The following is a 115343-nucleotide window of genomic DNA, read 5'->3' as shown; positions in this document are numbered from 1 at the left end:
CTACTAGCTATTTTTTATAGTAGGTACAAAATTATAATAGGTGATATAGATATAGTAGCATTAATTACTCTTGAAACGGTAGAGATGTATTTTTAGATTTATATGAAACAGAAATAAAAAGTATTATCCGCGATAATCCAAATATGTTATACTCAGATTATTGGAAGAATTTGAAATAAAGGAGCGTGAATGAAGCATGTTTTATAAATTGGTATTTGATATGGATAGAATAGATGAATCTATTAAGGAAGGAATAAATACAATATATGCTGAGACGAGTAATATAGATGAAATTGAATACAAAGGAATAAAGAAAGGTTTTTTTGACAATATTATTTTATCAGAATGGGATATAAACGACTGGCCAGATGTAGAATTTTATTATAGTTCAAAAGCTTCAGAGTTGGAAAGTGAATACCTTTTAAACGCAAAAAGCTGGCCAATTATACATAAAAAAGTTATGCAAAAATTTAACGAGGAAGGCATTAAAGGAGTAGAATACTATCCGATAAAATTAGTAGATGTAGTTAATAAAAACATTAACAATAGTTATGTTTTGATGTACGTTAAAAATTTCATTGACGGATATGATATGCAAAAAAGCCAATATAGATTTAATGAAAAATATAATTTCTATACATTCATACCACATGAAATTTATTTAGATGAAAAAAAATGTTCCAATTATGACATTTTTAGATGCACGAAAAATGTTGCTGCATTGTATGTTTCTGAAAAAATAAAAAGAATAATTGAGGAAAATGAATGGATAGGATTTGCTTTTTATAAGCAAAAAAGTAACCTCGTATAATTGAGAAATTAGTATTGCAAGAATTAGTAAATTAATGAATTGAGTGGAAGAGTTTATTCAATCTATAAATTAAAGAATAAGATATGATATGGTTAAAAGTGACAGCTGGTAGAGGTGAAAATCTACTAGCTGTTTTTAATAGTAAGGTACAAAATTATAATAGGTGATATAATGGTGGTAGAACAACGGGAATGTGGGTAGATGCCAAGATAAAAGCAGGAGGATTGAATTATATGAATATAAAAGGCGAAACAATTATTTATCCATTGCCAGATATAGAGCTATTAACTGAGAAAGAAAAAAAATGGAGATTAACTTTACCTGACAGCTATAAGGAATTTATTTCACACTATAATGGTGGAGTTCCTATTCAAAATTCATTTATTTATAATAGTAAAAGTTATGCAATAACTAGGTTTTTATGTGTTTTAAAAAATGTAAAAGAAGAAAAATTTGGGTGGTGTGATATTAGTGTAATAGAATCACAAATAGGTGAAAGACTTACTAGCAATGAAGATCTGGTCGGAATAGAAGTATTACCTATAGCAGAATTATTTACTGGAGATTATTTATGCTTAGATTTTAGAGTTAATAAATTAAATCCGTCAGTATGTATATGGGATCATGAAGAATCGGGGGAATTTGAACCAATAACATATTGGATAGCAGATTCATTTGATAATTTTATGAAAATATTAACAGAATAGATAAATATTAACGGCTATAAATGCTCCATATGGAACGGATTTGTTTTAGGTATATGAAAGGGAATTCATACAGGGATTTACGCTTTAATTGAAGAATGAGGCACAATAATTGATGAAATCTTAGGAAAATTTAATAGCTAAATCTATGTAACACAAAAAGTCATAATAAAATTTGCAGAATGATTTATAAAAAGAGATTAGTAAGTTATTCTGCAGTTTTTAATATCAAGATAAGAATATATATTTCATAAAAATAAAAAGAGGAAGTATAAATGGAAAGAACACACATGATAGAAGTTCAGATTAAAAGTAGTAGATAACTGCAAGACAATATGGTAAAATAATACAAATAAATACTTAAAAGGAGAAAAAGATGATAGATCGCTATTCTTTCACAACGAAAATATTAGTACAAGGCAAATTAAAGAAACAAGGGCTGGTAAAAGTATTTTGGATTTTATTTGTGTTTATCTTATTGTTAATTTTATTTAAACTCCTCATGGAAGATATAGAAGGAGTAATTAAATCATTAAGAGGTATTATAGTTCCATGCGTACTTATCAGTATTGCTTATAGGAATTTGAAACGTGAGAAATATGTACCTTATAATATGGATATTGAATTTTACGATAATTTTATGAAGATGATAATACCTTCAATTGATACAAAATCAGGACGAGGATTGCACTGTGAAGTGGTGGAAATTAATTACACAGACATAGAACAAATGGAATATAATATTCCTCTCTTCTGCCTTCATATTTATGGACCGATGCGAAAGATAGAATATGCTAAGCCAAATAACTTTGATGAAATTATTTCAGAAGTGAAGATAAGTACATATGACATATACATGGAAGCGAAAGACAGAGAGGTACTTTTAGATAAGATGAAAAAATATTCTGGTAAGGAGATTAATTAAATAATTTTTTATTCAAAGTTCCTAAACAGTTAGTAGACTAAAATCTACTAACTGTTTTTTGTCTTTTTCAAAAGTTTTTAAATTTTCCTATTGACATTAATATCTTAATTAGGTGCACACTAATATTGTAAAGTTATTATTCGTTCTTTTTAGATAAATGTACATTTATATGAGACATTGTTCAGAAGAACTTAATGTACATATGGGCTGATAATAACAAGGATATAACAAATCAGGTATATACCCATGGGGTTTATATACATAAATAATTTAAGGAGGATTATAAATATGGCAAGTATTAAAGTAACGCCCGAGGAACTGAAAACTCAAGGTGAATCCATTGTAAAAATGGGAGAAGAAATTGACACAAAAGTAACAACACTGGACACTACGATCAACACTGTAGTAAATGAATGGGATGGTCTGGCTCAGGATGCTTTTCTAGAAGCTTATAATGAGTTGAAGGAAACTTTAAAACAATTTCCACTAATCGTAAATGGAATTGGCACTCAAGTAGTGCAGGCAGCGGATACCTTTGGTCAAACAGACTCCGATTTGTCTGGTGCATTTAAACAATAAGAACTGTAATAGTACTTATTAAAATCATTTTAAAATTGGCAGAATGACTTCAAAAGTTATTCTGCCAGTTTTATCAAAATCTAATAGAAGGAGAAACAATATGTTAGATAAATATTCATTAACAACAAAAATATTAGTACAGGGCAGACTAAAGATGCGAGGACTTGTTAAAGTATTTTGGATTTTATTTTCATTTTGTTTATTGCTGATTTTATTTAAGCTTTTAATGGAGGATAAAGAAGGTGCTATTAAATCCTTAAGAGGATTAATTATTCCATGTTTACTTATTAGTATTGCTTACTTTAACACTAAGCGCACGAAGTACCGGCCATTTGATATGAACATAGAATTTTATAATAATTTTATGAAAGTGATATTACCTTCCATTGAAATGTATCGAGGGCAAGGGCTGCATAGTGAAGTCGTTGAAATTAACTACAATGAAATAGAAAAAATGGAGTACAGTATTCCACTGCTTTGTCTTCGTTTTTATGGGCGGATGAGAAAAATCATCTATAAAAAGCCTGATTCATATGATGAAATCGCTTCGATAGATATGGATATGAAGAACAATACATATTATGTGAACATAGAAGAAAAAGATAAAGAAGTACTTTTAGAAAAGCTCAAAAGATATTCTGGGAAGGAAATTAATTATTTAAATTAGTTGAATAATGATATAAAGGGGGCAAAATATGAGTACATTAGTAGTGGCCTATCATGACTTGGAAGATGCTGCAAAAGATGCAAGAAAAGCTGCAGCCCTGCTAGAAGAATATGGAGGAGCAATTGAAGAAGAGATATGTAAAAAACTAAAAGAATACAGCGGCAGCTGGACAAGCAATATTGACGTGGCAGACCAGCTAATGAGAGATAAGTTAGTACAGCTAAGGCAGAAACAAGTAGATTTTGAAACTTTGGCAGCGAATATTGAAATTTTTAAGAACAATTGTGTCACAGCCGATCATAATGTAAGGGCCGCAATTGAATCTCTGTCAGGAGATTTTAAAAATACATATGGAATCAAAGAAAATATAGTAACAAAGTGGTTCAACTATATAGGTACAGAAATCGGTAATGGAAGTGCATTAGGAAGATATCTGAAAGAAATCGGGAATACCATAGAAGTGGCAGTCACAGATGGTATCGAGAATATTAAAGATTGGTATAAATATGAAGGCGGGAAATATATCATAGATGATATAGTGACAGTAGCATTAGTCACATTGGAAGTAGTAGGAGCAGTGGTTGCCATAGCTTCCGGAGTAGGAGCCATTGTAGCCATATCAACCGTTATAGCTACAACTGTGACAGTTGCAAATGGACTGACCTCGATATATAATAATTCTAAAGCATATGATGCGATGCAGAACGAAAATCCGGCATGGGCAATGAGATATGCAGGAAGAGATACCTTTACCGAACAAATGAGAGAAACCAGTGACAGTAAATTTGTTCATAATCTTGCAACAGGACTTGATGTATTAGAAACATCTGCAGGACTTATACTTTTTGCGAAAGATGGAATGGATGTGTTAAAGAGTATTAAGAATTTCTCTGGAAAGTGCAGGATTTTGGGGAATGGAGGAACTGATCTTATTGATGATGCTGCCCAGATAACGGCAAAATCAGCAGATGATATTCCTGGTCATATCTCTATTAATAATATTAAAGAGAGTACACCAACAAGTTGGGCTGATTTAATGCCTCCAGAAGATGCCATAAAATATAATCAGTGGACGGACTTAAGAGAAGCAGGGTTAGATCAGCAAAAGATAAATGATATTATACTAACGAATAAAGGATATCGTTCAGATCCTGCAACATATTTAAGCCAAGAGTACATAGATTCTCATTTAGAATTATTTTCTGAGGGAGTTACAAAAATTAGTGTAGCAATACCAACTGGACAAGCAGGACCTCCTGGTGGAACATTTGTAATGCCAAAATCAGCAGCAGATGAAATTATTCAAGCAGCAAATGGTGATGTTTCAAAATTGGAACAATTACTGAGTCTAGAATCGGGAACTTTGGGGGACAGCCCAGTTAGATTAGATATAGCAGAACCACATGGGGTGAGGATGCCAAGTGGAAATGAGTTGGGAGCAAATGATCAATGGATTCCAGGCGGAAGTACTGGTGGGGGAATACCAGAAGCGACAATCAATTCACCATTACCAAAAGAATTTATATCCAAACTAATATTTGAATAAAAGTAAAGGAGAACAAAATGCAGCAAATATATTCTAATTTTGGAATTACTATCATAAAGCAAGGTGAAAAGTATTTTATGCAGTATGATAGTGGAGAAATGGTTTCAACAATGAAAAAAATAGAATTATCTGAACGAGAAGCGAAGGAATTACAAGAGCAGAAGGATGGAAATGCTGTCTATGAATATATGATTAAAAATTTAAATGATAGAATCTAATTTTTATTCATGTAAAATGTAATAAACTTGTAATAGTTCTCTTGACGATACCAAAAGTGCCATATTACAATGGCACGCACCCGGAGTATAACGCAGTATCGGAGGTAGTTCATAGGCTGAGAAAAGTCTTGGAGTTACCTTCGCTTTTTCCTGTCAGTGTTAAATTCATAAAAATCTTCAAATAAAACAGTAATGCCTTGTGCGTTACTGTTTTTTAATTATTTTTGAAAATAGTATTGACAATAATATACCAATTAAGTGCAAACTAAATCATGTAAGGAATTGGTGAAAAAAGTCTATTAAAGGTTGAATTGAATGAATAAAAATTAAGATAGGAGTATAAGATGCTAAATTTTTTGAAGAAAATAAATAGAATTGTCAGTGCTGTATTTATCATTATCATTTTTTTAATGTCAAATATTACATCGACCGCTGCAACTATCGATGATTTAAGAGAAATAATAGGAGATAAAAGAATAACAGATGAAAATCTGCAAAGTGAGCTAAAGACTATTATTTATCGTTACCGGCAAACGGGGTATAAGAAACAGCTCATTGATCTATTAGAAACTATGGGCGATTTTGGTTATGAAGATACATTGAATAAATTAATCGTTCAGAAAGATAATTCTTTAGAGGAATTAGAAAAGAGGTTTTCTTCTAATGATAAAGAGGAAGTAATTATTGAAAAACTAAATAGTAGCCTGACTGCACTCAAAGAACTTGGTGCATTAAAAGAACCGGACAGTTACATAATTGAAGGATTTAAAGAACAAGACGATGAGAAAGCTTATAAGTATGCCGCTTCCGTATTAAATTCAAAAGATGATACATTTGATATTGGAGATGTTGGAGAAGGACTGGTTTTTCCCACAAAAGACAGTTATAAACTGTATCGTGCTTTTGGAAAAAATGCAATTATAACATCAGATATTAAATATATGAATAATAGAGGGATAGATATTTATGTAGCAAGTAGTCCCCAGGAAGGGTTTAAAGCTGAAATTATAAGCCAGTTTAACGGAACAGTAAAATCTATAGAGAAGAAAGGCAAAAGTAAGTACCGCATTACTATAAAACATGGTTCTTCATTGATTACTATCTATGAATATCTATCTGAGGTCGTAGTGAATAAAGGAGATAAAGTGAAACAATATGAATTATTAGGATTTGCTTATGGGGAGACACTTCACTTTGAGACAATATTAAATACAGTTTCCATTAATCCATTGCTAATGTATGGTGATTTAGGGAAGCAGATCTATGATGAGTGGTATGGGGCGAATCCCGGTATGGGTATTGAGACAGTCGACTTTGCAAATATAAAAAAATATGTTGAAGATATTACAATAGAGGACAAAAAGAGCACTTCATATCCTTCCACTGTAAAAGAAGATGGAAAAACAGGAAAAACAAAAGTTAATTTAGAAGACGGCTACACAAAACCGGATGTTCCTATTGTGGATTATATTGAAGAAGACAGATCAGAATAGGGGTGATAACTTGAAAATAAAACATCTGGAGAAACATTGGATCAGGAAAGGATTATTAATAACAGCTATCTTTATCCTATTTTTTATTATTTATTATAATGTGGATTATTTTCTATCAAAAGATGAGCCAAAAGAGAGTGAGATCATGGAAGAAAGTGATTTTACCTATATAACGAAACAGGTCATAGACTATGAGAATGATAATGGAAAGGATAGAAACGTATGGGAAACAAAACATAGTATATTAGATTCCGTTTCATTTTTATATAAAAACAATAAATATGAGAGGGATGTAGCAGGTGGCGGGATTGAGCCAATTGTTGCTTTTTCGCCTGAAACATATCCTGAAACGTATAGTTTTAAGGAACAACTTACGGAAAGTAAAATATCTGGAATTATATATGAATTAGATTTGAAAGCCAGTGAAAGATATGTAGCAAGTTTATTAAACCATGGGTACTCCATGCGCAGAAAAATCTTAACATCTGTGTATGCAGAGGTTTACTTGCAGGATGCCGGCGGTGATGTCTTTCGGATCTTTTGCCTTAGTGATAAGATGCTGATGGCTCAGCTGGATGAAGATGCACCAATGCCAAGTGCAGAAAGTTATTTCAAATAAAGGGGGATATATATGTACGTAAAAAGAAAATACATAATCATTGCAGTCATTGTACTGTTAACGATAATAGGGATATTAGCTATGCAAAAAATGTATAAAAAGCAGTTAGCCGTAAAGGACAAAGAAATTTCAAACTTAGAAACAGAAATAGCACGAATGGGAGAAATGACAATCGTATATCGTACAGTAACAGATGTAAAAGCCGGAAATGAATGCAGTGAAATCGAATTAGAAGCGATTGAAGCGCCGGGACTTGGAATGAGTGAAAATGCAGTTACAGATGCAGAACATATCATTGGCCAATATTATAAAATTGATCTAAAAGCAGGAACACAGTTAACAAATGATATGTTTATTGATTATGAACTTGAAGATGATATGCGTTACATGGATGTGGTATTTGATGAGATCCCGATCGGACTTGAAGCAGGTGATTATATAGATGTACGTATCTCTTTTCCTTTGGGACAAGATTATATCGCACTATCCCATAAACGGGTGGCAGAGATTAATGGGGATACAGTGAAATTAATTGTTGGTCAGAGAGATTTTTATTGCTATGAATCTATGAAGACGGATATTGCAACATTTCCATCAACAAAAATATATGGGGCAGAATATGTTGAAGCAGGAACACAACAAGCGGCAACGACTTATTACCCAATTAATCTGGATGTTTTATTAACCATGTTAAAGGATCCCAATATTAATACCGGTAATTATAGCAAGGTAATGGCGTTGCGTGAACAATTGGAAGAACAATTATTAAATTCTGACAAAGTAGATATTTCTCAGAAAGTAACTTCTGGACGTCTTTCCATTAGTGAAAAATTTGATTCCGCCCAAAAAGAATATGAAAGATTACAAAGCGAAAAAGAAAAGCAGGCAGCACGAGAAGCACAAGCAGCACAGGCTGCCCAAGCAGAAAGTGATAATTCTACCACAAATGAGTAAAGGAAGTGAATTATAAATGGCGAATTTTTCTGTTATTGGAAAAGTGGACAAACGAATTTTAGTATTACCCTTAATGCGTGTTTGCTCTATAGACGGCCCCACTTTATTAGTAAGTGATGATGGTAATTTTAGAAATTTGTATCATAAAGATGGGGATGAAGGCAGCATATCCGGTGTAGACATTCAGATAAGTAATTCATTGGATAAAATGAATCTGGAAACAAACCAAGAAAATTACAAGCATATTCTATATGTATTTTCTGATCCAATTCCATTAGAGAAAAAAACAGAGTTAACAATTCTATGTAACTGTTATGACCGTTCTTTTGTAAAACCCAAAAGGAGATTTATAGAAGAAAGGGAAGATGAAATAGAGGTCATCTTTAGTTCTGCATATCTAAAAAATATTCAGAATCTACTAATATTAAAGCCGGAATATTATAAATATCTGGTTATGACGGAAGAAGTGAAAGAATTAATTATTACAAAGGATATGGCCATATGCAAATTACTCACAAGATTAGTCAGCGGATACTTTAATATGAGCAAGCCTCAATTTATGAAACTCCTGACCAGAAAAAAATATGAAACATCAATAAAGTAAGAAAGGAATAACAAGGAATGAATATAGCTGTTATGTCACCTCATACCCATAAAAGTGGTAATACAGTAATTGCATCACTAATCGCATATGAGCTTTCTACAAGGAACCGTACAGTATGTCTGACACATGGCTCCAATAAATCAAACTCATTATATCAATATTTTAATATGAATGAAAAAGACAATCAAACGTGTAATTCAACTCAATTATTAGACCTAATAAAAGAAGGCGGCATTCGAAAAAATGATATTGGTAATTATTGCAAAAGTATTACAGACAGATTTGAGTTATTTAGTTTAAATTCCAATGAAGTGTCCAGTGATAAATTCAATAGTTTAATTACATTTATTAATTCTAATTTTCCTCATGATTACATTATTTATGATATTGATGATAATGATCTGGAAAGTACAATTAATCAGGCAATATTAAAAGAATGTGACTGTATTATATATATATTAACTCAAAACAGTACAGAACTAAGTGAATTTAATGAGAATAAAAAGCAGATTTTATATTGGATGGAAGATATACCAAGTATTGTAGTAGTAAATAAATACTGTGATATTGTAAGTAATATAAAACAGGTTGCCGCAGGTATTGGAATAAAAAAAGTATCAAAATGGTATAAACTCTCTTATAATCCATGGATTACTTATGGTACAGCCAACGGTAAAATGAAGTTCCTTTATGAAAATATACAAAAGAGGGAATACCATGTGGTAGATATTGATAGTGATGTGAAAGCTTTGGTAAATGGAATACTAAGTATTAAACATGCAAAGCAAGTTGCCCGTTATCATACTGCTTCAAAAAATAAGGAGGAAATTGTGCTTGAATAATACAAATTTAATTATAATAAGTATCATTGCACTCTTCTTTATATGTGCTGCCTTATATTTTTATGCAAAAGGGAAAAAGCAGGTGGTAATCGAGGATGAATATACTACATTTGATGAGATTTTAAATGCAATAAAAAATCATATTGTTGACCTTTTGAAAGAAGATTATGAGGATGTTAACAGTGATGAAGAATATAAAAAGTATAAAATGCAAAAAGCAAAATTTAATGAAGCATTAAAGAACTCTACCTATGGAATTGATAGTGCAAAAATCATGGTAAAGGATATAATTCGGGGTTTTCTTATTGATAATGTGCCATTAGAGCGCGTTGAGCAGATCATTGGGATTGATAATGATAGTGAACCTTCATCAAACGTTATGTTCGAAATAATTATGTATCGCTATAAAAAAATATATGGAAGAGATGCTTTGACAAAATGGATCACTAAAAATAGTTTTCATTTACAAAGAAAAGCAGTTGGTATATGCAAAAAGGGAGATCCTGCATTTTACATAACAAAGGAAAATGAAGAACAAAGTTATTTCGATGAAAAGATTATATTATCTGATGATGAGAAATTTGACATTTTAACTATTTTATTATATCAGCAATTTAAAGGATTTGGAATTGCTGATACCATACTCGAAATGAATATTAACGGTGTTAATATTGGGTGTTCTGGTTCTGTAATGGAGGCAGTGAGCAATAATACAGTTGACAAGAATGGTGCAATAAGTGAAGCCACAAATGCATTATGGCTCTATTTTGGAGGAAACTACATTCATCTGCAATTTTTAGACTTTGGATCAGAAGATGAAATCCGGCGTATCATTCAACTCTTAATCCGATATAATTCCCCAGGACCTTTAACTGTCAAGAGAGGTTATATTGTTAATACAATGCATGATAAATCCCGTATCCTTGCAATACGTCCGCCAGCAGGTGAATACTGGGCAACATTCATCCGTAAATTTACACTGGATAATGTTACACCTGAATCATTAATAAATAAAAAAGGTGTATTCAACGGAAAAGTATGTATCAAATTAATCGAATTTTTAATGAGAGGTCTGGTTACCACAGCTGTTACCGGAAGGCAGGGCAGTGGTAAAACTACATTAATGAAGGCGATTATTGCATACTTTGATACAAGATATAACATAGGTGTACTGGAGATGGCACCGGAAATGTATTTAAGAGAATTATATCCTGACAGAAATATTTTTTCAGTACAAGAGACAGATACGGTCAGTGCTGAGGATCTCCAGGATGCCCTTAAAAAGGCAGATCGTGCGATTACAATTATTGGTGAGGTCGCAACGGATCCGGTTGCAGCCAGAATGATCCAGCTTGGTATGACAGGCTCCCTTTGTACTGTATTTTCCCATCATGCAAACCAGGCAAAAGATCTGGTATTAACACTTCGTAATTCACTTGTAAATGCAGGTGGTTTTGATAATATGACTACTGCAGAACGCCAGGTTACAGATGTAGTGAAAATGAATATTCACTTAGATTTTACGGCAGATGGAAAACGCTATATCAAACGTATTACGGAGATTATTCAATTAGAGGAGGGTATTCCGTATCCAGAATTTGATCCGAATAAAAAAGAAGAAAGTATTGCATTAATTCAGAAAGAATATTATGTAAGACAAACAGACCGTTTGTCTTTTACAACAAGGGATATTTTAACTTATGATACGGAAACGGATACTTATATGCCTGGAGAATGTATGAGTGATGCAATGATTGAAAAAATTTCTTCTACTCTTGGCCGTGAGGAACGTAAAGAATTTAAAAAATTTATTAATTATTATTGGAAAGGTATCAGGGAGCACGGATACTTAGGTGTAGATATTACGGATGATATCATCACAAAAGAGGAAGAAAAGAAAGTACATAGAAATTCAGATGAAGAAGATTTTAAACAGGCTGTAAAATTTCTTAGTGGGAATGACACTATTGGAGAACAATTTGGATTTGGTAAATTTTATGATGAGCCGGAACCGGAGGTGTAAACATGGATTTTTTGAAATATATAGAGATTACACCGACTACCATTCTTTTAATGGTGCTTCCTTTGTTAATGATGTGCATTGGGGTATTTACCTTATTATACAACAAAAAAGGGAATCACAAGAAAGATGCTTCTAAATTAGACCATTTTTTTTATCAATTGTATTTTGAGTTCCGAAAAACCCCCATACTTAAAAAATATGTACTTAAAATGAAAAGACAGCTTCAGATCATGTCTGTATTTACTAAGTTTGAGGTATATGTAAAGTCTGCAAAATATTTAGCATTAACTGCAACAATAACAACGGGAACGATTATTGCAGCATTGTTGCTTTTTGATGATATTGTCAGCGTGTTACTTTGTTCTGCCATTGCCTATATGATACCTACAACATTGATCGAAAAGAGGATTTCCAGAATTAATTATATCGTATATTTTCAATTAAAATATGCTGTTGAGTCATTGCGATTGGAATACATGCGATGCAATAATGTTGTGGAGGCTCTTGAAAATGTGGAATGCGGCAACCGCCTGGTACATATTTTTGATGAATTACATCGAGTCCTGGTATCAGCAAATGGTGAGCTGAGGTTAAAGGAATTTTATGAAATAACACCTTTTCGTCCAATACAGACCCTGGCTCAAATATGTTATCACATTAATAATACAGGAGATGAAGTGGACAAGTATGGTAATTCAGCATTTGTAGAATCACTGTTAGTTATGACATCTGATATTAATCAGGAACTGGAACGTCTTAATTATCAACGTACAAAATTTGGTAAGATCGAATACCTCTGTTTGATTCCAATCCCTTGCATTAAACTGGTTGAAATGTTTCTAATAAAAAATATGCCGGGAACTGTTTTGATCTATAAAGGACCGGTAGGATATGTAATCCATGTTGCAATTATATTGGTATCCTTAATTACTTATACAGTAGTGTCAAGGATTAATAACCCGGTTTCCCTAAAAACAGATGACAGGATTGAAGTATTTAAGCGGATGGTTAGATATAAACTGATATTTAAATTTATGAAAAATATCAGTCCTAAAAATAGAAAAAGATTTCGGTTAGAGAATAAATTAAGAAATGCTTTTTCTAAAAAAACAGTGGAAGAGTTGTATTTAGAAAAATTGACCTATGCATTATTAGGATTTGTTATTCTGATAACCACTTTTATCAGCAGCATTACCATTGGAAGAAATTTTATATTAAATAATGTCCAATCACTCAGTATGTTAGCCAGCGATGAGATGAATGCATATGAGGAAGAAGATATTTTAGCAATGGATAATGAATATATAGCCAACAGAGATACAGGCTACATATATGAGGAGGAAGATTTAAAAACCCTGATTATATCTACCATGCCAGAACTAACGGATCTTCAGATCTCAGATCAGATGAAAAGACTTGAGGATAAGTATCGATTTTTAAAAAGCTTGTATTTCCGGTGGTATTTCATACCTATATCATTTGTATTTTCTATGATTGGATGGGTATTGCCCGATCAGTCAATAAGAACGAGAATGAAGGAATTAAAAGAGGAAGAAGAGGAAGAATTCCTACAGATTCAGACGTTAATGATCATATTAATGAGTATGAACTGTGATACCATGGAAGCCATTGAATATCTAAGCCAGCTGACCAGAGTACATAAAGAAATGTTTCAGTATTGTTATCACAGTTATGCTGCAGATCCTGTAAAGGCTCTTGAAAATATGGAGGAGAAGACTCCGATCCCTGACTTCAAGAGATTCATTAATAAATTAAAACTTACCATTGATGAACTTTCTTTAGCAGATGCATTCAGCGATCTAAAGATGGATCGTGAACATATATGCAGGGAAAGAGATGTGGTACTTCGTGACATCATTGATCGAAAACGTAATAAGTGTGGTGGGTTGGTAAAAGTAGGATTTATTATGGTAATTATGTTATTGTTCATGTTCCCTCTTTTATATCTTGGATTTACAGAAATGATGAATGGAATAAAAACATTACAGGGTATTTAAAAATTTTGAAAAAATATATTGACATACATATATGAATTAAGTGCATGATTAATTTGTAAATAATTTCAACATTGAGGGTAATTAAAAAATTACAGTAAGAAAAGGAGATGTTATATATGGCCGGAATGGGCGAAGAAAGTATTGAGTTAAGTAAATTGGGGACAGGGCTATTTGCATTTGGATTTGTATTGGTAATCGGTCTTGGTATCTTTACCATAGGTAAAGCAATCACTAATGATGGTTCAGATAAGGTTCAAAAGCAGCTGGAGATTGTTCAGCAGTCGGAATATTCAGATTATGATCAACAGACAGTCCTTGGTACAAAGGTGAAATCTGCATATCAGAATTTTGAAGGAAAAGGCTGTGCGATTTTAATTGCAACAAGGGCGATGATTGATAATGGAGATATAGCGAATGGCTTACCAGTAGACGATAGTGATTGGGAAAATGTACAAATGATCATTAAGAATAATGCAGGTGGTCAAGCTCAAGTAGAAGGAAGCGATGGTACCTCTAAAAATTTATGGTGTATTAATTATAATGCAATTTTGGAAAAGAAGGAACTGGACCCTGAAAATGGTTATTATGTTACAAAAGGTAGTTTTTTTACTGCTGATTCAGGCAGTATTAAATTCTTCAATAAAGTTTCCAACATGAAAAAACAAGGAATGGCAGAATATATTCCTACAGGAGCCAGATATCAGTCAACCTTAATCAAAGATACTACCGGACAGGTTGTAGGAATCGTATTCGTACAGGTTTCATCTTACTAATAATATAGGAAAACCGGTGACAGGATAATTAGATAGGCAGGAAACAGGGTTCTTTGACTTCTATTTTATCCTGTAATATGTGAGGTATACCATGGATCAACGAAGTCCAATTGAAATGATTTATTTAGCAATAGAATATATATTGATCGGGGCATTTTTAGTTATGGTCACATATGCGCTTTCTATAAGGAACAGTTATGCAGAGACCAGGAATGCACAGATAACAAGTGAAAATAATATCAGGCAGTACCGTGAATTCTATGCTTATAATATGGGTGAATGCAGTGGCAGTACTTGTGTAAATCATATATATGGTGATGAAGTAATTGAACTGATAAGAAAATATTATGATGATCCTGATTTTGAGATCTATATAAATAAAACAGATGAACATGGATCATCTTTATTGGTAAATATTACATCAGTAGCTTCAAATCCGGATATATATTCATTATCGAATTTACAAAATCTTATTGATTCAAAAGCAGAATTTCATCCATATTTAGTATACAATGGTATATCTCCGTCTTCAATAACCTCCTTCCAGAATGGTTCCCTTGGGAATGTAACAGGTATTTCACTGGTTTGGATAACTGATAATAAGGATGTGATGTCGCCTTGAGAGATAATGAAGTAAATGATCTGATAACGACTGCTCTTGAGATCACTTTATTTGGAGCGCTGTGTATTATACTGACCTTTTTCTCTATATCAGCCAGGAATATGTTCGCTTATAAGGAAGAACAGGAAACATTGGCAGGGATATTACAAGACCAAAGTGATAAATATTTCTTAGAATACGGTGAGCATATTTATGGAACAGATGTTGTAGAATTCATTCTTAAATATAATGCAATTTATGATTATTATATAAAATTTAAAGATAGAGATACCATTGAAATAACGAAGGAGCAAGCAAGAATATATTCCTCCTTAGGGAAAGATGGGAATGAACTTTGGTCACAGGACTACCTAACAAATCACATTTTTGTAGATAAAATATATAAAGAATATGAAATTGAAATCATAGATAATGGTAATTATTTAGAATACTACATAACAGAAAAGTAATGAGGTGTATAAAATTGCAGCGGGAATCAATAGATTTAATGAAGTTAGGGGCTTCGATGGTATTTTTATCAGTTTTAATTACCTATGTAATTTTTTCATTTTTATTAGGAAAAGACATTGGAAATGAATCATTAAATAAGATAGACAATATTCAAATATCATCCCAGACAGGAGCATTGGATGAACTTAATAATATGGAAACAGTGATGTCTTCTGCCACTGCATTTTCTCTCTTTGAATATTATCGTGAAGATATTCGCCAAATTACTTGTTACGTATGTGATACCAATGGAGAAATACGTACTATAGATAAAGATTTATGTATTCATTCTCATTTAAAAGGGTATGTAAAGATTTCGGTGGAATATAACAATTCCTATGGATTGTATGATATTGTGATTAGACCGGCATAGGGAGGAGTGGAATGAACAGACAAGCATTAGAGCTGTTGGATATAGCATTGGTTACTATTATTATTGGACTTATTACGTCTACCAGTCTGGCTAATTTGTATAAAGATTATCGAAAAGTATTAGAGAATAATTATTCTTATATGGACGATAAGAACACAGGAAAGAATAAAGGATTTTTAATCAATGAATACGGTACTTATGATGGAACATTATCAAAGTTAGAAGTAGTACTGGTGTCTCAAATCCAGGATGAGAACATGCCAAATCCAAGGAAAATAATTATAAATGGACTAGATGTTGATATACCATTTACATATAAAGAATATGCATTTGAGTGTGGGCAGAATGTCTGGCTTATGGTAAGAAACCAGCCTGATAATGCTAGATATTCACTAAATTATAAATTCCAGACAAATGGAGATGGAACTCTAAAGGATGAATATTATACTATGAATAAAATAGATTAGGGAGAGTAGAATATGTCAGGTTTTCTATCACGGGTAATAAGTTTAGTGTTAGCATTTATCATGTTGGTCATAGCACCTTTACTATATAGTTATTCTATTTCAGAAATGGAGAATAGAAGATTATTACTCAATGAAGTAAATCAATTTTTAGATAAGGTGACAGATAAGGGAGAAATTACAGAGGATGACTTAACAGAATTCTACTTAGAAGTTTCTTCCTATGGTATGGTCATAAAACCAACTGTAAAGCGGCTGGTGAGAACAACTGTAATTACACCGGAAGGAAAGGCGAAAACTACGTATATTGCTGCTGACGATATCTATTCACTGAATCAAAGAGATGTAGTACAAGTTACATTGAAAGAGATATCAGCCTCCAATTATCGGAGAATACTATCTTCTTTTTTGAGAGTAAATGAGGGATTATACCATTTGGAAATGGCGGCAGTAGTACGTTAACTGAGAGAGGAGGAAAGGTGGTACAAGATACCACTCAACGAATATGGCAGGAAAACTTAAGTTTTGGAAAAAAGGGATAACTATACTTTTTCTATGTGGATTGATGCTGATTGCTTATACTATAAATGCAAAAGCATCCTCATGGGACATATCTTTGACACCATCCTATGTACCTGATATTGATAATATTTTATATCCATCTACGTCACAATACTATGTATATGATGGGTTGCAGGGTGTTGGCTCCTTTACCATAAAACAACCAACAATTATTAAAGCTTATTTTAACTGGGATGCAACTACATCGAATTCTATATCCGGACAAGCATGGTTTTCAAGAGATAGAGTAGGTGTAGATGTTATAGGTTCTATGAAAAGACTGTCAAAGCCAGGAGACTCCATTTTAATTTTTTTGGATCCGGGTACCTATTATGTAAATCATTTATTTAGTGTAAAAAACAATTCAGATTCTTCATTTTTACGGGTAGGGGTCGCTCTTCTGGCGGAAGATGCCAAAAGTGAAGAAAGTATTGTTGCATCCTCATATACTAATGCAAACCGGCTTACATTGAATGAATCCAGAAGAGGATTTCTAAGTACAATAGCCCCAATTGATTATTATCAATTTACGATTAATAGCAAATCTGAAGTTACAATTGGTTATAATTTTGAACAGACCAATGATGTAAATGTGGGCAGTGGAGTTTGTACCTTGTATGATAATTCAAATCAGAAGATAACTTCTAAAAATTTCAGTACAAATGGTTCTTCCTATAATAAAATTACCCAGATATTAGATAAGGGAACCTATTATATATCGTTGTCCGGTACTACCTGCGCTACAACCATCGAAGTGAATGGAGTATCTTATTCAATTTCAGTATCACATTATACAGGATGGACTAAGAAGAATATTTCGGTAACCGTTTCAACAGAATTTGAGCCATATCAAATACTGTATGTAAATCAAAAGGTGGGGAATGTAAAGATTACAGATGCAACGATCTGGAATACATACATAAATAAAAATTGTCGTGAAGCAAATAATAATAAATTTACTGTAACTAAGAATGGGTATTATACGATTCGTATCCGTGATAAGAACAATAATTATATACTAAAAAGTTTTTATGTGAAAAATATTGATAAACTGGCTCCCACTGTAACAGGAGTCGCTAATAAAAAGACTTATAAAACGGGAATGGTTGTAAGATTTTCAGATAAGCATAGTGGTATTAAGAGAGCCACTTTAAATGGCCGTAACTTTAAGAGTGGTAGTAAAGTAACAAAGAAGGGGACATATACCTTAAAGGTATATGATAAGGCTGGTAACGTTAAGACAGTAGTATTCTATATAAAATAAACACTTCGGGTGGTGATTAGCTTGAAAACCTGGTATGGAATATTTAATTGCATTGCTCTTGGCATGTTATTAATAATGATATCAATTTTTTATGTACAGATGAATACCATGCAGACGGAATATGATACGAACCGGCTCAATCAAGTGATTAGCTATGCAGGTGAGGCTGCATTTATGGAAACATTAAATGTGGGAGACATCAATCTTAATTATACAGATATGTCCAATGTTGTATTAAATCCTACTTACTGTCTGGACGTATTTGAAGAAATGGTATGCTTAAATTATGGAATGGCTACCAGTTTGGAGAATAAGCAATACATAGAGGAATGCATTCCATCTGCTCTGCTTGCAGCAAATGACGGATATTATATTACTTTATTATCTGAGGTAGACACAAGCGTTGATGAAGTAATTGGTGAAGAATATGGATTTAAGTGGAGTGTAAAACTTCCCTATACAGTTACTCATACAACAACAAATCCAGCAACTAATGTAATGACCAATGATGCCATTAGTGTCAGATTAAATTCTGAAAAATGGATTAAAGCGAGTAAGGCCACGCCGGGAAGCACACTTTCCCTCACATATGGGGATAGTTATTCAGATGAATCAGTAAAAGGCATTTTAACAAGAAAGATTGTACAACGTAATATTAATTCTACATTAACAAATGCACTTGCCCGTAATATAGATTTAGTGAGTTCAATACGAGGCGATGTAAATTACAATATATATTTACCGGCATCACAGACTTCATCAGGTATTAATGATATAACCGGACCAAGCCTGATCATACTATTACAGGGAGCTGATTTTTCTGCTCAGGCAAAAGTGGAAGAAGCAGTTATCTCTGGTCTGCGGGCAGTACGAAAGGTCCATGTTGTTGGTTTTACAGATATTGATGGCAAAAAGAGATATTGTTACGAAGGGCAGTTGCCAGAAGAACTAAGGGGGACTATAGAAAGCTTTTTTAATTCGGTGGAGGAAGCTGCCAGGTGTGGTTATTTGCCAAGTTATACGTACATTACAAATAAAATAGAATTATAATAAAAAGGGTGCAAATTTTTGCAGCCTTTTTTAAATTTTCTATTGACAAGGTTATTTGAATTAGGTGCATGATATATATGAATAGTTAAAAAGGGGGATTTTTTGTCTTGAATACTTATAGAATTAGTAAAAGAAAAGCTTTAATTGTTGCTTTTATCATTATTTGTACCGTAATTTTAGGTTCAATAATATGGAGCTTACTGCTTCAAGATGAAACGAGCGATACTTTCAATCCAGTTGATCAGAATGAATTAACAGAGAATGATGATAAAGAATTATTATCAAAAGAAGTAAAAGAAGATAATATAGTAACTGGTGACAAAGTATTGGAGAAGTATTTAGAAATTAAGAATCAAGAGTATGCATTTTTAGTTGCAACAAATGCATTTTTGGAACAGGACAAAGAAGAATTGGTTAATTGGGATGAGATTTTATATATAAAATATATCTTGTCCAAACAAGATCAAGGAGTTGTAGAAAATATTTATACAATAAACGGAAGGCTGGTTCCTTTAGCATTTATAAATTATAATCATGTTCTTGATGACACATGCTTATTTCAAGGATTCTCCCTGCCCTATTATGAAGCCAGATATGGATTTATAAAAGATAGTGAAAGTAGTATCTATGGTGATAATATTGAGGATATTTTCCCTCTGATACAGAGCAAGAAAGAAAATATATTTACCATATATGAAGAATCTTCATTTTTAGAAAAACTTATTTATAATAACGAAGGAACATTATTAGGATATGCTTATATAGAACAATAATATAAAAAGGAGATACCTTTATGAGTCCCAAATTTAAGAAACGATACTATACCATATCATTTTTCATCCTATTTTTTGCATGCTTTAGTATGTTTGGGGTTTACATGTTAATAAAAAGCAAGGATACGGATCACCTGGATTTGAAATTTACCGACAGGATAGCATTTTATATAAATGAAGATGAGAGTGTATCTATCGGAGAGTATCTTTTGTATGCTGCATCGATTACTCAAAGCACTCAGAAGGATTATGGAAAGGATGTGTGGAATGAGAATGTCACCTTAGATGATGGATCCAGAGTTACTTTTGAAGACTATATGAAGCGCCAAATTATAGAGCAGATAAGAATGACTAAATCACTGTGTTTAAAAGCAAACAGTTATGGAATATCCTTAACAAAAGAAGAGGAGAAAACAATATCTTCAGATGCCCAAAGATATCTAAATTCCATATCCAAATACAATGTAGGTGATGTGGGAATTGATTTGTCTACAGTTTTAAAAGTTTATCAGGAAAATGCGGTATCTGAAAAAGTATATACTCATATTCTGAAATCATATAAGAGAACGGGGAATATGGATGAGGAATCTTATGGCAAGATGAAACTGGAATATTTCCAAGATCAATATGAAAATATATCTAAAGAATTTTCAAAAAATTGGGATTATAGTACATATGTAAATCATGCATTATTATCAACTTTATCGCTAGAAGGTAATGCAAAAATTGATACAAAAGGTGATAATGAAGACGATTAAATATAAATAAAATAAAATGGAAAATATACAGAAAATAGAGTAAAAAGCATAATTTGACAAAATGTGACTTTTGTGTTAAATTGGTAAAAGGTTACTTTATTTATCAAAATTTGGAGTAAGGAGGTTGCTATTTGAATAAATACAGTTTGGATAAATACAGTAATTCGTGTTTTAAAAATGTAATTGATAACAAGAATAAAAGGTTAATATCTGCTACACATATTATTGGTTTTTTTGGGGAGTCAGTAGAAGATATTACTTTATTCGCATCAAAAATATGTTCTTTAGACAGTTTGGTATTAGTGGTGGATTTAAGTTTTAATAAAAAGCTGTTTTTAAACGTAGTAGGGGATTTGAGCAGCAATACGGTTGTATTTAGAAAAGTTTGTTATACATGTGATGAAGAATATTTTAACAATTTTAAAGATTGTTTTGATATGGTATTTATTTTTAGTGATTTTACATGTATATCAAATTCAATACAAAAAGTCGAATTTGCGTATTTAAGTATTGGGGTGCGCAAATATTCTCTTCTACTTTTAGAGAAGATGTTAGAAACTGTAAATACAAAAATCCCATATGGCTTAATATGCCGGGATACTGAGCAAAGAGCTGAGAAACAATTGGTAAAAGATATGTTGCAAATGTTATGCATCAAAAAGAATAAACCAGAACATATCTATTATGTCCCGCATGATAAGAGGGATTTTGACAGCCTTATCAGATTAGAATATGGAGTCTTAGATATTTCAGAATTATCACAGCCAATGAGTGAAATTATATCTGAAATAAATGAGAAACTAACAAGTCTATCTGGTAAATCAATGCCTTATATGTATCAAAATTTTAACTCAGTTGTTCGTTGGATGATGTAGGAGTAATTAATTAAATACGAAAGATAAATTGGGGGAGTATAATGTGAGAAACAATTTGGATAAAGCTACAGTTGCCCAAAATGTTAGCATTTTTGAAGGGCGAAATGCTAGAAATGAGTTTTGTTATAGGAAACTTCCTGAAGTAGGTATATATATACTTTTTAATGAAGTAATAAAAAGTCACGATAAGTCGGGGAGTCCTTATCGTGGAAGAAGAGGAATAGCACTTGTGAAAGAATATGTAGGAAATAATGTCTATCTCGACGTGTATGCCACACCTTTATATACAAGAAGGGAATGTTTTCAAAAAAATGATATACGGCTTGGCCTGCTTGAATATGTCGTTCTAAAGGATAAGATATTTACTGGTATTGGCAGTGGATATACCAGAGAAGATCTTGATATCAATAATCCTCATCCAGATATATTTTCCTTGTATTGTGAAAATTATAAAATAAAAGAAAAAAAGTATTCTCATGGTTAAAGATCCTTCATAAAGAGGTTAGATATGTTAGAAAAAAAATGTTGTATTTGTAATGATGTATTAAAAATAAATGAATATATTGTGATTAATAATGGGAAATGTATATGCAACTCCTGCATGAATAATATCGCATGCATCAATAAGGAAATAAACCATAATCCAGTCTTATTTATAAATGCATCTGAAAATAAAAAAGAATCCAACACATACATTGAAAAAACCAAGCCAGTAGAGATAAAAGTTCAATTAGATCAATACATAATTGGCCAGGAAGCAGCTAAAAAGATACTTGCAGTGGCTACCTATAATCATTTAAAAAGATGTGAAATGAATGATGCAGAAATAAAAAAGTCTAATATATTATTAATCGGTCCCACAGGAAGCGGCAAAACGTACCTTGTTCAAATGCTTGCAAAAATTTTAAATGTACCTTTTGTTATAATACAGGCAACGTCTTTGACAGAAGCGGGTTATATTGGTGACGATGTTGAAATATGTGTGCAGAGGCTATTAGAAAATGCAGGCGGTGATGTGGCTTTAGCAGAGCGGGGAATTATATTTATTGATGAAATTGATAAATTAACGGCTACATCATCAGAAACCAAGAAGCAGGTAGGAGGAAAAGGTGTTCAGCAAGCATTACTTTCATTGTTGGATGGCATAAAAGTCCATGTGCCTTCAGATACTTTTTCTGGGAAAGGAAAAGCATCTATGATAGAAGTTGATACTACAAATATTTTATTTATATGCGGTGGAGCTTTCCCGGAAGCAGAAAGTATTATTAAAAAAAGGTTAATGGGTAAAAATCCAGTTGGATTTTCCTCTAATTTAAATCCATTAGGGTCAGTAAGGGAAGATAACTTATTACTAAAAGTAAACAATGATGATTTAAAAGAGTTTGGGCTTATCCCAGAATTATTAGGACGTCTCCCAATCATTGCTCCTCTTGAGGGGGTAACCATAGAAAGTTTGAAAAGGATACTTACAGAACCGAGAAATTCAATTGTTTCACAATATCAAAGACTTTTTGATTATGATTCTATAAAGTTAAATTTTGAAGAAGAGGCATTGGAAGAAATAGCAGTTAAGGCTTTTTCAAAAGGAACTGGAGCAAGATCGTTAAGAGGTATATTAGAAGAGTTGTTACTGAATTTAATGTATGAATCTCCATCTAAAATGGACTTAAATGAAATATTTATTACAAAGGAATATGTACATGGTGAAGCTGATCATGCTTCGTAAATCATTGAAGGTGCTGTTGTAAAATACAGCATCTTTTTATTTAAAGAAACTATTAGAAAGCCCTTGACAGCTGTATATTAATTAAGTGCATTATTAAAATAAATATTGGCATGTAATTTAGCGATAAGTATGCTGGTTAAAATTTATAGTAAAATACTATATATATATGAATTTAGGAATTTGAAAGGGAAAACAATGAGAAACAGATATGCATATATAGGACATTTTGAAATTACAAGTGGAGTGATTGACATAGCAGATCCATATATCAATTCTATGACAGTCGCATTAGAACGGATTCCATATGCAAATGAAAAGATGATTAAAGTGCGGAGAGCGTTATCTGGTATGTATGAAGCATACCATGTTATTGATATGAGAACAGATGAGATATATGGTCTGTTAGTATTACACTGCAGTTATGATATAGCAGAGATATCAAAAGAAAAACATATATGTGGCCTAGGATATGCCAGTAGCGGCCTAAGTAACGCGATCGTTGTAGTTGATGAAAGATTTCGTTTTGATACTACCTATTGTTATAATCCAATTGAACTTGAAGCGTATTATGATGGAAATCTCATATTAAAAGAAGTAAGCAAAATGCCTTATGAAGAATGTATTAAAAATGAACTGAAAGAATGGATAAATAATATAATGGGGCAAGAAGATCTGATACATCCTACAGGAACAGATATCATGAAAATTATTGGAGATCGTCCTATATGGAATGGTTTTATGGAATTTAAACTTAATTCAAGTCAATGGTCTGTGGATGTCATTAACCGCTTACGAAATTGTTATACAAATGGGATTGGAATAAAGGGGGGGATTGTTAGTACTTCACCAGGTGGATACCTAAGCTGTCATAGTTTTAATAATCATAGAGGTGACACGTATGCTTTATATATATCATTTCAGCAATCTGCGGATGATAAAAACAATACGGGAACGAAAAGCATGCCTACTTTTGAAGAGTTGTTGTAAGTGCGATATTATGATTCATCTTTCAGGTATTTTTGATTAAAGAGTTCTCTTAGTTCTTCAATATTTTTGGCTTTCTGCAATTCTTTATCAATGATTGCAGTTTGAAATATGCTAAGAGTACAACAACTTCTTTCTATGGTTCTGTCAAAATTTTCTATTATATTTCCATGGGAATCAGTATCCTTTTTTGTAAAGCAGTAGCCATCCGTTTCTAAAATAAGAGGCTTTTTTTTCTCATTATTAAAGTCATAAACATATTTATATAATGATTCGCACTCATAATCAGTACACATTAAACAATTTTTAATTATTTTTTTGTCACTCATAATATTTCTCCATTTAATTCATTATTATTTGTGAATTATTCTTGATACTTTTAGATTTTTGGCAAGATTATTCAGTATAAAATTTATTTGGATTTTAACTCAACAGGATGAAATGAAACATAGAAGAAAGTGTCAAACTCATAAATAAATTATGTATCATAATAAAACATATATGTTTAGTTTAATAAAAAAGTAATTAGAAAGCAAGAGTTAAAATAAAATGCAAATGAGAATAATTATAAAGATGTATTATTTTAAGGACATCCTAACTGGAAGAAATGACATACGAATAAAAGGCAGAAATTTAATTTCTACCTTTTATTAAAATCAAAGCATTCAATTGGTTTAGGACCTCTCATCACAAATCGCTCAATGTAAAGAGATCCATTTTTAGCAGCGCGGACTCTCCAGGATACTAACATAATTTTACCATCTGATATTTCTATACCTGTAATTCCTTTGGTATGAATACAGCATCCGGTATTAAAGTATGGCAGATCCTTTTTCTTGGGAAATTTTGCTCTGTGGGTATGCCCGCAGATAAGCATCTTTTGGTGTTTATGAATCCATTTATTATAAGCAATTTCAATTTTGTGCCTTTTTGATAAATTTTTTGCAGGGCTGGAGGGATTTTGAAATCCAACTACATGCATGAACCTCCAGAAATATCTTAATAATAACATGGAAGCAAGCCAAAATTGATCGTTCATCAAATCTCCCTGATGACCGTGTACAACAAGGATATTCTGCTTTGTTTTTTTATATTTAAGAACTAATGCTTCATGAGCTTTTAATCCAGGGAATAAATGCTGCATTTTTTCATTATATTCATCAAAAAAGTGGTAATAATATTTTCTGAGATATTGGTTGTTTTTTAAATAAATATTATGATTTCCATAGATTAATATAAATTTACCATCATCAAAAAACTTTTTAATTGTTGTAAATATATCTGTATGGGCAGATCTGATATATTTAAATTTAGGATGTTCCCAAAGTTCATCTCCATCCCCAACTTCAACATAGGTATAACCATTATTATAATAATAGTTCAGCGCATAAAGCAGAACGGTCTGATTCCTGGCGAATTCATCGGATACACTGTCATCTCCTCTGTGAATATCACTAAACATAATATATTTTGAATTCTTATCAAAATATTCAACCTTTGCGTATTTGTAGGCTTGAGTCAACCTTCTATCAGTATACATACTATTTTCCTCTCAGTTTATATTTATTTCTTTTCCCCTTCTTTAATAATAAAAGAGTCTATTGATTTAAAAAATTTGTACTTAATATTTTTAATATGACAAATTCGACTTAGGATTATGCAAAATTTTTCAAAGAAAAAGTCTAGATGCAAACCGCATATTTACCATATAGATAACATGTGGTATCATAAATAAAAATTGAAAGAGATTCTGCTTACAAATAAAAACACAGGAGGAAGGATTATGCAAAAGATTAGAGTTGGTATTGTAGGATATGGAAACTTAGGAAAGAGTACCGAATTAGGAATTCGTCAAAATAATGATATGGAACTTATAGGTGTATTTACAAGGAGAGATCCTGCATCCATTCATATTTTAACAGAGGGAGTCAAAGCTTATCACATTGATGATGCAATAAATATGACAGATAAAATAGATGTTATGATTCTATGCGGAGGCAGTATGTCAGACTTACCGGAACAGGGGCCATTCTTCGCAGGATTATTTAATACTGTTGATGGTTTTGATACACATGCAAAGATACCGGAGTATTATGAAGCTGTTGACAAAAAGGCGAAAGATAGCAATCATATATGTGTCATCTCAAGTGGATGGGATCCAGGTATGTTTTCACTGAATCGATTATATGCAAATGTAATATTACCAGAAGGAAATGATTATACATTCTGGGGAAAAGGTGTAAGTCAGGGGCATTCGGATGCAATTCGAAGAATAGAAGGAGTAAAGAATGCAAAGCAATATACAATACCAATCGAGAGTGCAATTGAATCAGTAAGAGAAGGTGAAAATCCAGAGTTTACGACCAGGCAAAAACATATAAGAGAATGTTTTGTGGTTGCAAAGGAGGAGGCAGATAGAGCCCAAATAGAAAGAGAAATCAAAACAATGCCAAATTATTTTGCAGAGTATGATACAACAGTACATTTTATTACAGAAGAAGAATTAGAGAAGAATCATAGTGGCATTCCTCATGGCGGCTTTGTAATTCGAAGTGGTAAGACAGGAGCTAATAATGAAAATACTCACATTATTGAATATAGCCTTAAGTTAGATTCCAATCCGGATTTTACAGCAAATGTACTTCTTGCATATGCAAGAGCTGCTTACAGGCTGAATAAAGAGGGAGGGTCTGGAGCAAAGACAGTATTTGATATTGCGCCAGCATACCTTTCAATTAAATCCAACGAAGAATTAAGGCAGAATTTATTATAGAATATTGGATTATCTTAAGATGAGAGATTGAGCTTAAAAATCCTTGTGATTTATTAAAATAAGAGCATCAATTATAGTAAACTTTAAAATTACTCTAATTGATGCTCTGCTTTTATTTATATCAGTACAAAGGCAAATTGATGTACTTTCGTACCAGTCTGCCAATCTATGGGAAAGGTCTCAGTTTTTAACCGAATAATGACATTGTTAAGAATAAGGTCGACATTAAAGAGGCAACCAAGGATACAACAGTAATCTGAGTATTAATAGATGGACCGGCGGTATCTTTAAATGGATCTCCAACGGTATCTCCTACGACCGCAGATTTATGAGTATCGGATCCCTTTCCACCATGATGTCCAGACTCAACGTACTTCTTTGTATTATCCCATAATCCGCCAGAATTGGACATAAATAATGCAAGGAGTAATCCACTTACGATGTTACCGGTCAAGAAGCCGCCAATTGCCTGAACTCCACCAATAAATCCAACTAAAAGAGTAGTGACAATGGCAAATAAACCAGCAGGGATTAATTCTTTTAGTGAACCATCGGTTGCTATTTCAATACATTTATCATATTCAGGAATTACTCCTTCTTTTCCTTCTTTTAATCCAATGATTTCTTTAAACTGGCGATGGATTTCTGCAACCATACGTTGTGCATTACGTTCAACGCCAAGCATTAACATAGCTGAGAAAACTGCTGGAATGGCAGCTCCGATTAGTAGCCCGAAGAATACAACTGGGTTCATGATATCAAAACCGGTAATGGTTTCCTTGCCTAATTCAATAGCAGCATTATTAACCTCGCTTATAAATGCACCGAGTAATGCTATAACAGTAAGGCCTGCAGCACCAATAGCAAATCCTTTTGTAATTGCTTTAACTGTATTGCCGGCACTATCCAGGGAATCAGTGATTTCAAGAGCTTCATCACCCAGATTGCCCATTTCAACGAGGCCACGGGCATTATCAACAATAGGTCCATAAGCATCATTAGAGATGATCATACCAACGATGGATAACATACCTACAGCCGCCATGGAGATACCGAACATAGCATATCCATCACCCAAAGGTTCACATACTTTATAGGCGGCAAGTGCAGAAACAGCAATACCGGCCATAGCTGGAAGGCAACTCATAAAACCATAGGAGATACCTGATAGAATGGTAAATGCAGGTCCTGATTCAGAAGCTTTTGCAACCATGTGAACAGGTTTTTTAGAATCATCTGTAAAGTAATCACTTGCGATACCAATAATAACACCAACAGACAGACCAATTGCACTAGCAATCCATATACGCCATTCAAAATGAAATGCATAGGTTGCAACAGCAGTTAGTATTGCAAAGATTACGGTTGTAACATATGTACTGCTATTAAGTGCTTTGGTTGGACTTCCATTCTTGCCCATCCTTGCGGTAGCCACACCAATGATAGATGCTAATAATCCAATGGCGGCATAGCAAAATACCATACTTGCATTAAGGGACCCACCCTTTACTCTGTCAAGTGAAACAGCCATAACTAATGCAGCAGCCATAGAAGCAACATTGGAATCAAATAAATCTGCGCCCATACCAGCTACATCACCAACGTTATCACCAACATTATCAGCAATAACAGCCGGATTCCTAGGGTCATCTTCAGGAATTCCAAGTTCTACTTTGCCAACTAAATCCGCACTAATATCCGCAGTTTTTGTAAATATTCCTCCACCGGCTTTGGCAAAAAGGGCAAGTGAACTTGCACCAAAACTAAAGCCAAGTAAGGCTGTCGTATTATTTGTTAAGAGAAGAACTAAAGTTACACCAAGTAAACTACTACCTACAACTGCCATACCCATAACTGCTCCGCCACGGAATCCAGCCATGAAGGAAGGTTTGATTCCTTTTGTTGAAGCTTCAGCAGATTTAATATTGGCAATAGTAGCAATAGTAATACCAATTTTACCGGCAATGCCTGAAAAAATGGTACCAAATAGATAGGATAAAGACATAAGAATGTTATTGTAAGGATTGCCATCCCATATAGGTGAAGGCAATAATATCAGTATAATAACTGCTGCAATTCCACAAAAACGTGTTAGAACTTTGTACTCTTTTGATAGAAATGTTTTAGCTCCATTTTGAATTAGTTTACCTACTTCAGAAATTCGAGGATTAGAAGAAGGTCTGGAAACTACCCACTTATAAAGCCAAAATGCTTCTCCAAATGCCAACAAAGCAATAATGATTGCTACAATTTGAAAAAATAGAACACTCAAATCCATAACTCCATCTCCTTATAATTGTAAAATTGAAAAAATTTCCACCTTATCATACTACCACTATTAAAATATATAATCAAGGAGAATTGTGAAAAAGGTACAATTAATATAAAGGTAATATCTAAAAAAACGACAATTTAAACAAAATAGCAGCAGGAACTGACCATTAATAATTGCAAAGAATTCAAGTATAGTCTAGAATAATCATAGGAAATATATTAGAATATTAGAGTATGACTTTCAGAAACATGACAGTGGGAATAAATTATTGGTAATTAGAATGAAGGTAGTAGAATGAAAGAAGTAATAAAAACCGCAATAAAGTTAACAATACCGGTAATGGTAGGTTACCTGGTATTAGGAACAGCATTTGGATTACTGTTATATAAAGCAGGATTTCATTTCCTATGGGCATTTTTAATAAGTTTGACTGTATATGCTGGATCTATGCAATTTGTCCTTATAAGTTTTTTACAGGGCACCATTGGAATCGTATCAATCGTTATTACTACATTATCTGTAAATAGCCGCCATATTTTCTATGGTATTTCTTTCATAGAAAAGTTTAAACAGATGGGCAAAAGCCGTCCTTATATGATATTCTCTTTGACAGATGAAACCTACTCCTTATTATGTTCCATAAAAAGGCCAGAGGGGATGGATGAAAAAAAATTATTCTTTTTTATTTCTTTTTTTAATCAAATGTATTGGATTTTAGGTTCTGTAATAGGAGGAATCCTTGGTGACCTTATAAGTTTTGATACCAGTGGAATAGAATTCTCTATGACAGCTTTGTTTATTGTAATTTTTGTGGAACAGTGGTTAAGTACAAAGAATCATTTGCCAGCATATATTGGTCTTTTTTGTGGTATTATATCACTTATTCTTTTTGGTGCAGATAATTTTCTCCTTCCAGCCATGGTGATTACTGTAATCATTTTAATGGGATTAAAGAACAGGATTGTAAAAACAGAAGATACTAAAGATGAGGTGTAAAGATGGAATCAACTAAGGCACTGCTTATTATATTAATTGTTGCACTTTGTACTTTTGGTACAAGAGTATTACCTTTTATAATTTTTCGAAAAAATCAGGAACTGCCTCAAATTGTGAAATATCTGGGGGATATTTTACCTATGTCAGTGATTGCAATATTAGTAGTATATTGCTTAAAAGGAGTTAATTTTAAAGGAGCAGGAGGTTTTGTACCATCGATTATATCGGTAGCAACAGTAATTTTGATACATATATGGAAAAGAAACAACCTTATCAGTATTGGAGCCGGGACTCTGATATATATGTTATTAATACATATTTTCTAATGGTAAGAGAAGAAAGAGAGAAGCAAAACACTAGGAGGCAAAATATGAAAAGAATAGCTTTAATGGTATTAAAACTATTATACTATATACCTTATTTATTTTTTAAACTACATCAGCTGAGCAATATAGAGAAATATGATGAAGAGACAAGATATGCTTTTGTTCGTAAAGTAGCAATCAAGGCGAATCGTAAAGGAAGAGTTACAATAGCATCTTTTGGAGAATCAAACTTACCGAAAGAAAATGGATATATTATGTTTCCCAATCATCAAGGTCTTTTTGATGCTTTGTCTTTTTTGGAATCTCATAAAAGGCCATTCTCTGTCGTCATGAAAAAAGAGGTAAAGGATACAATACTTTTAAAACAGATAATCCAGGTATTACAAGCTCAGATTATTGATAGAGAAGATGTACGACAATCTATGAAAGTAATTATGAATATGACAAAAGAAGTAAAGATGGGGAGAAACTACATTATCTTTGCAGAAGGGACCAGATCTAAAAAGCAAAATGAAATATTAGAATTTAAAGGGGGAAGCTTTAAAAGTGCGATGAATGCAAAGTGCCCAATCGTACCCGTTGCTTTGATTGATTCCTTTAAAGCATTTGATACAAATTCTATTGAGAAAGTAACCGTTCAAATTCATTACTTAAAACCATTATATTATGAAGAATATGCAGGTCTGAAATCCACTGAGATAGCCAGAATTGTAGAAGATAGAATTAAACTAACGATTGCAAAGTATACTAAATAGTGAGAAGAAGAAAAGGACGTGTGAACATATGGAATTCTCAGATATGAATTTTGAAAAAGGATTGATTGCGGCACTTGAGTCTCAACGGATTAAAAAACCTACAAAAGTGCAGGAAGCAGTAAGCGAAAAAATATTACTGCATAAGGACTTAATTGTACAGTCAGAAACCGGTTCAGGGAAAACCCTTGCCTATCTTCTGCCTATTTTTGAAAAATATAAAGAAATTGTTAAAACAAATCAGGTCATTGTTCTGGTGCCAACCCATGAACTTGCAATGCAGGTTCACCGACAAGTTGAATTATTAGCAAAATATTCACTCATATCAATTAAGTCAGCTGTGATTATGGGGGATGTGAATATTGAAAGACAGATACTAAAGCTAAAAGAAAAGCCACAGATTATTATCGGAACAGCTGGTCGTATCTTGGAATTAATCAAAAAGAAGAAAATAGCTGCTCACACAGTTAAAACAATTGTTATTGATGAAGCAGATAAATTATTAGATAAAAATAATATTGAACATGTGAAAGCAGTAATAAAATGTACAATGAGAGATAGGCAGCTTTTATTTTTCTCTGCCAGTATGCCTGAGAATGCTATTATTTCTGCAAAACAAATGTGGAATGAAGGGGAAGTACTTCGAATGACCTCCTCTGAAAAGATTCCTGCCAATATAGAACATATATATCTTGTGGTAGAACGTCGGGATAAATTAGAAACGTTAAGAAAGCTGGTTAGAATGTTAAAAGCAAAAAAAGCCATGGTTTTTATTAATAAGGTCAGTGATATTGAAGAGGCTACCCAGAAATTAGTATTTCATGGATTTAAGGCAGAATGTATTCATGGTTCTAATCTAAAGGAAGATAGAAAAAGAGCTATTGATAGTTTTAAAAAGAATAAAATTAAATATTTGATCGCAACAGACATTGCAGCCAGAGGTTTGCATTTTGAGGGTATTGATACAGTATTTCATATTAGTATACCGGAAGATCCCATGGACTACCTTCATCGTGCAGGCAGAACTGGTAGAAATGGAAGTACAGGCAGAAATGTATTAATTATAACGAAAGAAGAATTGCCTAGAATCAAACTTTATCAGAAGACATTCGGCATTAATATTATCCCAAAGAAGATGTATCAGGGAAAATTAGTGAGAGGATAAAGAAATAAATAAAAAGGGTATGGAAAAACACATTATATATGTTTTTTCATACCCTTTTCATTATGTTATCAATTTTCCATATTTAGAAAATTAAAGTACCTCATATCCTTTTAACAATCGTACTCTGCTTGGATGGCGTAGTTTTCTAAGAGCTTTGGCTTCAATTTGTCTGATTCTCTCACGTGTTACATTAAATTCTTTTCCCACTTCTTCAAGAGTTCTGGTTCTTCCATCCTGTAGACCAAAACGCAGGATCAATACACGTTGCTCTCTTTCGGTCAAAGTTTCTAAAAGTTTTCCAATCTGATCCTGTAACACAGAGTATGATGCGGCATCCTCTGGTCCTACAATAGTATCATCCTTAATAAAATCCCCCAGATGACTATCATCTTCTTCACCGATTGGAGTATCGAGAGAAATCGGATCTGCAGAAACTTTTAAAATTTCACGTATTTTTTCAATAGGTAGATTCATAGCATCAGCAAGTTCCTGCTCACTTGGTTCTCTTCCCAATTCTTGTAATAGATTTCTTGAAACACGATAAGTTTTATTAATTACTTCAGACATATGAACTGGAATTCGGATGGTACGGGATTGATCTGCAATTGATCTTGTAATGGCTTGTCTGATCCACCAGGTTGCATAAGTGCTGAATTTAAATCCTTTTGTATAATTAAATTTATCAACTGCCTTTATAAGACCTAAATTACCTTCCTGGATCAGATCAAGGAAAGAGAGCCCTCTTCCCACGTAACGTTTTGCGATACTAACAACAAGACGGAGATTTGATTCTGCCAAAGTCTGCTTTGCAAATGAATCACCATCTTCAATTTTTTTAGCTAATTCAATTTCTTCTGCGATGGTAAGTAGAGGATAGCTTCCGATTTCCTTCAGGTAGAGCTTTACAGGATCATCTGTCATTGCGCTGGCAATTGCAGATACTTCCTCAAGAACATCCCCTTCTTCATCCTCTTCTAATTCAAGAAGAGCATCATCATCTGGTCCGCCCTCCTCTTCAACTAAACTAATCACAGCAATATTATTTGCTTCAAGATATTCATAAATCTTATCAATTTGATTGGTATCAAGATTTAATTCATGAAAGAAATCATTGACTGTTTTTAATTCGATAATTCCTTTGTTTTTCTTTCCGAATTCAATCAATTCCTTCAATTTATCATTAAATATTTCTATTTCTTCACTCATGTAAATTCCTCCAATGGATAATTAACGGCAGAAAGTCTACCAAATAGCATTGTATCACAACTTTAGCAATAATGCTATATGCAATTGTCATAATTCGGTGCTGAATGTTGTCAAAAATTAAATATTTATAGTGATGTATTGAAACAAACATTATTATTGTAAACTTAATTTGTCCTACCAACATTTATGTGTTATAATACTCGCGAAACAATTTCACTTGCTTGCAAGGGTGAAATTGTTCGCGGGCTCATAAAACGTGAAGCGTTTTATGAGAAAACGAGGGAAACAAAAATTCGCGGGCTCATAAAACGTGAAGCGTTTTATGAGAAAACGAGGGAAACAAAGACTCGCGGGCTCAAAACGTGAAGCGTTTTATGAGAAAACGAGGGAAACAAAAAGGTGAGATAGATTTATTTATATATAGACAGACAGGAGGAATTAATATGAGCCAATCATGTTCAAGCAACTGTGGAAGTTGTGATGTAGATTGCGATTCAAGAGAAGCAGCAAAGAATGATTTTTTAGAGCCGGCTAACCCTAATAGTAATATAAAGAAAGTTATTGGTGTTGTTAGCGGAAAAGGTGGTGTGGGAAAATCATTTATCACATCTTATTTATCTGTTCTGTTTAACCGTAAAGGTTATAAAACAGCAATATTAGATGCCGATATTACAGGACCTTCCATACCAAAAGCATTTGGTCTGCATGAAAAAGTAAAAGCCACTGAGTTAGGTATTTTACCTGCCGTTACGAAAACAGGAATCAAAGTGATATCAGTAAATCTTATATTAGATACGGAAGATACTCCTGTAATCTGGAGAGGACCAGTTATCGCAGGTACGGTAAAACAATTCTGGTCTCAGGTAATCTGGGAGGATGTGGACTATATGTTTGTTGATATGCCGCCGGGAACAGGGGATGTCCCATTAACTGTATACCAATCACTGCCTTTAGATGGCATTATTATAGTAACCTCTCCCCAGGAACTGGTATCCATGATCGTATCAAAAGCCATTAAGATGGCATCTGCTATGAATATACCAATTTTGGGAATGGTTGAAAATTATAGCTATATCTCATGTGGAAACTGTGGAGAAAAGATGAGCTTATTCGGTGAGAGCCATGCAAAGGAAATAGCAGATAAATTTGGTATTAAATTATTAGCCCAATTGCCAATGGATCAGGCAATTGCAAAAGCAATTGATAGTGAAAAGGTAGAAGAACTTGAAGGAAGCTGGTTGGATGAAGCTGCTGCCAGTTTGCAAAAAATTTAGTTATAGATTAAATTACAAGTTTTAGATATTATATGGAAATTAATTATTCCATTTTTTTATCAGTTAGGTTATAATAAGTCTGGTGTAGGGTGACGTTATACAAGCACTATAAAAATAAGCTAGTAGTTACTAGTTCATTTAAACATAAGAAAGATATGGAGGAAATTATATGTTAGTATCCGCAAAAGACATGCTTAATAAAGCAAAAGCAGGACATTATGCAGTTGGACAATTTAATATTAACAATTTAGAATGGACAAAAGCAGTTTTATTAACAGCACAAGAACTTAATTCACCAGTTATCCTTGGTGTTTCTGAGGGTGCTGGAAAGTATATGGCAGGATATAAGACAATTGTTGGAATGGTGAACGGAATGTTAGAAGAACTAAAAATTACTGTTCCTGTAGCACTTCATTTAGATCATGGAAGCTTTGATGGAGCTATGAAATGTATCGAAGCTGGATTCTCTTCAGTAATGTTTGATGGTTCTCACTATCCAATTGAAGAAAATATTGAAAAAACAACTGAATTAGTTAAAATCTGCAATAGCAAAGGTATTTCTCTTGAAGCAGAAGTTGGTTCTATTGGTGGAGAAGAAGATGGCGTTGTAGGCGCTGGTGAATGTGCTGATCCAGAAGAATGTAAACAAGTCGCTGATCTTGGAGTAACTATGTTAGCGGCAGGTATTGGTAACATCCATGGTAAATATCCGGAAAACTGGGCTGGACTTAGCTTTGAAACATTAGATGCAATCAGCAGATTAACTGGTGATATGCCTTTAGTACTTCATGGAGGTACTGGTATTCCAGAAGATATGATCAAAAAAGCAATTCATTTAGGCGTTGCTAAAATCAATGTTAATACTGAATGCCAATTAACTTTCGCAGAGGCTACCCGCAAGTATATTGAAGCTGGTAAAGATCTTGAAGGAAAAGGATTCGATCCTCGTAAACTTTTAGCTCCAGGATTTGAAGCTATTAAAGCAACCGTGAAAGAAAAAATGGAGCTTTTTGGTTCCGTAGGTCAGGCAAACTAATTTTATATTAAAAACAGACGTTTTGCTTTTAAAGATTTTATAAGCCTTGTGAAAAATCAATCATTTGGATATCAAATGATCATTTATCACAAGGCTTTTTTGTTCTTAAATAAAGTAAGGTGTTATATTTAAGTATCTAAAAATAGCAAACGCTAAACTAGTTTCTGACCGCAATTAGGGCAGAAGTTTGCTTCACCAGTTTTTTGGCCACAGTTTGGACAGAAGTTAGGTTTTGCACCGTTTGATGGGGCTGCATTAACATTACCTTGGTGATTCGGGTTCATATTTTGCATCATCTGGTTAGCCATATTCATTCCCATCATCATCCCAGCCATATCAGAAGCAACACTGCCGCCTTTTATCTGACCATTGGCCATACCGTCAACCATGGAAACCTGCTGGTATTTGCCTAAATCTCCAATCATACTGTGAGAGGCATTTTTGGTAATCATTTCCTGTATTTCTTCTGGATAATTAAAGCTCATTATATTAAAATCTGTAATAGTCATACCCATATCAAGAATTTCCATATCTAAATCTTCTTCGATACCTTTTGCAATGGAGAAAGCATTCGCCTGAAGGTTAAACATATCTTTCCCTTCTTTAGAGATCCATTTCATCAGGAGTTGATCTAATACAGATGTAATTCTTAGTTTTACATCATCTACAAAATAATTTGTTTTCACGCCAGCAATTTTATCAATTAATGCAATATAATCATTTACTTTAAAAGCGAATGTACCATTTGCACGAATTGGAAGGCCGCCTGGAAGCTGTGGTGTCGGAATGTTTATTGCATTTTTGGTTCCCCATTTTACAGGAAATTCTTTGGTATTAATAAATAATACTTCAGCGCGCATCCCACTGTTAAAGCCAAATTTAAATCCTTTTAATGTTGAAAGAAAAGGTATTATCTGTGATTCAATATCATAATCTCCTTCATCTTTAAAGATACCCTCTATCTTCCCGTTGAATAAAAAGATGGCATCCTGGCCAGGACGGATAATTAGTTTACTGCCTTTTTTAATTTCACGATTACTCCATTTATAGAAGATCATATCATCGCGAAACTCTTCCCATTCAACTACATTCGCTAATTGCTTTCCTAAAATTCCCATATGCTATTTCCCTTTCTTTAATAAATTTAAACTGTTATCTAGAAACTTCTGCCACCACCGCTATGGGAGCGACCGCCACTTGAGACACCACTACCGCCACCGCCAGAACGATTATTATTGTTTTGTGGTCTTCTGGTTTTTGTAGTCGTAGTTCTGATATAATCATCACGCTGGGCAATCACTCTTGAATGATTGGCATCCAAATAAGTTCTTTCATTTACAGTAACACGTCCTCCTGAATTAAAAGCCATAATACCTACAGCAATACCACCAATCACAAGGGCTATAATTAATTGAACCCAAAATTCAGATAAAATGGAGTTTGCTCCATTTTCTTCTTCATAGTATTTATCACTGCTGGCATAATTATTATCAGGTGCATGAGTTGCAGTATCTTTACTAGGATCTATACCCAAGTAATAGTCAACTTCTTCTAAAAAGGTAACAAAAGCCTGATAATATTCCTCATCGGATAAGTATGGAGTGACATCGTCTAAAATATATTCAATACGTGAACTGTTAATTAGAGATTTATTTGTTCCATAGCCTTGAATTTCTACTCCACGGTTTCCGGATTCCATATTCACAAAGATTATGGTACTGTCTGTTACTTCTTTCTCATCTGCAAAATCTTCCATATAAACTTTTCTTGATTTTCCATCACTATCTTCATCTGTAAGAATGTAGATATCAGTATTATATTTTTCTCCAATTTCTAAAGCCGCAGATTCCAGAGACATAAGCTCTTCAGAAGTTAGTAATCCTGCATTATCGTAAACTTTTTGACTGGTTGAGTCTGCATGCACATATAGAATTGGCTTAATCATAAGGAATGAAAATACTAGTACAAATGTCAGGAGAATTCCAGATGTTAAAGCTTTTGCTCTGTATAAATAATTCTTCATCAGGTTTAATGTATTCATTAGAATCCACCTCCTAATATAAATGTAAGAATCCTCAAAATAAGAAGTGATATAACGCTGATTCCGCCAAACCAGGTAAAAATCTTTCCTATGCTAAGAGGAGGAGTCCCCACAATTTTACCAGTTTGGCCGTTCATTGCAAATATATGCTCGGATTGTTTATAATCATAGCATACCATCCATACCGGCAAGAGGGTATAAAATGATTCCATCTGACTAATATCTATACGTTTGTGATTGTATGTAGTGGTTGAATAACCGTTTATTGTGGAACGTATATAATTATCTACATAGTGATTGGCTCTTTCTTTCGCCCTGGTGAATAAATCCTTATCAGTGTAATTATACTTCTCAGCAATAAAACCAGCCAGGTATGGAGTGTTAAAATCCTTTAGATTTGAATAATTATATGGCTCTAATTTATCCATTAATTTATCATTCATCTTTTCAGATGCATCCACAGGAACTTTAAGAAAAGTCAAATCCACATTACGATATACATTAAAGAAACTCGTCTCAGTATAATCATAATCCCCTCTGGAATAAGTTCTAACCTTTGTACATGTTGCATTTACTTCACCAGATCCATTCAAATCATAAAGCCAGAATGGGACATAAATCCCAGTAATACTTTTAATACGATCTGCATTCATGAATCCTTTTGGGGTTAATAATCCTTTTTTACACCAGGATTTAAACGCATTTTGAGCCTGCTCTTTACTTATTGTAAAAGGAATTACCTTTACAGGTGCAAGCTCTCCTGATAATCGATCACTTAATACGACTCCGGCGCCACAGAAACTGCAAGTGGTAGCTGTAGTCTCCGGTTCTGTCAGAATAACAGCCCCACAGTTTTTACAATGATACTCTGTTACCTCCCCCTCTTGAAAAGTATGAGAGTTATTTGTGCCATGAAAATGTGTATCCTCATTATTGCTTTTAATATTTTCCTTTGGAAAAGTTTCAATATTGTCTTTCCTGCCGCAACTGTCACATGCTAACATTCCGGAATTACTGTCAAAGGCCATGTCAGAACCACAATTAGGACATTTATATTGTATAACCATAGAATGATCACCTCCCTGAACTTATGAAAAGGCCATAGCTAGAGCTATAGCCTCCTTATATTCTATATTTTTACTTTATCACTCACTTTTCATTTAGTTGCCCAGGTTTGCTTTTAGGGCAGATAACTCGGCATCAATATCTGTGCTAGAACTATTTGAATATTTTGCAGCCAGATCTTCAATATCATCCTCAGAAGAAGAATTGAGTTCTGCCATGGCATTTGCTTTATCAAGCATGCGTTCCGCTTTTTCTTCCATACGGTCAAATGCAGAGATAGAATTGTTTGCACTACTTATGGAAGAGCCGATGCTATTGATTCTCTCTTGTGTTTTGGCAACGGCAATCTTACCTTTGATCATATCTTTTCTGGCTTCCAGCTCTCCAATGTCTTTGACAAGTTTGTCATGCATTTCTTTCATACGGGTTGCATTGGTGTTTGCCATTTCATATGACTTTTGCAGATCTGCCAGTTTACCAGACAAAGAGGCTTTCTTCTCTAAAAATTTTCTTGCATCGCCTTCATTACCGGATTCTAAAGCTTTAACAGCATAGTTTTGCATTTTTGTGATGTCTTCATTACATTCATCTAAAGTTCTTTTTGCTCTTTGCTCTTCTGCCATAATAGAAGCTGTTTCAGATTTCACTTTTCCTAAGTCACTATTTAGATTCCTTAAGCATTGATCGATCATCTTTTCTGGATCCTCCGCCTTATCTAAAAGCGCGTTAATGTTACTTGACATAATGTCTTTAAATCTTGATAAAATTCCCATGATACATACCTCCAAATTAATTTTCACTTGATTCCCTTCGTAAAAGTAACTTTTACGGTTGAGCTTAAATTTTTATTAAAATAATAATTATTTACAATTATAAGTGTATTATTTTTCCATGCTAACGTCAAGTTAAAAGAATATTAGAATCCATAATTGACCTTCAATACAGGCAAAATCAAGCCAATTTGATCATATTTAATTTGGATTGTAATAGGGAAGATATGATTCTTTCACACTTTATCTTAACTTTTCTAATCTTTTTCTAATTTGGTCCGATTCATAAAAACGGTTGAAAATTCACAAAATATATTGTAAAGTGTTAATAAAATGTTACAGTTCAGCCATAAGCTCGATTTCGCGTTGCTACATCTCGCTTAGGCAGAGCGCCATATAGAAAGTAGTGCACAAATTACCCTTAGTGTGCAAGCCCACACGTGCAATTTGTTAGCTACTTTCTGCATGGCTGAACTGTAACAATAAAATTATTCTTAGTGATGAAAGAGAGAAAAAGTATGTGGATAGCAGATGGATGGAAAGATTATGAAGTAATCGATTCTTCAAAAGGTGAAAAATTAGAACGCTGGGGAGATTATATATTAGTTAGACCGGATCCACAAGTTATTTGGGACACACCGAAGAAAGACCCAAGATGGAAGAAAATGAATGGTCACTATCATAGAAGCAGTAAAGGCGGCGGAGAATGGGAATTCTTTGATTTGCCAAAACAGTGGACTATTAATTATAAAAATTTAACTTTTAACCTTCAGCCTTTTAGTTTTAAACATACTGGACTTTTTCCGGAACAGGCTGCTAATTGGGACTGGTTTTCAAAAAAGATCAAGGAAGCAGGTCGGGAAGTTAAAGTTTTAAATTTATTTGCATATACAGGTGGGGCTACTATATCCGCGGCAGCAGCAGGTGCAAGTGTAACCCATGTAGATGCCTCTAAGGGTATGGTTACGTGGGCTAAAGAGAATGCAAAATCTTCCGGTCTTGAAGATGCTCCAATTCGTTATTTAGTTGATGATTGCGTGAAATTTGTAGAACGAGAGATTCGAAGAGGAAATAAATATGATGCTATTATTATGGACCCTCCATCTTATGGAAGAGGACCAAAGGGAGAAATCTGGAAGATAGAAGAGCAGATTCATGCTTTTATAAAGTTATGTACTGGAATTCTTTCTGAAAAGCCTCTGTTCTTCCTTTTAAATTCCTACACAACGGGGCTCCAGCCGGCAGTTTTAACATACATGCTGTCTGTCGAGTTATGCAGCCGTTACGGAGGCAAGGTAAATTCTGATGAGATTGGGCTGCCTGTAATTGGAAATGGATTAGTATTACCTTGTGGTGCTTCAGGAAGGTGGGAAAGCTAATGTCTGAAAGAATCCGGATTGCAAATGAGGGCGATGTAGAAGAGATACTTAATATCTATGGCTATTATATTAACTCTACTGCAATTACATTTGAGTATGAAGTACCATCTTTATCAGAGTTCAAGAAAAGAATGGAGAAGGTTCAGAAGCAATTTCCGTGGCTGGTCTATGAAAAAGACGGGGCGATTATTGGATATGCCTATGCTTCTCTCCATAAGGAGAGAGCAGCTTATCAATGGAATGTAGAACTATCCATATATTTATCTAATAACAATACTGGTAACAGGGTCGGAACAAGACTATATGAGTCCCTATTAAATATTGTAACATATCAGGGATATAAGAATGCTTACGGGTGCATTACTCTTCCAAATGAAAGGAGCATTGCTCTACATAAGCGGTTTGGATTTGAGGAAATTGGTGTATTTCATAATGCAGGGAACAAATTTAATCGTTGGCATGATGTGATATGGCTTGGAAAGCAGTTGAAGGAGTATGAGGATATCCCTGAACAGCCAATTCAAATTGGTAAATTAGATGAACATATAATTAAAGAATTAATAGGTTGACATAAAAAACACGGGTACTTTCCAGTACCCGTGTTTTTTAGTTTTAGCAGCATACAAAATATTTCATAAAATCGAAAAAAATCAATATATGATAAAAGAAAATCCTATGGAGATTTCATGGGGTATGGTTATAATTAACAATAAGAACATAAATAAGTCCTACAAATTATTAAAAATGTAGAAAAATGCAACGGTATAAATATAAAAAAACATAATATTACATAAATAAAGCTGGATTTATAATGAACGTTTCGTTCATATAAATAAATTGTAAAGGGTTAACATAATAAAATCAGGGAGGAAAAGAAATGAAAAAAATTTTAGCGTTATTACTAGTTTTATGTATGACATTATCACTGGCAGCCTGCGGTGGCAAAAAAGAGGAACCTGCAACTACAGAATCGGTGAAAGAGACAGAAGAAGTAACAGAAGAGCCAGCAGAAGAATCTGCAGAAGCAAAAACAATCAAAGTTGGTGTTGCGATCTATAAGTTTGATGATAACTTTATGACAGTATATCGTGAAGAGCTCCAAAGATATTTCGAAGAAGATATGAGCAAAGACGGTGTTACATATGAAGTTACTGTTGTTGATGGTAAAAATGACCAGGCAGAACAGACAAATCAGATTCAGAACTTTATAGCAAGTGGTGTTGATGTAATTGTTGCGAATTTAGTACAATCTTCCGCAGCAGCATCTGTGATCAATTTATGTAAAGATGCTGACATACCGGTTGTATTTATTAATCGTGAACCTACTGCTGATGATTTAGCACTATGGGATAAAGTTGCTTATGTTGGAGCAGATGCCAGACAATCTGGTACTTTCCAAGGGGAAATCATTAATGAAACTCCTAATAAAGGTGATTTTAATGGGGATGGAAAAATTAATTATGTTATGGTAGTTGGTGATCCTGAAAATGTTGATGCTAAGTATAGAACAGAATTCTCTATCAAGGCGGTTACAGACAGCGGCATGCAAGTAGAAAAATTAGTAGAACAACGTGGTGACTGGGATCAGGCAAAAGGTCAGGAAATCGTTGCTCAGGCTTTAACTCAATACGGTAAAGATGTTGAAGTTGTATTCTGTAATAACGATGCTATGGCTCTTGGTGCTTATCAGGCAATTGAAGCTGCTGGAAGAAAAGTTGGAGAAGATATCTATTTAGTAGGTGTGGATGCTCTTGATGAAGCAGTTGCATATGTAAATGAAGGCAAGATGACAGGAACAGTACTTAATGATGCGAACGGACAATCTCATAAAGCCGCTGAAGTTGCTGCATTGGTAGTAAACGGCGAAGCGATTGAAAAGAATTATACCGTTGATTATGTAAAAGTTATCAAAAAATAAGTAATATCCTGTAAAAGTATATAGAAATTGAGTGTGCCTGGCACACTCAATTTTCTGACGATGGAATGAAAGTACCTTTCCATTGTAAGAAAGGGAGGTTAAGATATGGCAGAATATTTATTAGAGATGCGCGGAATCAGTAAAAGCTTTCCTGGTGTAAAGGCACTTGATGATGTAACCATAAAGATTAGACCAGGGACTGTACATGCCCTTATGGGGGAAAATGGAGCTGGTAAATCTACTTTAATGAAATGCCTGTTTGGCATATATTCCATGGATGCTGGAGAAGTATGGTTTCATGGGAAAAAAGCACATATTATTAATGCGAATGACGCACTCCACAAAGGGATTGCTATGGTACACCAAGAACTACAGCCAATTCAAGAAAGAAGTATTGCAGAGAATATTTTTTGTGGGCGGTATCCAACAAAGAAGATTTTAGGTTTTACTTTCATCGACCATAAAAAAATGTATGAAGAAACAGAAATCTTGCTAAATGAAGTACGCATGAAATTTAATCCAAAAGCAAAGTTATCGACGTTATCCGTATCCCAGATGCAGTCAGTTGAGATTGCCAAAGCGGTATCGGTGGATGCGAAAGTAGTGATTATGGACGAACCAACTTCTTCTCTTACTGAAAATGAGGTAGAAGCTTTGTTCAAAATCATTGAAGATTTAAAGAATAGAGGAGTATCAATCATATATATATCCCATAAGATGGATGAAATCCTAAAGATTTCAGATGATGTATCTATTATGCGTGATGGTAAATACATTGGAACATGGGAAGCAAAAGAGTTAACTACGGACATGATTATTTCCAAAATGGTTGGTCGTGAGCTTACCAATCTATTTCCGCCAAGAGAAAATGTACCAGGTGAAGTAGTGCTGGAAGTTAAGAACTTTACTTCTATCTCACCAAAATCATTCAAAAATGTAAATTTTAATCTTAGAAAAGGTGAGATCCTGGGAATCGGTGGATTGGTTGGAGCACAAAGAACAGAGCTTATGGAAGCTTTGTTTGGAATTCGTTCAACCGTTAGCGGGGAGATTATATATAGAGGCAAACACCTAAAGATAAAAAGGCCACAGGATGCCATTCGTAATGGTATAGCATTGCTTACAGAAGATAGACGTGCAACTGGAATATTTGGAGTGTTATCCATTGCAGACAATGTTTCTATTGCATCCTTAGATCAATATGTAGATTTGCATTTAATCCTTAATCACCAAAAAATAGGCAAACTTGTACAAGACAATATTGCCAAATTAAGTATTAAGACGCCAAGTAGTAAAACATTGATTCAGAGCCTGTCAGGGGGAAATCAGCAAAAAGTTATTATCTCCCGCTGGTTAGCGAATAATCCGGATGTCTTAATATTAGATGAACCAACCCGTGGTATTGATGTTGGGGCAAAATACGAAATATATGTGATTATGGCTGAACTTGCTAAGCAGGGAAAGAGTATTATAATGATTTCTTCTGAAATGTCTGAGCTCATCGGGATGTCTGACCGGATTATGGTTATGTGCGATGGTAATGTTACAGGTGAGTTATCAAGTTCTGAAGTGTCACAAGAAAATATAATGAGCTTAGCAACGAAATTCGCATAGGGGGGATATCAAGTATGGATAAGACTTTAAATAAAAATTCAATATTAAAATTAGTGGAGAATAATGCTATTACAATTATAATGATTATTATGGTAATAGTTGTTGGTATATCAAAAGATAACTTTATATCAATAAGCAATTTTAAAAATATCTCAGTAAATACTGCAGTTCGTTTTATTATTGCTCTTGGAATCAGTGGCTGTTTAATTACAAAGGGAACGGATCTTTCTGCAGGACGTATTGTTGGACTTGGTGCATGTATTTCAGCAATCTTACTTCAAAAGGCAGACTATGGTTCAAAATTCTTTCCAAATCTGGGTGAATTGCCAATACCTCTTGTAATTTTAATCACTGTTGCAGTCTGCTGTATCTTTGGAATTTTAAATGGTGTGATTATATCTTTTTTCAAAGTGCCGCCATTTATTATGACTTTAGGCATGCAGACATTCGTATATGGTATTACCCTTGTATTTACAGGTGCCGATCCAATCGGAGGCTTAAGAGATGATTATACTATGGTTGCAAGAGGTACATTTCTTGGAATACCATATCTATTTATCATTGCATTTGTGTTCGGCTTAGTCTTCTGGCTTCTGTACAATATGACAAAGCATGGTAAATATATGTATGCTGTTGGTGGCAATGAAAGTGCAGCAGAAGTATCCGGTGTTAATACAAGCAAAACCAAGATCATAATATATGGTTTGGCAGCTGTCCTTTATGGGGTTGCAGGTTATCTGCTGGCTGCAAAAGCGGGTGGTGCTTCTGTTAATACTGGTTACGGATATGAACTTGAAGCAATTGCAGCATGTACCATAGGTGGTGTTTCAACCAACGGCGGTGTTGGTAAAATTTCAGGAATATTAATTGGTGTACTTGTATTTGAGTTATTGAAATCTTCTTTACAGTTCCTGGGAGTAGAAACATCTTATACATATATCGTACAAGGTTTAGTAATTGTAATTGCAGTTGCCCTTGATTTAAGAAAGTATCTGGCTAAGAAATAAAGAATAAAATCCTATGATAGGGCTGTTACAAGGGTATATTGTGACAGCCCTATACATAATCAAAGGAAACTTAATTCAGCCGGTATTCATCAGATAAAAATTGAAAAATTCTCAAAGAAATGTTAAAATCAGGTAAGAAAGGATGTTGCTTAAATGGGGCTTTACAGGATTATGCTGGTAGATGATGAAGAAGAGGTAAGGACAAGCATTATTAAGAAAGTTGAATGGGAGAAGATTGGATTTCAAATTATTGGTGATGCTGAGAATGGCAGAGAAGCTCTTGAGATGGCAGCATTATTAGAACCTGATGTAGTAATCACGGACATTAAGATGCCATTTATGGATGGGCTTACTTTGGGGGAGAAACTAAGAGAGATCTTACCCTCTGTTAAAATAGTAATTTTTTCGGGGTTTGATGATTTTGAATTTGCGAAACAAGCCATAAAATTGAATGTAGTAGAATATGTATTAAAACCAGTTAATGTAGAAGAATTAACTGGAATCCTCCTAAAATTAAAACGGAATATAGATGAAGAAATTAAGCAGAAAACAGATATTGAAATATTAAGACGACATTATGTAAACAGTTTGCCTGTAATCCGTGAAAGATATCTGACAGGGCTTTTAAATAGAAATATTACAGGGAAACACTATAAAGAACCATCAGGAAGTTATAAAAGTAAATTAGATGAAGGAAACTTATGGGCAGTTTCATTATTGTACATAGAAGCAATTGAAGCAAATGAGAAAAAAGATGACTTCCCATTTCTCAATGAAAGAGAGTTGATTCCTTTTTCTATTAAGCAATTAGCAGATGAAAAATTAGAAAATTACTCCATTGAAAGCTTTTTTATTTCAGATAAGCTGGCAATTATAGCGGCTTTTAGATCAGGGGATGAGATAGACGGATATATTGATGCGTTGAATGATATCTGCAAAGAAAGTAAACGTATCATTGATCTGAATGTTACAGCGGGTATCGGAGCTTTAAGCGATAATCTGCTGAACTTATCTATATCTTATGAAGGGGCTGAAAATGCTCTTGATTACAAGATGATACTTGGTACGGGAAAGGCAATATATATTAACGATGTAGAACCAGATCAGGTAATCCAATTACAATTTGATGATCAAAGTGAACGGGAATTATTAGCTGTTATTAAATTTGGATCGGAAGATGAAATAAAGAAAATGATTGATTGCCTGATCGGGAGATTTGAAAATGTTACTCTGCCTTTTAAACAGTATCAGGTATACTTGCTGGGAATTGTCAGTTCTATCATGAAAGTGGTTCAGGGATATGAATTAGATATGGACAATATATTTGGGAGTGAAATCGACTACTTCGATAGATTAGCTGCATTTCAGTCAGCGGATGAGATTAAGCAATGGTTTACTACAATATGTATAAATTTAAGTTCTTATATTAATAAGGAAAGAACCAGTACGACCAAACAAATTGTGAAAGAGGCAAAGCAGTATATCTTAGAAAATTATGAAGATCCTTTGCTTTCTGTTGAGACTATTTGTGAACATCTTCATATCAGTACAGCTTATTTTTCAACTCTATTTAAGAAAGAAACGGGACAGAGTTATGTAGCTTATCTGACTAAAGTAAGACTTGAAAAGGCTGTTGAACTATTAAACACCACAGATTATAAAACTTATATTATTTCCAATAAAGTAGGCTATGCAGAACCTAATTACTTTAGTTATGTTTTTAAGAAACAATTTGGAGTATCACCTTCAAAATTCCGAGGTAGATAAGAATTCATGATGAAAAGAATGTTTCAAAACATAGTAGAAAAAATTTTAAGAACTTATAGGAAGAGAAGTATCCGGTTCATGATATCCGTTTCTTTTTCAGTCAGTGCCGTAATTGCCATGTTGCTGGTTGGAGTTTCCTTATATTTGAGATTTGTTGCCCAGGTTAATACTATTATACAGGAAGATAATCAGAATATTATTGAACAGGTAAATCGTAATCTGGATTCGTATCTCCGTAATATGATGAAAGTTTCAGACAGTTTATATTATGATGTAATTAAGAATGTAGACTTAACAGAAGAGTCTATTTATGAAGAGATGAACCTCCTCTATCAGACCAATAGCAGTGCTATTGAGAACATAGCTGTGTTTGATAAAGACGGTGAGCTTCTGGAAGTGGTTCCATTGGCAAATCTAAAACCATCTATTAATATGAAGGAGACTTTATGGTTCAAAAATGCCATGAAGAAAACAGAGAATATGAATTTCTCTACTCCAAGTGTCCAAAACCTTTTTTATACAGCAGATTATCAGTATAAATGGATCATATCTTTAAGCCGGACAATCGAGATAACTAAGGGAAAAGAGATAGAGCAGGGGGTCCTGCTGATCGATATGAAATTTAGTGGGATAGAACAGATTTTAGATCGTGCCAAATTAGGTAATGATGGTTATGTCTATTTGATTGACAGTGATGGAGAAATTATTTATCATCCCAGGCAGCAGTTGATCTACTCTGATATTATAAAGGAAAACAACCTTATTGCAACTACTTATAAAGACGGAAACTGTACAGAAAAGTTTCAGGGAGAAGAGAGAGTTATTACAGTAAAAACAGTTGGATACACCGGATGGAAGATCATTGCTGTTACTCCGCAGAAAGCGATTGAGCTGAACTATATTCAGACGACTGTCTTTGCTATGTTAATAATCGCTTTTACCATATTTATTATTGTATTATTGAATATTTTTATCTCCACTCGAATCTCTGACCCAATTAAGGAACTGGAGCAATCTGTGAAGAAGCTAGAGAATGGGTATATGGATGAAGATATTTATATTGGTGGATCATACGAGATTGAACATCTTGGAAAAACCATTCGAAAAATGGTGGAGCAAATGAAAAAGCTTATGAATGATGTTGTAAATGAACATGAATCAAAGAGGAAAAGTGAACTGGATGCACTTCAATCTCAAATAAACCCTCATTTTCTCTATAATACATTAGATGCTATCGTATGGATGGTAGAGAATGAAAAGCAGTCAGATGCGGTCAGAATGGTCACATCTTTGGCAAGATTATTTCGCATCAGTTTGAGTAAGGGAAAGAATATTATTCCTGTGAAAGATGAATTGGAACATGTTAAAAATTATTTATTGATCCAACAAATGCGTTATAAAAATAAATTTAAATTTGAAGTTAATTCTCAAGAGGAAGTAAATAATTTAGCCACTATTAAATTAGTAATACAGCCACTGGTTGAGAATGCAATCTATCATGGCATGGAATTTATGGATGGAGATGGAGAGATAACAGTAACTGCGTTCCTTAAAGAGGAAGAACTATATATAGAAGTAAGAGATAATGGTTTGGGTATGCCAAAGGAAACGGTAGATAAATTATTAGAAGATAATCATGCATCAAAAGGAACGGGATCAGGAATAGGGTTAAAGAATGTACAAGAGCGTATTCAATTATATTTTGGAGAACAGTATGGACTTATTATAGATAGTGAACCGGATGAGGGAACAGCAATTACGGTACATATCCCGAAAAGACAGATGGAAGAGGGAGGCAAAGTTTAACACTATGAAATTGAGAACAGCAATATTTTTAATGGTAGTTTTGCTATTGCTTTCCCTGTTTATCATTTCATCTACTGATTTATTCATTCCAAGGGAGGACAATGAAGTGTATGATATCTCGGTCATTATTAATGACAGTGATGGAGAGAGATGGACAAATTTCAGAAGCGGAATGGATCAGGCTGCAAAGGAGATGAATGCAAATATTAGTTTCGTGACTCTCTATGATAAAAATAGTTTGGAACAGCAGATAGAACTCCTAAAGAGAGAAATTGATGATGGGGCAGATGCAGTTTTGATCTCCGCTGCCAATAGTAAGAAGTTATCAGAAGCCCTGAATGAAATGGTAATTGAGATACCGGTTCTTGCAATTGATTCTAAATTAGAGGGAAAGCAAGTGAAATCATATATTTCCTCAGATAATTTTAAGATGGGAGAAAAACTGGGGCAGGAAATCCAAAAGAATGCTAAAGAGAAAGAAACCGTTTTAATTTTAAAAAGTAATATGAACAGTAGTAATATCTCTGAAAGATATGAAGGTCTATTGAGTGTTTTGAATAATAGCAGTCATAGTTATGATGTATTGAATTTAGATAAGATAAGTGAGAAAGATAAAGTCAGTAAGATATTACTTACTTATTTAGATGAAAACTCACCGGATATTACAGTTGCTTTGGATGAATCTACAATTGAAGGATCATTAAATGCAATGGAACAGCTTTCCACAGAAGAGAAAATTCATTTATATGGAATCGGTCAAACAAATCGAATTGTATATAATCTCGAGATGGAAAATATTAATAGCATTATCGTTTCGAATATGTTTACAATGGGATATCTGGGAATAAAAAACGCAGTTGATGCGATTCTGCAAAAACCGGTAAAAGATAAAATAGAACTTGAATTTGGTGTGATTGATAAAGAAAATATGTATTCCATCAAAAATCAACGATTACTGTTTCCAGTTCCATAAAGTGAAAAATAATGTATCGGGGGAAAACATTATAATGAATAGAATTAGGAAAAATAAAGATATTATTATGATGATCATATTGTTATGCATAGTTATTATAGTTGCTTTCCAAATTAAAATTTTTGCAGGAAAAGATCAAAAGAAAGTCGACAGTATAAGAATTGGCGTGGCAGCATATAAAGTGAATGATGCCTTTATATCCACAGTATTATCAGATTTATTAGAAAGCGCTAAAGCCTGTGAACAGAAAAACAATATAAAAATCAGAGTAGATATCTCTGATGGGAAAGAAGATCAAATGATTCAGAATGCACAGATTGATAAATATATTGCATTAGACTATGATGTTATCTGTGTGAATATGGTGGACCGTACAATGGCTGCAACTATAGTCGATAAAGCTAAATCTGCGGATATTCCAATTGTATTTTTTAACAGGGAACCTGTGGAAGAAGATATGCTCCGCTGGGATAAGATGTATTATGTGGGTGCAGATGCAAAAGAAGCAGGAGTGCTTCAGGGAGAAATGATTGTTGATGCGTATAATAAAGATAAGTCTTTTATAGACCGTAATGGGGATGGTACTGTGGCCTATGTTATATTAGAAGGAGAATCCGGCCACCAGGATTCATTAGTAAGGACGGAATGGTCCGTTCAAACTTTGAAAAACGGCGGAATGAAGGTGGAAAAATTAACCGGAGCTATTGCTGATTGGGACAGAAATCAGGCGAAAGTCTTTATGGAGAAGTGGTTAAAAGAATATGGAAATCAAATTGAGCTTATTATAAGTAACAATGATGATATGGCATTGGGAGCGATCGATGCCATTAAAATGCTTAATATGGAGCAGATAGCTACTGTTGGAATTGACGGTATCCCCCAGGCTCTTGCTTCTATAGAAGAAGAGAAGTTATTAGGAACTGTAGTAAGTGAAAGTAAATTACATGCCCAGGCAATCTTTGATATTGCATACTCCCTTGGGAAAGAACAAAGTGTTGACACAGAGAAATTAATTCAAGGGAAGTACGTCAGAGTGAAGCAATATAAATTTACAAAAGAAGACTAATTATACATAAATTTAGACAAAAAAAGATTTCAATAATATAAATCTTTGTGTAAATTTAATTCTAAAAAAATGTAAATAATCCTTGCAATCCCTAAAATACTAGTGTATAATCACATTGTTGTGACATTGATAGCTGTGAAGTGTGAGGTTGCTACATATATGTAGGTTATTCCACGGAGCGAATGTCAAGTTATGAAACTGGCGACAAGTCACTGTACAAATCAATAGTTCTACCAAGAGAGTAGATAAACGTGTGTTAATCGTTGCGATACACACGGGTAAGTGTACAGTCACCGCTTGTCGTACTGAAATTAAGTGCGAAAAGGAGGCGACTTTTTTTATGGCAAGTCAAGTAATGAGAATTACACTAAAGGCGTATGATCATCAATTAATCGATCAATCAGCTGGAAAAATTATCGAAACTGTAAAAAAGACAGGATCAAAGGTGAGCGGACCAGTTCCACTACCTACTAAGAAGGAAGTAGTTACTATTCTTAGAGCTGTTCATAAGTACAAAGATTCCAGAGAACAATTTGAGCAAAGAACTCATAAGAGATTAATCGATATCATCACACCAACTCAAAAAACAGTTGATGCATTATCAAGATTAGAAATGCCAGCTGGTGTGTACATCGACATCAAGATGAAAACTAAGTAACAAAGAGTAACAAAGCAAGTAATCCTTTAGGGTTTATCATATAGAGTGGAGCACTCATGGAATAGACCATCTAGGATGATTACACAAAATGTGTAATCCGCTGTAGATTAACAGGAGGTGCAATTTAAATGAAGAAAGCAATATTAGCAACAAAAGTCGGAATGACTCAAATCTTCAATGAAAACGGAGTATTAACTCCAGTTACGGTATTACAGGCAGGACCTTGTGCGGTAACACAAATAAAGACTGTTGAAAATGATGGATACAATGCAGTGCAGGTTGGTTTTGGTGACATTAGAGAAACATTAGTGAACAAACCAAGAAAAGGACACTTTGCAAAAGCAGGTGTTGCAAACAAAAGATTTCTTAAAGAATTCAGATTTGAAAATGCCGGTGAGTATGCAGTAGGACAAGAAATCAAAGCTGACATCTTTGCAGAAGGTGACAAGATTGATGCAACTGCAAAATCTAAAGGTAAAGGATTCCAAGGCGCAATCAAAAGACATGGCCAATCAAGAGGACCTATGGCTCATGGTTCTAAATTCCATAGACATGCAGGTTCTAACGGATCAGCAACCAGCCCGGGTAAAGTTTTCAAGGGCAAGAAAATGCCAGGTCAAATGGGTAGCGTTAAGGTAACAATTCAAAATCTTGAAATTGTTAAAATAGATGTAGAAAACAACCTTATCTTAGTTAAAGGTGCTGTTCCAGGACCAAAGAAATCTATGGTAATGTTGAAAGAAACAGTAAAAGCATAAGAATGCTTTAAGGAAGGAGGAACACACAGATGGCAAACGTATCTGTTTATAATATCGAAGGTAAGGAAGTTGGTTCAATCGAACTTAACGACAGTGTCTTCGGAGTTGAAGTAAATGAACATTTAGTTCATATGGCAGTTGTAGGACAACTAGCAAATAAACGTCAAGGAACTCAAAGCACTAAGACTCGTTCAGATGTTAGAGGCGGTGGAAGAAAACCTTGGAGACAAAAAGGAACTGGTCATGCAAGACAAGGTTCTATCAGAGCGCCACAATGGACAGGTGGTGGAGTTGTATTTGCTCCAAAGCCAAGAGATTATTCTTTCAAGATCAATAAGCAAGAAAAAGCTTTCGCTATTAAATCTGCTTTGACTTCAAGAGTGAATGAATCTAAATTAGTTGTTCTTGATGAACTTAAATTTGATGAAATCAAAACTAAAAAGTTCCAAATAATTTTAGATAACTTAAAACTTAACAAAGCATTAGTTGTTTTAGGCGAAAAAAATGAAAATGTGATTCTATCTGCAAGAAACATTCCAACAGTTAGAACTGCATTAACAAATACTATTAACGTATATGACATCTTAAAGTATGATACAGTTGTATTAACAAAAGATGCAGTAGCAAAGATTGAGGAGGTGTACGCATAATGGCAGATTTAAAATATTATGATGTTATACTTAAACCAATTGTTACAGAAAAAAGTATGAATGCTATGAGCGAAAAGAAATACACATTTTCAGTGAATCCGGATGCAACTAAGAATCAAATCAAAGAAGCAGTTGAAAAAATGTTCCCAGGAACAAAGGTTGCAGGAGTTAACACTATGAATTTAGAAGGCAAAAACCGTAGACGTGGAAACACTTCTGGTAAAACATCTAAAGTGAAAAAAGCAATCGTTCAATTAACAGCTGATAGTTCAGATATCGAAATCTTCGAAGGACTATAAGATTTATAAAGGATGAATGTAGAAATTCATCTTATTATAAGAAGTAAAATACTAAAAATTAATCATAATCAGCAATTGAGACAAAATAATTCAATATTCAATTGCCTAAGTTACAAACGCCAGGGGGCGTTGTTAACGTAGTGAAAGGAGTGCAAATAATGGGAATCAAAAAGTTTAACCCATATACACCTTCCAGGAGAAATATGACTAGCTCTGATTTTGCTGAAATCACAGCAACAACACCTGAGAAATCATTAGTTGTTTCTTTGAAGAAAAATGCTGGTCGTAACAATCAAGGAAAAATTACAGTTAGACACCATGGTGGTGGATCTAGAAGAAAATATAGAATCATTGACTTTAAGAGAAGAAAAGATGGAATACCTGCTACTGTAGTAAGTATCGAATATGATCCAAACAGAACAGCAAACATCGCGCTTATCTGTTATGCAGACGGCGAAAAAGCATACATTCTTGCTCCTAACAAATTAGAAGTAGGAACAACATTAATGAACGGAGATGCTGCGGAAATTAAAATTGGTAACTGTTTACCACTTCAAAATATTCCAATCGGTACTCAGGTTCATAACATTGAATTATACCCAGGAAAAGGTGGCCAATTAGTTCGTTCCGCTGGTAATTCAGCTCAATTAATGGCGAAAGAGGGTAAATTTGCTACACTCAGATTACCATCAGGTGAAATGAGAATGGTGCCAATCATCTGTAGAGCAACAATCGGTCAGGTTGGTAACATTGATCATGAATTAGTAAAGATCGGTAAAGCAGGTCGTAAACGTCACATGGGTATCAGACCTACAGTTCGTGGTTCTGTAATGAACCCTAATGACCATCCACACGGTGGTGGTGAAGGTAAGACTGGTATCGGTCGTCCAGGCCCTGTAACACCTTGGGGTAAACCAGCTCTTGGCTTAAAGACAAGAAAGAAAAACAAGAAGTCTAATAAGATGATCGTAAGAAGAAGAGACGGTAGAAATATTAAATAATTATTTTAAGGAGGTTAGAACCTATGGCTCGTTCACTTAAAAAGGGACCATTTGCGGATGATCATTTACTTAATAAAGTAGATGCTTTAAATAAAGCAGGCGATAAAACAGTTATAAAGACTTGGTCACGTCGTTCTACAATTTTCCCAACATTTGTTGGACACACAATTGCAGTTCATGATGGTAGAAGACATGTGCCTGTATATGTTACAGAAGATATGGTTGGACATAAACTCGGAGAGTTCGTAGCAACAAGAACTTACAGAGGACATGGAAAAGACGATAAGAGATCAAGATAGAAGATTAGCTATTGAAAGGAGGTTTCATCCATGGCAAAAGGACATAGATCCCAGATAAAGAGAGAAAGAAACGAAAACACTAGAGATAGAAGACCGTCTGCTAAGTTATCTTATGCAAGAGTGTCTGTTCAAAAAGCTTGTTTCGTTTTAGACGCTATTCGTGGTAAAGATGTACAAACAGCACTTGGTATATTAGCTTATAATCCAAGATACGCTTCAAGTTTAATAGAGAAATTAGTAAAATCAGCAATTGCTAATGCTGAAAATAACAATGGTATGAATGTTGAAAACCTTTATGTTGAGGAATGTTACGCAAACAAGGGACCAACAATGAAAAGAATCAGACCAAGAGCACAAGGTAGAGCTTATAGAATCGAAAAGAGAATGAGCCACATCACAGTTGTGCTTAATGAAAGATAAGGAGGGCAATAATGGGACAAAAAGTTAATCCTCATGGCTTGAGAGTCGGAATTATCAATGACTGGGACTCAAGATGGTATGCAGAATCTGATTTTGCTGACAACCTTGTTGAAGACTACAATATCAGAACATACCTTAAAAAGAAATTATATAGTGCAGGTGTTTCTAAAATCGAAATTGAAAGAGCATCTGATCGTTTAAAAGTTATTATCTTCACAGCAAAACCTGGTGTTGTAATTGGTAAAGGTGGAGCAGAAATTGAAAAGCTTAAAGCTGAATTAGTTCAATTTACAAGCAAGAAGTTAATGGTAGATATTAAAGAGATTAAAAAACCAGATAATAATGCTCAATTAGTAGCTGAAAGTATTGCAGCTCAGCTTGAAAATCGTATTTCATTTAGAAGAGCAATGAAATCTACAATGTCCAGAACTATGAAGACTGGTGCAAAAGGTATTAAAACTGCTGTTTCTGGTCGTTTAGGCGGTGCTGATATGGCTCGTACTGAATTCTATAGTGAAGGTACTATTCCACTACAAACATTACGTGCAGACATTGATTATGGATTTGCTGAAGCAGACACAACTTACGGTAAGCTTGGTGTAAAGGTATGGATATACCAAGGTGAAGTACTTCCAACTAAAGGATCAAAAAAGGAAGGGAGCGATAAATAATGTTAATGCCAAAGAGAGTAAAGCGTCGTAAACAATTCCGTGGATCTATGGCTGGTAAAGCTACCAGAGGAAATAAGATCACTCACGGTGAATTTGGTATCGTTGCTTTAGAACCAGCTTGGATTAAATCAAACCAAATTGAAGCAGCCCGTATCGCTATGACTCGTCATATCAAACGTGGTGGTCAAGTTTGGATTAAAATATTCCCAGATAAACCAGTAACAAGTAAACCTGCTGAAACACGTATGGGTTCTGGTAAAGGATCATTAGAATACTGGGTAGCAGTAGTGAAACCAGGACGTGTAATGTTCGAAATCGCAGGAGTATCTGAAGAAATTGCAAGAGAAGCATTACGTCTTGCTACACATAAGTTACCAGTTAAGTGTAAAGTAGTATCTCGCGCAGACTTAGAAGGAGGTGCGGGCAGTGAAAACTAGTAAATACGTAGAAGATTTAAAAACTAAATCCGCAGCGGAATTAAATGAAGAATTAGTAGCTGCTAAAAAGGAACTTTTCAATTTAAGATTCCAAAACGCAACAAATCAATTAGATAATACAAGCAGAATTAAAGAAGTAAGAAGAAATATAGCTCGTATTCAGACAGTAATCTCTGAACAGGCAAAGGCTGCTAAATAATCCTAGAAAGGAGGAATTGTTGTGGAAAGAAAATTAAGAAAAACTCGTATTGGTAAAGTAGTTAGTGATAAAATGGATAAGACAATCACAGTTGCTGTTGTAGATAATGTAAAACATCCATTATACAACAAAATTGTTAAGAGAACTTACAAATTAAAAGCTCATGACGAAAACAATGATTGTAATATTGGCGATAGAGTAAAAGTTATGGAAACAAGACCTTTATCTAAGGATAAGAGATGGAGACTTGTAGAGATTATTGAAAGAGCGAAATAATAAGGTGAAACATTTAATAGCGGTATTGAAGAGTGCGCTTGAAAAATGAAACACCGTTGACACTAAGCTCGTGAGATACCTCGCTAAGTGTCAAGGTGTGCGTTTGCACTAAGCTCGTGGGAAACCTCGCTAAGTGCTCATAGCAACCTCGAAAAGACGCTCACTAAGTGTTCGCGATGGAAGGAGTTTAAGCATGATACAACAAGAAACAAGACTTAAAGTTGCCGATAATACTGGTGCAAAAGAATTATTATGTATCAGAGTGTTAGGCGGATCAACTAGAAGATATGCTAATATTGGTGATATCATCGTTGCTTCTGTTAAAGATGCAACACCAGGTGGTGTTGTTAAAAAAGGTGACGTTGTTAAAGCCGTAGTTGTACGTACTGTAAAGGGAGCTCGTCGTAAAGATGGTTCTTATATAAAGTTTGACGAAAATGCTGCAGTTATCATTAAAGATGATAAGAATCCAAAAGGAACTCGTATCTTTGGACCAGTAGCAAGAGAATTAAGAGAAAAACAATTCATGAAAATCGTTTCATTAGCACCAGAAGTATTATAAGGAGGTGTCGACTGTGGCAACAAGTAAAATTAAAAAAGGTGATACAGTTAAAGTAATCACTGGTAAAGATAAAGGCAAAGAAGGAAAAGTTCTTTCTGTAAATGATAATAAGGTTTTAGTAGAAGGCGTTAATACTATTACAAAACATACGAAAGCAAGCCAAGCCAATCCAAAGGGCGGAATCATTCACCAGGAAGCAGCACTTGATATTTCAAATGTTATGTATGTGTATAAAGGCAAACCTACTAGAGTCGGATTTACAACAGTAGAAGGCAAAAAAGGAACAAAAAAAGTACGTGTCGCTAAATCAACTGGCGAAGTAATCGACTAATTCTAAGAGAGGAGGTCTCATAAGTTGACTAGATTAAAAGAAATGTATTTAAACGAAGTAGTTAGTGGAATGCAAAAGAAATTTGGTTACAGCAATGTAATGCAAATTCCTAAACTTGATAAAATAGTTATAAACATGGGCGTTGGTGAAGCAAAAGACAACGCAAAAGTATTAGATACAGCAGTGAAAGATCTTGAAATTATCAGTGGTCAGAAAGTTGTATTAACAAAAGCAAAAAAATCAGTTGCTAACTTCAAATTAAGAGAAGGTATGGCAATCGGATGCAAAGTAACACTTAGAGGCGAGAAAATGTATGAATTTGCTGATCGTCTTATCAACTTAGCATTACCTCGTGTACGTGACTTTAGAGGTGTTAACCCTAATGCATTTGATGGTAGAGGAAATTATGCTCTTGGAATTAAAGAACAATTAATCTTCCCTGAAATCGAATATGATAAGGTTGATAAAGTTAGAGGTATGGACGTAATATTTGTTACAACAGCTAAGACTGATGAAGAAGCTCGTGAATTATTGACATTATTCGGTATGCCATTTAGAAAATAGTAGGAGGGAATTCCATGGCTAAAACTTCAATGAAAGTGAAACAACAACGTCCTGCAAAATTCTCTACAAGAGAATACAATCGTTGTAGAATCTGTGGTCGTCCACATGCTTATTTAAGAAAATACGGAATCTGCAGAATCTGCTTCCGTGAATTAGCATATAAAGGACAAATTCCAGGTGTTAAAAAAGCAAGCTGGTAGAAACAAGGAAGGAGGCAAATTAAATGACAATGAGCGATCCAATCGCAGATATGCTTACAAGAATTCGTAATGCAAATACTGCTAAACATGACACTGTAGATGTTCCTGCTTCTAAGATGAAGACTGCAATTGCAGACATTCTTGTGAAGGAAGGATACATTAAAAAATATGATATAGAAGAAATCGACGGATTTAAAACAATCCATATTACACTAAAATATGGTAAAGATAAAAATGTAAAAATTATCACAGGTCTTAAGAGAATTTCTAAACCAGGACTTCGTGTATATGCAAACAAAGAAAATTTACCTAAAGTACTTGGTGGACTTGGAACTGCAATTATTTCAACTAACAAAGGTGTAATCACTGATAAAGAAGCTAGAAAGCTTAACGTTGGTGGAGAAGTTCTTGCATTTATCTGGTAATTAAAACTACTAACGCACAATAAAATTAGGAGGTGCCGGCATGTCACGTATAGGAAGAATGCCTATCGCTATACCAGCAGGCGTAACTGTTGATATCGCAGAAAATAATAAAGTGACTGTAAAAGGTCCAAAGGGAACACTTGAAAGAGTATTGCCAGCGGAAATGAATATAAAGATTGAAGGTTCTGAGGTTATCGTAACCAGACCAAGTGAATTAAAGAAAATGAAATCTTTACATGGTCTTACAAGAACTTTAATCGCAAACATGGTAACTGGTGTAACAGCTGGTTATGAAAAAGTACTTGAAGTCAACGGTGTTGGTTACAAGGCTGCAAAACAAGGAAAAACTTTAACATTATCTTTAGGATATTCTCATCCAGTTGTTATGGAAGATCCTGAAGGTATTGAATCTGTATTAGAAGGACAGAACAAGATTATAGTTAAAGGTATCGATAAAGAAAAAGTTGGCCAATATGCTGCTAACATCAGAGAAAAGAGAACTCCAGAACCTTATAAAGGTAAAGGTATCAAATATGCTGATGAAGTTATTAGACGTAAAGTTGGTAAGACTGGTAAGAAATAATTAAAGGAGTGATAATACAATGGTTAGTAGAGAGTCAAGAACTAAAGTTCGTGTAAACAAACATAGAAAATTACGTAATCGTTTCGCAGGTACTCCAGCAAGACCACGTTTAGCTGTGTTTAGAAGTAATAATCATATGTACGCTCAAATTATTGATGATACAGTTGGTAATACTTTAGTTTCAGCATCAACTCTTCAAAAAGATGTGAAGGCTGAATTAGAAAAAACAAATAATGTGGATGCAGCAACAAAATTAGGTACCGTGATTGCAAAAAAAGCATTAGAAAAAGGTATTACTGAAGTAGTCTTCGATAGAGGCGGATTCATATATCAAGGAAAAATTAAGGCACTAGCGGACGCAGCAAGAGAAGCTGGCCTACAATTCTAAACAGGGAGGAAAACACATGAAACGTACAATCGTTGATGCTAGTCAATTAGAATTAGAAGATAAAGTAGTATCAATTAAACGTGTTACTAAAGTAGTTAAAGGTGGACGTAACTTCAGATTTACTGCTTTAGTTGTTGTTGGTGATAGAAACGGACACGTTGGTGCAGGTTTAGGTAAAGCATCTGAAATTCCAGAAGCAATTCGTAAAGGAAAAGAAGACGCTATTAAAAAATTAATTACCTTACCTATAGATGAAAATGGTAGTGTACCACATGATTTTATCGGTAAATTTGGTGGAGCTTCTGTATTATTAAAACGTTCCCCAGAAGGTACTGGTGTTATCGCTGGTGGTCCAGCTCGTAACGTATTAGAACTTGCTGGTTATAAAAATATCCGTACAAAATCATTAGGATCAAATAATAAACAAAACGTAGTACTTGCTACAATTGAAGGATTAAATCAATTAAAGACCCCAGAAGAAGTAGCTGCACTTCGTGGTATATCACTAGAAGAGCTACTAGGTTAATTTACCTTGAGGAGGTTAAAAAAATGGCAAATAGATTAAAAATCACTTTAGTGAAATCTACAATTGGATCAATACCTAAACACAAAAAAACTGTAGAAGCTATGGGTCTTCGTAAAGTAAACAAAACTGTTGAAATGCCAGACAATGCTGCTGTTAGAGGTATGATTAACCAAGTAAGACATTTAGTTAAAGTGGAAGAAATATAATAAATACTTAAAGTAAGGAGGTGCACAGAATGAATTTATCAGAATTAAGACCAGCTGATGGATCAAAGCAAAGCGACAACTTTAGAAGAGGTCGTGGACACGGTTCAGGAAATGGTAAAACAGCAGGTAAAGGTCATAAAGGTCAAAAAGCACGTTCAGGTGCTCCAAGACCAGGCTTCGAAGGTGGTCAGATGCCTTTATACAGAAGAATACCAAAAAGAGGTTTTAACAATAGAAATACAAAAGAAATTATAGGTATTAATGTTGACATGCTAAACCGTTTTGAAGACGGTGCAGTTGTTACAGTAGAATCTTTAATCGAAATCGGTATTGTTAAAAACCCTAAAGATGGAGTTAAAATTCTTGGAAATGGAGAACTTACTAAGAAGCTTGATGTTAAAGTAGATGCATTTAGTGCAGGTGCAATAGAAAAAATCAAAGCTCTTGGTGGAAATGCTGAGGTGATCTAGAATGCTTAAAACGCTTCGAAATGCTTTAAAAATTAAAGATATTAGAACAAAACTTTTATATACTTTTATGGCACTAATCGTAGTAAGAATCGGTTCACAACTTCCTATTCCAGGTGTAAATACTGAGTACTTTGCGCAATTTTTTGCAACACAGTCTTCATTAGGCTTTTTTGATGCATTGACTGGTGGTTCTTTTACCACCATGTCAATCTTCGCATTAGGTATTACACCTTACATCACATCATCCATCATTATGCAGCTTTTAACAATTGCTATACCTAAGTTAGAAGAAATCCAAAAAGATGGTGAAGATGGAAGAAAGAAGATTGCTGAATACACACGTTACGTAACGGTTGCACTAGCAGTTATCGAAGGTTTAGCAATGGCAATCGGATTTGGTAATCAGGGATTATTAACTGAAGGCATTACATTTTTCAGTGTTGCAGTTACTGTAACTACATTGACAGCTGGTTCTGCATTTCTTATGTGGCTGGGTGAAAATATTACTGAAAAGGGTGTAGGTAATGGTATCTCAATCATCCTTTTAATTAATATTGTTTCAAGAATACCACAAGATATGTTAGGACTTTACAATCAATTTATAGGAAATACCACGATATTGAAAGCAGTAATTGCTGCTATCGTAATTATTGCAGTTATTGTAGGTATGGTTTTATTCATTATTATAATTCAAAATGGACAAAGAAAAATACCAGTACAATATGCTAAGAAAGTGCAAGGAAGAAAAATGGTTGGTGGACAATCTTCCAGTATACCATTAAAGGTTAATACAGCAGGTGTTATCCCGGTAATCTTTGCATCCTCTATTATGCAATTTCCAATTGTTATTGCTAACTTCATTGGTACAGGTGAAGGAGATGGAATAGGTTCAAAGATATTAAAAGTCTTAAACCAGGGAGAATGGTGTGATTTTTCAAGTTTTAGTGAATTTAAATATACATTAGGACTTGTATTCTATATCGTACTTATTATCTTTTTCGCATATTTTTATACTTCTGTTACTTTTAATCCAATTGAAGTAGCAAATAATATGAAGAAGCAAGGTGGTTTTATTCCTGGTATTCGTCCAGGCAGACCAACTACAGATTACCTGACAAAGGTACTAAATAACATAATTTTTATCGGAGCAGCAGGCCTTACAATAGTTGCTGTAGTACCAATCTTTTTCTCAGGCGCTTTTGGCGCAAATGTTTCCTTTAGTGGTACATCACTGATCATTATCGTAGGTGTTGTATTAGAAACTATGAAACAAATCGAGTCACAGATGTTAGTACGCCACTATAAAGGTTTCCTTAACGATTAACATGCTTAAGCTGTAGCTTGTAAACTTTTGTTTAGAGGACTACAGCTTTTGCTACAAAAATGTTTCTATTGATATTATCTGATAGAAACAGTCCAAAGTTTAAATAATCAAACAATTGGAAACAATTAACTATATAGGAGGATGCACAATGAAGATAATTATGTTAGGTGCTCCTGGAGCTGGAAAAGGAACTCAGGCAAAGAGAATCGCAAAAAAGTATGATGTTCCTCATATTTCAACGGGAGATATTTTTAGAGCAAATATTAAAAATGGTACTGATCTGGGTAATAAAGCTAAGACCTATATGGATCAGGGACTTTTAGTTCCGGATGAATTAGTGGTAGATTTAGTAGTAGATCGTTTTAAACAAGAGGATTGCAATAAAGGATATGTGTTGGATGGATTTCCAAGGACCATTCCACAGGCTGAGGCTCTGGACAAAGCACTTGCAGCAATCGGTGAAAAAGTGGATTACGCAATTAATGTAGAAGTTCCAGATGAGAATATTATTAAGCGTATGTCTGGAAGAAGAGCATGTCTATCCTGTGGTGCTACTTATCATCTTGAGCATATACCTACAAAAGTAGAAGGAATTTGTGACAATTGTGGCAGTGAATTAGTTCTAAGAGAAGATGATAAACCGGAAACAGTTAAAAAACGTTTGGATATATATCATGAACAAACAAAACCTTTAATTGATTACTATACCCAAAGAGGTATTTTAGCAGAGGTTGATGGAACTGCTGATATGGCAGTTGTATTTAATGATATTATTAAGATCCTAGGTGAGTAAGGTATGGCAGTAACAATTAAGTCCAATAGAGAAATCGAATTAATGCGTGAAGCAGGAAAAATTCTTGCTAAGGTACACGAAGAACTTGCGAAGTTTGTGAAACCTGGAATGACTACATTAGAGATAGATAAAAAAGGGGAAGAACTTATTCGTGGGTTTAAATGTATTCCGTCTTTTTTAAATTATAATGGATATCCAGGATCTGTCTGTGTCTCTGTGAATGATGAAGTTGTTCATGGGATACCTTCAAAAGATAGAATGATTCGCGAGGGTGATATCGTAAGTCTGGACACTGGAGTAATCTATATGGGATATCAATCGGATGCTGCTAGAACTCTTGCAATTGGTGAAGTCAGCAATGAGGCCAAGAGGCTTATTAAAATTACGGAAGAAAGTTTTTTTGCTGGCATAAAATTTGCAAAAGAGGGTTATCATCTAAATGATATATCCACTGCAATACAAGAGTATGTAGAGGCTGCTGGTTTCTCCGTAGTGAGAGATTTAGTAGGACACGGAATTGGAACCCATTTGCATGAGGAACCAGAAATACCTAATTTTAGACAGAAAAGACGAGGACTAAAACTTCAAGCCGGAATGACATTTGCCATAGAACCAATGGTGAATGCAGGTCGTTATGATGTAGAGTGGCTGGATGACGATTGGACAGTAGTAACTGAGGATGGTTCATTATCTGCACATTATGAAAATACGATACTAATTACCAAAGATGGTCCGGAGATACTATCTTTATAATATAGAACGTAAGCAAAAGAAAAGTAGGTGCAAGATGACAGAATTTGAATTTGGAAGATTTGTCACATCAAAAGCTGGTCATGACAAATGCAAACTATTTGTAATAATAAAAGCCGATTCGGAATATGTATATTTAGTGGATGGAAAAGTTAGAACACTGGATAAACCAAAAAAGAAAAAAAGAAAGCATGTTCAGATAATAAATGCAGTCGATGAAACTTTAATTATGAAAAAAAATAGTAACATAGCGGTAAGGGATGAAGATATTAAGAGAGCCATTAAGCTGTACTTAGCATAGGCATAAGTTTAGGAGGAAAAAGATATGTCAAAAGCAGATGTTGTCGAGATAGAAGGTATTGTAGTTGAAAAGTTACCTAATGCAATGTTTCAGGTTGAATTAGAAAATGGGCATAGAGTATTAGCTCATATCAGTGGTAAATTAAGAATGAATTTTATTAAGATTTTACCAGGTGACAAAGTAACATTGGAATTATCTCCATATGATTTAACAAAGGGTAGAATTATCTGGCGTGATAAGTAATACAGTTCAGCCATAAGCTCGATTTCACTGCGTTACATCTCGCTTTGGCAGAGCGCCATATAGAAAGTAACGCACAAATAGCCCTTAGTGTGCAAGCACCCACGTGCAATTTGCACATTACTTTCTCCATGGCTGAACTGTATTAAAAAAAATAAAAGTTTTGCTTGCTAATCATTTCTAGAAGTGATATAATTGGAGCGAACTTTGTTGAAAGGAGAGATCTCTGTGAAGGTTAGATCATCAGTAAAACCTATTTGCGAAAAATGCAAAATCATTAAAAGAAAAGGAAGCATCAGAGTAATCTGTGAAAATCCGAAACACAAACAAAGACAAGGCTGATTATTAATATAGATTAGGTCTTGCTTTCTGTGTTGCAATCTGCTAAAATTAGCGATTGTGATATTGTGGGTAACTTATTTTTACTCTAAGGATTGTGATGAAACTATCTGGATAAATTTAAGTTATCTTAGCATTTGGGTGTCATTATCACCTGATTCATGGCAATATTATGGTTACCATAATATTGGGAGTGCTAGCGGTATTAGAGTATTCTAATATTCGTCATGATTTAAAGCGGCTGAGCAATGAGACACTCGGAAGAGTTGTTCATTGCAAAATTATTTTAAAATAAAAGAAACATATAACAAAGTAGGGTGTTGAAAGTATACATTTCACCGTACTGTTTTTATGCCTATGAAGCAGATGGAAACTTCATATAATTAGAAAGTACGGATACTAGATATATCTTAACTTTAAGAAAACCAACGGAGGTGTAATACGCACATGGCTCGTATCAGTGGTGTAGATTTACCAAGAGAAAAACGTGTAGAAATAGGCCTTACTTATATTTATGGTATTGGTAGAGTAAGCGCAAACCGTATTCTAGAAAAGGCAAATGTTAATCCAGACACTCGTGTAAGAGATTTAACTGACGATGAAGTAGGTAGAATACGTGATGTTATTGATGAATCACAAGTTGTAGAAGGTGATTTACGTAGAGAAATCGCTCTTAACATTAAGAGATTACAAGAAATCGGATGTTATAGAGGTATCCGTCATAGAAAAGGTCTTCCAGTTCGTGGACAAAAAACTAAGACAAATGCAAGAACAAGAAAAGGTCCAAAGAGAACAGTAGCGAATAAGAAGAAGTAATAAAAAATCCAATTAGGAGGGTTTGTTTCATGGCTAAGAATATAGCAAAAAAAGTGACTAAGAAACGTGTGAAGAAAAACGTTGATCGTGGACAAGCACATATTCAGTCATCTTTTAACAATACAATTGTTACGCTTACAGATGCAGAAGGTAATGCGCTTTCATGGGCAAGTGCTGGTGGATTAGGATTTAGAGGTTCTAGAAAATCAACTCCATATGCAGCTCAAATGGCAGCAGAAACTGCAGCAAAAGCAGCGTTAATTCATGGTTTAAAATCAGTAGATGTTATGGTTAAAGGTCCAGGTTCAGGAAGAGAAGCAGCAATCCGTGCGCTTCAAGCTTGCGGAATTGAAGTTACAAGTATCAGAGACGTAACACCAGTACCACATAATGGATGTAGACCACCAAAACGTAGAAGAGTATAATTTCAAAGAAATTAGGAGGTAATAGAATGGCTAGAGATATGAGTCCTGTTTTGAAGAGATGTAGATCACTTGGTCTTGATCCTATATTTATGGGTATCGATAAAAAGTCTAATAGAACATCAGCAAGAGCTGGTAAAAAACAAAGTGAATACGGACTACAATTAAGGGAAAAACAAAAAGCTAAATTTATATATGGTGTTTTAGAAAAACCTTTTAGAAACAATTTTGCAAGAGCACAAAAGATGAAGAATGGTACAGCTGGTGAAAACCTTTTAATCATTCTTGAGCTTAGACTTGATAATGTTATCTATAGATTAGGTTGGGCTAGAACAAGAAAAGAAGCAAGACAAATCGTTGATCACAAGCATGTATTAGTAAATGGAAAACGCGTTAATATTCCATCTTATCAAGTAAGTGCTGGTGATGTAATTGAAATTGCTGAAAAGCATAAATCTGCTCAGAGATATAAAGATATTTTAGAAGTTACAGGTTCCAGATTAGTTCCAGCATGGCTTGAATCTAATCAAGAAGCGTTATCAGGTACAGTTAAAGAAATTCCTTCAAGAGACCAAATTGATGTCCCAGTGAATGAGATGCTTATCGTCGAGTTGTATTCTAAATAATAATGCTTAAGATAAAATTCACATTAGTGAATTTTATCTGACCTTATTAACAAGAATTTTAAACATAGTATATATATTAATAAGGAAGAATTATTTTGATTACCCTCAATAAATGATAACCCAAAAGGAGGGTCCTATAGTGTTTGATTTTGAAAAACCAAAAATAGAGATTGCGGAGATTTCTGAAGATAAAAAATATGGACGTTTTGTAGTAGAACCCCTTGAAAGAGGATACGGTACAACCTTGGGTAATTCTTTAAGAAGAATTATGCTATCATCATTACCAGGTGCTGCAGTAAGTCATGTTAAGATTGACGGCGTTGTTCATGAATTTAGCGCTATACCAGGCGTTAAAGAAGACGTTACTGAAATTATTATGAACATCAAGAGCTTAGCGATCAAGAATACTAGCGATACAAATGAGCCAAAGACTGCTTATATCGAGTTTGAAGGTGAAGGAGTAGTAACAGCAGCTGATATCCAGGCAGATCCAGATATCGAAATTTTAAATAAGGAACAAGTTATAGCCACACTTAGTGGTGGTGCTAATAGTAGATTATATATGGAATTAACAATCACTAAAGGCAGAGGATATATTAGTGCTGACAAGAATAAGAATGATGATTTACCAATTGGAGTAATTCCGGTGGATTCCATCTTCACACCTGTTGAACGCGTGAATTTAACTGTTCAAAATACTCGTGTTGGCCAAATAACAGATTATGATAAACTTACTTTAGATGTATTTACCAATGGAACTTTAGTTCCAGACGAAGCTGTTAGTTTAGCAGCTAAAGTATTAAGTGAACATCTTAAATCCTTTATTGATTTATCTGAAAATGCTAAGACTGCTGAAGTCATGGTAGAAAAAGAAGATAATCAAAAAGAAAAAGTTCTCGAAATGAATATTGATGAATTAGAACTATCTGTTCGTTCTTATAATTGTTTAAAGAGAGCAGGAATTAATACTGTTGAAGAATTAACCAATAGAACTTCTGAAGATATGATGAAGGTTAGAAATCTTGGCCGTAAATCACTTGAAGAGGTCCTTGCTAAGCTTAAAGAACTTGGTTTATCTCTAAACCAAAGTGATGATTAATAGTAATAGGAGGCAATAAAATGGCAGGTTATAGAAAACTTGGAAGAACTGCAAGCCAGAGAAAGGCTTTGCTTAGAAACCAAGTAACTAATTTATTATACAATGGTAAAATGGTTACTACTGAATCTAAAGCAAAAGAAATCCGTAGAATTGCAGAGAGTATGATTGCATTAGCTGTAAAAGAAAAAGATAATTTTGAAACTGTTACTGTTACTGCTAAAGTAGCAAAAAAAGATAAAGATGGTAAAAGAGTGAAAGAAGTTGTAGATGGTAAGAAAGTGACTGTTTATGATGAGGTTCAAAAGGAAATCAAAAAAGATATGCCTTCACGTCTTCATGCAAGAAGACAAATGAACAAAACTCTTTATACTATAACAGAAGTTCCAAAAGAACAAGCTGGAAGAAAGAAAAATACAAAAACTATAGATGTAGTTGATAAATTATTTGATGAAATTGCTCCAAAATACGTAGATCGTAAAGGTGGTTACACTAGAATCGTTAAGATTGGTCAACGTAAAGGCGATGCAGCTATGGAAGTACTTATCGAATTAGTTTAAAATAATTTAGGCTGTTATATCACCAGTAATATGGTGGTATAACAGCCTTTTTTTATTATACAGGGAATTGGCTTATTGGTAAAAACTTGTTGACATTATATATGGTTATGTATATAATGATAGAAATTTAATATAAATCATACTAAATCGCTAAGAATAATATAATATATAAAATGAATATAGAAAGGGGGCTTTAGAGTGAGTCTGGATAACTTTATTCATAAGTTCAAAATACCTGAGGTTGCGTATTCTTCTATTGACAAAATATTTACCAGGGAAGAAATTAGTTTTATAGATAGGATAGAAAAAGACTTATTTACGAAGAAGGATATAGAAGAAATTATAGATACAGATATTGATGAATTTGTAAAAAACAGCTACCGAAGAGGGATTATTTCTCTTGTGGATGGAATAAAAGATACATATAAAATAGCGGATTTCTATAGCAGACTGGATATCTTTTCAATTTCAGAACAAGAAGCTTATGGAAGTATATCAAAGGAAGATCAGATTGCCATGGATAATTGGTATTTTGAAGCTTATTATAATGGTTTGAATTCGGATACTGATATAAGGCCGACGAGTGATGAAATCCTTCCACTGGATAAAGTCCTCGCATTTATTGATAAGGATGAAAGGCCAGTATATCTGAATTATTGTGATTGCAGAAGTCTTAGGGGAGAATGTGGGAAACCAACGAAAACATGTATCACATACAAAAGTGGGATAAATTCCTTCGCCCATAGAGGGTTATCTGAAAAAATTGATAAAGAAAAGGCAAAGGAAATTGTAACAAAGGCAGATAAGAAGGGTCTTATGCATACGGTAAATCCGAATGGGATATGTAATTGCTGCGGGGACTGCTGTTATTTATTCCGGAGCCAGGAAAGAAGAAATAGCAGTGGATTTTGGCCTAAGACGAAGCAGATCATTGAATTGATAAGCGAAACATGTATTAGTTGTGGAGCTTGCATACGTAGATGCCATTTTGATGTATTTACGAAAGAAGATGGAAAAATTGCAGCAGATATTTCAAAATGTATTGGTTGTGGTATCTGTGCTACAGGATGTCCTACAAAATCACTCCAGTTGAAAGGAAGGTAGTTAGTGTGAGTTATGAAGCTTATAATAATAATCAGTTAGGATTTACAACAAGGCAGCTGCATGCTGGATACAATCCGGCAGAACATTATAAATCGAAAGCAGTACCTATTTATCAGACAGCCGCTTTTGAACTTGGTGATTTTGATAGATGTACCAGACTATTTAATTATTCTGAGGAGGGCCATTCCTATGTAAGATTCTCTAATCCTACCAATACAGTCTTAGAGAAAAGGATAGCTTCTTTGGAGGGAGGAGCAGAAGCCATTGCGCTAGGTTCTGGTATGGCAGCTATTTCTAACACCTTCTTAAATATTGCAGTTGCCGGAGATGAGATAGTAGCCGTTAGTACTTTATATGGAGGGAGTACAACTTTATTAAGGAGTATTTTGCCGGACTATGGTATCATTGGAAGGTTTGTAGAAGATGAAAATGATATAGAATCTTATAAAAAGGTTATTAACCAAAAGACGAAGGCGATTTATATTGAGAGTCTGGGGAATCCGGGAATGAATATAATTGATATTGAGGCAGTTGCTAATTTAGCACATGAACATGGAATACCCCTCATTATAGATAATACCTTTGCCACTCCATATCTGTTAAGACCATTTGATTTTGGAGCTGATATTGTTTGTTATTCAGCTACAAAATATCTTGCCGGACATGGAACTACGATTGTTGGAATTGTTGTAGAAAAGGGAGGATTCAACTGGCTGAATGGTAAATTTCCTCAGTTCGAGAAATTCTATGAGGAATACAAAGATACGATTGGAAAGGATACTCTGGATGAAACGATGTTCACAAAGAGACTTCGTATCAGGTATTTAACAGATTTTGGTTCCCATTTAAGTCCTAACAGTGCTTTTAATGTGTTGCAGGGAATGGAAACATTATCTTTGAGAATGAGACAGCATACCGCCAACGCCAAGGCAGTTGCAGAGTTTCTCGAAAGCCACCCCGAAGTTCTTTCTGTTTCTTATCCTGGACTTGAAAGTAGTAAATATCATGAACTGGCTCTTAAGTATTTTCCAAAGGGACCTGGTGCGATTCTGTCCATACGATTAAAAGGCGGCCTTGTGGCAGCTAAAAAAGTACTTGAAGAAGTAAAGCTGTTTGATTACATGGTAAATGTAGGGGATGCAAAATCCCTCATTGTACATTCTGCAACGTCGACTCATTTTGGGCAGAATAGAGAGGAAAGAGAAAAAGCTGGTGTATATGATGACACACTAAGACTATCTGTTGGAATCGAAGATGTAGAGGATTTAATTGCAGATTTAAAACAGGCACTTGATAAAATTATGTATTAAAATTTTATGGAATGCCGGGTAGAGGAAGGTATTAGATTTTTATTGGATTTATTGTGACAATTATGATATGCTTATAAAAGGTGATTTTTACCATGGATTTCATTGGTATAAACAGGTGGTTTTTTAAAAGAAGGTGAAATAATGGCACAAAGTATTTTGAAATATTTAGAACAAAATATGGATACCTATCTGCAAGCAATAGGAGAACATTTGATAATAAGTTTACTATCCTTATTATTGGCAGCTATCATTGGGATACCTCTTGGAATACTGGCAACCCAAAATCAGACTTTGTATAAATGGGTCACAACTACATTTAATACGCTGAGGATTATTCCAAGCTTAGCTGTTTTGATATTTCTTATTCCGTTTGTGGGAACAGGAGCAAAGCCTGCTATTATTGCCTTAGTAGTACTTGGAATCCCACCAATACTTTTAAATACAGCCCTTGCTTTCTATTCCATTCCTGAATTTATGATAGAGACTTCAATGGCAATGGGGATGTCAGATTTTCAGAGTTTTTGGAAAGTAAAGGTGCCACTGGCAGTGCCCTATATGTTAACCGGAATTAAAACTGCCATGGTTGAGATAATTGCAAGTGCTACATTAGCTGCTTATATCGGTGGCGGTGGAGTAGGAAATATAATATTTACCGGTCTGGGGCTTAATAGGGCAGATCTTTTATTTATTGGAGGGATCACTGTGGCAATCCTATCAATGCTGGCAAATGTGACTATGTCCTGGTTAGAGAAATATATACTTAAATATAAATATGCTAATGGTGATACAAAATAAAAGTTATCCCCCGCTTTAGAAGTGGGATAACCACAGCTGGAACTCATCAACTAAAAATATGTTATAAAGAATGATTTAGAAAAGGAGGATATGAAATATGAGAAATAATCTGAAAAAAGTTTTGGGAACTTTATTAATTACAGCACTGGCAGCAGGTGTGGCAGCCTGTGGAAATAGTAAAAGTTCAAATGGAGATAAATCTACCATTAAGGTGGGATCAAAAGATTTTACTGAGAATCTTGTAGTAGGAGAAATTTATGCACTGGCACTTGAAGAAGCCGGATACAATGTGGAGAGGATACCTAATATAGCAAGTTCTGTGATACATACATCTTTAATAAATGAAGAAATCGATCTATATCCTGAATATACAGGGACAGGTCTGTTATCTATATTGCAATTGGATTTAATCACTGATCCCCAGGAAGTTTATAATACAGTGAAAACAGAGTATGAGAAACAATTCAATTTAGTGTGGCTTGACTATTCCGCCGCAAATGACGGTCAGGGTTTAGTGATTCGTACTGACGTAGCCAATAAGCTTGGAATTAAGACAATATCTGATCTTCAGGCAAATGCAGGTAAAATAAGATTTGCATCCCAGGGTGAATTTGATGAAAGAGAAGATGGCATTCCCGGACTTGAGAAAGTGTACGGACCATTTGATTTTAAATCCTCAAAAGTATATGCAAATGGATTGAAATACGAAGTACTGTCTAACGATGAGGCAGATGTTGCACCAGCTTATACAACCGAAGGTCAATTAGTAAAAGAAGAATTTACATTGTTAGAAGATGATAAGCAGGTTTGGCCGCCATATAATTTAGCACCGGTTGTTCAAAAGTCTGTATTGGATGAGAATCCGGATATTGGAGAGATCTTGAATAAAATAAGTGCAAGTCTGGATACTGCCAAAGTAACGGAATTAAATGCGGCTGTTGATGTGGATAAGAGAGAATATGAAGAAGTTGCAAAAGAATTTTATGATACGATAAAATAGAATATAGAAGGAGGGGATCATAATGAGTACAGCAATTGGATTCAAAAATGTCAGTAAACATTTTAAAGGAGCAGGATATAATGCAGTTGACCATGTAAATCTTTCAATTGAGCATGGGGAACTCATTACGATTCTCGGTTCTTCAGGATGTGGAAAAACAACATTGCTTAAGATGATTAATCGTTTGTATGAGCCTGACGAAGGAAGGATAGAATTCTTTGGAGAAGATATTAGCAGTTCAGATCCAGTGAAGTTTCGAAGGAAGATAGGATATGTGATTCAGCAGATCGGGCTTTTTCCACATATGACAGTAGCAGATAATATTGCAACAGTCCCTAAGATTCTTAAATGGTCAAAAGAAAAAATAAATGCAAGAATAGATGAACTGCTTGAGCTTGTAGGCTTAGAACCAGGGGAATTCAGAAATAGATATCCGGCTCAGCTATCGGGAGGGCAACAGCAGCGTATCGGTCTTGCAAGAGCTTTGGCTGTAAATCCCGATGTAATGCTCCTTGATGAACCATTTGGAGCAATAGATGCAATCAATCGGATTAATCTTCAAGATGAACTGTTAAAAATTCATGCAGCCTCTAAAAAAACTTTTCTTTTTGTGACGCATGATATTAATGAAGCGTTTAAACTTGGCACAAGAGTACTTATAATGGATCAGGGAAACATACAACAATTTGATACGCCAGATAATATTGTAGAAAATCCGGCAAATGATTTTGTGAGATCATTGATTGATTCAGTAAAGGGGCAGGAAAGATTCATAGGGGATTAAAGTGTGGAGGACAAATATGATAGATTATTTATTGAGATATCACGATAAATTATTTAAGGCTTTCCTGGAACATATTGAGATTGTATTTGTTACATTAGTGATTTCTATCATTCTGGCAGGAATTCTTACTTATATAATGATGTACTCTCAACTACTTACTAAAGTAATGATGAATTTGTTTGCAATGATTTATTCCATACCCAGCTTGGCATTATTTTCAATATTAGTACCGATCACAGGACTGGGTAAAGATACTGCAATCATAGTTCTGGTTCTTTATAATCAATATTTAATATTAAGAAATGCGATAGACGGATTAAATAATGTGGAGGCTTCCATTATTGAGGCAGCAACCGGGATGGGTATGAGCAAAAGTCAGATCTTATTTCAGGTCCGATTGCCCCTTGCACTGAAAGCTATTTTTTCGGGAATTCATCTTTCCGTGGTTTCTACAATTGGTATTGCTACAATTGCAGCATCTATTAATGCAGGCGGAATCGGGAGCGTCCTGTTAGATGGTCTTAGAACATTAAATACTGCCAAAATATTATGGGGCGCTTTATTATCATCTGGGTTAGCTATCATGGTAAATGCACTGCTCAACATAATCGAAAAAAGATTGACTGTAATCCGAAACATCTGATTCATAAAGATATGTTTCGGATTTTTAATGGAAAAATTCGTTGCATTTATGGATAAATTACCTTACAATGTTAAAGTATATTAGATTACAGTGAAATCGAGCTTATGGCTGAACTGTGATAATGAATAATTTGGAAGGCAAGATTAGAATGGATATTATAAAAGCTAGTGAATTGACCTATGAATATATAAGAAGAAATGAAGAAGGCGATGTAGATTCCATTAATCAGGCGATTAAAGGGATTGATTTTGATATTGCAAAAGGTGACTTTGTAGCAATTCTTGGACATAATGGGTCTGGAAAGTCAACTTTAGCCAAGGCTATCAATGCAATACTGGCCCCTACTTCTGGTTCGCTGTGGGTAAAAGGCTACGATACAAAAGATCTTGATAAATTATGGGATATTAGGCAGGCAGCAGGTATGGTATTTCAAAATCCTGATAATCAGATTATTGCAACTGTAGTAGAAGAAGATGTTGGATTTGGACCGGAGAATATCGGAATACCAACCAAAGAAATATGGGAACGTGTTGAAGAAAGTTTACGGGCAGTTGGAATGTTGGAATATCGCAAACATTCACCTAATAAACTATCAGGTGGACAAAAGCAAAGAGTTGCAATTGCAGGGATCATGGCAATGAAGCCGGAATGTATCGTTCTTGATGAGCCAACAGCAATGTTAGATCCAAATGGAAGAAAAGATGTAATCCATACAATTACAGAGCTGAATAAAAGAGAAAATGTAACAATTCTTTTAATTACCCACTATATGGATGAGGTAATTGGAGCAGACAAAGTAATCGTTATGGATCAGGGACAAATCGTAATGGAAGGAACACCAAGAGAGGTATTTTCCAAGGTTGAGGAATTGAAAAAATACAGGTTAGATGTTCCCCAAGTAACGGAATTAGCTTACGAACTTAAGAAAAGCGGGATTCCGATTCCAGACGGAATTCTTACCGTGGATGAATTGGTAGATGAATTATCCAGACTATAAAGAATGATTGTATATATGGAATAAAGAATTAACAATATAGATAAAAATAGAAAATTACTGGTATATCGATTCAAGAGTGAAATTATATAGAACAAATTAAACAAGTTGGTGAATAAAATGTCAATTATATTAGATAAAGTAAATTATAAATACAGTGAGTCTACTGTCTATGAAAAGCATGCTCTAAAAGACATTAATTTAAAAATCAATGATGGAGAGTTTATTGGACTTATCGGGCATACTGGTTCGGGCAAATCTACTTTAATTCAACATTTGAATGGATTAATGAAGGCAACCAGTGGAGCTATTTACTATAATGGGGAAGATATATATGCAAAAGATTTTAATATGCGTACCCTTAGGAGTAAAGTAGGTCTTGTGTTTCAATATCCAGAACACCAGCTATTTGAAACATCTGTTATTAAGGATGTGAGCTTTGGGCCAAGAAATCTTGGACTACCAGATCTTGAGATTGACCTTAGAGCTTATGAAGCATTAAAACAGGTGGGAATAGGAGAAGATCTCATAGATGCATCTCCATTTGAATTATCCGGAGGACAAAAAAGAAGAGTAGCAATTGCAGGTGTTCTTGCTATGAAACCGGAAGTGCTGATCTTAGATGAGCCAACTGCCGGACTTGATCCAAAAGGAAGGGACGAAATTCTGGATAGAATCGCGTTACTTCATAAAGAGCAGAAAATTACAGTAATCCTGGTATCACATAGTATGGAAGACGTAGCTAAATATGTAGACCGCATCCTTGTAATGAATAAAGGAGAATTGATTTTTGATAATACACCAAAGAATGTTTTTGCTCATTATAAGGAACTAGAGAATATCGGGCTGGCAGCTCCCCAGGTTACTTATGTCATGAATAGACTTAGAGACCAGGGAATAAGAGTGAGTACCTCTCCTACAACCATAAAAGAGGCAAAAGAAGAAATTTTAAGGTGGGCAAAAGGTGAAATACTATGATTAGAGATATTACAATAGGACAATATTATCCCGCAGATTCTGTGATACACCGATTAGATCCAAGAGTGAAATTAATAGGAACATTGTTATTTATTATTTCTCTTTTTCTATTTAATCATTTCTGGGGATATGTTGTAGCAAGTATATATTTATTTGGTATCATTAAGATATCGAAAGTCCCATTTAAATTTATCGTTAAAGGGCTGAAATCAGTCATGATGATTTTTCTGTTCACACTGGTCTTTAATTTATTTATGACACCGGGTACGGTACTCTGGAGTTTTGGGTTTTTAAAGATAACGTGGGAAGGAATTCGAATTGCTATTTTCATGGGAATACGTCTTACTTATCTTATTTTGGGCTCTTCCCTGATGACATTTACAACCACACCGAACAATCTGACAGATGGATTAGAAAGTGTAATGGGACCTCTTAATAAGATCAAAGTGCCTGTGCATGAAATAGCCATGATGATGTCCATAGCACTCCGTTTCATACCAATTTTACTTGAAGAAACAGATAAGATCATGAAAGCACAAACAGCCAGAGGTGCAGATTTTGAGACCGGTGGTCTGGTAAAAAGAGCAAAAAGTATGATTCCTTTATTAGTTCCTTTGTTTGTATCAGCATTCCGTAGAGCCAACGATCTTGCAATGGCTATGGAAGCCAGATGCTATCAAGGGGGACATGGCAGAACGAAAATGAATCCATTAAGATATTATAAGAGAGATTATCTATCCTTTGGTGTTATGGCAGTATATTTAGGAGTCTTAATCGGATTAAACATATTATTATAGAGGTTTTTATGAAACGAGTAAAATTAGTTGTGGGATATGATGGGACAAATTACTGCGGATGGCAGATTCAACCCAATGGAATTACAATCGAAGAAGTATTGAACAAGAAATTAAGTGAATTATTAGGGGAAGAAATCAAAGTGATTGGTGCAAGCCGTACAGATTCGGGTGTCCATGCACTTGGAAATGTTGCTGTCTTTGATACTAATACTCAGATACCGGCAGAAAAGATTTCCTATGCATTAAATCAAAGATTACCTGAAGATATTACGATCCAGAATTCCTGTGAAGTTCCACTTGAGTTTCATCCCAGATATTGTAATAGCATAAAAACATATGAATATAAAATTTTAAATCGAAAATTTCAGATACCATTACAACGTTTGTACAGCCATTTTGTGTATATCCCACTTAATATATCGGCCATGGAAGAAGCAGCCAGGTATATTGTAGGAGAGCATGATTTTAAAAGCTTCTGTTCCAGCAGGACACAGGTGGAAGATACCATCCGTACAGTTTACTCTTTAACTATTTCAAAATCGGATGAAACTATAACAATCCGTATTACAGGGAATGGTTTTCTATATAATATGGTACGCATCATTGTAGGCACCTTAATAAAGGTAGGACTGGGAGTATATCCGGCTGAACATGTGAAGGAGATTATGGAAGAACGAGACAGAAAGGCAGCAGGGCCTAAGGTTCCTGGGAAAGGGCTTACTCTCGTTAAGATTGATTATGAAGATATGAAATAAGAAGATATTAATATAAGAAACTTAATCGTCGTGCTTTTTTATCAAAGGAAGAATAATTATATAAAAATTTCCGATAATAATATATGTAAAATTCTGATAATTAGGACGAAATATTGAGGAAAACTCTTGACACGCCCGCTGGAATGTAATATAATATCTAACTGTGACATGTGTAAAAATACTGTAGCCAAAGCCCCGGTAAAGGTATTTTATAATATACATTTAGAATAACACCTATGTGTGAATTGATTGAGAAAAATCAATATTATGAATTATCTAAGGAGGTAAACCAATGAAAAGTTTTATGGCTAGTCCATCAACAATTGAAAGAAAATGGTATGTAGTTGACGCTACAGGACATACACTTGGTCGTCTATCATCAGAGATCGCAAGTATATTAAGAGGTAAAAATAAACCAACTTATACACCACATATTGATACAGGTGACTATGTAATCGTAGTTAATGCTGATAAAATCAAAGTAACTGGTAAAAAAATGGAACAAAAAATTTACTACAATCACTCTGATTATGTAGGTGGTATGAGAGAAACAACACTTGCAGAATTAATGGCTAAAAAGCCAACAGATGTTATTACTCTTGCAGTAAAAGGTATGCTTCCAAAAGGACCTTTAGGAAGATCAATGATTACCAAATTACACGTATACGCTGGTCCTGAGCATGAACAAGCATCTCAAAAACCAGAAGTATTAGAAATTAAATCAAGATATTAATTGTAAGAGCTGAAAGGAGGAAATAACATTGGCAAAAGCAAAATATTACGGAACTGGTAGAAGAAAAAGCAGTATCGCTAGAGTATATTTAGTACCTGGTACAGGTAAAATTACTATAAATAAAAGAGACATGGACAACTATTTCGGTCTTGAAACACTTAAATTAATCGTTCGTCAACCACTTGCATTAACTGAAACAGTTGATAAATTTGATGTACTTGTTAACGTACATGGTGGTGGATTCACTGGTCAAGCTGGTGCAATCAGACATGGTATTTCAAGAGCTTTATTACAGGCAGATGGTGATTACCGTCCAGCACTTAAAAAAGCAGGTTTCTTAACAAGAGATCCAAGAATGAAAGAAAGAAAGAAATACGGTCTCAAAGCTGCTCGTAGAGCACCACAGTTTTCAAAGAGATAAGCAGTTATCTGCGAACAAATCGCATATACAAAGCCCAGAATGCTTGCATTCATGGGCTTTTTTATATGGGCTTTTGTTCATAGGAACGCAAGAATGATCGAGATGAAGCGAAGCGGAATCGAGATTCATTTTTGTGTTCGCAGATAACTGCAATGTATTGAAGAATCTGAGATGACCGACATGAGCGAAGCGGAATGGAGGTTATCTCAGATTCTTGCTGATAATACGTAGATGTACCTGCTCCAGAGAGTTTACTCTCATGGAGCCTTTTATATTCGTAAAAATAAATGAATAAAAATAGTAAGCCCCGGGCGTTGTTTGACAGGAGAAGTTGGATAGCGGAACGGGGTTTTTGCATAGTACTTATGATTTTCTTAAAAAGAATTGACAACATATGTTAATAAGTATATTATGATATTAACTCGGTGATAATAACAAAAAGTATATAAGATATCAGGTGGTAAATATTATTTACAAAAACGTATTGATGTGGTGCTACAATCCCAATATAGTGCGGAGAACAGAAAAGAAGGGGAAAAGTGTATGAAACAATTATCAAGGGAGAAAAAGGGAACATTTCTTAGAGCATCTGTTAGCGACCTGTGCGATTTCGCATGTCAGTATTGTGCGACAGATCTTGGAATGGAAAATCACACACCAAAGTGCATTAATGCTCCATTGCTTAGTGGAGATGAATATGTAAACAACATGAGGTTGCTTGCAACCCATGGATTTGAAACAATCTCATTCACGGGTGGAGAGCCATTACTGGCAAAAGATATTGATAAAATTATAATGGGCTGCCGGCCATTGTTTAAGACAATGGAAATTACAACGAATGGGTCCAGGCTTTTAGCCAATATGGAACTTATTAAGGGATATATTGATGTATTAAAGATTTCAATTGATGCAGTAGATAATGACTTGCGAGTAAAGATTACGAAAAATTCTCAAGCAGCAAAGACGTTGGATGTTATTGAGGAATGCTGTAAAGCTGGTATTAAAACAATAGGTTTTAATTTTGTATATATGAAACAGAATGTTGACGAGCTTCCAAAGCTTGTGGATTTTGCAAAACATCTTAAGGAAATGTACAAAACTAATATATACATAAGTGTTTTGGATTTGTATTTTTCGGCGGGAAAACGAGAGTTTTGGAAAGAAGAATTCGTAAATCTTGAGCTGTTAAGAAATGATATGAAAGAAAAGGGGATTACTGTTAATCATAGACTTCGAGTTGGATGTGATTCTTACAACTGTGTATGGAATGGTGTGGTTGTTAACATGAAAGACAGCATTTCTTGCACTCACAGAAATGCTATGTGCGAGAAATGTAACGAATACTGTCAGGAAGGAATCTATAGTTTGAAACATTCAGCAAGTGGATGGATTAGCACTTGCCCATCTAATAAACCAGAACTTGGATCATTGATTGCCGGCCCAAATGTACATGATATCATTGATAAATATATAGATATCATCAATGATATCACAAGAGTTGATCACACAGGTGAAGAGTTCTTTTTAAGAAATGGTCTGCAGGAGGTGCTGGATAATGAAAGTAACACAACATTTACAGAAGGAAGAAGTAATAAGGTGTCTTGAATTAACGAATCAAATCAAGGCGGCGGCGAGACATTTCTTTGAAAGAAATGGGTTTGTGGAGTTTGATACACCAGTGCTTACATTTAAGAATGGTGAGCTGTACAATCCAACATTCAATGTGATGGTAGATGGTGAAAGCCTTAGTCTGGTGGACTCACCACAGATATATAAGATGCTTCTGATGTTTGCAGGCTGTGATAGATATTATCAGTTTGCCCATTGCTTCAGGCCTATTGCACATGAGAATAACAAGGATACAAGAATATGCGAGTTTATACAAATTGATACAGAGATGCATGTTGAAAATCTGGATAACCTTATAGATACAGCTAAGACATTACTTGAAAATGTTTGTAAAGAGCTGAATGTAGAGGTAAAGTTTCATATCATTGATGGAATTTGGTGCAGAAGTAAGTTTGGTGTTGGGATGAAACCAGATATAAGAGAGCGGGATGATGAGACATCAATAGTGATTATTAAGCATATGCCACTTACTAATGGGGAACGAACAGCTGATAATATTTTGATGCCAAACCATCACATTTTTGCCAAACCTGATGAGTTTAGCAAGGAGAAAGATTTGATGAATATTACAACAGAATCATTCGATCTTGTGATGAATGGGATTGAGATTGGTGGTGGAGATATGCGAATTACTGATGTTCGTATGCAGGAAAAGATGATGGATATATTTGCGGTTGATACGGAAAAATACAGAACATACCTCAATGAATTGGCAGATTATGATGGCAAGCCAATAGGAGGATTTGCGATAGGATTACAAAGATTTGTTATGGCGCTTACTAATACAAAGAATATCAGAGAAACAGTAGCATTTCCAGATTGGAGATAAGATTTAACATAGAAAAAAGATAATAAAATGATAGTGAAAGAGGGAAATGCAATGAATATAACAAATAAAAAGTATGAGGCAAGAAGTAAAGAGGAACAGCAGTTTTTGGATAACTACAATCCTGGTGAATATGCACCTATAGCAGTAACGGTAGATGCAGTAGTGTTTGGTGTTATAAAAAATGCTAGTGACAATTATAGAAAACTCGATAGTCAGTCGTTAAAGATACTTCTTATTAAGCGTGATGAGTATCCATATAAAAACTGGTATACTTTACCGGGTGGGTTTGTTTCACCGGAGGAAACACTGGAAGATACACTGGAAAGAACATTAGAAAGTAAGACTGGTCTGAAAGAGATATATAGTGAGCAGTTATATACATTTGGCGGAATTAATCGTGATCCTCGAATGAGAATTATCAGTTGCGCTTATATCTCACTTATTGATGCAGGTAAAGCCAGGATTAATGGAGCCGAGTGGTTTGACATAGAAGAAGCAAAAAAAATTACATTAGCGTTTGATCATAATTTAATCATTGAAGAAGCAATAAAGCGGATAAGAGGTAAGATTAATTATACCGATATAGTATTTAATATGATGCCAACGGAATTTACAATTAGTCAATTGCAGGAAGTATATGAAATTATACTTGGTGAGAAATTACTTGCACCTGCATTTCGAAGAACTATTGCTGATAAGATTGTGGATACAGGAAAAATGACAAGCAATGCAGGACACAGGCCATCAAGAATATTTATCAGAAAATAAGAGGATTTAGTATTATATGTAGCGTATTATTGAATTAGTGCTTGAGGGAGTATTCATCGGGACAATAATCCTGTTATCTTGTTCTGGATAATACGACAGCTAAGTAAGAATATGGAACGTTAACAGTTTACCATCTCCCTATATTCTCCTTTTATTTACTGGGAGCATGTGGTAGAATAATGTTCAGAATAACAAAAATCAGATTTAATAGTTAGACAAAATGAAATGGAAGCAGCTTAAGTATTATGAAAGAATCAAAACAAATTTCTGAATCAATGGGACTTGGAGTTATTTTAGCCTTATCAGGAGGCTTTATGGATGCCTATTCCTATGTATGCAGGGGGCAGGTATTCGCCAATGCACAAACTGGTAACATTCTATTATTTGGAGTAAATCTGTCAGAGGGAAATTATCAAATGGCAATTCGATATGTGGTTCCTGTTTTAGCTTTTACATCAGGGATTGCATTAGCTGATATAGTGAGACATCGATTCCAGACGAAGGCAAAAATACATTGGCGCCAGGTAACAATTTTAGTAGAAGCTATTATCTTATTTCTAATTAGTTTTATGCCTCAGACGCTAAATTTATTTGCTAACAGTCTCACATCATTGGTGTGTGGAATTCAGGTGGAGAGTTTCCGGAAAATCAATGGAAATAGAATTGCCACAACAATGTGTATTGGCAACTTACGAACGGCAACGCAGTCGTTATGTGATTACTGGCATATGAAAGAGAAAGCCGCAGCCAAAAAAGGAACTTTTTTTTATGGAATGATAGGAATCTTTGTTATAGGTGCTGTTATTGGAAATGCCTGTGTATCTTTGTGGCAGGAAAAGGCAATTATAGTCAGCAGTATTTTAATGTTTTCGGGATTTCTAATGATGTTCATGAAAGGCGATATACAATAATTCTGCCATTAATAGCAGCAACAATATAAGTATATTCCATTTAGAATGGAATTAAGGTATAAGGAGGCCATTAGTATGAATTATCCATGGTTAGATGAATATTTATTATCTATGAAAGGTGCTACCAAAGATTTTAAGGAAGAATGGCAGTGGACAAGATACATGGTAGGAAATAAGATGTACGCGGCTATCTGTAAAGATCAGACAGGGAAGGATTATATTATTACAGTAAAATTAGATCCATTAGACGGTGATTTCTTAAGAAATCAATATGAAGATATTACTCCTGGATACTATATGAACAAAGTACATTGGAATTCAATTAACCTGGAAGGAAATGTACCGGATGACCTTATGAAAGAGGTGGCGGAAAAATCATATAGATTAGTATTTGGCGGTCTTAGTAAGAAGCTCCAAAAAGAAATAGAGGAATGTTAATGATAAGGAGGTCTTTAAATGTCCCAAACGACTAAGAGAGCATTAGCAGCTTCTTTAAAAAAACTGCTGGCTACCACGACCCTTGATAAAATAACCGTAAAAGATATTGTTTGTGACTGTGAGGTAAATCGTCAGACATTCTATTATCATTTTCAAGATATATATGCTTTGATCGAGTGGATCTATACGACCGAAGCAGAGAAAGCCATAGATGGAAATAAGACATATGACACATGGCAGCAAGGCTTTAACCAGGTATTTGTATATATGCACGATAATAAACATTTGGTAATGAATACATATCGTTCTTTAAGCCGTGAGTATCTGGAACGATTTCTATATGAAGTTACCTATAGCTTATTGATCAATGTTGTTGAAGAACAATCAAAAGGAATGGATGTAAGTGTGGAGAACAAACAATTTATAGCTCATTTCTATAAATTTGCTTTTGTAGGTATTGTACTGGATTGGATCAGTACGGGAATGAAAGAAGATCCACAAAAGATAATTGACCAGATATATACTCTGATATGCGGTGATTTTAAAAAAGCACTTGAAAAATATAAACGTTGATCTTATACAAAGGAATGCCAATGTATGAATTTTATACATTTCATCTGCCGTGTTGGAACTTTCAACACGGTATTTTTATTGTCTATGGTAAGGACGTCATAAAATAGATATCCTATGAGTGTAGTAATTAATGATTACAATCATAGGAGGTAATTCGCATGGTGAATACAAATAAACAGGTATATTTTGTAGGAGGAGGTCTTGCATCTTTAGCAGGAGCTGCATACTTAATCCGTGACTGCAAGATGGAGGGAAAGAATATTCATATCATCGAGAGTATGCCAATCCTTGGTGGCTCTAATGATGGCATTGGCACACCAGAAGGGGGATTTGTCTGCCGTGGCGGACGTATGCTAAATGAGGAAACATATGAAAATTTTTGGGAACTTTTTTATTCCATACCATCTATTTATAATAAGGGTATGAGTGTATCAGAAGAGATTCTTAAATTTGACCATGAACATCCTACCCATGCCAATGCAAGGCTTGTAAATAAAGATGGATATGTTGAAGACGTGACCAGTATGGGATTTGATACTGCTGATAGAATGGCAATGGGAAAACTTCTTATCACCCCGGAACAAAAATTAGATCATTTAAAAATTTCTGACTGGTTTGGCCCACATTTTTTTACCACGAATTTCTGGTATATGTGGCAGACAACTTTTGCTTTCCAGACATGGTCATCCCTTTTTGAATTTCGTAGATATATGTTCCGGATGATGTTTGAATTTTCACGTATCCAAACATTAGAAGGAGTAACAAGAACTCCATATAATCAATATGATTCAATCATCCTTCCGTTAAGAGCATATCTGGATTCTGCCGGAGTTGATTTCACTATCAGATGTACGGTTACAGACCTGGATTTTGAAGAAATAGATGAAATTACTGTAACAGGCATTCAATATAAGGATGAGAAAGGTGAAGGAACAATACAACTTTATGATGGTGATCTTTGTATTGTTACAAATGGCTGCATGACTGACTCTGCAACAATTGGGGCTATGGATACGCCACCTGAATGGAATCCGGAAGCTCCTGTATCAGGTGTATTATGGAGTAATATCGCTAAGAAAAAGAAAGGTCTTGGAAATCCAGAACCATTCTTTGGTAAGCCGGATGAAACAAACTGGGAGTCATTTACGGTCACACTCAATGGAGACAGACTGCTGAAAAAGATCGAGTCATTCTCACGTAATGTACCCGGCAGTGGAGCACTTATGACCTTTAAAGATTCTTCCTGGAGAATGTCTATTGTAGTGGCTGCTCAGCCACATTTTATAAATCAACCAAAGGACCAGACAATCTTCTGGGGATATGGACTTTATACGGATAAAATTGGTGATTATATTAAGAAACCAATGGGCGAGTGCACCGGCAGGGAGTTACTATTAGAATTGCTTTATCATTTACATATGCTTGATGATAAAGACGAAATAATGAAAGATGTGGTAAATGTAATACCATGTATGATGCCTTATATTGATGCCCAGTTCCAGCCAAGAGCCATGGAAGACAGACCAAAGGTGGTGCCGGAAGGATCTACCAACTTCGCAATGATCAGCCAGTTTGTGGAGATTCCTGAGGATATGGTATTTACCGAAGAATTCTCTGTAAGAGCTGCAAGAATTGCTGTATATACACTTATGGGTATCAATAGACCTGTTTGCCCTGTGACACCTCATGCTAAGGATATAGGGACCTTAATAAAAGCATTCGTGACCAGTTATAGATAAAATAATTGTTGGGGCTGTGACATTTTCAGCCTTATAGCTATCAGAAAATCTATGTTCTCTCTTCAAACAGTGGATTGTAGGGAGAGCATAGATTTTTTGTATTATTCATAATAGTTTTAGGATAGTCCAATTGAGTCGTATAATTCATAAATAGAAAAGTTAAATATATCTTGTGTTAACCGATAATATAAAGTATAATATGACCATAAAGTCATGTGACCAGATAGTCATGTATGCAAAATGTGGAGGTATTATTATGAAAGTAACTTTTCTAACATTAGGAACCCGTGGTGATGTGCAGCCGTATGTTGCACTTGGAAAAGAGTTAGTTAAAAATGGTCATGAAGCAGTGATCTGCACGGGAGAAACATTTCGAAATTTTGTTGAGGAAAATCAAATAACTTTTTATCCGGCAACTGCAGATTTGATGGCAATTATTAAAACACCGGAGGGGCAGGCTATCTTTAATGGTGGTGGTAATCCGATTAAAACAATGAAATATCTTAAGGATGTAATTACACCTAAATATAAAAAAACACAATATGATTTTTTGAATGCCACAGAAGGTGCAGATATTATCATCTATCATCCAAAGGCATTAGCAGCGGTAGATATTGGAGAATTTCGTAATATTCCATGTGTGTGTATGCCGCCAGTTCCTATGGTTGTTCCGATAGATGAATTTCCTAACCTGGCATTTTCCCCGAAGGGTAATTTTGGACCGTTTATAAATCGACTTACGTATAAGATTACTTCATTAGGGTTAGCTTCCTATTTAAAAATGATAAATATATTTCGTGCAGAAGAGCTGCATTTACCAAAGAGAAAAAATAGTGAGAATTATTTAGACATTAAAGGGCATCCCATACCGGTCATTTATCCAATCAGTAAAGAACTCTTTAAAGATGTAGCCAGTTGGAATGGTAAGGTTGAATTGCCAGGTTTTTTCTATCTTGAGAATGAAGAAGAAATTTTAGAGGATGGTATAAGAGATTTTATTCAGTCCGGGTCAAAGCCTTATGTGATATCTTTTAGCAGTATGCCTCTTAAGAACCCAGTAAAATTTATGAAAATGATTGAAGAAACCCTTGAGTCGTTAGAGGAAAGAGCGATAGTAATTACAGGAGCCAGCGGAATGGAATCTAGTAAATCCAAGCGTATTCTTTCAGTTCCTCAGGTTCCTCATAGACTGATTTTTAAAGAATCCAAGGGAATTATTCATCATGGTGGAGTGGGAACAGTTGCCGAAGCATTACTTAGTGGGAAACCACAATTTATTATCCCGTTTAATGTAGACCAGCCTTTCTGGGCTGAGAGGTTATATCGAATGGGATATGCTCTGAAACCGGCAAAAGAGAAAGAAATTACTGTAGAATTATTAAAAGAAAGACTCAAAGAGATGGAAGATTCCAGAATGATTCAAAGAATGGAAGTATTACAGAACATTTTAAAAGAGGAAAATGGAACTCAAAAAGCGGTCAGATTCCTGGAAGAGTTCGTTAATAGAAAGTAATTTGACAATGTACAGCAAACTACACAAAAACACCGCCTGGTCTCGCTAAGGCGGTGCTTTGTTAAATAACTTCTTTTATGTGTAATATCTTAAATCCATCCACCATCTAATTTAATGACTTGACCAGTAAGATAGCCATTTTTATAAGCCAGATGGTAGACAAAATCTGCAACTTCTTCCGCTTTGCCAAGTCTGTTAGAAGGGATTTCATTGATCAGATTTAATAATTCATCATCTTCCAGAAACTGATTCATCTCAGTATCAATGGCTCCACAGGCAACGGCATTTACCTGAATGTTGCTTGGTGCCAGTTCCTTGGCTAATGCCATTGTAAGTGAATTGATAGCACCCTTTGTTGCTGAATATGCCACTTCACAGGAAGCTCCAACATTTCCCCAGACGGATGAAATATTAATTATTTTCCCACTCTTGTTGGAAACCATATCTGGAATGGCCAGAGTACAGCAATTAAATACGGAAGTTAAATTTGTAGCCACAATCCGGTTCCAATCTTCAATTTTCATATCTGAGAACAGACCTATATATGAAATTCCCGCATTGTTCACCAGGACATCAAGGTCACCATATAATTTCTTTATTTGTCCGAACAAATCTTTAGCAGTCTCGTAATTCCCAACATCTCCAACAAACGCCAGACAGGAGACATTATATGATTCGATTTCTTTTTTTGTTTGTTCCAACAGGTCTGCATTTTTAATACAGTTGATCACAACATTATAACCTTTTTTTGCAAATTTAATGGCAATTGCTTTGCCGATTCCTCTGGAAGAGCCAGTAATGAGAACCGTCTTTCTGTTCATAGTAATCCTCCTTTTATAATAATTATATATAGTATACCATATCCACTAAATTCGAAAACACCTCATTAAGTGGATAGGTACATATTCTCACTAAGCTCGAAAACACCTCGCTAAGTGTTCATATTATACCATGATTTGGGGAGAATATGAATAACCAGGTATGTCTTATTTTGTCCATGAAAGCCAATGCCTTACATGGTAAGAATTGCTTGATACTTGCTGGTCTTTCTGATATACTACCTATTAGAATGGAGGAAACAGGTGATATGAAGAAGAAAAACAGTCCATTAAAGATGTTTATGAAAGGATTCTTTAAATCCTTTTTTATTATTGCATTATTATTCCTTGTAGGATATGGAAGTTATAAACTTACAATGTTTTATTATAAACTTGAGGGACCACCACAGAATTCAAAAACGAATAAATTAATCAGAGATATTGTATCAGATGCTACAGTAGATGAAATCTCTAAGAATCTAATATTTTCCAGTGATAAGGTTTCTGGTGAAGTGAAAGGACTTGTACTGGAGATTGTTAATACCAATACGAATAACGTGGATTATATAACGATACCGGAGAATACACAGATTACTTTAAATAATGATATGTATCAAAGACTATGTGTAATAAATCCTGAGATTCCTCAGATCATAAAATTTTCAGATCTATATAAATATTTTGAAGAAGACTATGTTTATGAGTATGGAGTTCTGATATTAGAGGATTACCTTGATATAGATATCAGCTATTATACGGGGATGGAGGAAAGCTATTTCAATACCATTTTTGAAAACAATGAAGATAGGTTAGTACTTACCCAGGAATGGAAAAACACTTTTTTCTCAGCAAAATCTGAAGATGATATGAAGGATATCATAAAAGGAATGTATGATAAAATTTCTTCCAATCTCAGTATGAAAAAGAAAGAAGAGTATATTCCAACTTACATAAATGTTGAACCTGAATTTATCTATTTCTATCATATTAATGGAGAGCAGAAAATAGAAGGTTATATGATAGATGCAGAATCTTCGAATGCCATGATCAATGAGATCATCAACAACGATGCTGCTTATACGGTGAAGCAGGAAGAGAGTTCAGATCAACCAGGGCAGATCATCAGTTCAAAAGATTACAATATTAAGATATCTAATGGCAGCAAGATTACAGGATTGGCAGCCCATTATAAAGAAAAGCTTACTTTAGAAGGATATCAAATTACGGGAATTTATAATTATAGCGGGGAAACTGTAAATACAACTAAGATAATAGTGAATTCAGATGGTTTAGGACAGGACTTAGCGGCATATTTTGATGATCCAATGATAACTGTGGAAGAGTTAGATGAAGGGATAGATATTCACATTATTCTTGGAACGAAGGATGATGCGAAGTAGAGAGATTCCAATTGACAAGGTAACTAATTCGTTACAGTTGAGCCATAAGCTCGATTTCGCTTTGCTACATCTCGCTTAGGCAGAGCGCCATATAGAAAGTAGTGCACAAACCGCCCTTAGTGTGCAAGCACCCACGTGCAATTTGTATACTACTTTCTGTATGGCTGAACTGTAACACATATTCTGAATTAAAAAGGTGAATTTATGGGAACACAAATTAATATTATGGGCCTGGAAGTAGATATTATAGGTACGGATACCCTGGTAGCAAAAGTAAAAGGATACCTTGAGAGTGATGTACTTAATATTATTCTATTTGCCACGACTAATTTAATTGATCATACAATTGAAGATGAAGAGCTAAAGAATCTTGTCCTGGAGGCAGATTACATCTTGCCGGGAGAGGAAACTTTGCTCAGCCTTCATCATGTAGATACATTGAAAATAGCGTCTATGGTAGTGGATTATGAAAGTCTCGCATATGCGTTTCAGAATATCGATTTAAAAAGTACGACCATGTATCTGATCGCTGTTAATGAGAAAGAAGCAACAGCATATACAAACTTTATCAGGGATAACTATCCGGATATACAAGTTCTTGGTGCTTTTTATGATGATTTATTACAGAATCAGGAACTGGTGATTAATGAAATTAACAGTATAACTCCTGATATGTTATTATTTGTGATCGATACGCCTCTCCAGGAACGTTTCATCATGGAAAATAAGTCAAAACTAAATGCCAAGCTTTGTATTGGACTTGGACGTATCAATGTGGAAGCATCCATGAAACAAAAACAGGCAAAAAAAGTATTTAAAAACAAAACCCTGGAATATCTTTATTACTTTTTCATTGAGAACAAAGGAATAAAGAAAATTTTGGATGCCAGAATATTTAAAAGAAAAGTAGAGAACTATAAAAATAAAAAAGGTGGGAAAACACATGGAGATAATGAGTAAAAGATCCAAATTAGAAGAAATTGTATTGATTATTATCGGGGTGTTCTTACTGGCAGCTTCTGTTAACATGGTCTATGAACCTATTGGAATGGTAACAGGAGGAGTTTCGGGACTTGCAATTGTAATAAAACATTATACAAAGAACATAATATCTGGAGGTATTCCAGTTTGGGTTTCAAATACAGTTATCAATATTCCATTGTTTATTGTAGCCTGGTTTGTATTAGGTAAAAAATATATTGGAAAAACATTATTTGCCACTGTATGTTTCTCAGTGGCATTATCTATTGTACCAAGAGTAAATTTAGAACATCAGGATCTTCTATTGGCAGCAGTTTATGGAGGCGTTTTAGGAGGAATAGGATTAGGTCTTGTATTTGCAACCTATGCGACTACCGGTGGGACAGATCTGCTTAGTGCAATTGTGAATCACTATATAAAACATCACAGCGTTGGCAAGATGCTTATGGTAATTGATGGTACCATAGTTGCTTTGGGTGCTGTTGTATTTGGATTACAAAAGGCAGCATATGCGGTAATCGCAGTTTATATCACTACAAAAGTTATGGATAGTATATTAGAGGGCTTTAAATTTGCTAAATTGGCATATATCATATCGGAAAAGAACGAAGAGATTGCCCAGGAAATATTAACGGATATGGATAGGGGAGTCACCGGCATCTCAACCATGGGTATGTATATGAGAAAAGAAAGAAAAATGCTTTTTTGTGTAGTTTCACAAAAAGAAATTATTCAAATTAAGGACATAGTAGCCAAAAAAGACCCCAAAGCTTTTGTAATTGTTAGTGATGTAAGAGAGGTCATGGGAGAGGGTTTTATTGAATATAGACAGTAAAAAACTCGAAAACAGGTTGATTTATCGTGAAAAAGACTTGAAAAATATGGTTATATACAAAATATACAAATCCCTAAAAATTAATTTGTTGAATAGAGATATGGTTTTAAATAATCATCTGGTGTATTATTTAGAATATAAAAATAGTACAAGATGCTATTAAAAATCGACATTTTTATCTAGGGAGGAAATAAAATGGCAAGTTTATCACTAAGAAATATTAACAAAACTTATCCTAACGGATTTGTTGCAGTAAAAGACTTTAATCTTGAAATCGCGGACAAAGAATTCGTTATCTTTGTAGGCCCTTCAGGATGTGGTAAATCTACAACACTTCGTATGATCGCTGGTCTTGAGGAAATCACTGGCGGTGAATTATATATAGGCGATAAATTAGTGAACGATGTAGAACCAAAAGACAGAGATATCGCAATGGTATTCCAAAACTATGCATTATATCCACATATGTCAGTATATGATAACATGGCTTTCGGTCTTAAATTAAGAAAGACTCCAAAAGCTGAAATTGATAGATTAGTACATGAAGCAGCTAAGATCCTTGATATTGAACATTTATTAGACCGTAAACCAAAAGCTTTATCCGGTGGTCAGAGACAACGTGTTGCCATGGGTCGTGCTATCGTTCGTGATCCTAAAGTATTCCTTATGGATGAACCTTTATCAAACCTTGATGCCAAATTAAGAGGTCAGATGCGTATTGAGATCACTAAATTACATCAAAGACTTGAAACAACCATTATCTATGTAACACATGACCAAACAGAAGCTATGACTCTTGGTACCAGAATCGTTGTTATGAAAGATGGTATCATTCAACAAGTGGATACTCCACAAAATCTATACCAAAATCCAAAGAATCTATTTGTTGCTGGATTCATTGGATCACCACAAATGAACTTCCTTGATGCACAAGTTGTAAAAGAAGGTTCTGATGTTAAATTAACATTTGGTTCTCACTCAATTAAAGTAGCGGATGCAAAAGCTAAGAAATTAATTGATGGCGGATATGAGAATAAGACTATTGTATTAGGAATTCGTCCTGAAGATATTCATGATGAAGAGATATTCTTAGAGTCTTCAAAAGATAGTATCGTTGAAGCACAAATTAAAGTATATGAAATGTTAGGTTCAGAAGTATTATTATACTTCTCAATTGATCAGTTTGATGTTACTGCCCGTGTTAATCCACGTACAACTGCAAGAACAGGTGACAAAGTCAAATTTGCATTTGATTTAACTAAGATTCACTTATTTGATAAAGAAAGTGAATTAGTGATCTGCAACTAAGCTATAATAATTTGGGAATGCGCTTATGCGTGTTCCCTTTTTTATTCCAGTTCAGCCATGCAGAAAGCAGTGTGCAAATTGCACATGAGTGCTTGCACACTAAGGGCGGTTTGTACACTGCTTTCTATATGGCGCTCTGCCTAAGCGAGATGTAGCAGAGCGAAATCGAGCTTAGGGCTGAACTGGGGCTGAACTATAACCGAACTATAACCGAACTGTAACTTTTTTATAAATGAGCTACATACAATTAGTTTACTTTTGGCGAAAATAATGATAGAATTAGAATATGTGTAAAAATATATGTTCAGAATGGATATTAACTTATAAAAAAGATAAATAGAGGGAGTGACAACTTATGATTTCAAATCAAATATTGCAAAATACGATTGAAGGGTTAAAAGCAATAACAAGAATTGATTTATGTGTTATGGACACAGAAGGTAAAGCATTAGCAACTACCATATCAGATGCAGACGAATACGAAAGTGCCGTATTGGTATTTGTTGATTCACCGGCAGATAGCCAGGTATTGCAAGGTTATCAATTTTTTAAGGTTTTTGATGAGCATCAGTTAGAGTATATCATACTTGCAAAAGGTGATAGTGAAGATGTATATATGGTTGGTAAGATTGCTTCTTTCCAGATTCAAAATCTTCTGGTAGCTTATAAAGAAAGATATGACAAAGATAACTTTATTAAGAATTTATTATTAGACAACTTACTGTTAGTTGATATTTATAACCGTGCTAAAAAACTGCATATCGATACAGATGTAAGGCGTGTAGTATTTATTATTGAGACAAAGAACGAAAAAGATGTGAATGCACTTGAAACTGTAAGAGGTCTTTTCTCTGCTAAGACAAAAGATTTCATCACTGCCGTAGATGAGAAGAATATTATTCTTGTAAAAGAATTAAAGCAGACAGAAACTTATGAAGACATGACGAAAACAGCTAAAGTTATTGTTGATATGTTGAATACAGAAGCAATGACTCAGGTCCATGTTGCATTTGGTACTATTGTAAATGAAATAAGAGATGTATCCAGATCATACAAAGAAGCTAAGATGGCTTTAGATGTTGGAAAGATTTTCTATAGCGGACGTAATGTAATCGCTTACAGTAATCTGGGAATCGGCCGCTTGATCTATCAACTTCCAATGCCACTTTGTAAAATGTTTATCAAGGAAATTTTCGAAGGAAAATCTCCGGATGATTTTGATGAAGAAACTTTAACAACTATTAATAAGTTCTTTGAAAACAATCTTAATGTTTCTGAAACATCAAGACAGTTATACATTCATAGAAATACGTTAGTATATCGCCTTGATAAACTTCAAAAGAGTACAAATCTTGACTTAAGGGTATTTGAAGATGCCATTACATTTAAAATAGCATTGATGGTCGTAAAATATATGAAATATATGGAAAACTTGGAATATTAACTGATTCCTTGTATTTTGAGGATACTTGAGCTGCTTAAGTATCCTTTTCATACTTAAACGAAAAGGGAATTGGGAAACGCCTAAATATGTCTCAGAGCATGGGAACATCAATAACATAGAAAAGAGTTTCGAAATCTTAAACAAAAGAATGAAGGGAAAAGATAGATGGCATATTCATATAATATACGCAATGAATTTATAGATGACGAGCCTCCGATTATAGTACTTGAGAATGTTTCTAAATCATATCAGAAAGGTACTGAGGCTGTTAAGAATATCAGCTTAAAAATAAGGAAAGGCGAATTTGTTTTTATCGTTGGAAATAGCGGCTCAGGAAAGTCTACACTTATTAAGCTTATGCTGAAAGAAGTTGAGCCATCAAGCGGTAAGATTTATGTAAATGGGAAAGATCTGGGCAGGCTTCGCAGGGGACAGGTGCCAAAGCTGCGTAGAAATATAGGGGTAGTATTCCAGGACTTTCGATTATTAAAAGATCGAAATGTTTATGAAAATGTTGCATTTGCCCAAAGAGTGATAGAAAAGCCTTTAAAAAGTATAAGAGAAAATGTACCTGCTATGTTATCTATAGTGGGATTATCGGATAAATTAAATTCCCTTCCAAGAGAACTTTCTGGTGGGGAGCAACAAAGAGTAGCTCTTGCAAGAGCTCTTGTGAACAATCCTGTTTTACTGTTAGCAGATGAGCCAACAGGAAATTTAGACCCTAAGAACTCTTGGGAAATCATGGCTTTATTAGAGGAAGTAAACAAAAGAGGTACTACTGTGCTGGTGGTAACCCATAACAGGGAGATTGTTGATGCAATGCAAAAGAGAGTAATAACTATGAATAAGGGAATCTTAGTTAGCGATGAACAAAAGGGTGGGTATCTGTATGAAAATTAGAACATTAACCTACGCCATAAAACAAGGACTTAAGAATATAAAGCGCAATCGTATGTTTTCCCTTGCATCGGTTGGAACAATCATGGCTTGTTTATTCTTATTTGGTATTTTTTATTTTATTATTGTGAACTTTCAACATATGATTAAGACTGCTGAAACCTCAGTAGGTGTTACTGTATTTTTTGATGAAGGAATAAGCCAGGAACAGATTACCTTGATTGGTGATAAGATTAAAGAACGGACGGAAGTAAGTAAGATTAATTTTATTTCTGCAGAAGAAGCCTGGGAGAATTTTAAGGATGAGTATTTTAAAGGAGAAGAAGATTTAACAGATACCTTTGCCGATGATAATCCTTTGGCAGATTCGGCATCTTATGAGATATATCTGAATGATGTGTCCATGCAGCCTTCTCTTGTAAAATATGTGAATGCAATTGATGGAGTACGGCAGGTAAATAGTTCAGATACAACAGCTACAAGCTTATCGAATATAAATATATTAGTAGGATATATTTCTGTTGCAATAATTATTATATTGATTGCAGTATCCGTATTTTTAATAAGCACAACAGTTACTATGGGTATTTCCGTAAGAAAAGACGAGATATCGATCATGAAATTAATCGGAGCAACAGATTTCTTTATACGTTCTCCATTTATTGTAGAAGGTATCATTATTGGATTAATTGGTGCGACATTGCCGTTGATCGGTTTATATTTTATATATAATAAAGCGATATCATATATTTCAGAGAAGTTTAATGTATTATCGGGGATATTAAGTTTTCTTGATGTAAACAATGTATTTTCAACATTGATTCCAATTTCAATGTTAATTGGTGTGGGGATAGGTTTCTTCGGAAGCTTCTTAACAGTGAGAAAGCACCTTAGGGTGTAGGAGGATGACGAATGAAGAATAGGTTCAAACAAATTGCAGTTATGGGTTTGGTGGCTTTATTGATCGGTAGTATTTCAATTCCTGCCATGGCTACAAGTATTCAGGATGCCAAGGACAAAAAGTCAAGTCTGGAGAAAGCGAAAAAGAAAATAGAACAGACCATTAAAGACCTTGAGAAAGAAAAAGGGGATATTACTGCTTATATTTCCAAACTTGATAAGGAATTAGATACAATCAATAATAAGATTGATAAGCTGGAAAAAGATATCAGCCTGGTAAAGACGGATCTAAAAAAGACGAAAGCTGAATTAAAAGAGGCCAAGGAAACAGAAGAAAATCAGTATATTACCATGAAGAAACGTATAAAATATATGTATGAGAATGGAAGTTCTGATTATATTGAGGTACTTCTCAGCTCAAATGATATGTCTGATTTATTAAACCGTACAGAATACATTACCAAGATATCAGAATACGATGGAGAAATGTTAGACCGATATCAGGAAACAAAGAAAAAAGTAGAGAAAAAAGAGGCAGAATTAAAATCAAGTCTTGAAGCACTGAATAACTTGAATGAAGAAGTTGAGTTAGAGAAGGATGCCGTAACAAAACTCATTAATGAAAAGAATAAAGAATTAAGTTCTTATGAAGCTAAGATTGATGAATCTTCTGAAAAAGCCGATGAATTTGCAGAAAAGATTAAAATACAAGAGGACGTTATTGACGAAATGATAGAGGCTCAGTTAAGGGCCGCAGAGGAAGCAGCCAGAAAAGCGGAAGAAGAGAGGAAAAAGAATGAAGCTGCAAATGGTGGAAGTGCAGGCAGTGGTAATGTATCTTCAAGTGGATTTATGTGGCCATCCGATTCCAGTACGAGAATAACCTCCACCTTTGGTTATCGAAAGAGTCCTACCGCCGGTGCAAGTTCTTATCATCAGGGAATTGATATTGGTGCGGCAGCAGGTTCCAATGTTCTTGCATCTGCCGATGGAACGGTAACTGTTGCAACATACCAATGGGCAGCAGGAAACTATATTATGATATCTCATCCGAATGGCATATCTACTGTATATATGCACAATTCTAAATTATTAGTAAGTGTGGGCCAGACGGTGAAAAAAGGTGATGTTATTGCGAAAGTAGGATCTACTGGTGTATCAACAGGACCTCATATTCATTTTGGAGTAAGAGTGAATGGTGCGTATGTAAATCCATTGAATTACGTAAGTCCATAAAGTGGAAGCTTTACAGATGGCAGCCATTAGATAAGAATATGACAAAAAGGAAGAGGGAGTAAGTAATGAAGAATAAGTTTTGGACTGGACTCCTAGTTGGTATGTTAGGAACACTGTTAGTTGGAACAGTTGCTTTTAGTACCTACTTTATAAAAAGTGGAGCTATTTACAATCAGCAAAGTGAAGAAATTCAGACAGATGAAAAACTAACAGAATCAGTAGAAGTAAAGAAGAAAATAGATACAATACAAGGTTTGATAGACCAATATTATATAGATAAAGTGAAAGAAGATACACTTGCAGATGGGTTATATCAAGGATTAATGTACAGTCTGGGTGATCCATATGCAGCATACTATACCAAAGAAGATTTTGCCAGTCTGATAGAGGCTACCAACGGTGTTTACTGCGGAATCGGAGCAACTGTAAGCCAGGATGCAAAGACAGGAATCATTACCATTGTAAAACCTTTTGTAGGAGCACCGGCTTATAAAGCGGGTATCCTTCCAGGAGATGTTATCTATAAAGTAGATGGTAACGAAGTTACAGGAGTTGATCTCACAGAGGTGGTCAGCAAAATGAAAGGGAAAGAAGGAACTGACGTAGTGATTACAATAGTCAGGGAGGGAGAATTAGACCCAATGGATTTTACAGTAAAGCGTAAGCAAGTAGAGGTTCCTACCATTGAATCTGAAATGCTTTCTGGAAAGATTGGATATATTTCTGTTTCTGAATTTGATGAAATCACTTCTGCCCAATTTATTAATGCAGTAGATACTCTGGAAAAACAAGGTGAAAAAGGACTTATCATTGACTTAAGAAATAATGGCGGAGGATTGTATGATACTGCTGTTGCCATGCTTGAGCGAATGCTGCCAAAGGGACTTCTGGTTTATCAGGAAGATAAGAATGGGAACAAACAGGAAGACTACGCTAAAAAAGAGGATGAGTTTAATAAACCTTTAGTGATTCTGGTAAATGAGAATACCGCAAGTGCTTCAGAAATTTTTGCCGGTGCCATACAGGATTATGAAAAAGGTACAATTGTTGGAACGAAAACATTTGGAAAGGGTATTGTTCAATCGGTGATTCCATTATATGATGACAGTGCAGTGAAATTAACAGTAGCTAAGTACTTCACTCCAAAGGGAAGAAATATCCACGGAATTGGTATCGAACCGGATGTAAGTGTTGAATTAGATGAAAAGCTCAGACAAAAACCATTGATTAAAAAGGAAGAAGATAATCAGCTTCAAAAAGCAATCCAGGTTATCAAACAGATGGATAAATAAGTATTATAGTAATTAACATGAGATTAATGGATAATAAAAATAGAGGATATTCGTCAGGAAAGTTATCTTTGGCGAATGTCCTCTATTTTCTATTTGTTTCGTAATAAATAATCTTTTGGTGAATAGCCATACATTTTTAAAGAAAAGCTTATATTATCTGATGCGGTAACCTATGTAGTGAGGAAAAAGTAACAAATATCTTATACAACTTTCTAAAATATCCGGTGAAAAATACTGTAGATTGCCCATCTACCCGGAGCATGAGAAGATGGTCAAAAGCGAGATTGCAGATATTAAGAACCAGGGTGAGAGTTTCTGTGGTACAATAATAGTAGGATTATTTATTAGAGAATTTATGGAAGAAAGATCATGGCTCCATTTATTATATCTGTAGCAATAATAATCAATCATAAAGGTCAAGGAGTGTATCTGACATGAAAAATTATATTTTAGAAGGATGTGTTGATTCTGTAGAGTCAGCTATCATTGCCACGAAAGGTGGTGCAAATCGTCTGGAGTTATGCAGTAATCTTATCATCGGAGGAACTACACCGGGCAAGGGACTTTTTTTAGAGGTACGTAAGAATTGTAATATAAAGACCCATGTGCTGATACGCCCCAGGTTCGGTGATTTCTGTTATACAGAACATGAATTTAATATTATAAAAGAAGAAATCAACATGTTTCGTGAATTAGGTGCTAATGGAGTAGTAATCGGAATTTTAAAACCAGATGGAACGTTAGATATAGAACGTATGAAAGAACTGATAGAGCTGACTCAGGGTATGTCTGTTACCCTTCACAGAGCTTTTGATGTATGCAAGGATCCTATTCAGGTATTAGAACAAGCCAAAGATTTGGGAATTCATACAATTCTTACTTCAGGGCAGAAAAATCATTGCATAGAAGGGAAAGAACTAATTGGCGAGTTAGTAAAAAAAGCAGCAGGAGAGATTGATATCTTAATAGCTGGTGGCGTGTGTGACAAAGTAATTGAAGAGATGTATCCTGCAACCAAAGCTACCTCCTTTCATATGTCAGGTAAAGTAGTCAGGGACAGTGCAATGTTATATCGTAAAGAAGGGGTAAATATGGGACTTCCATCCCAAAGTGAATTCGAGATATGGCAGACAGATGAAGAAAATATACGGGCAGCGAAAGAAACCCTGGAGCATATAATAAAAACAGAATGAGGAAATGAGATATATTTTCAAAAGAATGGGAACAACAGATAGAGTTTCAATTTGAACAGAAACTGTTACTGCTGGAGGAGTGAGGGGCCGTAAAGCCCCTTTAATTTATAGTTCAATTCCATCCCTTGCTAAAATTCCATTATCATATGGATGTTTTATTTTTTTGATTTCAGATACGTAATCAGCAAGTTCTATCAACTCATCCGGTGCATATCTTCCAGTCATGACAACTTCTAATCCTTCCGGTTTTGTTTGAAGAAAATGCAGAAAAGAATTCTGGTCAATTAATCTAAATTTGTAAGCTAATATTACTTCATCTAAGACAAGTAACTGACAATCGGTTGTTTTAGCTCCTTCAATTACTTTTTCTAAAAGGTCAGTATACATTTCCTTTGCTTTTACTTTCTGATCCTCTGTCATTTGAGAATAAAAGCCATAGTTATTTACGCAGGGAATAAATGATATGTTATCAATTTCCTTAATTATCTTTAGTTCACTGGATTGATTATCTTTAAGAAACTGGGTATATATAACCTTTTTGCCATTTCCCGCACACCGGATACTTAGTCCAATTGCAGATGTGGATTTTCCTTTTCCATCTCCTGTATAAACATGAATTAATCCTTTCATTTTCCTTCCTCCATAATTTCATATATTCTTTTCATATCTAAATGTTTTCTTAATGTATCAGCAAGGAGGTCATATTGTTTTTCTTTATATTCTGTATAATCCATGGTTTTTACTTCATCGATCTGTATCCCTTTCCTGTGTGCCAGGGAGTCTATCAGTGCGCTCACTACTTCACTTTTGTCAAAAATACCATGGATATAGGTACCGTATACATTATTTGAAAATGCACCATCATCTTTTTCTAATGTATTCAGAGGATCATTTAAATTTGTTACATTTCCTATAGGATCTAAATTGGTATCTAATTTTGTAATGCCCATATGAATTTCATAACCTTCTATTTCGATACCACTTAATTCTTTTAATGGACCGTCAATGTGATTAAAATAGCCTTTTACCCTTGTCCGTACTTTTTGATTTTCAAAGGTAGTTTCCATTGGAAGAATATCCATTCCGGTAATTATGCCTCCACTTTCAACATTCCCAGGGTCATGGATTTTTCGCCCTAACATCTGAAATCCTCCACAGATCCCAAAGATTACAATTCCTTTATGATTAGCTTTTTGAATCGCTGACTCCAATCCATTCTGTCGTAACCATAACATATCATTCATAGTATTTTTGGTCCCCGGTAAAATAATCATATCAGGATTCCTTAATTCAGAAACAGAATGTACATAACGAAGAGATACCTGATTTGTGCATTCTAAAATATTAAAATCTGTAAAGTTGGAGATATGAGGGAAACGGATAACAGCAATATCTATGGGCTCAATCTCTTTCTTACGGACAAAGCGCTCAGAAAGACTATCTTCATCCTCGATGTCTATATTCATATAAGGAGTTACGCCAATGACCGGTATATGAGTGCGTTCTTCCAACATGGTAATACCGGAATCCAATAAGGATTTATCTCCCCGGAACTTATTAATAATGAGCCCTTTTACCATATTTTTTTCTTCTTCTTCAAGAAGTGTAATAGTTCCCACTAACTGGGCGAACACGCCACCCCGGTCAATGTCTCCAACAATCAAAACAGGGGATTTAGCCAGTTTAGCCATTCCCATGTTAACAATATCTTCTGACTTGAGATTGATTTCTGCCGGACTGCCGGCACCTTCAATAACAATGATATCGAATTCTTCTTCTAACTTTTCATAAGCCTTTTTAATATGTGGGATTAAATTCTTTTTACAGCTAAAATATTCTCTTGCGCTCATATTTCCTAACACTTCGCCATTTACAATCACTTGTGATCCAACATCCGTGGTGGGTTTTAATAAAATAGGATTCATAAGAACAGAAGGTTTGATTCCGGCTGCTTCCGCCTGCATTACCTGTGCCCGCCCCATTTCAAGGCCATCTTCCGTAATGAAGGAGTTTAATGCCATGTTCTGTGATTTAAAGGGGGCAGTCTTATAGCCATCCTGTTTAAAGATCCTGCATAGTCCGGCTACAAGCAGGCTTTTTCCCGCATTGGACATAGTACCTTGTATCATGATCGATTGTGCCATCTATATCACCTCCTGCAATATATGTACCAGTTTCTCATTGGAAATATGGTCTTTTACGGCAATTCGATAGTAACCTTGTTCCAGTCCCTCATAATTACTACAATCACGGATCAGGATTCCTTTGTTCAGGCATTCTTCATATAATCCTTTGTCGCCCTGAAAGAAGATATAATTTCCTTTTGAATCATATAATTTTAAATTCATCTTTGAGAGTTCACTCATTAAATATTTTCTCTCTTGCAAAATTAGCTCTATGGATTTATTTACATATTCCTCTTCCTCCAAAGCGGCGATTCCAGCCAGTTGAGCAGGGACAGATACATTCCAGGGCTGAGTGACCTCTTTCATCTTCATAAGCATTTCTGTATTACTGCTGATCATATATCCGAGCCTTAATCCGGGGATAGCATATAATTTAGTGAATGCTTTTAGAATGAATAGAGTTTTCACTGTTGTACATTTCTCTATGAAAGAATCTTGTTCTTCCTTATTTACAAAATCCATGAAACATTCATCTATTACCAGATAAATATTATAATCAACACATTTTTGAAGGATCTGATCTAATAGTCCGTTCGGGATAAGGTGTCCGGTAGGATTATTGGGATTGCATAAAAAGATAATATCAAGGTCGTTTGTAATTGCAGGAATAAAGTCATCAGTCAGTATAAAGTCATTTTCCTCTTTCATAGAATAATATGTGATATCGCAATCTATGGTATGCAATGCCTGCTCATATTCATGAAAGGTGGGAATGGGAAATAAAGCTTTCTTTGGCTTATAAGCCAGAACAAAAGAGAAGATAAGCTCAGCTGCACCATTTCCACATAGAATATATTCTTTTGGTAGTTGGTGCATTTTTGATAATCTTTCCCGCAATTTATTACACCAAGGATCAGGATAGTAAGAGACGGATCTGATTCCTTCACAGGCTGCAGTAATTACACCATCCGGAGGACCAAGTGGATTAATATTGGATGAAAAGTCTATCATATTTTTGTGTGTATAAATGTCACCACCATGTTGATACATATTCAATTCCTTTCTAAAAATGTGGATAATATGATCATTATCTTTATACCAGTGAAAATAAGAAAGCCTGCAATGGCAGTAATGTATAATAAATGATTTGCTTTTTTGATATCTTCACATTGAATTTCCCGATTATTGTCTCCGATTGTTTGCTTGGGATGGAGCTTACCAAAATAGTAAGCATCTCCTCCCAGAGTGATATCCAGGGCACCTGCCATCACTGCTTCTGTGTGGGCTGAGTTTGGACTGGAATGATGAAAACGGTCTCTCAGGTAAATTTTTATTGCGTTTTTTAGATTCAGATTCATGATCTTAGTACTGATAATCATAAGGAAGGCAGAAATTCTGGCAGGTATGAAATTTAAAATATCGTCCAATTTGGCAGCAGCTCTGCCAAAGTATAGATATTTATCGTTTTTATAGCCCACCATGGAATCCATTGTATTCACAGATTTATAAAAGAAGCCAAGTACAGGACCGCCAATCACCATATAGAACAAAGGAGCGATACTTCCGTCAGAGGTATTTTCAGCAATTGTTTCAACCGTTGCTCTTATGATACCCTGAGCAGATAAGGCTTCTGTATCTCTTCCTACAATCCTGGATACTGCATATCTTGCGCCATTTAAATCTTTTTTGCTCAGAGCCTGATATACTTTCATAGATTCGACTTTCAAGGATTTGGTGGCAATTAACTGATAACACATAATACTCTGTACCAGAATTCCTATATATAAATTCCACTGAAATATCAGGGTTAGAATGAGGAATGGAAGCATGGTGGAAATACCGGTCACTATGATGACTAAGAAGATACCGGCAATCAGCTCACCATATTTGGTTTTGGGAAAGATATTTCTAAGTATGCTCTCAGTAGTATTTATTATTTTACCTATCAAACGGATTGGATGCCAGAATCCTTCCGGATCTCCAAAGATAAAATCCAATCCGAAACCAATTGCTACAGAGATGATTGAATGCCACATATATGTAGTAACCTCCCTTTCTCATATTCCATACAAAATCCTGACCCATTGTCCACCTGCCAATGATAATAATCCTGGTGTGGGTAAGAATACTTATCTAATATACTCATAATCGTTCCACCATGTACTATCAGAGCAATGGATTTGTATTTGTTTTCAAGACTGTTTTTTATTATATCCTCAAAAGCAGAGATGCATCGCATTTTAAATTCCATAGGACTTTCTCCACCGGGAAAGGGAAGGAGCCCCTGACTGTCAATCCAGTTTTGATAGTCAGGATTTTTTGATAGCTCTATATAATTCTTATTCTCAAATGTTCCAAAATCACATTCATGTAAGTCCTGATATATCATTGGAACAAGATGTGGATAAATAATTCTTGCAGTTTCCAGGCATCTGGTTAATGGACTTGAATAGAGTGCATCAACCTCAGGGTATCTGTATTCAGGAAGAGTAGATATTCCTTCTTTTGAAAGTGATTCATCAGTAATGCCAATATATCTTTTATGGAAGTTTCCTTCGGTAGGAAAATGACGTATCATCACTAGTTTAATCATGCTTTATCACCATTCCAATTCCACAGGTGACCCGGTGAACTTCCTTTGCTATTTTTGCTATTTCACAACAGACCCTGCCTGTAACTTCCCGGTATTCCCGATCATAGGGATCCATAGGTACGATACCGCAGCCAAGTTCATCTACAATAATAATCAAATCTGGATTTTCAGTCTGAATCAGATCCATCAATTCGTAGATATCTCTATCCCCACGAAACATCCGATCGATCCATAAATGAAAATGATTGACTAAAGGCCTATTTAATAAGTCCTCCATAGTGCAATTTTCTCCATCCATAATATCTTCTTTCAGGATACCAGTTAGATTTAAAGTATATTCCAGCTTTCCCTGAAAAGCTCCGCCAGTAATTAATACCATAATTTATCCCCCACTATTACTGCAAATGCCATGATTAACTCACAAATCTGTAAAAAATATCCTGCGATGTCTCCAGTAATCCCGCCAAATTTTTTAACTGACATGAAGCGGTAATACAAAAACACGATGATTGCACTTAAGGATGTAAGCAATCCAAGCTTCCAGTGAATCAATATCATTAAGATTATCGTTAAAAGTATATATAGTATCATAGTGATACGGGTTGTCTGTTTCTTAGACTCGTTAGAAAACATAGTTGCAAGTCCACCGTCTTTGGCCAGAGGAAAGGTTACTACGGACAAACCGCTTAATGATCTTGACAGGACAAAGCTAAGTGCTAAAATAGGAACTCCGTTCAGGGTAACCTCATACCATATCCCGAAAGCCAAAAAGAAATAGGAGACACATCCAATAACAGCAAAAGCACCGGTATGTGGATCTTTCAGGATTGCCAATTTTTCTTCTTTGGTCCGATATGAGCTTAATGCATCCATGGTGTCCAGGAAACCATCCATATGAATTCCACCAGTAATGATAAGTGGAATGATTATAAGCAGAATAGTAAGAAGAACATGGCTGACAGTAAGAACTTGAGAAACTATGAACATCAGATAGATACAACCTCCAATTACCAGTCCGATCAATGGGAAAAAGCACATGACATACCTCATATTCTCTTTGGACCACTCTGCTTTCGGCATGGGGATCTTTGAATACATGGAGAATGCAATTATAAAATTATTCAATATTGTTTTCATAGGAATCTCCTTGTTTAAATATATAGTCTACCAGAGTGTCAAAGCTATTTTATAACAACAGGTATTCCATGAATCACCTCAATCACCTGATCTGCAATGGAGGCCATCCATTGATTTATATGTCCTAACAATTTAATATACTCTAACGTTTCATTACTATAATTACAGCCATCTTCAAATACATTATTCGTTACAATGATCAGATGATTTGCTTGTTTTGAAAGATTCATGATTCCTTTTTGTATGGCTGCAAATACATTATCTTTTGCACCGGAACTTGAAAACATCTCGTTAGCAGCCAAATTAGACATACATTCTAAAAGTACAGTATTACCAGCAGAGAGAAGCAGTTTATCCAGTCCGGTAAAACATTCTATGGTCTTGAAATTCTTGCTGCTACGCATAGCCTGGTGTTTTTTTATTCTTAATTTGCTTTCTTCGCCAAAGGGTTCCATGGTAGCAATATAGATAAGGTTATCCTGCCCTAGTTGTACTGCCAGGTTTTCTGCATATTCAGATTTACCACTGCTGCTTCCGCCAATCACAACTGTTACCATATAAACTCCAATCATAATTCTAAAGGTTGATAAGCATCTATATTAATCTGTTCAAATGTACTCATTTTTTCATATACTGCTAATCCCATATCCAGGAGTGGAAAAAGAGCAACTGCACCGGTGCCTTCTCCTAAACTCATATTGCAGGTAAGATAAGGAGCAACCCCAATAGAATCAAGCAATATTTTGCCGCCATATTCATTGGAGACATGGGATGGAAGAATATAATTCACAATCTTAGGTTCTAAACGGATTGCCATTAATGCAGCTGCGGAGGAGATAAACCCATCCATAACAACAGGAATCCTGGCTGCCGCACCGCCTATATATAAACCAACTAAACCGGCAATATCAAAACCCCCCACCTTCGACAGGACATCCAGTGGATCATTCTTATCAGGTTTATGTTTTTCAAGGGATTTTTTTATTACGCTGATTTTGTGCTCCAATCCCAAAGCAGATAAGCCTGCTCCTTTGCCGGTTACGAATTCTACCGGCATATCTAAGAGAACCGCAGATATTGCGCTACTGGTGGTTGTATTTCCTATTCCCATTTCACCGGTGGCTATAATTGAATAACCTTTCTCTTTTAACTCCAATACAGTATTAATACCAACTTCAATGGCCTGTATGGCTTGCTCCATGGTCATAGCCGGTTCCTGTAACATATTTTTCGTTCCATAGGCAATTTTTTTCTTTGGAACTTTAGTATCTATATTCATGCCGATATCTATGGGAAATACATCAGTGCCGCTTTGTTCTGCCATAATGCACGCACTGGTATTACCGGTAAGAAAGTTTTCAGAAACGATAGCAGTTACTTCACCTCCTACCTGAGTAACACCTTCTGTGACCACACCATTATCTGCGCACATAATTACTAAAGCTTTTTTATCTATAGTAACTTGATGAGTTTTTTGAATTCCGGCGATCTGAATGATTCCGTCCTCTAATTTTCCAAGGCTGTGAAGTGGTTTGGCAATGGAATCCCAGCGGTTTCTACACTGGCTCATAGCCAACGGATCCGGCAATTCTATTAAATCTAAGGCTTCTGTTAATCGCATACTTGCCTCCGTATCTATTTTTAATTTTAACATTGAAGAACAAAAAGTCTTCCATTATCCAGGTATCCGGATTTTGGGTTGTTTTAGAATTGTTAACTGCTTCTGAGGATTGGCAGATTTTGAATTGTTTGCTGTATGATTACAGGCAATCAGACCTAGTGCCGGAGTGATGGCACGTAGTACTAGAAAAATTTTATTCCTATATTTCATTGTTATCTCCTTCCGCCTTACTTCCCTCCGAAGTAGAATCAAAAAAATACATATGGCAGGTTTCCTGACTTATGGTCAATTTACTCACTGCAGCCTTCTCAGACAGATCATTTGATTCAACGAAAACTATGATTTCCGACAGATGGTTGAACCTCATGAAAAATCCAATGGCTATATGTGCAGCTTTCATCCCAAATACAGTAGCGGGGGCTGTTGCGGATTTTAACCGCATTCCCTTTTAACAAAATGAAGCACCATATGGATGTAACTTATAGGTTATTATATAGTCACTTTAATAATAATGCAACAGAACAAACATTCGAAAAATGATTGCGTTAAATTATCTTCTATGTTATAATGTGAACACTTAGCGAGGTATATGGTATAATCAATAACGATTAAGATTTATAGATTGAAGCCATATATGAATCGGGTTTTAATTTATATAAGACTTAATCAGAGAATAGATAACTGTTTAAGATATGTTAATTATAGAGAATAATAAATAAGACGTTTAAGGACAGTACCTGTAAGGATAAATAGATACATTTATAAAGACGGATAGAAATGAGGGATAATATGAGTGATTTTAAATTAGTTTCAGAATACGCGCCTACCGGTGATCAGCCAGAAGCCATCAAAGCTTTAGTAGAAGGTTTTAAAAGTGGAAACCAGTTTGAGACGTTACTTGGAGTAACCGGTTCGGGCAAGACCTTTACCATGGCAAATGTCATACAACAGCTTAACCGACCGACTTTAATCATCGCTCATAATAAGACCCTGGCTGCCCAGCTTTATGGAGAGTTTAAAGAGTTCTTTCCGGAGAATGCAGTTGAGTATTTTGTAAGTTATTATGATTATTATCAGCCGGAAGCCTATGTTCCGTCTACAGATTCTTATATTGAAAAAGATTCTTCGATTAATGATGAGATTGATAAACTGAGACATTCAGCGACAGCTGCATTATCTGAGAGAAGAGACGTGGTCATTGTAGCCAGTGTATCCTGTATTTATGGGTTAGGTGATCCAATTGACTATCAGGAAATGGTAATCTCCCTCAGACCTGGAATGATAAAAGACCGTGACAGTGTACTAAGGAAACTGGTGGATATTCAATATACGAGAAATGATATGGATTTTAAACGTGGCAGTTTCCGGGTAAGAGGAGATGTAGTTGAGATATTCCCTGCAACTTCTGATGAGTCTGCAGTAAGAGTAGAATTCTTTGGAGATGAGATCGATCGAATTACAGAGATAGATGTATTAACCGGTGAAATCAGATGTACATTAGAACATATCGCTATCTTTCCGGCTTCCCACTATGTAGTTTCACCGGATAAGATGGAGCGGGCAATTCAGACTATCGAAGAAGAATTGGAAGAACGGGTGAAATATTTTAAAAGTGAAGATAAACTGTTAGAAGCTCAAAGAATTTCAGAGCGGACGAATTTTGATATAGAGATGCTCCGTGAGACTGGTTTTTGTTCCGGAATCGAGAATTATTCCAGACATTTATCAGGGCTGGAACCTGGAAGCACACCGAATACTTTAATTGATTATTTTCCGGATGATTTCCTGATTATCGTAGATGAATCCCATATTACCATACCACAGGTCAGAGGAATGCATGCAGGGGATCAGGCAAGAAAGAGTACCCTTGTAGATTATGGTTTCCGTCTGCCTTCGGCAAAAGATAACCGACCTCTTAATTTTAATGAATTTGAAAATAAGATCAATCAGATGATGTTCGTATCTGCAACACCATCGGTATATGAGAATGAACATGAATTAATGAGGGTGGAGCAGATCATTCGTCCAACGGGGTTACTTGATCCGGAGGTAATTGTAAAACCAGTGGAAGGACAGATCGATGACCTGATATCAGAAGTGAATAAAGAGATTGCAGGTAAGAATAAAGTTCTGGTGACCACTCTGACAAAACGAATGGCAGAAGATTTAACAGATTATATGAGAGAAGTGGGAATCAGGGTAAAATATCTCCACTCAGACATTGATACCCTGGAACGTTCTGAGATCATAAGGGATATGAGATTAGATGTATTCGATGTACTGGTCGGCATCAATCTTCTTAGAGAGGGACTTGATATCCCGGAGATTACTTTAGTAGCCATCCTGGATGCAGATAAAGAAGGCTTCCTCCGTTCTGAAACATCCTTGATCCAGACGATCGGCCGTGCGGCACGTAATGCTGACGGACGGGTTATCATGTATGCAGATAAAATGACGGATTCCATGAACAAGGCAATTTCAGAGACGAACCGAAGACGTGGAATTCAGGATCAGTATAATAAGGAACATGGTATTACTCCAACGACTATTAAGAAAGCAGTCAGAGATCTGATTAGTATCTCTAAGAAAGCTTCAGCAGAAACTTATAAGTTTGATAAAGATCCAGAATCTATGAATAAGAAAGAATTAGAAGCAGTGATTAAGAAATTATCCAAGGAGATGCATACTGCAGCAGCAGAACTTAATTTTGAATTGGCAGCAGATCTTAGAGATAAGTTAGTTGAGTTAAAGAAGCAGCTAAATGATATAGAGTAATTGCTGTCTGACTGGCAAATAAAGATATACAGCATGTATGTTCATTCATAAGCATTAGAAAATGAGGTAAAAAGTAATGGCGGATAAGAAACATTATATAAAAATCAGAGGTGCCAAAGAGCACAACCTAAAGAATATTAATATTGACATCCCAAGAGATCAGTTCGTAGTATTAACAGGACTGAGCGGTTCAGGAAAATCCTCTCTGGCATTTGATACAATTTATGCAGAAGGCCAGAGACGATATATGGAATCTTTGTCTTCTTATGCAAGACAATTCCTGGGACAGATGGAAAAGCCTAATGTAGAAAGTATTGAAGGATTGCCACCGGCGATCTCCATTGACCAGAAGTCTACGAACCGTAATCCAAGATCTACCGTTGGAACGGTAACAGAAATCTATGATTATTTCAGATTGCTCTATGCGAGGGTAGGTATCCCCCATTGTCCGGACTGTGGGAAAGAGATTAAGAAACAGACGGTAGATCAGATGGTAGATGATATCATGAAACTACCTGAGAAAACCAAGATTCAATTACTGGCTCCCGTTGTCCGCGGCCGAAAAGGAGAGCATGTTAAGATTTTCGAACAGGCGAAGAAAAGCGGATATGTGAGAGTAATGGTAGATGGAAATCTCTATGAATTATCAGAAGAGATTAAACTGGATAAGAACAAAAAGCATAATATCGAAATCATTATTGATCGATTAGTCATAAAGGAAGGAATCGAGAAGAGATTATCCGATTCCATTGAAACTGTATTAAAACTTTCAGATGGATTATTGGTGGTGGATGTAGTAGAAGGAGAAATACTTAACTTCAGCCAGAGCTTCTCCTGTCCGGACTGTGGAATCAGTATTGACGAAGTGGAACCAAGAATATTTTCTTTTAATAATCCGTTTGGTGCCTGCCCTGATTGCCACGGACTGGGAATTAAGATGGAATTTGATGAGGATCTTATGATCCCGGATAAATCCCTTAGCATCACCGAGGGTGCCATTGCAGTAATGGGCTGGCAGTCAGCAGTTGACAAATCCAGTTATACAAGGGCTGTTTTAGATGCCCTGGCGAAAGAATATAAATTTGATTTAAATACTCCATATGAAAAACTTCCGGAGAAGATTAAGAATATCATCATTCATGGAACCAATGGAAAGAGTGTTAAAGTTTATTACAAAGGCCAGCGTGGAGAAGGTGTTTATGATGTTGCATTTGAAGGGCTGATTAGAAATGTAGAGAGAAGGTATCGTGAAACAGGCTCTGATTCCAGCAAACAGGAGTATGAGTCTTTCATGAGAGTTACTCCATGTAAGGAATGCGGGGGCAGACGTCTTAAGAAAGAGGCATTGGCAGTAACCGTAGGAGATAAGAATATCTCTGAAATTACAGACTATTCTATCCGTGACCTATCTGCCTTTATGGAGAATCTTCAATTGACACCAATGCAGTTAAAGATTGGAGAACTTGTATTAAAAGAAATAAGATCCAGAATTAAATTCTTGATTGATGTGGGGCTGGATTACCTGTCTCTGTCAAGAGCTACTGGAACATTATCCGGAGGTGAAGCTCAAAGAATCCGCCTGGCTACCCAGATCGGGTCTGGTCTTGTAGGAGTTGCTTATATCTTAGATGAACCAAGTATCGGCCTTCATCAAAGAGATAATGATAAATTATTAATGACATTGAACAACCTTAAAAATTTGGGTAATACACTGATTGTGGTAGAACATGATGAAGATACCATGTTTGCAGCAGATTATATTGTGGATATTGGTCCTGGAGCAGGAGAACATGGTGGACAAGTCATTGCATCGGGAACTGCCAAAGAGATCATGAAAGTGAAAGATTCTGTTACAGGAGCTTACCTAAGCAGAAGAATTAAGATACCTGTACCAAAAGAGAGAAGGAAACCTGCTGAATTCATCTCCATTAAAGGTGCAAAAGAGAATAACCTTAAGAATGTAAGTGTTGATATTCCACTTGGAATTATGACTTGTGTTACAGGGGTATCCGGTTCTGGTAAAAGTTCCTTGGTAAATGAGATCCTATATAAGAGATTAGCAAGGGACTTGAACCGTGCCCGCTGCATTCCGGGTAAACATGATAAGATGATTGGAATTGAAAAACTGGATAAAGTAATCAATATTGACCAATCTCCAATTGGCCGTACTCCAAGATCCAATCCTGCAACGTATACAGGGGTATTTGATCAGATCAGAGACCTTTTTGCGGCAACCCAGGATGCGAAAACAAAAGGCTATAAAAAGGGAAGGTTTAGTTTCAACGTAAAAGGCGGCAGATGTGAAGCCTGCAGCGGTGACGGTATCATCAAGATCGAAATGAACTTCTTACCTGATATCTATGTTCCATGTGAAGTATGTAATGGAAAACGTTATAACAGAGAAACCTTAGAAGTAAAATATAAAGGAAAGAGTATCTATGATGTGCTTGACATGACGGTAGAAGAAGCACTTACCTTCTTCGAGAATATGCCATCCATAAAGAGAAAAATTGAAACCCTGAACGACGTTGGTTTATCCTATATAAGGCTTGGACAACCTTCCACCACTTTATCCGGTGGAGAAGCACAAAGAATCAAGCTTGCAACAGAACTTAGTAAACGCAGCACCGGAAAGACAATCTATATCTTAGATGAGCCTACCACAGGTTTACATTTTGCAGATGTCCATAAGTTAATTGAGATATTACATCGTTTATCCGAAGGGGGTAACACAGTAGTAGTCATCGAACATAACCTTGATGTGATCAAGACCGCAGACTATATCATTGATATCGGTCCGGAAGGCGGAGATAAAGGTGGTACGGTAATTGCCAAGGGAACACCGGAAGAAGTGGCGAAGAATAAGAAATCCCATACAGGTGTTTATATTAAGAAGTGTCTGGAAGAGTAGGATGGTAAGTATGAAATATAACTTCTTTGCAATGATTTCAAGAATGAAATATATCAAGCGTTGGGCACTAATGCGTAACTCAAGAGAAGAGAATTTAAGCGAACATTCTCTTGAAGTTGCCATGCTGGTCCATGCCCTTGCAGTGATCAGTAATCGCAGATTGGGAAATCATCTGGATGTTAGTAAAGCGGCTTTGATTGCAATCTATCATGATTCCAGCGAGATTATCACCGGAGATATGCCTACCCCAATTAAATATCACAATCTACAGATACAAAGTGCCTTTAAAGATATCGAGAAAGGTGCTTCAAAACAACTGCTCTCTATGCTGCCAGAGGATTTAAAAGAGGATTATGAATCTGTCTTTTTTAAAAACAAAGATGAAGAATATCTGTGGAGATTAGTAAAGGCGGCAGACAAGTTATCCGCATTGATCAAGTGTATGGAAGAGAGAAAAACAGGGAATACAGAATTTATAAATGCAGAGAACTCTTTAAAGAAAGTATTAAAAGATATGGAACTTAAGGAAGTGGAGATCTTTATGAAGGAATTCTTACCTGGATTTGAAATGAATCTGGATGAGTTGAATTAAGTCCCACTTGATATCGTGCGATAATTCCATATACACCAATTCTATTAAGATAGGATTGGTGTATTGTTTTATATGAAATGAGTTCTCGATTCTATCCCTCAATTCATTTTTAAAATAGTGAATTAATTTCATCGTAAAATTTGCTAAGTATAATAGGTAATTGGGAAACTAATAAATAACCAAAGCTTTGGAATTTCCCAAGTATTTGTTAAGTATAAGTTTGAAAGGAATCTTTCAAGCTAGATTTGAGATTCAAATGAATATGTAAGTATATCCACATAAGTTATGTTAACAAGAATAAATCAATTATTATGGCAGATTATATAGAACATAACTATAATTTATAAACTGAAACTGGAGTATTTTTATGGATCCATATCCTTATAACAAACTATATAGAATATGGTTACAATTTAAGCAATAATAAGACATTTTATTCAAAAATTTATTTGGGACTGGTTAAATATAAGAGAATGTTGTAGAATAATGCTAATAATTAAAAACAAGCTATTGATAGAATCAGGAGGAAAACCCGTGAAAAAGGAATTAGTTATCATACTCGATTTTGGCGGTCAGTATAATCAATTAATCGCAAGACGAGTAAGAGAGTGTAATGTGTACTGTGAAGTATTGCCATATAATATAAGCATAGATAAAATAAGAGAACTTGCACCAAAGGGAATTATATTCACTGGTGGTCCAAATAGTGTATATGAAGAGGATTCACCAAGATGTGATAAGGAAATCTTTAACTTAGGTATCCCGGTACTTGGAATCTGCTATGGATCCCAGCTCATGACATATCTGCTTGGTGGAACCGTAAGTAAAGCACCAGTAAGAGAATATGGTAAAACAGAAATAGAAGTTGAAGCCAGTTCTAAATTGTTCGAAGGTGTTTCAAATAAAACAGTCTGCTGGATGAGCCATACAGATTATATCTCAAAATTAGCAGATGGTTTCAAAGTTACTGCACATTCGGAATCCTGTCCTGTTGCAGCATTCGAAAACCCAGACCAGAAATTATATTCCGTACAATTCCACCCGGAAGTAATGCATACTACAGAAGGAACAAAGATGCTTCGTAACTTCCTATATAATATATGTAATTGTTCCGGTGACTGGAAGATGGATTCTTTCGTGGAAACCAGCATCAAAGAAATCCGTGAAAAAGTTGGCAACGGCAAAGTATTATGTGCTCTATCCGGTGGTGTAGATTCCTCAGTGGCCGCTGTATTATTATCAAAAGCCATTGGAAAACAGCTTACCTGCGTATTCGTAGACCACGGCCTGCTTCGTAAAAACGAAGGAGATGAAGTAGAAGCAGTATTTGGACCTAGCGGACATTATGACCTTAACTTTATCCGTGTAAATGCCCAGGATAGATTCTATAAAAAATTAGATGAAGTAGAAGAACCGGAAGCGAAAAGAAAAATCATCGGGGAAGAATTCATCC

At 34.9% G+C, this 115343-nt stretch carries 129 protein-coding genes, 1 pseudogene and 1 riboswitch (1 of these 131 only partly in view); of the genes and pseudogenes, 111 read left to right on the top strand and 19 right to left on the bottom strand.

Annotated features, from left to right (window positions below; genetic code table 11):
* Positions 1–196: 196 nt before the first annotated feature.
* From EDD66_RS01845 to EDD66_RS01710, 28 genes are all read left to right on the top strand, one after another.
* On the top strand, positions 197–811 hold the full coding sequence (locus EDD66_RS01845) for an imm11 family protein (protein ID WP_123607841.1): 615 nt from the start codon (positions 197–199) through the stop codon (positions 809–811).
* Between the two features lie 233 nt (positions 812–1044).
* On the top strand, positions 1045–1518 hold the full coding sequence (locus EDD66_RS01840; RefSeq protein ID WP_123608054.1) for an SMI1/KNR4 family protein: 474 nt from the start codon (positions 1045–1047) through the stop codon (positions 1516–1518).
* Positions 1519–1891: 373 nt separating this feature from the next.
* Entirely contained in the window at positions 1892–2440 is a 549-nt protein-coding gene (locus EDD66_RS01835; RefSeq protein ID WP_123607840.1) for a hypothetical protein, read from the top strand.
* 288 nt (positions 2441–2728) lie between these two features.
* On the top strand, positions 2729–3019 hold the full coding sequence (locus EDD66_RS01830; protein ID WP_170164208.1) for a WXG100 family type VII secretion target: 291 nt from the start codon (positions 2729–2731) through the stop codon (positions 3017–3019).
* 100 nt (positions 3020–3119) lie between these two features.
* On the top strand, positions 3120–3686 hold the full coding sequence (locus EDD66_RS01825) for a hypothetical protein (RefSeq protein ID WP_123607838.1): 567 nt from the start codon (positions 3120–3122) through the stop codon (positions 3684–3686).
* Positions 3687–3714: 28 nt separating this feature from the next.
* The gene (locus EDD66_RS01820) at positions 3715–5232 is read left to right on the top strand and encodes a hypothetical protein (protein WP_123607837.1); all 1518 of its coding nucleotides are present in this window, start codon (positions 3715–3717) and stop codon (positions 5230–5232) included.
* A gap of 17 nt (positions 5233–5249) precedes the next feature.
* On the top strand, positions 5250–5450 hold the full coding sequence (locus EDD66_RS01815) for a hypothetical protein (protein ID WP_123607836.1): 201 nt from the start codon (positions 5250–5252) through the stop codon (positions 5448–5450).
* A 344-nt stretch (positions 5451–5794) separates the two neighbouring features.
* On the top strand, positions 5795–6943 hold the full coding sequence (locus tag EDD66_RS01810; RefSeq protein WP_123607835.1) for a M23 family metallopeptidase: 1149 nt from the start codon (positions 5795–5797) through the stop codon (positions 6941–6943).
* A gap of 10 nt (positions 6944–6953) precedes the next feature.
* Positions 6954–7562, top strand: coding sequence for a hypothetical protein (locus EDD66_RS01805; RefSeq protein WP_148053916.1), 609 nt, complete (start codon positions 6954–6956; stop codon positions 7560–7562).
* A 12-nt stretch (positions 7563–7574) separates the two neighbouring features.
* Positions 7575–8516 carry a CpaB family protein gene (locus EDD66_RS01800; protein ID WP_123607833.1) on the top strand — a complete coding sequence of 314 codons (942 nt, stop codon included), beginning with the start codon at positions 7575–7577 and terminating at the stop codon, positions 8514–8516.
* Positions 8517–8532: 16 nt separating this feature from the next.
* Complete coding sequence (locus tag EDD66_RS01795) at positions 8533–9120, top strand: hypothetical protein (protein WP_123607832.1); 588 nt, start codon at positions 8533–8535, stop codon at positions 9118–9120.
* Positions 9121–9137: 17 nt separating this feature from the next.
* Entirely contained in the window at positions 9138–9962 is an 825-nt protein-coding gene (locus EDD66_RS01790; protein ID WP_123607831.1) for a hypothetical protein, read from the top strand.
* Positions 9955–11985 carry an ATPase, T2SS/T4P/T4SS family gene (locus EDD66_RS01785; protein ID WP_170164207.1) on the top strand — a complete coding sequence of 677 codons (2031 nt, stop codon included), beginning with the start codon at positions 9955–9957 and terminating at the stop codon, positions 11983–11985. The genes EDD66_RS01790 and EDD66_RS01785 overlap by 8 nt, the downstream gene beginning before the upstream one ends.
* A 2-nt stretch (positions 11986–11987) precedes the next feature.
* Entirely contained in the window at positions 11988–14003 is a 2016-nt protein-coding gene (locus tag EDD66_RS01780; RefSeq protein ID WP_123607829.1) for a hypothetical protein, read from the top strand.
* 116 nt (positions 14004–14119) lie between these two features.
* Positions 14120–14776, top strand: coding sequence for a hypothetical protein (locus tag EDD66_RS01775; protein ID WP_123607828.1), 657 nt, complete (start codon positions 14120–14122; stop codon positions 14774–14776).
* Positions 14777–14867: 91 nt separating this feature from the next.
* Complete coding sequence (locus EDD66_RS01770; RefSeq protein ID WP_123607827.1) at positions 14868–15398, top strand: hypothetical protein; 531 nt, start codon at positions 14868–14870, stop codon at positions 15396–15398.
* Entirely contained in the window at positions 15395–15847 is a 453-nt protein-coding gene (locus EDD66_RS01765) for a hypothetical protein (RefSeq protein WP_123607826.1), read from the top strand. The genes EDD66_RS01770 and EDD66_RS01765 overlap by 4 nt, the downstream gene beginning before the upstream one ends.
* Positions 15848–15903: 56 nt before the next feature.
* A complete protein-coding gene (locus EDD66_RS01760; protein ID WP_148053915.1) occupies positions 15904–16260 on the top strand; it encodes a hypothetical protein in 357 nt (118 codons plus the stop codon).
* Between the two features lie 11 nt (positions 16261–16271).
* On the top strand, positions 16272–16727 hold the full coding sequence (locus EDD66_RS01755) for a hypothetical protein (RefSeq protein ID WP_123607824.1): 456 nt from the start codon (positions 16272–16274) through the stop codon (positions 16725–16727).
* 12 nt (positions 16728–16739) lie between these two features.
* Positions 16740–17186, top strand: coding sequence for a hypothetical protein (locus EDD66_RS01750; RefSeq protein ID WP_123607823.1), 447 nt, complete (start codon positions 16740–16742; stop codon positions 17184–17186).
* A gap of 43 nt (positions 17187–17229) precedes the next feature.
* Positions 17230–18549 carry a hypothetical protein gene (locus tag EDD66_RS01745; protein WP_123607822.1) on the top strand — a complete coding sequence of 440 codons (1320 nt, stop codon included), beginning with the start codon at positions 17230–17232 and terminating at the stop codon, positions 18547–18549.
* A 21-nt stretch (positions 18550–18570) separates the two neighbouring features.
* Positions 18571–19599, top strand: coding sequence for a hypothetical protein (locus tag EDD66_RS01740; RefSeq protein WP_123607821.1), 1029 nt, complete (start codon positions 18571–18573; stop codon positions 19597–19599).
* A gap of 107 nt (positions 19600–19706) precedes the next feature.
* Complete coding sequence (locus EDD66_RS01735) at positions 19707–20372, top strand: hypothetical protein (RefSeq protein WP_123607820.1); 666 nt, start codon at positions 19707–19709, stop codon at positions 20370–20372.
* A gap of 20 nt (positions 20373–20392) precedes the next feature.
* The gene (locus EDD66_RS01730; RefSeq protein ID WP_123607819.1) at positions 20393–21130 is read left to right on the top strand and encodes a hypothetical protein; all 738 of its coding nucleotides are present in this window, start codon (positions 20393–20395) and stop codon (positions 21128–21130) included.
* Positions 21131–21261: 131 nt separating this feature from the next.
* Positions 21262–22005, top strand: coding sequence for a hypothetical protein (locus tag EDD66_RS01725; RefSeq protein WP_123607818.1), 744 nt, complete (start codon positions 21262–21264; stop codon positions 22003–22005).
* A gap of 43 nt (positions 22006–22048) precedes the next feature.
* A complete protein-coding gene (locus EDD66_RS01720; RefSeq protein ID WP_123607817.1) occupies positions 22049–22489 on the top strand; it encodes a hypothetical protein in 441 nt (146 codons plus the stop codon).
* A gap of 24 nt (positions 22490–22513) precedes the next feature.
* Positions 22514–23731 (top strand): ATP-dependent Clp protease ATP-binding subunit ClpX, encoded by a 1218-nt coding sequence (gene clpX, locus EDD66_RS01715; RefSeq protein ID WP_123607816.1) that lies wholly within the window; start codon positions 22514–22516, stop codon positions 23729–23731.
* 195 nt (positions 23732–23926) lie between these two features.
* Positions 23927–24718 (top strand): hypothetical protein, encoded by a 792-nt coding sequence (locus EDD66_RS01710; RefSeq protein ID WP_123607815.1) that lies wholly within the window; start codon positions 23927–23929, stop codon positions 24716–24718.
* Between the two features lie 8 nt (positions 24719–24726).
* Here the strand turns inward: EDD66_RS01710 and EDD66_RS01705 are convergent, their stop codons facing one another.
* Entirely contained in the window at positions 24727–25044 is a 318-nt protein-coding gene (locus tag EDD66_RS01705) for a hypothetical protein (RefSeq protein WP_123607814.1), read from the bottom strand.
* Positions 25045–25355: 311 nt separating this feature from the next.
* The gene (locus tag EDD66_RS01700) at positions 25356–26255 is read right to left on the bottom strand and encodes a metallophosphoesterase family protein (protein WP_123607813.1); all 900 of its coding nucleotides are present in this window, start codon (positions 26253–26255) and stop codon (positions 25356–25358) included.
* A 243-nt stretch (positions 26256–26498) separates the two neighbouring features.
* On the opposite strand from EDD66_RS01700, the gene EDD66_RS01695 reads away from it, so the two are divergent.
* Positions 26499–27488: a diaminopimelate dehydrogenase gene (locus tag EDD66_RS01695; protein ID WP_123607812.1), complete on the top strand. Its 990-nt coding sequence runs from the start codon at positions 26499–26501 to the stop codon at positions 27486–27488.
* A 187-nt stretch (positions 27489–27675) separates the two neighbouring features.
* Here the strand turns inward: EDD66_RS01695 and EDD66_RS01690 are convergent, their stop codons facing one another.
* On the bottom strand, positions 27676–29766 hold the full coding sequence (locus EDD66_RS01690) for a sodium-translocating pyrophosphatase (RefSeq protein ID WP_123607811.1): 2091 nt from the start codon (positions 29764–29766) through the stop codon (positions 27676–27678).
* A 291-nt stretch (positions 29767–30057) separates the two neighbouring features.
* On the opposite strand from EDD66_RS01690, the gene EDD66_RS01685 reads away from it, so the two are divergent.
* From EDD66_RS01685 to EDD66_RS01670, 4 genes are read left to right on the top strand one after another with little or no spacing between them, the layout of a single operon-like run.
* Positions 30058–30759 (top strand): AzlC family ABC transporter permease, encoded by a 702-nt coding sequence (locus EDD66_RS01685; protein ID WP_123607810.1) that lies wholly within the window; start codon positions 30058–30060, stop codon positions 30757–30759.
* Positions 30760–30761: 2 nt separating this feature from the next.
* Positions 30762–31085, top strand: coding sequence for a branched-chain amino acid transporter permease (locus EDD66_RS01680; RefSeq protein ID WP_123607809.1), 324 nt, complete (start codon positions 30762–30764; stop codon positions 31083–31085).
* Between the two features lie 44 nt (positions 31086–31129).
* The gene (locus tag EDD66_RS01675) at positions 31130–31840 is read left to right on the top strand and encodes a lysophospholipid acyltransferase family protein (RefSeq protein ID WP_123607808.1); all 711 of its coding nucleotides are present in this window, start codon (positions 31130–31132) and stop codon (positions 31838–31840) included.
* A 28-nt stretch (positions 31841–31868) separates the two neighbouring features.
* Positions 31869–33002: a DEAD/DEAH box helicase gene (locus EDD66_RS01670; protein WP_123607807.1), complete on the top strand. Its 1134-nt coding sequence runs from the start codon at positions 31869–31871 to the stop codon at positions 33000–33002.
* Between the two features lie 90 nt (positions 33003–33092).
* Here the strand turns inward: EDD66_RS01670 and rpoD are convergent, their stop codons facing one another.
* A complete protein-coding gene (gene rpoD, locus EDD66_RS01665; protein WP_123607806.1) occupies positions 33093–34208 on the bottom strand; it encodes an RNA polymerase sigma factor RpoD in 1116 nt (371 codons plus the stop codon).
* Positions 34209–34651: 443 nt separating this feature from the next.
* On the opposite strand from rpoD, the gene EDD66_RS01660 reads away from it, so the two are divergent.
* Together EDD66_RS01660 and fba are read left to right on the top strand one after the other, a co-directional pair.
* Positions 34652–35482: an Mrp/NBP35 family ATP-binding protein gene (locus tag EDD66_RS01660; RefSeq protein ID WP_123607805.1), complete on the top strand. Its 831-nt coding sequence runs from the start codon at positions 34652–34654 to the stop codon at positions 35480–35482.
* Between the two features lie 169 nt (positions 35483–35651).
* Positions 35652–36518 (top strand): class II fructose-1,6-bisphosphate aldolase, encoded by an 867-nt coding sequence (gene fba, locus EDD66_RS01655; protein ID WP_123607804.1) that lies wholly within the window; start codon positions 35652–35654, stop codon positions 36516–36518.
* A 152-nt stretch (positions 36519–36670) separates the two neighbouring features.
* Here the strand turns inward: fba and EDD66_RS01650 are convergent, their stop codons facing one another.
* The 4 genes from EDD66_RS01650 to EDD66_RS01635 all read right to left on the bottom strand — a co-directional run bounded on the left by EDD66_RS01650 (position 36671) and on the right by EDD66_RS01635 (position 40397).
* Entirely contained in the window at positions 36671–37636 is a 966-nt protein-coding gene (locus EDD66_RS01650) for an SPFH domain-containing protein (RefSeq protein ID WP_123607803.1), read from the bottom strand.
* Between the two features lie 38 nt (positions 37637–37674).
* Positions 37675–38559, bottom strand: a complete 885-nt coding sequence (locus tag EDD66_RS01645) for a TPM domain-containing protein (protein WP_123607802.1) — start codon at positions 38557–38559, stop codon at positions 37675–37677.
* Positions 38559–39626 carry a TFIIB-type zinc ribbon-containing protein gene (locus EDD66_RS01640; RefSeq protein ID WP_123607801.1) on the bottom strand — a complete coding sequence of 356 codons (1068 nt, stop codon included), beginning with the start codon at positions 39624–39626 and terminating at the stop codon, positions 38559–38561. Before EDD66_RS01640 ends, EDD66_RS01645 begins: the two co-directional genes overlap by 1 nt.
* 93 nt (positions 39627–39719) lie before the next feature.
* Entirely contained in the window at positions 39720–40397 is a 678-nt protein-coding gene (locus EDD66_RS01635; RefSeq protein WP_123607800.1) for a PspA/IM30 family protein, read from the bottom strand.
* A 515-nt stretch (positions 40398–40912) separates the two neighbouring features.
* On the opposite strand from EDD66_RS01635, the gene EDD66_RS01630 reads away from it, so the two are divergent.
* The 61 genes and pseudogenes from EDD66_RS01630 (at position 40913) to EDD66_RS01330 (ending at position 87828) form a co-directional block, all read left to right on the top strand.
* Positions 40913–41773: a class I SAM-dependent methyltransferase gene (locus tag EDD66_RS01630; RefSeq protein ID WP_123607799.1), complete on the top strand. Its 861-nt coding sequence runs from the start codon at positions 40913–40915 to the stop codon at positions 41771–41773.
* Positions 41773–42342 carry a GNAT family N-acetyltransferase gene (locus EDD66_RS01625; RefSeq protein WP_123607798.1) on the top strand — a complete coding sequence of 190 codons (570 nt, stop codon included), beginning with the start codon at positions 41773–41775 and terminating at the stop codon, positions 42340–42342. The genes EDD66_RS01630 and EDD66_RS01625 overlap by 1 nt, the downstream gene beginning before the upstream one ends.
* Before the next feature lie 308 nt (positions 42343–42650).
* Positions 42651–43691 (top strand): galactose ABC transporter substrate-binding protein, encoded by a 1041-nt coding sequence (locus EDD66_RS01620; protein ID WP_123607797.1) that lies wholly within the window; start codon positions 42651–42653, stop codon positions 43689–43691.
* 105 nt (positions 43692–43796) lie between these two features.
* Entirely contained in the window at positions 43797–45305 is a 1509-nt protein-coding gene (locus EDD66_RS01615; protein WP_123607796.1) for a sugar ABC transporter ATP-binding protein, read from the top strand.
* A 14-nt stretch (positions 45306–45319) separates the two neighbouring features.
* Positions 45320–46312 carry a galactose/methyl galactoside ABC transporter permease MglC gene (locus EDD66_RS01610; RefSeq protein ID WP_123607795.1) on the top strand — a complete coding sequence of 331 codons (993 nt, stop codon included), beginning with the start codon at positions 45320–45322 and terminating at the stop codon, positions 46310–46312.
* Positions 46313–46465: 153 nt separating this feature from the next.
* The gene (locus EDD66_RS01605; RefSeq protein WP_123607794.1) at positions 46466–48079 is read left to right on the top strand and encodes a response regulator; all 1614 of its coding nucleotides are present in this window, start codon (positions 46466–46468) and stop codon (positions 48077–48079) included.
* A gap of 6 nt (positions 48080–48085) precedes the next feature.
* A complete protein-coding gene (locus tag EDD66_RS01600) occupies positions 48086–49885 on the top strand; it encodes a sensor histidine kinase (protein WP_330510793.1) in 1800 nt (599 codons plus the stop codon).
* A 4-nt stretch (positions 49886–49889) separates the two neighbouring features.
* Positions 49890–50858, top strand: a complete 969-nt coding sequence (locus EDD66_RS01595) for a substrate-binding domain-containing protein (protein ID WP_170164206.1) — start codon at positions 49890–49892, stop codon at positions 50856–50858.
* A gap of 34 nt (positions 50859–50892) precedes the next feature.
* Positions 50893–51924 carry a galactose ABC transporter substrate-binding protein gene (locus tag EDD66_RS01590; protein WP_123607792.1) on the top strand — a complete coding sequence of 344 codons (1032 nt, stop codon included), beginning with the start codon at positions 50893–50895 and terminating at the stop codon, positions 51922–51924.
* Positions 51925–52264: 340 nt separating this feature from the next.
* On the top strand, positions 52265–52582 hold the full coding sequence (gene rpsJ, locus EDD66_RS01585) for a 30S ribosomal protein S10 (protein ID WP_123607791.1): 318 nt from the start codon (positions 52265–52267) through the stop codon (positions 52580–52582).
* Between the two features lie 128 nt (positions 52583–52710).
* Positions 52711–53340: a 50S ribosomal protein L3 gene (gene rplC / locus EDD66_RS01580; protein WP_123607790.1), complete on the top strand. Its 630-nt coding sequence runs from the start codon at positions 52711–52713 to the stop codon at positions 53338–53340.
* A gap of 29 nt (positions 53341–53369) precedes the next feature.
* Positions 53370–53990: a 50S ribosomal protein L4 gene (gene rplD / locus EDD66_RS01575; protein ID WP_123607789.1), complete on the top strand. Its 621-nt coding sequence runs from the start codon at positions 53370–53372 to the stop codon at positions 53988–53990.
* A complete protein-coding gene (gene rplW, locus EDD66_RS01570) occupies positions 53990–54289 on the top strand; it encodes a 50S ribosomal protein L23 (protein ID WP_123607788.1) in 300 nt (99 codons plus the stop codon). The genes rplD and rplW overlap by 1 nt, the downstream gene beginning before the upstream one ends.
* A 158-nt stretch (positions 54290–54447) precedes the next feature.
* Complete coding sequence (rplB, locus tag EDD66_RS01565) at positions 54448–55290, top strand: 50S ribosomal protein L2 (protein ID WP_123607787.1); 843 nt, start codon at positions 54448–54450, stop codon at positions 55288–55290.
* A gap of 23 nt (positions 55291–55313) precedes the next feature.
* On the top strand, positions 55314–55589 hold the full coding sequence (gene rpsS, locus EDD66_RS01560) for a 30S ribosomal protein S19 (RefSeq protein WP_123607786.1): 276 nt from the start codon (positions 55314–55316) through the stop codon (positions 55587–55589).
* A gap of 30 nt (positions 55590–55619) precedes the next feature.
* A complete protein-coding gene (gene rplV, locus EDD66_RS01555) occupies positions 55620–56009 on the top strand; it encodes a 50S ribosomal protein L22 (protein ID WP_123607785.1) in 390 nt (129 codons plus the stop codon).
* 11 nt (positions 56010–56020) lie between these two features.
* The gene (gene rpsC / locus EDD66_RS01550) at positions 56021–56680 is read left to right on the top strand and encodes a 30S ribosomal protein S3 (RefSeq protein WP_123607784.1); all 660 of its coding nucleotides are present in this window, start codon (positions 56021–56023) and stop codon (positions 56678–56680) included.
* Positions 56680–57117: a 50S ribosomal protein L16 gene (rplP, locus tag EDD66_RS01545; RefSeq protein ID WP_123607783.1), complete on the top strand. Its 438-nt coding sequence runs from the start codon at positions 56680–56682 to the stop codon at positions 57115–57117. The genes rpsC and rplP overlap by 1 nt, the downstream gene beginning before the upstream one ends.
* Positions 57107–57316: a 50S ribosomal protein L29 gene (gene rpmC / locus EDD66_RS01540; RefSeq protein WP_123607782.1), complete on the top strand. Its 210-nt coding sequence runs from the start codon at positions 57107–57109 to the stop codon at positions 57314–57316. Before rplP ends, rpmC begins: the two co-directional genes overlap by 11 nt.
* 21 nt (positions 57317–57337) lie before the next feature.
* A complete protein-coding gene (gene rpsQ, locus EDD66_RS01535) occupies positions 57338–57592 on the top strand; it encodes a 30S ribosomal protein S17 (RefSeq protein WP_123607781.1) in 255 nt (84 codons plus the stop codon).
* Between the two features lie 193 nt (positions 57593–57785).
* Positions 57786–58154 carry a 50S ribosomal protein L14 gene (gene rplN, locus EDD66_RS01530; protein ID WP_123607780.1) on the top strand — a complete coding sequence of 123 codons (369 nt, stop codon included), beginning with the start codon at positions 57786–57788 and terminating at the stop codon, positions 58152–58154.
* 13 nt (positions 58155–58167) lie between these two features.
* Positions 58168–58485 carry a 50S ribosomal protein L24 gene (rplX, locus tag EDD66_RS01525; protein ID WP_123607779.1) on the top strand — a complete coding sequence of 106 codons (318 nt, stop codon included), beginning with the start codon at positions 58168–58170 and terminating at the stop codon, positions 58483–58485.
* A gap of 24 nt (positions 58486–58509) precedes the next feature.
* Complete coding sequence (rplE, locus tag EDD66_RS01520; RefSeq protein WP_123607778.1) at positions 58510–59049, top strand: 50S ribosomal protein L5; 540 nt, start codon at positions 58510–58512, stop codon at positions 59047–59049.
* A gap of 14 nt (positions 59050–59063) precedes the next feature.
* Complete coding sequence (locus EDD66_RS01515) at positions 59064–59249, top strand: type Z 30S ribosomal protein S14 (RefSeq protein WP_058352135.1); 186 nt, start codon at positions 59064–59066, stop codon at positions 59247–59249.
* A gap of 23 nt (positions 59250–59272) precedes the next feature.
* A complete protein-coding gene (gene rpsH / locus EDD66_RS01510; protein WP_123607777.1) occupies positions 59273–59674 on the top strand; it encodes a 30S ribosomal protein S8 in 402 nt (133 codons plus the stop codon).
* Positions 59675–59714: 40 nt separating this feature from the next.
* Entirely contained in the window at positions 59715–60257 is a 543-nt protein-coding gene (gene rplF / locus EDD66_RS01505) for a 50S ribosomal protein L6 (protein ID WP_123607776.1), read from the top strand.
* A 19-nt stretch (positions 60258–60276) separates the two neighbouring features.
* Positions 60277–60645 (top strand): 50S ribosomal protein L18, encoded by a 369-nt coding sequence (rplR, locus tag EDD66_RS01500; RefSeq protein ID WP_123607775.1) that lies wholly within the window; start codon positions 60277–60279, stop codon positions 60643–60645.
* 16 nt (positions 60646–60661) lie between these two features.
* Positions 60662–61171 (top strand): 30S ribosomal protein S5, encoded by a 510-nt coding sequence (rpsE, locus tag EDD66_RS01495; protein WP_123607774.1) that lies wholly within the window; start codon positions 60662–60664, stop codon positions 61169–61171.
* Between the two features lie 23 nt (positions 61172–61194).
* A complete protein-coding gene (rpmD, locus tag EDD66_RS01490) occupies positions 61195–61377 on the top strand; it encodes a 50S ribosomal protein L30 (protein ID WP_123607773.1) in 183 nt (60 codons plus the stop codon).
* A gap of 29 nt (positions 61378–61406) precedes the next feature.
* Positions 61407–61847, top strand: a complete 441-nt coding sequence (rplO, locus tag EDD66_RS01485) for a 50S ribosomal protein L15 (RefSeq protein WP_123607772.1) — start codon at positions 61407–61409, stop codon at positions 61845–61847.
* 1 nt (position 61848) lies between these two features.
* On the top strand, positions 61849–63171 hold the full coding sequence (secY, locus tag EDD66_RS01480) for a preprotein translocase subunit SecY (RefSeq protein WP_123607771.1): 1323 nt from the start codon (positions 61849–61851) through the stop codon (positions 63169–63171).
* 148 nt (positions 63172–63319) lie between these two features.
* Positions 63320–63964, top strand: coding sequence for an adenylate kinase (locus tag EDD66_RS01475; protein ID WP_123607770.1), 645 nt, complete (start codon positions 63320–63322; stop codon positions 63962–63964).
* Positions 63965–63967: 3 nt separating this feature from the next.
* Positions 63968–64717, top strand: a complete 750-nt coding sequence (gene map / locus EDD66_RS01470) for a type I methionyl aminopeptidase (protein ID WP_123607769.1) — start codon at positions 63968–63970, stop codon at positions 64715–64717.
* Between the two features lie 34 nt (positions 64718–64751).
* On the top strand, positions 64752–65015 hold the full coding sequence (locus EDD66_RS01465; protein WP_123607768.1) for a KOW domain-containing RNA-binding protein: 264 nt from the start codon (positions 64752–64754) through the stop codon (positions 65013–65015).
* Positions 65016–65039: 24 nt separating this feature from the next.
* A complete protein-coding gene (gene infA / locus EDD66_RS01460) occupies positions 65040–65258 on the top strand; it encodes a translation initiation factor IF-1 (protein ID WP_123607767.1) in 219 nt (72 codons plus the stop codon).
* Between the two features lie 225 nt (positions 65259–65483).
* Positions 65484–65597, top strand: a complete 114-nt coding sequence (gene rpmJ / locus EDD66_RS01455; RefSeq protein WP_003497809.1) for a 50S ribosomal protein L36 — start codon at positions 65484–65486, stop codon at positions 65595–65597.
* A gap of 444 nt (positions 65598–66041) precedes the next feature.
* Positions 66042–66410 (top strand): 30S ribosomal protein S13, encoded by a 369-nt coding sequence (gene rpsM / locus EDD66_RS01450; RefSeq protein WP_123607766.1) that lies wholly within the window; start codon positions 66042–66044, stop codon positions 66408–66410.
* A gap of 29 nt (positions 66411–66439) precedes the next feature.
* Positions 66440–66835 (top strand): 30S ribosomal protein S11, encoded by a 396-nt coding sequence (gene rpsK / locus EDD66_RS01445; RefSeq protein ID WP_123607765.1) that lies wholly within the window; start codon positions 66440–66442, stop codon positions 66833–66835.
* 26 nt (positions 66836–66861) lie between these two features.
* Entirely contained in the window at positions 66862–67458 is a 597-nt protein-coding gene (gene rpsD, locus EDD66_RS01440; RefSeq protein ID WP_123607764.1) for a 30S ribosomal protein S4, read from the top strand.
* Between the two features lie 139 nt (positions 67459–67597).
* Complete coding sequence (locus EDD66_RS01435; protein ID WP_123607763.1) at positions 67598–68557, top strand: DNA-directed RNA polymerase subunit alpha; 960 nt, start codon at positions 67598–67600, stop codon at positions 68555–68557.
* A 20-nt stretch (positions 68558–68577) separates the two neighbouring features.
* Positions 68578–69114, top strand: coding sequence for a bL17 family ribosomal protein (locus EDD66_RS01430; protein ID WP_123607762.1), 537 nt, complete (start codon positions 68578–68580; stop codon positions 69112–69114).
* 198 nt (positions 69115–69312) lie between these two features.
* On the top strand, positions 69313–70218 hold the full coding sequence (locus EDD66_RS01425) for an ATP-binding protein (protein ID WP_123607761.1): 906 nt from the start codon (positions 69313–69315) through the stop codon (positions 70216–70218).
* A gap of 5 nt (positions 70219–70223) precedes the next feature.
* Positions 70224–71528 (top strand): O-acetylhomoserine aminocarboxypropyltransferase/cysteine synthase family protein, encoded by a 1305-nt coding sequence (locus tag EDD66_RS01420; protein ID WP_123607760.1) that lies wholly within the window; start codon positions 70224–70226, stop codon positions 71526–71528.
* A 141-nt stretch (positions 71529–71669) separates the two neighbouring features.
* A complete protein-coding gene (locus EDD66_RS01415) occupies positions 71670–72323 on the top strand; it encodes an ABC transporter permease (RefSeq protein WP_123607759.1) in 654 nt (217 codons plus the stop codon).
* A 97-nt stretch (positions 72324–72420) separates the two neighbouring features.
* Positions 72421–73323, top strand: a complete 903-nt coding sequence (locus EDD66_RS01410) for a glycine betaine ABC transporter substrate-binding protein (protein WP_123607758.1) — start codon at positions 72421–72423, stop codon at positions 73321–73323.
* Between the two features lie 22 nt (positions 73324–73345).
* A complete protein-coding gene (locus EDD66_RS01405; protein ID WP_123607757.1) occupies positions 73346–74107 on the top strand; it encodes an ABC transporter ATP-binding protein in 762 nt (253 codons plus the stop codon).
* A gap of 16 nt (positions 74108–74123) precedes the next feature.
* Complete coding sequence (locus tag EDD66_RS01400) at positions 74124–74750, top strand: ABC transporter permease (RefSeq protein WP_123607756.1); 627 nt, start codon at positions 74124–74126, stop codon at positions 74748–74750.
* Positions 74751–74898: 148 nt separating this feature from the next.
* Entirely contained in the window at positions 74899–75747 is an 849-nt protein-coding gene (locus EDD66_RS01395) for an energy-coupling factor transporter ATPase (protein ID WP_123607755.1), read from the top strand.
* 117 nt (positions 75748–75864) lie between these two features.
* Positions 75865–76722, top strand: a complete 858-nt coding sequence (locus tag EDD66_RS01390) for an energy-coupling factor transporter ATPase (protein WP_123607754.1) — start codon at positions 75865–75867, stop codon at positions 76720–76722.
* Entirely contained in the window at positions 76719–77519 is an 801-nt protein-coding gene (locus EDD66_RS01385) for an energy-coupling factor transporter transmembrane component T family protein (RefSeq protein ID WP_123607753.1), read from the top strand. The genes EDD66_RS01390 and EDD66_RS01385 overlap by 4 nt, the downstream gene beginning before the upstream one ends.
* 8 nt (positions 77520–77527) lie before the next feature.
* Positions 77528–78274, top strand: a complete 747-nt coding sequence (gene truA, locus EDD66_RS01380; protein ID WP_123607752.1) for a tRNA pseudouridine(38-40) synthase TruA — start codon at positions 77528–77530, stop codon at positions 78272–78274.
* A 292-nt stretch (positions 78275–78566) separates the two neighbouring features.
* Positions 78567–79007 (top strand): 50S ribosomal protein L13, encoded by a 441-nt coding sequence (gene rplM / locus EDD66_RS01375; RefSeq protein WP_123607751.1) that lies wholly within the window; start codon positions 78567–78569, stop codon positions 79005–79007.
* A 28-nt stretch (positions 79008–79035) separates the two neighbouring features.
* Positions 79036–79428: a 30S ribosomal protein S9 gene (gene rpsI, locus EDD66_RS01370; protein ID WP_123607750.1), complete on the top strand. Its 393-nt coding sequence runs from the start codon at positions 79036–79038 to the stop codon at positions 79426–79428.
* A gap of 543 nt (positions 79429–79971) precedes the next feature.
* Positions 79972–81033, top strand: a complete 1062-nt coding sequence (locus EDD66_RS01365) for a radical SAM protein (protein ID WP_123607749.1) — start codon at positions 79972–79974, stop codon at positions 81031–81033.
* On the top strand, positions 80984–81886 hold the full coding sequence (locus EDD66_RS01360) for an amino acid--tRNA ligase-related protein (protein WP_170164205.1): 903 nt from the start codon (positions 80984–80986) through the stop codon (positions 81884–81886). Before EDD66_RS01365 ends, EDD66_RS01360 begins: the two co-directional genes overlap by 50 nt.
* 51 nt (positions 81887–81937) lie before the next feature.
* Positions 81938–82654 carry an NUDIX hydrolase gene (locus tag EDD66_RS01355; RefSeq protein WP_123608052.1) on the top strand — a complete coding sequence of 239 codons (717 nt, stop codon included), beginning with the start codon at positions 81938–81940 and terminating at the stop codon, positions 82652–82654.
* A gap of 245 nt (positions 82655–82899) precedes the next feature.
* The gene (locus EDD66_RS01350; RefSeq protein WP_123607747.1) at positions 82900–83565 is read left to right on the top strand and encodes a YoaK family protein; all 666 of its coding nucleotides are present in this window, start codon (positions 82900–82902) and stop codon (positions 83563–83565) included.
* A 75-nt stretch (positions 83566–83640) separates the two neighbouring features.
* Positions 83641–84003 carry an MmcQ/YjbR family DNA-binding protein gene (locus tag EDD66_RS01345; RefSeq protein WP_123607746.1) on the top strand — a complete coding sequence of 121 codons (363 nt, stop codon included), beginning with the start codon at positions 83641–83643 and terminating at the stop codon, positions 84001–84003.
* Between the two features lie 18 nt (positions 84004–84021).
* Positions 84022–84576 carry a TetR-like C-terminal domain-containing protein gene (locus tag EDD66_RS01340; RefSeq protein WP_123607745.1) on the top strand — a complete coding sequence of 185 codons (555 nt, stop codon included), beginning with the start codon at positions 84022–84024 and terminating at the stop codon, positions 84574–84576.
* Positions 84577–84758: 182 nt separating this feature from the next.
* Positions 84759–86315 (top strand): annotated as a pseudogene (locus EDD66_RS01335) (oleate hydratase); the annotation flags it as partial.
* Between the two features lie 256 nt (positions 86316–86571).
* The gene (locus EDD66_RS01330) at positions 86572–87828 is read left to right on the top strand and encodes a glycosyltransferase (protein ID WP_123607743.1); all 1257 of its coding nucleotides are present in this window, start codon (positions 86572–86574) and stop codon (positions 87826–87828) included.
* Positions 87829–87917: 89 nt separating this feature from the next.
* Here EDD66_RS01330 and ymfI read toward each other — a convergent pair whose 3' ends face one another.
* Entirely contained in the window at positions 87918–88649 is a 732-nt protein-coding gene (gene ymfI, locus EDD66_RS01325) for an elongation factor P 5-aminopentanone reductase (RefSeq protein ID WP_123607742.1), read from the bottom strand.
* Between the two features lie 146 nt (positions 88650–88795).
* Here ymfI and EDD66_RS01320 point away from each other — a divergent pair, with 146 nt between their 5' ends.
* The 11 genes from EDD66_RS01320 to EDD66_RS01270 all read left to right on the top strand — a co-directional run bounded on the left by EDD66_RS01320 (position 88796) and on the right by EDD66_RS01270 (position 100135).
* Positions 88796–90046 (top strand): LytR C-terminal domain-containing protein, encoded by a 1251-nt coding sequence (locus tag EDD66_RS01320; protein ID WP_123607741.1) that lies wholly within the window; start codon positions 88796–88798, stop codon positions 90044–90046.
* 204 nt (positions 90047–90250) lie between these two features.
* On the top strand, positions 90251–91006 hold the full coding sequence (locus EDD66_RS01315) for a WecB/TagA/CpsF family glycosyltransferase (RefSeq protein ID WP_123607740.1): 756 nt from the start codon (positions 90251–90253) through the stop codon (positions 91004–91006).
* Positions 90990–91862: a YitT family protein gene (locus tag EDD66_RS01310; RefSeq protein ID WP_123607739.1), complete on the top strand. Its 873-nt coding sequence runs from the start codon at positions 90990–90992 to the stop codon at positions 91860–91862. Before EDD66_RS01315 ends, EDD66_RS01310 begins: the two co-directional genes overlap by 17 nt.
* A 195-nt stretch (positions 91863–92057) precedes the next feature.
* Positions 92058–93170 (top strand): ABC transporter ATP-binding protein, encoded by a 1113-nt coding sequence (locus EDD66_RS01305; protein WP_123607738.1) that lies wholly within the window; start codon positions 92058–92060, stop codon positions 93168–93170.
* A gap of 355 nt (positions 93171–93525) precedes the next feature.
* Positions 93526–94614, top strand: coding sequence for a PucR family transcriptional regulator (locus tag EDD66_RS01300; protein ID WP_123607737.1), 1089 nt, complete (start codon positions 93526–93528; stop codon positions 94612–94614).
* Positions 94615–94830: 216 nt separating this feature from the next.
* On the top strand, positions 94831–95517 hold the full coding sequence (ftsE, locus tag EDD66_RS01295; RefSeq protein WP_123608051.1) for a cell division ATP-binding protein FtsE: 687 nt from the start codon (positions 94831–94833) through the stop codon (positions 95515–95517).
* A complete protein-coding gene (ftsX, locus tag EDD66_RS01290; RefSeq protein ID WP_123607736.1) occupies positions 95507–96415 on the top strand; it encodes a permease-like cell division protein FtsX in 909 nt (302 codons plus the stop codon). Before ftsE ends, ftsX begins: the two co-directional genes overlap by 11 nt.
* 11 nt (positions 96416–96426) lie before the next feature.
* Positions 96427–97650 (top strand): murein hydrolase activator EnvC family protein, encoded by a 1224-nt coding sequence (locus EDD66_RS18785; RefSeq protein WP_123607735.1) that lies wholly within the window; start codon positions 96427–96429, stop codon positions 97648–97650.
* Positions 97651–97715: 65 nt separating this feature from the next.
* Entirely contained in the window at positions 97716–98942 is a 1227-nt protein-coding gene (locus EDD66_RS01280) for a S41 family peptidase (RefSeq protein WP_123607734.1), read from the top strand.
* 202 nt (positions 98943–99144) lie between these two features.
* Positions 99145–99336: a hypothetical protein gene (locus EDD66_RS01275; protein WP_123607733.1), complete on the top strand. Its 192-nt coding sequence runs from the start codon at positions 99145–99147 to the stop codon at positions 99334–99336.
* A gap of 40 nt (positions 99337–99376) precedes the next feature.
* The gene (locus EDD66_RS01270; RefSeq protein WP_123607732.1) at positions 99377–100135 is read left to right on the top strand and encodes a copper homeostasis protein CutC; all 759 of its coding nucleotides are present in this window, start codon (positions 99377–99379) and stop codon (positions 100133–100135) included.
* A gap of 105 nt (positions 100136–100240) precedes the next feature.
* Here EDD66_RS01270 and EDD66_RS01265 read toward each other — a convergent pair whose 3' ends face one another.
* From EDD66_RS01265 to EDD66_RS18335, 10 genes are read right to left on the bottom strand one after another with little or no spacing between them, the layout of a single operon-like run.
* Positions 100241–100765: a cob(I)yrinic acid a,c-diamide adenosyltransferase gene (locus tag EDD66_RS01265; protein ID WP_123607731.1), complete on the bottom strand. Its 525-nt coding sequence runs from the start codon at positions 100763–100765 to the stop codon at positions 100241–100243.
* On the bottom strand, positions 100762–102279 hold the full coding sequence (locus EDD66_RS01260) for a cobyric acid synthase (RefSeq protein ID WP_123607730.1): 1518 nt from the start codon (positions 102277–102279) through the stop codon (positions 100762–100764). Before EDD66_RS01260 ends, EDD66_RS01265 begins: the two co-directional genes overlap by 4 nt.
* Entirely contained in the window at positions 102280–103311 is a 1032-nt protein-coding gene (locus EDD66_RS01255) for a pyridoxal phosphate-dependent aminotransferase (protein ID WP_123607729.1), read from the bottom strand.
* A gap of 2 nt (positions 103312–103313) precedes the next feature.
* On the bottom strand, positions 103314–104297 hold the full coding sequence (gene cbiB, locus EDD66_RS01250; protein WP_123607728.1) for an adenosylcobinamide-phosphate synthase CbiB: 984 nt from the start codon (positions 104295–104297) through the stop codon (positions 103314–103316).
* Complete coding sequence (locus EDD66_RS01245; protein WP_123607727.1) at positions 104273–104854, bottom strand: histidine phosphatase family protein; 582 nt, start codon at positions 104852–104854, stop codon at positions 104273–104275. The genes cbiB and EDD66_RS01245 overlap by 25 nt, the downstream gene beginning before the upstream one ends.
* Positions 104847–105233, bottom strand: coding sequence for a bifunctional adenosylcobinamide kinase/adenosylcobinamide-phosphate guanylyltransferase (locus EDD66_RS01240; protein ID WP_123607726.1), 387 nt, complete (start codon positions 105231–105233; stop codon positions 104847–104849). Before EDD66_RS01240 ends, EDD66_RS01245 begins: the two co-directional genes overlap by 8 nt.
* Complete coding sequence (locus EDD66_RS01235) at positions 105224–105991, bottom strand: adenosylcobinamide-GDP ribazoletransferase (RefSeq protein WP_207667735.1); 768 nt, start codon at positions 105989–105991, stop codon at positions 105224–105226. Before EDD66_RS01235 ends, EDD66_RS01240 begins: the two co-directional genes overlap by 10 nt.
* 44 nt (positions 105992–106035) lie before the next feature.
* A complete protein-coding gene (locus EDD66_RS01230) occupies positions 106036–106548 on the bottom strand; it encodes a bifunctional adenosylcobinamide kinase/adenosylcobinamide-phosphate guanylyltransferase (RefSeq protein WP_123607725.1) in 513 nt (170 codons plus the stop codon).
* Between the two features lie 11 nt (positions 106549–106559).
* Positions 106560–107612: a nicotinate-nucleotide--dimethylbenzimidazole phosphoribosyltransferase gene (gene cobT / locus EDD66_RS01225; protein WP_123607724.1), complete on the bottom strand. Its 1053-nt coding sequence runs from the start codon at positions 107610–107612 to the stop codon at positions 106560–106562.
* A 54-nt stretch (positions 107613–107666) separates the two neighbouring features.
* Complete coding sequence (locus tag EDD66_RS18335) at positions 107667–107822, bottom strand: hypothetical protein (RefSeq protein ID WP_170164204.1); 156 nt, start codon at positions 107820–107822, stop codon at positions 107667–107669.
* 37 nt (positions 107823–107859) lie between these two features.
* Positions 107860–108096, bottom strand: a riboswitch (cobalamin riboswitch).
* A 305-nt stretch (positions 108097–108401) separates the two neighbouring features.
* Between EDD66_RS18335 and uvrB the strand changes: the two genes are divergently transcribed.
* The 4 genes from uvrB to guaA all read left to right on the top strand — a co-directional run.
* Entirely contained in the window at positions 108402–110387 is a 1986-nt protein-coding gene (gene uvrB, locus EDD66_RS01220) for an excinuclease ABC subunit UvrB (RefSeq protein ID WP_123607723.1), read from the top strand.
* 76 nt (positions 110388–110463) lie between these two features.
* Positions 110464–113298 (top strand): excinuclease ABC subunit UvrA, encoded by a 2835-nt coding sequence (uvrA, locus tag EDD66_RS01215; protein WP_123607722.1) that lies wholly within the window; start codon positions 110464–110466, stop codon positions 113296–113298.
* 10 nt (positions 113299–113308) lie between these two features.
* Entirely contained in the window at positions 113309–113890 is a 582-nt protein-coding gene (gene yfbR / locus EDD66_RS01210) for a 5'-deoxynucleotidase (protein WP_123608049.1), read from the top strand.
* Between the two features lie 534 nt (positions 113891–114424).
* Positions 114425–115343 carry the 5' portion of a glutamine-hydrolyzing GMP synthase gene (gene guaA / locus EDD66_RS01205; RefSeq protein ID WP_123607721.1) on the top strand. Its footprint extends 623 nt past the window's final position, so the window shows 919 of its 1542 coding nt (coding positions 1–919); its start codon is at positions 114425–114427; the stop codon falls past the right edge of the window.

The organism is Mobilisporobacter senegalensis (genome assembly GCF_003752155.1).
Classification (GTDB): domain Bacteria; phylum Bacillota; class Clostridia; order Lachnospirales; family Lachnospiraceae; genus Mobilisporobacter; species Mobilisporobacter senegalensis.
This window is presented reverse-complemented; position numbering and strand designations above follow the sequence as displayed.

Coding starts and splice junctions, on each gene's coding strand:
- EDD66_RS01365 (WP_123607749.1), top strand. CDS start 79,972: ATGAAACAATTATCAAGGGAGAAAAAGGGAACATTTCTTAGAGCATCT.
- fba (WP_123607804.1), top strand. CDS start 35,652: ATGTTAGTATCCGCAAAAGACATGCTTAATAAAGCAAAAGCAGGACAT.
- EDD66_RS01610 (WP_123607795.1), top strand. CDS start 45,320: ATGGATAAGACTTTAAATAAAAATTCAATATTAAAATTAGTGGAGAAT.
- rplB (WP_123607787.1), top strand. CDS start 54,448: ATGGGAATCAAAAAGTTTAACCCATATACACCTTCCAGGAGAAATATG.
- EDD66_RS01300 (WP_123607737.1), top strand. CDS start 93,526: ATGATTTCAAATCAAATATTGCAAAATACGATTGAAGGGTTAAAAGCA.
- EDD66_RS01385 (WP_123607753.1), top strand. CDS start 76,719: ATGATTAGAGATATTACAATAGGACAATATTATCCCGCAGATTCTGTG.
- clpX (WP_123607816.1), top strand. CDS start 22,514: ATGTTAGAAAAAAAATGTTGTATTTGTAATGATGTATTAAAAATAAAT.
- rplM (WP_123607751.1), top strand. CDS start 78,567: ATGAAAAGTTTTATGGCTAGTCCATCAACAATTGAAAGAAAATGGTAT.
- EDD66_RS01795 (WP_123607832.1), top strand. CDS start 8,533: ATGGCGAATTTTTCTGTTATTGGAAAAGTGGACAAACGAATTTTAGTA.
- rplD (WP_123607789.1), top strand. CDS start 53,370: ATGGCAAACGTATCTGTTTATAATATCGAAGGTAAGGAAGTTGGTTCA.
- rpsC (WP_123607784.1), top strand. CDS start 56,021: ATGGGACAAAAAGTTAATCCTCATGGCTTGAGAGTCGGAATTATCAAT.
- EDD66_RS01645 (WP_123607802.1), bottom strand. CDS start 38,559: ATGAATACATTAAACCTGATGAAGAATTATTTATACAGAGCAAAAGCT.
- rpsE (WP_123607774.1), top strand. CDS start 60,662: ATGAAACGTACAATCGTTGATGCTAGTCAATTAGAATTAGAAGATAAA.
- EDD66_RS01430 (WP_123607762.1), top strand. CDS start 68,578: ATGGCAGGTTATAGAAAACTTGGAAGAACTGCAAGCCAGAGAAAGGCT.
- EDD66_RS01730 (WP_123607819.1), top strand. CDS start 20,393: ATGAGTCCCAAATTTAAGAAACGATACTATACCATATCATTTTTCATC.
- cbiB (WP_123607728.1), bottom strand. CDS start 104,297: ATGTGGCATTCAATCATCTCTGTAGCAATTGGTTTCGGATTGGATTTT.
- map (WP_123607769.1), top strand. CDS start 63,968: ATGGCAGTAACAATTAAGTCCAATAGAGAAATCGAATTAATGCGTGAA.
- rplC (WP_123607790.1), top strand. CDS start 52,711: ATGAAGAAAGCAATATTAGCAACAAAAGTCGGAATGACTCAAATCTTC.
- EDD66_RS01625 (WP_123607798.1), top strand. CDS start 41,773: ATGTCTGAAAGAATCCGGATTGCAAATGAGGGCGATGTAGAAGAGATA.
- EDD66_RS01315 (WP_123607740.1), top strand. CDS start 90,251: ATGGGAACACAAATTAATATTATGGGCCTGGAAGTAGATATTATAGGT.
- rpsD (WP_123607764.1), top strand. CDS start 66,862: ATGGCTAGAGATATGAGTCCTGTTTTGAAGAGATGTAGATCACTTGGT.
- EDD66_RS01515 (WP_058352135.1), top strand. CDS start 59,064: ATGGCTAAAACTTCAATGAAAGTGAAACAACAACGTCCTGCAAAATTC.
- EDD66_RS01700 (WP_123607813.1), bottom strand. CDS start 26,255: ATGTATACTGATAGAAGGTTGACTCAAGCCTACAAATACGCAAAGGTT.
- rpsH (WP_123607777.1), top strand. CDS start 59,273: ATGACAATGAGCGATCCAATCGCAGATATGCTTACAAGAATTCGTAAT.
- EDD66_RS01760 (WP_148053915.1), top strand. CDS start 15,904: ATGGTATTTTTATCAGTTTTAATTACCTATGTAATTTTTTCATTTTTA.
- EDD66_RS01475 (WP_123607770.1), top strand. CDS start 63,320: ATGAAGATAATTATGTTAGGTGCTCCTGGAGCTGGAAAAGGAACTCAG.
- EDD66_RS01320 (WP_123607741.1), top strand. CDS start 88,796: ATGAATAACCAGGTATGTCTTATTTTGTCCATGAAAGCCAATGCCTTA.
- rpsS (WP_123607786.1), top strand. CDS start 55,314: ATGGCTCGTTCACTTAAAAAGGGACCATTTGCGGATGATCATTTACTT.
- EDD66_RS01345 (WP_123607746.1), top strand. CDS start 83,641: ATGAATTATCCATGGTTAGATGAATATTTATTATCTATGAAAGGTGCT.
- EDD66_RS01235 (WP_207667735.1), bottom strand. CDS start 105,991: ATGAAAACAATATTGAATAATTTTATAATTGCATTCTCCATGTATTCA.
- EDD66_RS01775 (WP_123607828.1), top strand. CDS start 14,120: ATGGCCGGAATGGGCGAAGAAAGTATTGAGTTAAGTAAATTGGGGACA.
- EDD66_RS01650 (WP_123607803.1), bottom strand. CDS start 37,636: ATGGGAATTTTAGGAAAGCAATTAGCGAATGTAGTTGAATGGGAAGAG.
- EDD66_RS01635 (WP_123607800.1), bottom strand. CDS start 40,397: ATGGGAATTTTATCAAGATTTAAAGACATTATGTCAAGTAACATTAAC.
- EDD66_RS01810 (WP_123607835.1), top strand. CDS start 5,795: ATGCTAAATTTTTTGAAGAAAATAAATAGAATTGTCAGTGCTGTATTT.
- EDD66_RS01695 (WP_123607812.1), top strand. CDS start 26,499: ATGCAAAAGATTAGAGTTGGTATTGTAGGATATGGAAACTTAGGAAAG.
- EDD66_RS01405 (WP_123607757.1), top strand. CDS start 73,346: ATGAGTACAGCAATTGGATTCAAAAATGTCAGTAAACATTTTAAAGGA.
- EDD66_RS18785 (WP_123607735.1), top strand. CDS start 96,427: ATGAAGAATAGGTTCAAACAAATTGCAGTTATGGGTTTGGTGGCTTTA.
- EDD66_RS01270 (WP_123607732.1), top strand. CDS start 99,377: ATGAAAAATTATATTTTAGAAGGATGTGTTGATTCTGTAGAGTCAGCT.
- EDD66_RS01415 (WP_123607759.1), top strand. CDS start 71,670: ATGGCACAAAGTATTTTGAAATATTTAGAACAAAATATGGATACCTAT.
- EDD66_RS01310 (WP_123607739.1), top strand. CDS start 90,990: ATGGAGATAATGAGTAAAAGATCCAAATTAGAAGAAATTGTATTGATT.
- EDD66_RS01615 (WP_123607796.1), top strand. CDS start 43,797: ATGGCAGAATATTTATTAGAGATGCGCGGAATCAGTAAAAGCTTTCCT.
- EDD66_RS01230 (WP_123607725.1), bottom strand. CDS start 106,548: ATGGTAACAGTTGTGATTGGCGGAAGCAGCAGTGGTAAATCTGAATAT.
- EDD66_RS01630 (WP_123607799.1), top strand. CDS start 40,913: ATGTGGATAGCAGATGGATGGAAAGATTATGAAGTAATCGATTCTTCA.
- EDD66_RS01360 (WP_170164205.1), top strand. CDS start 80,984: ATGAAAGTAACACAACATTTACAGAAGGAAGAAGTAATAAGGTGTCTT.
- EDD66_RS01820 (WP_123607837.1), top strand. CDS start 3,715: ATGAGTACATTAGTAGTGGCCTATCATGACTTGGAAGATGCTGCAAAA.
- EDD66_RS01305 (WP_123607738.1), top strand. CDS start 92,058: ATGGCAAGTTTATCACTAAGAAATATTAACAAAACTTATCCTAACGGA.
- EDD66_RS01240 (WP_123607726.1), bottom strand. CDS start 105,233: ATGGTATTAATTACTGGCGGAGCTTTTCAGGGAAAGCTGGAATATACT.
- rplR (WP_123607775.1), top strand. CDS start 60,277: ATGGTTAGTAGAGAGTCAAGAACTAAAGTTCGTGTAAACAAACATAGA.
- EDD66_RS01675 (WP_123607808.1), top strand. CDS start 31,130: ATGAAAAGAATAGCTTTAATGGTATTAAAACTATTATACTATATACCT.
- secY (WP_123607771.1), top strand. CDS start 61,849: ATGCTTAAAACGCTTCGAAATGCTTTAAAAATTAAAGATATTAGAACA.
- EDD66_RS01745 (WP_123607822.1), top strand. CDS start 17,230: ATGGCAGGAAAACTTAAGTTTTGGAAAAAAGGGATAACTATACTTTTT.
- rplO (WP_123607772.1), top strand. CDS start 61,407: ATGAATTTATCAGAATTAAGACCAGCTGATGGATCAAAGCAAAGCGAC.
- EDD66_RS01845 (WP_123607841.1), top strand. CDS start 197: ATGTTTTATAAATTGGTATTTGATATGGATAGAATAGATGAATCTATT.
- EDD66_RS01410 (WP_123607758.1), top strand. CDS start 72,421: ATGAGAAATAATCTGAAAAAAGTTTTGGGAACTTTATTAATTACAGCA.
- EDD66_RS01680 (WP_123607809.1), top strand. CDS start 30,762: ATGGAATCAACTAAGGCACTGCTTATTATATTAATTGTTGCACTTTGT.
- EDD66_RS01590 (WP_123607792.1), top strand. CDS start 50,893: ATGAATAGAATTAGGAAAAATAAAGATATTATTATGATGATCATATTG.
- rpsM (WP_123607766.1), top strand. CDS start 66,042: ATGGCTCGTATCAGTGGTGTAGATTTACCAAGAGAAAAACGTGTAGAA.
- rplF (WP_123607776.1), top strand. CDS start 59,715: ATGTCACGTATAGGAAGAATGCCTATCGCTATACCAGCAGGCGTAACT.
- EDD66_RS18335 (WP_170164204.1), bottom strand. CDS start 107,822: ATGAAATATAGGAATAAAATTTTTCTAGTACTACGTGCCATCACTCCG.
- EDD66_RS01265 (WP_123607731.1), bottom strand. CDS start 100,765: ATGAAAGGATTAATTCATGTTTATACAGGAGATGGAAAAGGAAAATCC.
- ymfI (WP_123607742.1), bottom strand. CDS start 88,649: ATGAACAGAAAGACGGTTCTCATTACTGGCTCTTCCAGAGGAATCGGC.
- rplP (WP_123607783.1), top strand. CDS start 56,680: ATGTTAATGCCAAAGAGAGTAAAGCGTCGTAAACAATTCCGTGGATCT.
- EDD66_RS01840 (WP_123608054.1), top strand. CDS start 1,045: ATGAATATAAAAGGCGAAACAATTATTTATCCATTGCCAGATATAGAG.
- rpsJ (WP_123607791.1), top strand. CDS start 52,265: ATGGCAAGTCAAGTAATGAGAATTACACTAAAGGCGTATGATCATCAA.
- EDD66_RS01690 (WP_123607811.1), bottom strand. CDS start 29,766: ATGGATTTGAGTGTTCTATTTTTTCAAATTGTAGCAATCATTATTGCT.
- EDD66_RS01670 (WP_123607807.1), top strand. CDS start 31,869: ATGGAATTCTCAGATATGAATTTTGAAAAAGGATTGATTGCGGCACTT.
- EDD66_RS01595 (WP_170164206.1), top strand. CDS start 49,890: ATGAAATTGAGAACAGCAATATTTTTAATGGTAGTTTTGCTATTGCTT.
- rplW (WP_123607788.1), top strand. CDS start 53,990: ATGGCAGATTTAAAATATTATGATGTTATACTTAAACCAATTGTTACA.
- EDD66_RS01330 (WP_123607743.1), top strand. CDS start 86,572: ATGAAAGTAACTTTTCTAACATTAGGAACCCGTGGTGATGTGCAGCCG.
- yfbR (WP_123608049.1), top strand. CDS start 113,309: ATGAAATATAACTTCTTTGCAATGATTTCAAGAATGAAATATATCAAG.
- EDD66_RS01815 (WP_123607836.1), top strand. CDS start 5,250: ATGCAGCAAATATATTCTAATTTTGGAATTACTATCATAAAGCAAGGT.
- infA (WP_123607767.1), top strand. CDS start 65,040: ATGTCAAAAGCAGATGTTGTCGAGATAGAAGGTATTGTAGTTGAAAAG.
- EDD66_RS01825 (WP_123607838.1), top strand. CDS start 3,120: ATGTTAGATAAATATTCATTAACAACAAAAATATTAGTACAGGGCAGA.
- truA (WP_123607752.1), top strand. CDS start 77,528: ATGAAACGAGTAAAATTAGTTGTGGGATATGATGGGACAAATTACTGC.
- rplN (WP_123607780.1), top strand. CDS start 57,786: ATGATACAACAAGAAACAAGACTTAAAGTTGCCGATAATACTGGTGCA.
- EDD66_RS01600 (WP_330510793.1), top strand. CDS start 48,086: ATGATGAAAAGAATGTTTCAAAACATAGTAGAAAAAATTTTAAGAACT.
- cobT (WP_123607724.1), bottom strand. CDS start 107,612: ATGCGATTAACAGAAGCCTTAGATTTAATAGAATTGCCGGATCCGTTG.
- uvrB (WP_123607723.1), top strand. CDS start 108,402: ATGAGTGATTTTAAATTAGTTTCAGAATACGCGCCTACCGGTGATCAG.
- EDD66_RS01260 (WP_123607730.1), bottom strand. CDS start 102,279: ATGGCACAATCGATCATGATACAAGGTACTATGTCCAATGCGGGAAAA.
- EDD66_RS01350 (WP_123607747.1), top strand. CDS start 82,900: ATGAAAGAATCAAAACAAATTTCTGAATCAATGGGACTTGGAGTTATT.
- EDD66_RS01710 (WP_123607815.1), top strand. CDS start 23,927: ATGAGAAACAGATATGCATATATAGGACATTTTGAAATTACAAGTGGA.
- EDD66_RS01835 (WP_123607840.1), top strand. CDS start 1,892: ATGATAGATCGCTATTCTTTCACAACGAAAATATTAGTACAAGGCAAA.
- EDD66_RS01830 (WP_170164208.1), top strand. CDS start 2,729: ATGGCAAGTATTAAAGTAACGCCCGAGGAACTGAAAACTCAAGGTGAA.
- rpsK (WP_123607765.1), top strand. CDS start 66,440: ATGGCTAAGAATATAGCAAAAAAAGTGACTAAGAAACGTGTGAAGAAA.
- EDD66_RS01395 (WP_123607755.1), top strand. CDS start 74,899: ATGGATATTATAAAAGCTAGTGAATTGACCTATGAATATATAAGAAGA.
- EDD66_RS01620 (WP_123607797.1), top strand. CDS start 42,651: ATGAAAAAAATTTTAGCGTTATTACTAGTTTTATGTATGACATTATCA.
- EDD66_RS01790 (WP_123607831.1), top strand. CDS start 9,138: ATGAATATAGCTGTTATGTCACCTCATACCCATAAAAGTGGTAATACA.
- EDD66_RS01685 (WP_123607810.1), top strand. CDS start 30,058: ATGAAAGAAGTAATAAAAACCGCAATAAAGTTAACAATACCGGTAATG.
- EDD66_RS01390 (WP_123607754.1), top strand. CDS start 75,865: ATGTCAATTATATTAGATAAAGTAAATTATAAATACAGTGAGTCTACT.
- EDD66_RS01400 (WP_123607756.1), top strand. CDS start 74,124: ATGATAGATTATTTATTGAGATATCACGATAAATTATTTAAGGCTTTC.
- EDD66_RS01755 (WP_123607824.1), top strand. CDS start 16,272: ATGAACAGACAAGCATTAGAGCTGTTGGATATAGCATTGGTTACTATT.
- EDD66_RS01245 (WP_123607727.1), bottom strand. CDS start 104,854: ATGATTAAACTAGTGATGATACGTCATTTTCCTACCGAAGGAAACTTC.
- EDD66_RS01465 (WP_123607768.1), top strand. CDS start 64,752: ATGACAGAATTTGAATTTGGAAGATTTGTCACATCAAAAGCTGGTCAT.
- EDD66_RS01280 (WP_123607734.1), top strand. CDS start 97,716: ATGAAGAATAAGTTTTGGACTGGACTCCTAGTTGGTATGTTAGGAACA.
- EDD66_RS01750 (WP_123607823.1), top strand. CDS start 16,740: ATGTCAGGTTTTCTATCACGGGTAATAAGTTTAGTGTTAGCATTTATC.
- EDD66_RS01705 (WP_123607814.1), bottom strand. CDS start 25,044: ATGAGTGACAAAAAAATAATTAAAAATTGTTTAATGTGTACTGATTAT.
- EDD66_RS01340 (WP_123607745.1), top strand. CDS start 84,022: ATGTCCCAAACGACTAAGAGAGCATTAGCAGCTTCTTTAAAAAAACTG.
- uvrA (WP_123607722.1), top strand. CDS start 110,464: ATGGCGGATAAGAAACATTATATAAAAATCAGAGGTGCCAAAGAGCAC.
- EDD66_RS01605 (WP_123607794.1), top strand. CDS start 46,466: ATGGGGCTTTACAGGATTATGCTGGTAGATGATGAAGAAGAGGTAAGG.
- EDD66_RS01355 (WP_123608052.1), top strand. CDS start 81,938: ATGAATATAACAAATAAAAAGTATGAGGCAAGAAGTAAAGAGGAACAG.
- rpoD (WP_123607806.1), bottom strand. CDS start 34,208: ATGAGTGAAGAAATAGAAATATTTAATGATAAATTGAAGGAATTGATT.
- EDD66_RS01800 (WP_123607833.1), top strand. CDS start 7,575: ATGTACGTAAAAAGAAAATACATAATCATTGCAGTCATTGTACTGTTA.
- EDD66_RS01255 (WP_123607729.1), bottom strand. CDS start 103,311: ATGTATCAACATGGTGGTGACATTTATACACACAAAAATATGATAGAC.
- EDD66_RS01770 (WP_123607827.1), top strand. CDS start 14,868: ATGGATCAACGAAGTCCAATTGAAATGATTTATTTAGCAATAGAATAT.
- rplV (WP_123607785.1), top strand. CDS start 55,620: ATGGCAAAAGGACATAGATCCCAGATAAAGAGAGAAAGAAACGAAAAC.
- EDD66_RS01660 (WP_123607805.1), top strand. CDS start 34,652: ATGAGCCAATCATGTTCAAGCAACTGTGGAAGTTGTGATGTAGATTGC.
- rpmD (WP_123607773.1), top strand. CDS start 61,195: ATGGCAAATAGATTAAAAATCACTTTAGTGAAATCTACAATTGGATCA.
- EDD66_RS01640 (WP_123607801.1), bottom strand. CDS start 39,626: ATGGTTATACAATATAAATGTCCTAATTGTGGTTCTGACATGGCCTTT.
- EDD66_RS01780 (WP_123607829.1), top strand. CDS start 11,988: ATGGATTTTTTGAAATATATAGAGATTACACCGACTACCATTCTTTTA.
- ftsX (WP_123607736.1), top strand. CDS start 95,507: ATGAAAATTAGAACATTAACCTACGCCATAAAACAAGGACTTAAGAAT.